The sequence below is a fragment of the Arthrobacter gandavensis genome (assembly GCF_015355785.1).
In the GTDB taxonomy this organism is placed as follows: domain Bacteria; phylum Actinomycetota; class Actinomycetes; order Actinomycetales; family Micrococcaceae; genus Arthrobacter_B; species Arthrobacter_B gandavensis_A.
The window spans coordinates 1-112,405 of sequence record NZ_JADKYW010000003.1; the positions used below are offsets into that span (position 1 = coordinate 1).

Sequence of the window (112,405 nt, forward strand, 5' to 3'; positions counted from 1 at the left end):
ATCAATAAACTTGGCACACTATTGAGTTCTCAAACAACAGGCACATCCGGTCTACTCGGAAAACCATTCCCGATTCGGAAACTTTCTTTTTCTTTTCGCACCGCTGTGGTGTTCTACCAGCATATTCCATCTTTGTGCTTTCCGCAATTCGGCACATTTGCCGTATTTACTCGAAACATAAAGATGATTACATGGAAAAACCAAGCTCTTTCACAGCAGAGCCGTGAACCAGCTTTGGGTTTTGTGTGGTTTGGCCACCGTCCCGGGGTTTTCCGGAAGGCTGGCTTCCGGCGCCCCAACTGCGGCGACTCCAATTACTTTACACACCCCCGGGGACCCGTGCAAGCCGCCGGCTTGTGACGCTCTGCACTGCGCCCGGATTCCGGCCGAACTGGCATTGCCGCTCCACAGGAAGAGGCCGGTCCCCCTGGGAACCGGCCTCTTCCTTCGAGGTTCTACTCTCCTGCAACCACCGCAGTGGCGAGGTTCCGCTTGCCGCGCCGCAGCAGCACGTACTTGCCATGCAGCAGTTCGGATGCAGCAACTACTTCATCGATCTCGGTGACCTTGCGGTTGTTCACGTAGGCGCCGCCTTCGGTGATGGTCCGCCGTGCTTCGGAATTGGTCTTCGAGAGTCCGGTGGCTACCAGCAGGTCGATGATGCCCAGGCCATCTGCGGTCACCTCAGCCCACGGCAGCTCAGCAGTGGCGGCGGTGAGCGTCGCTTCATCCAGTTCTGCGAGCGATCCCTGGCCGAACAGTGCAGCCGATGCCGCAATGACCTTTTCGGTCGCATCGACGCCGTGGACCAGGGAGGTCACGTCGTAGGCCAGGGCCCGCTGGGCCTCCCGCTTATGCGGGGCTTCCTTCACGGAGCGTTCGAGTTCCTCGATTTCTGCCTTGGTGCGGAAGGTGAAGACCTTCATGCGGTCGATGACATCGGCGTCGGCGGTGTTCAGCCAGAACTGGAACATGGCGTAGGGGCTGGTCATCGCCCCGTCGAGCCACACGGCATTGCCTTCGCTCTTGCCGAACTTGGTGCCGTCGGAGTTGGTGATCAGCGGTGTGCCCAGCGCATGGACCGTGGCACCTTCCACCTTGCGTACCAGTTCGGTGCCGGACGTCAGGTTGCCCCACTGGTCCGAACCGCCGGTTTCAAGGACGCAGCCGTAATCGCGGAAGAGCTGGAGGTAGTCCATGCCCTGCAGCACCTGGTAGCTGAACTCGGCGTAGGAGATACCTTCGTCTGAGTTCAGGCGGGAGGCGACGATTTCCTTCTTGACCATGGTGCCCACCCGGAAGTGCTTGCCGATGTCGCGGAGGAAGTCGATGGCGCTCATCGGCGCCGTCCAGTCCAGGTTGTTCACCATGCGGGCGGAGTTTTCACCCTCAAAGCTCAGGAAGCGCTGCACCTGTCCCTGCAGGTAGCCAACCCACTCGTTCACCGTCTCCTTGGTGTTCATGGTGCGTTCCGCCGTCGGGCGCGGATCACCGACCAGGCCGGTGGAGCCGCCCACCAGGGCCAGGGGCCGGTGGCCGGCAAGCTGGAGGCGGCGCATGGTCAGCAGCTGGACGAGGTTGCCAAGGTGGAGGCTGGGCGCGGTGGGATCGAAGCCGCAGTAATACGTGACCGGATCCCCGGCGAGCAGCTTTTCAAGTTCCGCCTCATCGGTGGAGAGCTTGATCAGCCCACGCCATTTCAGTTCCTGCCAGATGTTGGCAAAGCTCGGATCATTCTGCTGGGCAGCGAGGCCCTCGGAGGTCTGGGTATTCTGTGGCACGCCTTCTAAATTATCAGGATTCGCTGCCGTCGATGCCCGCCGGGATGCCGTGCTCCGCAATAAGACGCAGGCGCTGGGTGGGGCGGGTCATGGCAACGTACAGGTCCCCCACCTTTCCGGCCGCCGCCGTGAGCAGTTCGGACGGCTCCAGGATGACGACGGCGTCGAACTCCAGGCCCTTGGCCTCCCGCGGGGAAATCACCACGATGTCCTGGCTCAGGCCGCCGGCACCGGTACCAACCCGGTTCCCGTACCGGGCCGTTACTTCCCTGCGGACCTGTTCCAGCCGGTGGTCCTCGGTGATGACTGCCAGCAGTCCGCCCTCGATCGCGGCCAGGTCTTCCGGCAGCGTCTCGAGCAGCCGCGCCAGCAGGCCTCCCTCCGGCACGGTGTCCAGGAACGGCGCCCACCGGCCTTCGCGTACGGCCTTGGGAGCGGAGACCACCAGTCCTGCAGCGTTGGCCATGCGGACCGCTGCCTCGGCGATCTGCGCGGGAGTGCGGTAGTTCACGGTCAGCTCTTCCAGCGTCCACCGCTCACCCACGAACGGATCCAGCGCCTGCTGCCAGGAGGTGGCACCGGCTGCGGAGGAGGTCTGGGCGATGTCCCCCACCACGGTGAAGGACTTCAGCGGGCAGCGGCGCATCAGCAGTCGCCACTGCATGGCGGAGAGTTCCTGCGCCTCGTCCACCACCACGTGTCCGAACGCCCAGGTACGGTCCACGGCGGCGCGGTCCGCTGCCGTGAGGCGCTGCTCACTAGCCATGTTGTGGTTGGCCAGGTCTTCGGCGGAAAGGATGCCGTGGGCACCTGAATCCTCCAGGAATCCTTCGGTGTTCTCGATGGCGCGCTCAGCATTGGCGAGATCGCGCTTGCGTGCCTCTTCCAGCGCCGCGCTGTCCCGTCCCGCAGAGGCATCGAGTTCGCCGAGCAGTTCCGCGGCTTCGTCGAGCAGCGGCACATCGGCTTCGGTCCACGGCGCGTCCGCGCTGCGCCGCAGCGCATCGCGCTCGGCTCCGGTCAGTTCCGGAGCGGCAGCTTCGAGCTGGCCCGGCTTGCTGAAGAGCTCGCTGATCAGCTTTTCCGGGGTCAGCGGCATCCAGCACAGGTTCAGGGCCACCCGAACGTCACGGGAACTGCGCACATCCTCGGCAAGGTAGGCGCGGTCGGTGCTGTTGCCGGCGCCGGCCGACTCTTCGAGGATTTCGGTCATCTGATCGGTGAGTTCGCGCAGCAGGATCTTCACGAACGTCACGCGGGCCTCGTTGTGCGGCTTGCCCGTGGCGCGGGCACGGTCCCGTGCCCGGGAGACCTGCTTGGGGGTCAGGGTGACCCAGGTGCCCTCAATGTTCAGGCGGCGCGGCTCGGTGAAGTTCCGCTGCCGGTTAGCCACGGCGCGGGCAACGACGTCGGCCATCGACAGCCGGCCCTTGATCTCCGCGGCTTCGGGACTCTCTTCAGCGGTGGCGGCAATGCCCGGCATCAGCTGGCCCAGGCTGGACATGACGACGCCGGTCTCGCCCAGGGAGGGCAGCACGCGTTCAATGTAGCGGATGAAGGCGTTGGAGGGGCCCACCAGCAGCACGCCGGCGGACTTCAGCCGTTCGCGGTGGGTGTAGAGCAGGTACGCGGCGCGGTGCAGGGCCACAGCGGTCTTGCCGGTGCCCGGCCCGCCCTGGACTACCAGCGTTCCGGGCAGGGGCGCACGGATGATCCGGTCCTGTTCGGCCTGGATGGTGCCGACGATGTCCGACATCTGCCCGGTCCGCTTGGAATTCAGCGCTGCCAGGAGCGCGCCTTCGCCCTGCAGGTCCTGGCTTTCCTCCAGCATGGAGTAGTCAAGCACGTCGTCTTCCAGGCCCTGGACTTCGCGGCCCTTGAGCATCAGGTGGCGGCGGCGGCGCACGCCCTGCCGTTCGAAGGCGGTTGCCTGGTAGAAGGTGCCCGCTTCCGGGGCACGCCAGTCCACCATGAGGCGCTGCAGGTCCGCGGTGGAGAGGCCGATGCGCCCGATGTAGCGGGTCTCGCCGTCGTCAAGGTCCAGGCGCCCGAAGACCAGGCGGTCATCGACGGCCATGAGCTGCGCGAGGCGGTCCTCATACATGGTTGCGAACGCGTCGCGTTCGGACCGGTTCTGGTGCGACCCCGCGGAGTGGCTGCGGCGCACCTGGGCCAGCTGCTCGCGTTTTTCATCGCGCAGCTCATCGAGCCGGTGGTACAGGCCAGCTACGTACTGGCGCTCGTTTTCCAGCTCCGTGTGGGCCGAAGACTCTTCAGGCATGTTCGCGTTCCCTCTCGCAAAGGCAGACCGTCAAGTTTACCCCGCATCGGCACGTTTTGTATGCCCTGTCCAGAGTCCGGCCCGCCCGGGCGCTGCCCGGAGGCAAAAGGCTAGTACGTGCGCAGGGAGTGGACGTGGTAACCGGCGAGGTTTTCCCGTCCGCCAAGTCCGTCGAGCTCAATAACGACGCCGATGCCGGCAACGCTCGAGCCGGCGCGTTCGATCAGCCGGGCGGTGGCTCCCAGGGTGCCGCCGGTCGCCAGGACGTCGTCCAGCACCAGCACGCGGGAACCGTGCGGAATGTCGCCGATGTGCACCTCGAGGCTGTTGGTGCCGTACTCCATCGAATACGTCTCGTTGTACGTGGGGCGCGGCAGCTTGCCGGGCTTGCGGACGGTGATGACACCGTGCCCGGAGGCGTAGGCGGCGGCCGCTGCGAGCAGGAACCCCCGGGCTTCGACGCCGGCAACGTAGTCGAAGGTTCCCTCGAACTGTGCCAGGAGCGCGTCGACCATGCCGCGCAGCGCAGGTCCGTCGGCGAAGACCGGGGTCAAGTCGCGGAACGTCACCCCCGGCGTCGGGTAGTTCGGCACTACCGCGCAGAGGCGGTCGATGGACTCGCGGATGGACTCTGCCGGTACAGCTGAGCCGGCAAGGGGGGCTGAAGCTTCGTGTTTCACCCATCTACCTTACCGGGCCGGGGACCAGCGCCGCCTGCCCGGTCCCGTTCCGCGGCTGCGCTGCTGGTCACAGGGTTCTGGGGGCTACCCTGTCGCGGCGGTGGCCCCGTACGGGCGGCGGCGCTGGACGGCGGGACGGTACTTCGAGACAGTCGGCTCGCCGGTGAGCCAGAAGCGCCACGGATAGGCCTCTCCCCCGCCCTCGCCGCTCACCCCGACACGCGGGCCACGGGAAACCATTTCCGGCGCGGCCGGTTCGGACGGAAGCTCGAGCCGGAGGGGGCGGGCAAAGACGTCGGCGCCGTTCAGTTCCCGATCGATGCCCAGGGCCTGGGCCAGCCGGGCGGGACCGCGGGCCAGGTCCAGGTCGGTCTTGGGATCCCTGCGCCGGTGCCGGGCAACCGGCTTCCCTTCGATGATCTCTCCCGCCCTCAGCAGCAGCCCGGTTGCCTGGCCGGCTTCGCCGCACACCACGTTGGCGCAGTAGTGCATGCCGTAGGTGAAGTAGACGTAGAGGTGGCCGGCCGGGCCAAACATGGTGGAGTTACGCGCCGACTGCCCGCGGAACGCGTGCGACCCGGGATCGGCTTCGCCCAGGTAGGCCTCCACCTCGGTGATTCGCACTGCCACCGGCCCGTCGGCGGATTCCCGGTGCAGGACGGCGCCCAGTAGCCGGGGAGCTGCTTCGGTAGCGGGCACGGCAAGGAGGCTGCGGGCATCGAAAACGTCCATTCCCTTACCGTAAAGGGCCGGACAGCCGGGGCAAAAAACTCAGATCGCGCTGCGGTAAAGCGCTTCGAGGGCGCGGAGCCGATGGGAGTTCGGATGAGGTGTGTCCCCCTGCAGCCGGATCGCCGCCGAGTCCAGGGCCAGGTGCCAGGCAGCCATCAGGGAGGCGGTGTCTTCGGTGGTGCCGCCCTGAACCCGCTGGCGGACCAGCAGTTTGGCCAGCCCGCCGTCGTCGCGCACTTCCGTCACGGCCTCCTCGCCGATCCCGAGGTTGCCGCTGGACGCTTCGACGGCGGCACCTATGTCCCGGGCGGGCGCGTTGTACCAGCGTTCAAACTGGATGCTCCTGCCGTCCGGCTTCTCCACGACCTTGCCCATCGTGGGGCTGACGTCGAACTCTCTGGAATACGCGTCACATAGGGCCTCCCACTCCTCCGGTACCTGCTCCGGCGCCGGATTTCCAGCTGCGACGGCGGCGAAAGCATCCATGATGCCCTGCCAGCCGGCGCTTCCCTCAGCGAGGAAGTCGGGGGTGTCCGAGCGGGCGCGGAACTTCAGCAGCGAACCACCGTTGGACCCCAGGACCTGCCAGTCGAGGACTGATTCCTCACCGAGTTCATCGTCCCAGCTGATTTGCAGGCTGGTCCGGGGGTTCAGCTGCAGGACCGTGCCGGACACCCCGCTGCCGCCCGTTCCCAGGGTGTATTCCTTGCCCAGCTCCCAGTCCGGGTGCACGGGTCCCAGCCATTGCTCAACTTTCCGGGGGTTGGTCAGGACGTCCCAGATGTGGGCGGTGGGGTAATCGAGCTGCTTGTCGAACGCCAGCACCCACCCGTCGGTGACCTTTTGGATCCTGCCTTCGGGAACCGGCCTGGATTCGCTGCTGGTGGACGGTGATGGGCTTTCAGCCATGGCCCGGCCTTCCTGGACGTGGGATGCGGACCACTTCAGGCTAGCGGCGGCGGCCGCCGGGCGGGAGGGGATGCGCGCAGCTTGCGCCGCCTGCACCTTAGAGTGCCTAGAGCTCGTACCGGTGGCGGATGTGCCGGTCCGCCGGGTTGGCCTGCCAGAACTCTGCTTCCCGGGGTACCAGCGCATAGAGCTGCCAGTGCGGGTTGGTTGAGCCGTCGGCGCCGGGGCGTTCGTTCCAGTCCCGGGCGGAGGCTTCGGCACTGAGCCGCACGACGTTTCCTGCCACCCGGACCTGTCGCCCCTGGGCATACCAGTAGAAGTTCATCGCGGCACGGGGGTTCTGTTCGAGTTCGCGGCCTTTCCGGGACGAGCGCGACGTAGCGAAGTGCCAGCCGTCGGCGTCGAGGTCCTTCAGGATGAGCATGCGGGAAGACAGGTTGCCTGCGGCGTCGGCCGTAGCGAGGGAGAACGCATGCGGCTGGGGCACGCCTGCCGCGAGTGCTTCGTCCAGCCAGTCCAGGAACAGCTCAGCGGGGTCCGCCGGTGCAAGCTCCGGGTCGAAGGCGGGTAGGTGCTCAGCGAAGTCTGGCAGGGCACGGAGCGTGCGGCGGAGATTCGGGTTGGACGGGGGCATGGGGCCGGGCATGGCTCCACGCTACCCTCCCCGAAACGAGATGGCAGAAACTGCCCGTATGAGGCGTCATACGGGCAGTTTCTGCCATCTCGATGGTGGGGCAGGCGGGTTAGGCAGTGAAGGCGCGGGCGGCGTCGAGCTGCTTTTTCAGCTCAGCCAGCTGCGATTCAACGGCCGAACGTGCGGTGCCGCCCTGTGAGCTGCGGCTGTCCAGCGAACCCCCGGTGGAGAGCACGGAGCGGACTTCCGGAGTCAGGTGCTCGGAGATGCCGGCGTAGTCCTCGTCACTCAGGTCCCAGAGTTCGACGCCGCGGGATTCGGCAAGCTTCACGGCGGCACCGGAAAGCTCGTGGGCCTCACGGAACGGCACACCCTGGCGGACGAGCCATTCGGCGATGTCCGTGGCCAGCGCGAAGCCCTGCGGCGCGAGGGACTCCATGCGTTCGGTGTTGAAGACCAGGGTGGCGATCATGCCGGAGACGGCAGGAAGCAGCAGCTCCAGGGTGTCCGTGGCGTCGAAGACCGGTTCCTTGTCTTCCTGCAGGTCCCGGTTGTAGGCCAGCGGCAGGCCCTTGAGCGTGGCCAGCAGCCCGGTGAGGTCGCCAATGAGGCGTCCGGCCTTGCCACGCGCCAGTTCGGCCACGTCCGGGTTCTTCTTCTGCGGCATGATCGAGGAGCCGGTGGAGAAGGCGTCGTCGAGCGTGACGAAGGAGAATTCCTTGGTGGCCCAGAGGATGATTTCTTCGCTGATCCGGGACAGGTCGACGCCGATCATGGCGGCAACCCAGGCGAACTCGGCGTAGACGTCCCGCGAGGCGGTGCCGTCGATCGAGTTCCAGGCAGCCGAATCGAAGCCGAGGTCCGCGGCGACGGCGTTCGGATCCAGCCCGAGGGATGAACCGGCCAGCGCTCCGGACCCGTACGGAGACACGGCTGCGCGCCTGTCCCAGTCGGCCAGGCGCTGCACGTCGCGCAGCAGGGCCCAGGCGTGGGCCAGCAGGTGGTGGCTGAGCAGCACCGGCTGGGCGTGCTGCAGGTGGGTGCGGCCGGGCATGGCCACACCGAGGTGCTTCTCGGCCTGTTCCACCAGGGAATCGACCGTGGCCAGCACGCCGGCCGCGATGATCCGCGCGTGGTCGCGCAGGTACATGCGGCCCAGGGTGGCGATCTGGTCGTTACGGGACCGGCCGGCGCGGAGCTTGCCGCCCAGCTGCGGTCCGGCACGCTCGATCAGCCCGCGTTCCAGGGATCCGTGCACGTCCTCGTCGGACTCAGCCGGGAGGTAGGCGCCGGAGCGCACATCGGCGTCGAGCGCGTCCAGTGCCTCCAGCATGCCGGCCAGCTCGTCATCGGTGAGCAGGCCGGCCTTGCGCAGCACCCGGGCGTGAGCCCGGGAGCCGGCGATGTCGTAGCCGGCAAGCCGCCAGTCGAAGTGGGTGGACTTGCTCAGGGCTGCCAGTGCGTCGGCCGGACCGCCGGCGAAGCGGCCGCCCCACAGTGCACCCTGGACCGTGGAGCCGCCGGCTCCAGGCTGGGATTCGATTGACGGCTTGCCGTTACTCATTTCCTACTTACCTTCTGCCAAACGCTGGTCGCGGCCGGAAGCCACCTTGGAGGACATGCCGAACAGTTCGATGAACCCGCGGGCCATCGACTGGTCGAAGGTGTCGCCGGTGTCGTAGGTGGCGAGGTTGAAGTCGTACAGCGAGGACTCCGAGCGGCGGCCGGTGACCGTGGCGCGGCCTGCGTGCAGGTCCATGCGGATGTCGCCGGAGACGTACTTCTGGGTGTCAGTGATGAAGGCGTCCAGGGAGTTCTTCAGCGGGGAGAACCACTGGCCGTCGTAGACCAGCTCGGTCCAGCGCTGGCCGACCGTCTTCTTGAAGCGGGCCTGCTCGCGCTCCACCGTGACGTTCTCAAGCTCGCGGTGCGCGGCCATCAGGGCCATGGCACCGGGGGCTTCGTAGATTTCGCGGCTCTTGATGCCTACGAGGCGGTCTTCGACGATGTCGATCCGGCCAATGCCCTGGGCGCCGGCGCGGCGGTTCATTTCCTCGATGGCCTGCAGCGGCGTGACGGGCTCGCCGTCGATTGCCACCGGAACGCCTTCCTTGAAGGTGATGACCACTTCGTCAGCGGCAATGCCGGAGGCGGGGTCGGAGGTGTATTCGTACACGTCCGGGGTTGGGCCGTTCCAGATGTCTTCCAGGAAGCCGGTTTCCACGGCGCGTCCCCAGACGTTGGCGTCGATGGAGAACGGGTTCTTCTTGGTGGTGACGATCGGCAGGCTCTTCTCCTCTGCGAAGGCGATTGCCTTGTCGCGGGTCAGGGCCAGGTCACGGACCGGGGCGATGCACTTGAGGTCCGGGCCCAGGGTCTGGATGCCGACTTCGAAGCGGACCTGGTCGTTGCCCTTGCCGGTGCAGCCGTGCGAAACGGTGGTTGCACCGAACTGGCGGGCAGCGGCCACCAGGTGCTTGACGATCACCGGGCGGGAGAGCGCGGAGACCAGCGGGTAGGAATCCATGTACAGGGCGTTGGCCTGCAGCGCCGGCATGCAGTACTCGGCGGCGAACTCGTCGCGGGCGTCCGCCACGTAGGCTTCCACGGCGCCGCAGTCGAGGGCACGCTGGCGAATGGTCTCCAGGGATTCTCCGCCCTGTCCGACGTCGACCGCCACGGCGATGACCTCGGCGCCGGTTGCCTCGGCAATCCAGCCGATTGCCACTGACGTATCCAGGCCACCGGAGTAGGCCAGAACAATACGTTCGCTCACGAATGTGCTCCTCTTGCGATTGGTGCAGCGCTCAGGCTGCGGGTTGGTTGTGAAAAACAGCGGGAAGCTGCGCGGATTCCTGCCCGGGACCAGCTTCTACAGTATGCGATTGTCAGGGGCCTGCCCGCTGGCGGTTGCCTCGTCCGCGATGGAGAGGAAACGCGCCGCCAGGTCCGCGCCGCCGTCGGGCTCCCGGGTCACCAGCAGGACGGTGTCATCCCCGGCCACGGTGCCCAGGATTGCCGGCATGACCGAGTGGTCGATGGCGAGGGCGAGGAAGTTCGCGGCACCGGGCGGGGTGCGCAGCACCACGATGTTCCCGGATGCTTCTGCGGTGACCAGCAGTTCGCCGCAGAGCCGGGCCAGTCGGGCATCGAGTACTTCCTGCGTGATGCCGGACTGCGGCGTGCGGGTTCCGCCTTCCGCCGGCACCGCGTACACCAGCACCCCGTCCTTGCCGCGCATGCGCACGGCGCCGAGCTCCACGAGGTCACGGGAGAGCGTTGCCTGGTTGACCTGCACGCCGTCGTCCGCCAGCAGGGCGGCAAGCTCCGCCTGCGACCGCACCGACAGCCCGGTCAGCAGCGCACGGATGCGTGCCTGCCGGGCCGTCTTGGTGGTGGGCATGCTCATGCCGCTTCCTCAGGAATCCCGGTGAGGCCGGACCGCGCCATCAGCCAGACCATCAGGGCCTTCTGGGCGTGCAGCCGGTTTTCGGCTTCGTCCCAGACCACGGACTGCGGGCCGTCGATCACGTCGGCGGAAATCTCGTAGCCGCGGTAGGCGGGCAGGCAGTGGAGTACGACGGCGTCTTCCGCAGCCTGCGCCAGAGCGGCGCTGTCCACGGCGTAGTCCCGGAACAGTTCCTGCCGGGCCGCCTTTTCGTCTTCCTGGCCCATCGACACCCATGTATCCGTGGCAACGACGTCGGCGCCGGCCAAGGCCTCGGCGGGGTCGGTGGTGATCATGACCGATCCGCCGGTTGCCTCGGCCCGGGCGGCAGCGGCGTCGACGATCTCCGGGTCCGGCAGGTAGCCCACCGGCCCGGCGACGCGGACGTGCATGCCGGCGGTGACGCCGGCCAGCAGGTAGGAGTTGGCCATGTTGTTCGCGCAGTCTCCGAGGTAGGTCAGGGTGAGTCCGGCCAGGGTGCCCTTGTGCTCGCGGATGGTCATCAGGTCTGCCAGGAGCTGGCAGGGGTGGTAGTCGTCCGAGAGCGCGTTGATGACCGGAACGGAAGAGTTCGCGGCCATTTCTTCCAGCCCTGACTGGGCGTAGGTCCGCCAGACGATGGTGGAGACCATGCGCTCCATGACCTTGGCGGTGTCGGAGATGGATTCCTTGTGGCCCAGCTGGGATTCCCCCGCGCCGATGATCAGCGGCACGCCGCCCAGGTCGGAGATGCCGGCGGCGAAGGAGATCCGGGTGCGGGTGGAGGTCTTGTCGAAGATGACGGCGACGGTCTGCCGTCCCGATCCTTCGCCGGCGTAGGGCTGGTACTTCCAGCGGTCCTTCTTCAGCGCGTCCGCTAGGTCCAGGACTTCTGCCTGCTCGGCCTGGGACAGGTCGGTGTCAACGAGAAAGTGGCGGGTCATGGCTGTCCAATCGTCGTGGCCGCGGCGGCCTGCAGGATGGCGGGTAGCTTGGCCAGGAATGCTGCGGCCTGGTCGGTGGTGAGGATCAGCGGGGGCGCCAGGCGCAGGGTGGCCGGGCCGGTGGCGTTGATGATGAAGCCGGCGTCCAGTGCTGCCTGGACGGCGGCGGGCGCAAGCTCCTGCTCCAGGTCGATACCGATGAGCAGCCCTTCGCCGCGCACCTCGGTGACGCCGTCGACGGCGCGCAGCCGCTCGCGCAGGAAGTCACCGGTGGCCTGCACGTTGGCGAGGATGCCATCGGTTTCGATGACGGACAGCGTGGCCAGTGCGGCAGCGGTTGCCACGGGGTTTCCACCGAAGGTGGTTCCGTGCTGGCCGGGGGCCAGCAGCGCAGAGACCTCGGGACCGAACGTGATCATCCCGCCGATCGGGAAGCCGCTGCCCAGGCCCTTGGCCAGGGTCATGGCATCCGGCAGCACGCCTGCGGACGCGAACCAGCGGCCGGTGCGGCCGATGCCGGTCTGGACTTCGTCAAACACCAGCAGCGCACCGGCGTCCCGGGTGATCTCGCGCGCGGCCTCAAGGAACCCGGACGGCGGAACCTGCACGCCGGCCTCACCCTGGATCGGTTCGATGAAGACGGCAGCGACGGTCTCATCGACTGAGGCACGCAGCGCCTCGACGTCGCCGTACGGGATGTGCTCGACGCCGCCTGGCAGCGGCGCGAACGGCTCCCGGTAGGCGGCCTTGGCGGTCAGCGCGAGGGCGCCCATGGTCCGGCCATGGAAGGCACGGTCCATGGCAATGATCCGGGTGCGGCTGCCGGTGGAATTGCGCCGGGCGAGCTTGAAGGCGGCCTCGATTGCCTCGGTACCGGAGTTGGAGAAGAAGACCTTTGAACCGGCAGGTGCCTGGGCCAGCTGCAGCAGCTTCTCCGCGAGGGCCACCTGGGGAGGGCTGGTGAAGAAGTTGGAGATGTGTCCCAGGGTGCCCAGCTGGCTGGCGATCACCGAGGTGACAAACGGGTGGGCGTGGCCCAGCGCGTTGACCGCGATGCCACCGAGCAGGTCCAGGTAGGCCTTTCCGTCCGCGTCCCAGACGGTGCAGCCCTCGCCGCGCACCAGGACGCGCTGCGGAGTGCCGAACACGTTCATCAGTGAGTCGCTGTAGCGGGCGAGCCATTCGCTGCCGGAACCGGCAGCATCAATCAGCGGGAAAACCGCGGTGGTCGTAGGGGTGCTCATGCTTCTGCTCCGTCCGGAATGATCTGGGTGCCGATGCCGGCGGTGGTGAAGACTTCCAGCAGCATCGAGTGGGCCATGCGTCCGTCGACGACGGCGGCGCGGTCCACTCCCCCGTCCACGGCGGCCAGGCAGGCTTCCATCTTGGGGATCATGCCGGATTCAAGGGTGGGCAGCATGTCCCGGAGCTCGCCGGCGGTGAGGGCGGAGATCAGCGAGGACTTGTCCGGCCAGTTGGCGTAGAGACCCTCGACGTCGGTGAGAATCACCAGGCGGCAGGCGCCCAGGGCCACAGCCAGGGCTGCGGCAGCGGTGTCCGCGTTGACGTTGAGCACCTGTCCGGTGGGGTTGCCGTCGGCGCCGATTTCCGGGGCCACCGTGGAGATGACCGGAATCCGGCCGGCTTCAATGAGGTCCAGGATGGCTCCGGGGTTCACGCCCACTACTTCGCCGACCAGGCCCAGGTCCACTTCCTCGCCGTCAATGACAGTTCCGGTGCGGACGGCCTGCAGCAGTCCGCCGTCTTCGCCGGAGAGGCCGACGGCGTAGGGCCCGTGGGAGTTGACCAGGCCCACCAGTTCGCGGCCCACCTGTCCGGTGAGCACCATGCGGACGGCGTCCATCGCTTCGGGGGTGGTGACCCGCAGCCCGCCCTTGAACTCGGATTCGATGCCGAGCCGGTCCAGCAGGGCACTGATCTGCGGGCCGCCGCCGTGCACCACAACGGGGTGGACGCCTACGTGGTGGAGGAAGACGATGTCCTCGGCGAACGCCTGACGCAGTTCATCGTTGATCATCGCGTTGCCGCCGTACTTGATCACGATCGTGCTGCCGGCGAAACGCTGGATCCAGGGCAGGGCCTCGATCAGGGTGGCGGCCTTGTCCTGTGCCGCTGCCTGGTCCTGCTGGGTGGCTGTGCTCATGCTTTTTCTTCCCGCCTAGCTGCTGTACGCCGAGTTTTCGTGGACGTAGTCCGTGGTCAGGTCGTTCGTCCAGATGGTCGCGGACTCGGTGCCGGCGGCAAGGTCGATTTCAACGTTCACGGCCCGGCCGGTGAGGTCCACGCCTTCGCGCGGATCGCCGATGCCGCCGCCCCGGCAAACCTGGACGCCGTTGATCGTGACGTTGATGTTCTCCGGTTCGAAGGCGGCGTCCGTGGTGCCGACGGCGGAGAGCACCCGGCCCCAGTTCGGGTCGTTGCCGAAGATGGCGGTCTTGAACAGGTTGGAGCGGGCGACGGCGCGCGAGGCGTTCTCGGCGTCGGCCACCGTAGCGGCATTGACGGTGGTGATGGCGATGTCGTGGCTGGCGCCTTCGGCATCGGTGATCAGCTGCTGGGCCAGCGAGTGGCACACCTCGGTGAGTCCGCGGGTGAACTCGTCAGTGTCCGGAGTGGTGCCGGACGCACCGGAGGCCATCAGGATCACGGTGTCGTTGGTGGACATGCAGCCGTCCGAATCGGTGCGGTCGAACGTGACGGCGGTGGCGGCGCGCAGCGCGGCGTCCAGGGCAGCGGCGTCGAGGTCCGCGTCCGTGGTCAGGACTACCAGCATGGTGGCCAGGCCCGGCGCCAGCATGCCGGCGCCCTTGGCCATACCGCCAATGCTGTAGCCGGTTCCGGCAAAGACTGCCTGCTTGGAGACGGTGTCCGTGGTCATGATCGCTTCAGCTGCGAGGGCACCGCCGCCGGCTTCCAGGGCGGCTGCGGCGGCTTCGGCGCCCGGGAGGATCTTGTCCATGGGCAGCTGCTCGCCGATCAGGCCGGTGGAGCAGACCAGGACGTCGTTCGCAGAGATGCCGAGGAGGTCAGCGACCTTCTCTGCGGTGGCGTGGGTGTTCTGGAAACCCTGCGGGCCGGTGCAGGCGTTGGCGCCGCCGGAGTTGAGGAACACGGCGTCGGCCCGGCCGTCGGAGATGGCCTGCCGGGACCAGTGCACGGGTGCGGCGGCGACGCGGTTGCGGGTGAAGACCGCGGCTGCTGCCTTGGCGGGGCCGTCGTTGACCACCAGTGCGACGTCGCGTCCGCCGGAGGCCTTCAGGCCCGCGGTGATGCCGGCTGCCCGGAATCCTGCCGGTGCGGTGATGCCGGTTGCTGCGTTGGTGCTCATTACGGTGCTACTCCCTGCAGGGTGAGCCCGGTGCTCTCTTCGAGGCCCAGGGCGATGTTCATGGACTGGACGGCGCCGCCGGCGGTGCCCTTGGTGAGATTGTCGATCACGGCGGAGACAATCACACGGCCGGCGTGCGGATCGTAGGCGAGCTGGAGTGCTGCGTAGTTGGAGCCGGCCACCATCTTGGTGGCAGGCCACTGGCCCTCGGGCAGCACCCGGACGAACGGTTCATCGGCGTAGGCCGCTTCCCAGGCCCCGCGCAGGGCGGCGGCGTCGACGCCGGGGCGGACCTTGGCCGTCGCGGTGGTGAGGATGCCGCGGGCCATGGGAGCCAGCGTCGGGGTGAAGGAAATGGAGACCTGCTCCCCCGCTGCGGCGGAGAGGCCCTGTTCGATTTCCGGGGTATGCCGGTGTCCGCCGCCCACGCCGTAGGGGCTCATGCCGCCCATCACCTCGGAGCCGAGGAGGTGCGGCTTGGCTGCCTTGCCCGCACCGGAGGTGCCGGATGCTGCCACGATGACCACGTCGTCGGGCTCCAGCAGTCCGGCCGCGAAGCCGGGCGTGAGCGCCAGCAGCGAGGACGTAGGATAGCAGCCCGGAACGGCGATCCGGCGTGCGCCGCGGAGCATGTCGCGGTGGCCGGGAAGTTCGGGCAGTCCGTAGGGCCAGGAACCGGCGTGCGGGGAGCCGTAGAACTTCTCCCATGCGGCGGGATCGGTGAGCCGGTGGTCGGCGCCGGCGTCGATTACCAGGGTGCCTTCGGGCAGCTGCGCGGCAATTTCAGCGCTGGCACCGTGCGGCAGGGCCAGGAAAACGACGTCGTGCCCGGTCAGGTTCTCCACGGTGGTGTCAACCAGGATCCGGTCCGCCAGGGAGTGCAGGTGGGGCTGGAGTTCGCCGAGCCGGGAGCCGGCGTTGCTGTGGGCGGTGATGGCACCAATTTCGACGCCGGGGTGGCCCGCCAGCAGGCGCAGGACCTCACCGCCGGCATAGCCGCTGGCACCTGATACAGCTACGGAAATCGTCATGCCAACCACCCTACAGCAGTTTTATGCAAGGGACTTCATAATTATGCAATGTGTCTCGAGTGAGGCGATCGCCGTGCCTCCCGGCGGCGGCCGTCCTACGATGGGTTCGCGTACCCGTTTACTCCCCGCCCATCCACCGGAAGAGGCATTCCATGCACAAGGCCATTGTCGTCCCGAAAGCGGGCGGACCTGAAATCCTGCGCTACGTAGACGTGGCTCTTCCGGTTCCCGGCCCCAACGAGCTGCTTGTGAAGGTAGCGGCCACGGGCGTGAACTTCATCGACACGTACCAGCGCAGCGGTGTCTACAAGATGGACTACCCCTTTATTCCGGGCTCCGAGGCCGCCGGCACGGTGGTCCAGGCGGGCATGGACGTTGCCGCGTTCAGCGACGGTGACCGTGTGGCAACCGCGGAAGGCGGCGGCGCCTATTCGGAATACATGCTGCTGGACGCCTCCAAGGCCCTGCCCGTGCCCCGCGGCGTAAGCAGCGAAGTAGCTGCTGCCCTTCCCCTGCAGGGCATGACGGCGCATTACCTGTGCAATTCGACCTATCCCGTGCAGTCGGGGGAAACCGTCCTGACCCACGCCGGTGCCGGCGGCGTTGGCCTGCTGCTGACCCAGCTGCTCAAGGCCAAGGGCGCCACCGTGATCACCACCGTCTCCACCGACGAGAAGGAGGCGCTCGCCTCAGCCTCCGGGGCCGACCATGTGCTGCGCTACGACGGGTTCGCCGACCGAGTGCGGGAGCTGACCAACGGGCGGGGCGTGGATGTGGTGTTTGACGGCGTCGGCAAGGCCACGTTCGACGGTTCGCTTTCCAGCCTGCGCCCGCGCGGCATGATGGTGCTGTTCGGCGGTGCGTCGGGCCAGGTGCCCCCGTTCGACATCCAGCGGCTGAATGCGCTGGGCTCGCTCTACCTCACCCGGCCGACCATAAGGGATTACCTGCTTAGCGCCGAGGAGCGGCAGTGGCGTGCCCGCGAACTGTTCGAGATGGTGGAGGCCGGCACCCTGGACGTGCGGATCGGCGCAACCTATCCTCTGGCCGAAGCGGCCCGGGCGCACGAGGACCTGGAGGGACGCAAGACCACCGGCAAGGTGCTGCTGGTTCCGTAGGGCCCGGGGTTCTGCTGCCGGTTTGAGGGTTTACTGCCGGTTAGGGGTCCTGCTCCGGTTCCAAGGCCCCGCTGCCGGGGTGCCGGTCCCGCTCCGCTTTGTGGTCATAGCTGCGGTACGCCGCGGAGCGATCTGCACAAAACGGAGCAGATCCGGGTTCTGCTGCCGGTTCGGGGGTTCGCTGCCTGTTCCGAGCGGCAGCAAAAGCGAGAACCGGTCGAATCTTCCCGAACCGGCAGCAGAATCACCGCTCATCCCCCGCTCCCGTGTCCGATAGCGCGGGTGCACGGCGGGCGCCGCGCGTTGGTGCGAGACTCGACGCCATCATGAGCGCACAAGGCCGGATCGGGCCCCAAAGGCAAGCACCTGGGGTCCGCCGCCTTGGCCGGAGCAGTTCTGATTCCGGTTCTTTACTTCAACGCGGCACAGGGGCACGGTTGGTTAACCATTGGTTGTCTGCTCGTAGGCACAGGCCTAACAGGCCTAGCGCTTCGCCCCTGGTGGAGAGCCGGAAATCGGAGACGACGAATCCCGTCGAGGACACCCCGGACAGAAGGCGGCAGGCATGAACGTGGACCCGTTCCAGGAAACCCTGGTACAGCGAATTCGGGCGAACCTCGCCTCCCATGGGGACGTCCGGGAGAAACGCATGTTCGGGGGTGTGTCCTTCATGGTGGACGGACAGCTGGCAGTGGCTGCCGGCAAAGACGGAGACCTGCTGGTGCGCGTTGACCCGGCCCAATACCAGAACCTTCTCACCGCAGGCGGGCAGCCGGCCTGCATGGGCGTCGGCCGGCCAATGGGCGAGGGCTGGATGAACGTCCCCCCGGAAATCATCGTGGATGACGAATCGCTGGCCTGGTGGATCGCCGTCGGACGCACCTCCCGCAGAACCTAGCCGGAAATGCGCGAAGCCCCGACGGAACGGACCGGCGGGGCTTCACACAATCAGGCGGGACTACCGCTGCACGGCTCCGAAGCGTTCGGCAGCCAGCGCGACGGCGGCGGCCCTGGATTCGGAGGCCTCGTCGGCAGTTAGCGTGCGGTCATCAGCCCGGAAACGCAGGGCGAACGCTAGGGACTTGTGCCCCTCATCGATGCCCTTGCCGGTGTACACGTCGAACAGCGCGATGTCTTCCAGCAGGTCGCCGGCGCCTTCGCGCAGGGTTTCCAGCACGGACTCGGCCGGGATCTCGGCTGCGACAATCAGCGCGACATCCTGGGTGGTGGCCGGGAACGTGGAGATTTCCTTCGCCACGATCACGTCCGGAGCGGCATCGAACAGCGCATCGGCGTCGAGCTCCAGCGCCACCGTGCGGGCCGGCATATCCCGTGCTGCGAGCAGCTTCGGGTGCAGTTCGCCGGCGTAGCCAACGGTTTCGCCGCTGCGCAGCGAGATCTTGGCGGTACGGCCCGGATGGAAGGCCTGGTGCTCGCCCTGGCTGATGACCAGTTCGACGCCGAGCACGTCGCCCATGAGCAGGGCGGTGTCGACGGCGTCTGCCCAGTCCCAGGCACGCGGGGTGTGCCCGGCACCGGCCGGCGACTCGTGGCCGGTGAACAGCACGCCGATGTGCAGCGGCTGGTCCGGGATGCCGTTGTACAGTCCGTCCAGGACCTCTTCGGAGGGCTTGACGCCCAGCGGCGGAATCGACTCCGTGCCGTTCTGCTCGCCGGGAAGGAAGACCAGCGCGGATTCGAACAGTGCGAGGTCGCGGAAGCCGCGCGAGAGGTTCCGCTTGGCGACGTCGAACAGCCCCGGCAGCACGGAGGTGCGCAGGTAGCCGAACTCGGCGGAAAGCGGGTTGGCCAGCTTCACGGCCGGACGCTGCTCGCCGGCAACCGGGGTGCCGAAGGTGTTGTTGTCCGTTTCGGTGACGAAGGGATAGGACAGCACCTCGGTAAGGCCCGACGCCGCAAGGGACTGCTGCAGGCGGCGGCGCTGCTGCTGGACGCGGGTCAGGCCGCGGCCGGGAGGAGCAATCGGAAGGGTGGACGGGATCTTGTCGTAGCCCACCAGCCGGATGATTTCCTCGGTGAGGTCCTCGCGGGTTTCCAGGTCGGTCCGCCAGCTCGGAGGAAGAACCCGGTAGCCGCCGTCGGCCTTTTCAACGTCCGCACCAAGGTCCGTGAGCGTGCCGGTGATCTGTTCCTCGGTGAAGTCCAGGCCGATCAGCTTGGCCGGGTAGTCCGCAGGCAGGAAGATGCTGCGGATTTCCGGGGCGGTGCCGGCGTCGGTGATGGACTCATCGGCGGTGCCGCCGGCCAGTTCCACCAGGAGGTTGACGGCGCGCTGGGCAGCGATGTCCGCGACGTACCAGTCCACGCCGCGCTCGAAGCGCTTGGACGCTTCGGACGGCAGCTTGTGGCGGCGGCGCGAACGCCCGATTGAGACTTCCTCGAAGTGGGCGGCCTCAATCAGGACGTTCTGCGTGGCGTCGGAAACCTCGGTGGCGTTTCCGCCCATGACACCGGCGATGCCGATGGCACCGGAACCGTCGGTGATCAGCAGGTCCTCAGGGTCAAGGGTGCGGACCTTGTCATCCAGGGTCTTCAGCGTCTCCCCCGGGTTGGCGCGGCGGACCGTGATTCCGCCGGTGAGCTTGTCCAGGTCGTAGAAGTGCAGCGGCTGGCCGAGCTCAAGCATCACGTAGTTGGAGATGTCCACGACCAGCGAGATGGAACGCATTCCGGCCAGGCGCAGCCGTGAGGACATCCACGGCGGCGTCGGTCGGGTGGGGTCCACGCCGCGCACGGTGCGGGCGACGAAGCGGTCGCAGCCGGGCTTGCCGTAGATCGGGGCTTCGTCGGCCAGGCGCACCGGGTACCCGGCGCCGTCGGCTTCCGGAACCTCTACCGTGGCGGCGGGGTCGGTGAACTTGGTGCCGGTGGCGTGGGCGTACTCGCGGGCAGCACCGCGGATGGAGAAGACGTAGCCGCGGTCCGGCGTGACGTTGATCTCGGCGGCCTGGTCGTAGAGGCCGAGCAGCTCCATCGCGTCGGTGCCTACCTCGGGATCGAGTCCCAGGGTGGAGAGCACCAGGATGCCGTCGTGGTCTTCGCCGATGCCGAGTTCACGCACGGAGGCGATCATGCCGGCGGAAACGTGGCCGTAGGTCTTGCGCGGGCTGATCCGGAAATCTCCGGGCAGCACGGCGCCGGGCAGGGTGACAACAACCTTGTCCCCCACCTCGAAGTTGTGCGCACCGCAGACGATGCCCTGCACGCCGGACGGATCGATGCCCTCACCGGTGAGCGTCTGCTCGGTACCCTCGGGCACCACACGGACGGAGCACCAGTTGATGGTCTTGCCGTTCTTCTGCGGCTCGGGCTCCTTGGAGAGCACCCGGCCCACAACGATCGGCCCGGAGAGTTCGTCGGTGGGACGGTGGACGTCCTCTTCCTCCAGACCAACCCTGACCAGTTCTGCCATGACGTCTTCGGCGGTTGCGTCCGCCGGAAGCTGGGCATACTCGCGCAGCCAGGAAAGTGGGATTCTCACTTAGATCTCCATCCCGAAGTGTTCGCTGAAACGTACGTCGCCTTCGATCATGTCCCGCATGTCGGACACCTCGTTGCGGAACATGAGGGCACGCTCGATGCCCATGCCGAAGGCAAAACCTGAGTAGACCTCGGGGTCGATCCCCGCGGCGCGCAGCACGTTGGGGTTGACCATGCCGCAGCCGCCCCATTCGATCCAGCGCGGACCGCCCTTGGCTCCGGGGTGCCAGATGTCCAGCTCGGCGCTGGGCTCGGTGAACGGGAAGTAATTCGGGCGCAGCCGTACCTTGGCTTCGTCGCCAAAGAGCACGCGGGTGAAGTGCTCCAGGGTGCCCACCAGGTCTGCCATGGTGAGGCCCTTGTCGATGGCAAGGCCTTCGAACTGGTGGAAGACGGGAGTGTGTGTGGCGTCGAGTTCATCGGTGCGGAACACCTTGCCGGGGCACAGCACGTAGATGGGCAGGTCGCGCTCGAGCATGGAGCGGACCTGCACCGGGGAGGTGTGCGTGCGCATGACCAGGTGCGCTTCGGGGGGCTCCACGAAGAAGGTGTCCTGCATTTCGCGGGCGGGGTGGTCCGGCTTGAAATTCAGTGCGTCGAAGTTGAACCATTCGGATTCAACCTCGGGGCCTTCGGCAATCTCCCAGCCCATGCCCACGAAGATGTCGCTGACGCGGTCCTGCAGGGTTGAAAGCGGGTGGCGTCCGCCAATACGGCGGCGGCGCGGGGCGGCGGTGACGTCCACGGCTTCCTCGACGAGGATCCGCGCGTCCCGCTCGGCTTCGAGTTCCACGGTGCGGGCGGCGAGCGCCTGGCTAATTCGTCCGCGGGCCGGGCCTATCACCTTGCCGGCTGCTGCCTTCTGGTCCTTGGGCAGTGACCCGATCTGGCGGTTGGCCAGGGACAGCGGGGACTTCTCGCCGGTGACGGCGATGCGGACGTCCTTGAGGGCATCCAGGTCCGCTGCGGAACCGATGGCTGCGAGCGCTGAATCAACGGCAGCCGCGATGGCTGACTCGTCGAGCGGATTGGGTGCCGCGTTGTCTGGGGAGTCCGTCCCCTGTATGGAATTCGACATGTACCGTTCTTACCTGTTTCCGGCCGTGTTGATGTGAATGGTTGTGGATGCTGTGTCCTGCAGGCAAAGGCACGAAGCCTGCGGCTACCAGTCTAACCAACGCTTCCTCCCCGTCCGGGCAGTGTGAAGGCGCGCTCCTGCCCCTAGCATGGCTGCATGCGTCCATTACTGACCCGAGGCCAGGCGCTGCGCCGCGCAGTGAACCTGGCCAACTGCACGACGGCGGCGGGTCTGCTCACTGCCCGGCTGGGCGGGGTGGCGGTGCGGCGGGGCCCCGGCGGACTGCTGCTGGCCGGAGGCTGGAACCATCCGCTCCCCCGCGCTGCAGCCTTCACCGTGGGCAATGTGATCCTCTACCGGCCCCGGGTTTCCGAGGCGTTCGACGCCGGTCCCGCCTCCGCACTGCTGCGCCACGAAGCCCGGCACAGCAGCCAGTACGCCGCACTGGGACTGGCGTTCCTGCCGCTGTACTTTACCGCTGCCGGATATTCCAAGCTCCGCACCGGAGACCCGGCGTCGTCGAACATCTTCGAAATCCTGGCGGGCGTGTCCGACGGCGGCTACCGGCCCCGAAGAGGGTAGGCACTGATTCGAACACATGTTCTAATGGACTGCATGAGGTGGCAGGAACAGGAACCCAAGGCAGCACCGTCCACAGATGCGCTGCTACCGCTGCAGGGACTGGTCCGCTCCGTGCAGACCCCCGGTTTTGCCGGTGTGACGTTCCACGAGGTCCTTGCCAAGTCCGTACTGAACAAGGTGCCAAGGACCTCGACAATGCCCTTCGGCTGGACAGTGAACCCGTACCGGGGCTGCAGCCACGCCTGCGTCTATTGCTTCGCCCGTAAGACCCACAGCTACCTGGATCTGGACGCCGGAGCGGACTTCGACAGCCAGCTGGTGGTCAAGACCAACGCGGCAGAGGTGCTGCGGCGGGAACTGGCACGGCCGTCCTGGGACTACGAGCACGTGGCTATGGGCACCAACACCGATCCGTACCAGCGGGCCGAGGGCCGCTACAAACTGATGCCGGGCATCATCCGTGCCCTCGCGGACAGCGGAACCCCCTTCTCCATCCTGACCAAGGGAACGCTCCTGGCCCGCGATCTGCCGCTCCTGGCGGAGGCCGCGCAGCAGACCAGCATCAGCATGGGCATCTCACTGGCCCTGCTGGATCCGGACCTCGCCCGGCGGGTGGAGCCGGGCACGCCCTCACCCAAGGCCCGGCTGGACCTGGTCCGCCGCATCCGGGATGCGGGCATGGACTGCAACGTGATGGCCATGCCGATCCTGCCCTGGCTGACTGACGGCGACGAGTCATTGGATGCGCTTTTCTCCGCGCTGGCCGACGCCGGCGCCACCTCGGTCACGGCCGGCGCCCTGCACCTGCGCCCGGGCGCCCGGGAGTGGTACCGCCAGTGGCTGGCCCGCGACTACCCGCAGCTCGCCGCACGCTACGACAAGCTGTACGACGGCGGCACCTACGCTTCGAAGGAATACCGCCAGTGGCTCGCGGGCCGGATCACCCACTTCAAGAAGCGGCACGGGTTCGAGGGCAGGAACCAGTTCCTCGCCACCCGGGGCGCCGCGCGGCCCGCGCCTAAGACTGCTGCAGGCCTGCCGGTGGCGGCCGGGACCCTCTTCTAAGTCCCGGGAAGGCCTTGACCAATGCCGCGGAGGTCCTAAGTTACAACCAAATGGTTGTAGATGCGTTGTCAGACGAAGCCGTGAACCGCCTGTTCCATGCTTTGGCGGACAGCACGCGCAGGGACATCCTGCGCCGCGCTGCCGTCGGAGAGCTGTCGGTATCCCGGCTGGCCGAGGCCTATCCCATGAGTTTCGCGGCGGTGCAGAAACACGTCGCGGTCCTTGAGGAGGCAGGCCTGGTCTCCAAGGAACGCCGCGGGAGGGAACAGCTCGTGAGCACCGCGCCGGACGCCGTCGACCAGGCACACCGCGCACTGGATGCGCTGGCTGAGGCTTGGGCCGGCAGGCTGAGCCGGATGTCCGGCCTTCTGCGGCAGGAAAAGCCCGGGAACCAGCCCGGGGCAAGGAAAAACAGCCATGAGCGTGAGAAGCATTGACAAGGATTACGACGCCCTGACCGTCACGGCCCTCGCAGAATTCGAGGCAGGCCCGGAGAAAGTCTGGGAACTCTGGGCAGACCCCCGCAAGCTGGAGGGCTGGTGGGGTCCGCCAACCTACCCGGCCACGGTCAGCGAGCACAGCCTGATCCCCGGAGGCAGCGTCACCTATTTCATGACCGGACCGGACGGGAAGACCTATCACGGCTGGTGGGCCGTGCAGCAGGTGGATACACCTAAAGTCCCAGATGGACGCGCTGCTGGCGGCCGCCTAGGCAAAAGTGCCGTGCAGCTCCCGGCCGGGCGGAAGGTCAGCCGGCCTGGGGCTGCTCCGCAGCGTGCAGGACTGCCGTGACAATTGGCAGGTCTGCCGGAATCCAGGGCAGTTCAGCGAGTTCGGCGGAATCGAGGCGCACCCAGCGCAGCTCGTCGTGGTCTTCGAGGGGCTGCGGCTCCCCGGCTTTCACCTCAACGAGCCAGACGCGCATCGCAGCCTTGGGGTTCAGCGGCCACCCCTGAGCCAGCGGGCCGGTCACCTCTGTGCCAAGGACCACCTCGATACCCAGTTCCTCGGTGAGTTCACGCTGCAGGGCGGCTTCGCAGGTTTCTCCGGGTTCCACCTTACCGCCCGGGAACTCCCACATACCGGCATAGGCCTCCGGGGCCGTACGGCGGGCAGCCAGCAGGCTCTGCGGCCGGCTCAGATCATCTACGATCGCGGCTCCGACTACCTGCTTCAGTTCTGAATTCGACACAGATCGAGTCTACGGTGTCCGCTGGCCTAGACTTGGAAGGAACGGCATCGTGGCCGTTCGGCCCCCGGCCACGGCAGCGGCAGCATCTACGTTCCCGCCCCGGCCCCGGGCCCGCCAGACGCGTCCGTGCATCTTCACGGCTCCGCGGCAACCGCTGATCCGAAAGCACCCCACGCACTTATGCCTTCCCTGCGCGTAGCGACGCCCAAAACCCGCCACGTACCCCTGGCCATCGTTGCCCTTGCCGCCGGCGGTTTCGCCATCGGCACCACCGAGTTCGCCATCATGGGCCTGCTGCAGGAAATGGTCGCCGACCTCGGCGTTTCCGTCCCTGAGGGCGGGCACGTCATCTCCGCGTACGCCCTCGGCGTCGTCGTCGGAGCTCCGCTGCTCGCCGCTGCCGGCGCCAAACTGCCCCGAAAGTGGCTGGCGCTGGGGCTGATGGCGTTCTTCGCCGTCGCCAACCTGTCGTCCTTCATCGCTCCGGACCACGGCTGGCTGCTGTTCACCCGTTTCCTGTCCGGGCTGCCGCACGGGGCGTTCTTCGGCGTCGCCGCCGTCATCGCTGCCTCACTGGTGGCACCCACGAAGCGCGGCTGGGCAATCTCGATGGTGATGCTCGGCCTGAGCATCGCCAACGTGATTGGCGTGCCCTTCGCCACCTGGCTGGGACAGCTCGCCGGCTGGCGCTGGATGTTCGTCCTGGTTGGGGCCATCGCCCTGCTGACCGTCGCTCTCGTGGCATGGTTCGTGCCGTTCCAGGCTGCGCATCCGGATGCCAGCATCAAGCGTGAACTGAGCGCCCTGCGGCGGATGCAGATGTGGCTGGCCCTTTTGGTTGGCACCGTCGGCTTCGGGGGATTCTTCGCGGTTTACACCTACATTTCCCCCACCATGACCGAGGTTGCAGGTTTCTCCATGGGAGTGCTGCCGCTGATCGTCGGCCTCTACGGAGTTGGGCAGGTAGTGGGCAACATCGTGGGCGGACGGATTGCCGACCGTTCAGTGATGGGCAGCATCTACGCCGTGCTGGCCGGCACCGTCGTCATCCTGGCCGTCTACGCCTGGGGTGTGCAGTACCAAGCCGGCGCAATCATCCTGGTCTTCCTGGTCGGAGCCATTGGCTCGGCCCTGACTCCCGCGCTGCAGACCCGCCTGCTCGATGTCTCCCCCGGCGCAGCCTCCCTGGCATCGTCGCTGAACCACGCCGCCCTGAACATGGCCAACGCCCTCGGTGCCATGGCCGGCGGGCTGGTCATCGCCTGGGGCTGGGGCTTCCGTTCACCGGCAATCGTGGGTGCGGTCCTGGCACTGCTGGGGCTGGGTGTGGCCCTGCTCAGCGGAGCACTGGACCGCCGTCGTTCCGCCGGGGCGCCCAGGGAAGCCGCGAAAGAGGCACTGCAGCGTTAGCGGTCCAGCGTCCTCAGCGATTTTGGGCGCGGGCCGAGGCGTAGAGGCACACGGTCGCGGCCGTACCTACGTTGAGGCTCTCGGCCTGACCGTAGACCGGGACCGCAACGCGGTAATCCGCTGCGGCAAGTTCATCCTCGGCCAGACCCTGGGCTTCGTTGCCGAACAGCCAGGCGGAGGGATCTTCCAGGCGCGGACCAGCATCGGTTGACGCATCCGCGGCGGGCGCGAGGCGGCGCAGTGCAGATGAATCCTGGAGCGCATCCAGGTCCTGGCTTCCGTAGCCGTCCGCGGCAAGAATCGTGATTCCGGCTTTCCGCAGCCGGGATGAAAGTTCAGCGAAGTCCACGCCGGAAACCACCGGCAGATGGAACAGGGAGCCGACCGTGGAGCGCACGGCCTTGGGATTGTGGATGTCCACACTGGACGCCGTGAGGACAACGGCGTCAGCTCCGGCAGAGTCCGCCGCGCGCAGGATGGTTCCGGCGTTGCCCGGATCCCGCACCTCGCACATCACGGCAAGGAGTTTTGGGCGGGCGGCCAGCACGTCATCGAGCGACGGGGACTGGATGCGGCACACTGCCACAATTCCCTGCGGCGACACGGTATCCGCCATCGCGGCCAGGACTTCGTCCGTGGCCAGGCGCAGAGTGGCCTGATCCGCCAGTTCAACCAGTTCGGGCAGCCGATCCAGGCAGGCCCGGGTGGCATAAGCCTCGACGACGACGCCGGGACGGCCCTCTGCGACCGCTGCTCGGTGCGCCACCAGGGCTTCACGGACGGCCTGCGGACCTTCGGCCAGGAACCGGCCGGTCTTTAAACGAGCCGGACGCCCCGCCAGCTTCGCTGCTTCCTTCACCCGATCAGCTCGGGGGTTGGACATCAGCGGAGCGGCGGAGCGTCCGGCGTCATGCATGTTCAGCAGGTACCGAAATTAGCCCTGGAACTTCTGGCGGGCTTCGCCGCCAGCAGGCTCCAGGCCGGCAGCCTTGGCTGCTTCCACGGAGTTGAACCAGTACTCGGGTACGGTCTGCTCGTACCAGGTGGAACCCGGAACGTGGTACTTGCCGGTTGCTGCACCCTTGATGACGTAGCCCTCGGGAGCTTCGCCTTCGGAGGCCTTGAAGCCGCCGTCAGCAACAGCAGCCGTCGCGGCCGGAGCGGTCTTCGCAGCCGGAGCAGCCTTGGCCGGAGCCTTCTTGGCAGCCGGAGCCGCAGCAGCGGCCGGAGCGGAGGTGTCGGACGGCAGTGCATCCTTGGCAACCTGAACCAGGGTGGCGAACGCGTTGGCGTCGTTGACTGCCAGTTCGGCCAGCATGCGGCGGTCAACCTCGATCTCAGCAGCCTTCAGGCCCTGGATCAGACGGTTGTAGGTCAGGCCGTTGGCGCGGGAAGCAGCGTTGATGCGCTGGATCCACAGACGGCGGAAGTCGCCCTTGCGCTTGCGGCGGTCACCGTAGCTGTACACATACGAGTGCAGCAGCTGCTCTTTGGCCTTGCGGACCAGGCGTGAACGCTGTCCGCGGTAGCCCTTGGCGCGCTCGAGGATTACCCGACGCTTCTTATGGGCGTTAATCGCCCGCTTCACACGTGCCACGTGCGTACTCCTTAGAAATAGTCCCGCGCACACTACCGGTGCTGCGGCCCCTGTCGGGCCGCGGGAAAGTTAGTTGATATGTGGAGCAGTTCGTCTCGGAACCGCTGGGGAAGATGGTTACTTGCCGAGCATCTTCTTGATGACCTTGGCCTCGCCCGGGGTGACGATCTTGTCACCGGCGAGACGGCGGGTCAGGCGGGAGGACTTGTGCTCCAGGTAGTGGCGGCGGTTGGCCTGCTGGCGCTTGAGCTTGCCGGTGCCGGTCAGCTTGAAGCGCTTCTTGGCGCCACTGTGGGTCTTCATCTTCGGCATGGGAACCGATCTCCTTTGGTTTCCGCGGTACGAACCCGCGGTGATATGGGCACCTGTAACGGTGCCGGGGTTTCCTAGGGACGCCTGGGCGTTCTAGCGGTGCTTACTCCGCAGAGCCAGGCTTCTTCTGGCTCGAGGCTCCCGAGGCGGGTGCCTTGCCAGCAGGCTTGGACGCGGCGGCCGGCTTCGGCCGGGCAGCGGGCTTCGGCGCGGACGGCTTGACGGCCGTCGGCTTGGGCACTGCCATGGGCTTGGGCGCTTCGGCCGGCTTTGCTGCGGCAGGTGCCGCAGCAGGCTTCGTGGCCGGCTTAGCGGCAGCAGCCTTGGCTGCTTCCTCCGCACGGCGGGCATCGGCAGCAGCCTTGTCTGCCGCGGCCTTGGCAGCCTGCGCTGCCTTGGCCTTCTCAGCCTGTTCCTGCTCAGCCCGGGCCTTGTCGGCTTCGGCTGCGGAAGAGCCAAGGCGCAGGCCGTCCGGCAGGAGATCTGCCAGGCTCTGCGTCATGGGCGCCTTGTCGGCAGTGGTGTCGACCCGTGCCGGGGCGTCACCCTTCTTGGCGGCTTCGTTGGCAGCCTTTGCCTCGGCGCGCTGGGAAGCGCGGCGAGCTTCGGCCTTGGCCTCTGCCTTGTTCTTGAGGGGGCCGATCACCATGACCATGTTCCGGCCGTCGATGCGGGGGCTGGACTCGACCACACCCACCTCAGCGACGTCCTCGGCGAACTTCTGCAGCAGGCGGATGCCCATTTCAGGGCGCTGCTGCTCACGTCCGCGGAACTGGATCATGGCCTTGACCTTGTCACCCGCGCCGAGGAAGCGAAGGGCATGTCCCCGCTTGGTCTCGTAGTCGTGGGTGTCGATCTTGAGGCGGAAACGGATTTCCTTCAGGACCGTGTTGGTCTGGTTCTTGCGTGCCTCACGGGCCTTGACTGCGGCTTCGTACTTGTACTTGCCGAAGTCCATTAGTTTGCACACCGGAGGCTTCGCCTGAGGTGCTACCTCTACAAGATCCAGGTCGGACTCCGCTGCCAGGCGAAGGGCGTCCTCGATCCGGACCACACCTACCTGTTCCCCAGCCGGTCCTACCAACCGCACCTCAGGGACACGGATCCGATCATTGATTCTTGGCTCGCTAATGTTGCAGCTCCTGTTTGACTCAAAACGGCTACCGCCTGCAACTGAAGAAGGCCCCCAATTGCACGCGCAATCGGAGGCCTCGAGGTTCGGCCGGGCACTGTTGCACAGTGCGCTTCCGGGGATTCATCTAAAGATGACACCCCTGGAAGGGCCAACCTGAACCCGGCAACTCTGATCCGGCCGTAAGGCTGGTTTAATCAGGCTGACGCGGGTGGGAGAGACTCCGCTTGCATACCGGTCCCGGTTACCTGCAACAGCTGTCCGCTGATTTTCATCACGTCGGTGGGCTGGGCGCAAATAACGTCTACCGGTCGGTCTGTGACAAGCTTACCAGTATGAGTACCCCACAGAGCAATCCGGCTGGCGATTCTGCCCGCCATTCCTTCCCCGGAACCTCCGAAGAAGAAACCCACAGCCACTCCGAGAGCCCCGTTTCGGCGCAGGTCCGCGACATCGCCGAAGTTCCCGCGGTTGAAGTTATCACCACTGCGGCGGTGCACCTGATGAGCGCCGCCGCCGTGAAGTGCGGTCTTGCCGAAGGTGCGGACGCAGAAGACCTCAAGGACCTGGACGAGGCCCGCAAGCTGATCACCGCCCTCGCCGGCTTCGTCACCGCTGCCGCCCCGGAGATCGGAAGCCAGCACGCCGGTCCGTTGCGTGACGGACTGCGTTCCCTGCAGCTTGCCTTCCGCGAGGCTTCCTCCGTTCCGGATGCTCCCGGAAAGGGACCGGGCGAGAAGTTCACCGGCCCCGTCAACTAAGTTTCAGCACATAGGGAAGGCCCGAAGGATGTTCCTTCGGGCCTTCCCTATGCCTAGACCAGGGTTGTGCCTAGATCAGGGGTTGCCTAGACCAGGGTGCGCCGGGCGTTCACCACGGCGCGGGCGCCCAGGGTCAAAAGGACCATCAGTGCCGCTGCCGTGCCTGCGAAGGCGAAGCCGGCCCAGGGGCCGACGACGTCAATCGCCATTCCAGCCAGGGGCGCTCCGATGGCGGTGCCCGTCGTCAGCGCTGAACCGTACCAGCCCATGGCTTCTCCCCTGCGCTCCTCGGGCACCAGGTCCGCGACGCGCTCGGAGGCGGCGGAGAGGACCGGTGCACATAGCAGGCCGCCGGGAATCGAGAGCAGTGCCAGGGACACCGTGTCTGTTGCCAGGGACATGGGCAGGGTGAGCACGGCCATGGCAAGCAGCAGCAGCATGGGCGAAACCCGGCGCTTCATGGCACCGTAGACCAGGCCGCCCACCAGCGATGCGAAACACCAGACCGCAAAGACAATTCCCAGCTGGCCCGGGTTGCCGGAGGACTCCACCAGGGCAACAATTCCGACGTCGCTGCTTGCCAGCAGCAGCCCCGCACCTGCAGCCACCACGAACACCACAGCGACGCTGAGCGTCAGCCAGGAGAAACCGGCCGCCGCACGGGCCAGCACGCCGCCGCGCGCGCCTTCCGCTTCCGCCGCGGCGCCGGCCGCTTCGGTCAGCTCGGCCGCGGGTTCGCCCAGGTGGGCCGGCGCCGAGGAAACCAGCGCGGCCGTGGCCGCTTCGACGTCGTGCTCCGTGGCCTCCAGGGATTCGGACCTCGTGGGCGGGTTGAACCACATCAGGAAGAGCCCGGCGCCGGCGGTACAGATGCCCACCAGCGTCAGCCCGACGGCGGTGGAGACGGAAGTGGCCAGGACGGCACCGACCGCGGGTCCGCCCATGAACACCACCTCGGTGCCGATCGAGTCCAGGGTGAAAGCGGTCCGCCGCTTGTCCCCCTTGGCCAGGACGCCAAGGGACTGCCGCACGACGCTGAAGACGGGCAGCGTGAACACCCCGCCGATCAGGGCCAGCACCAGCAGCCATTCGTAGCTCACGTGGGGTGCCACGGACCAGATCACGGCTTCGGAGATCACCGAGGGAATGAGTGCCCTGCGCAGGCCCACGTTATCCACCCGGCGTCCGCGCCACGGTGCTCCGACGGCGATGCCGATGGTCACCAGGGCGGCAACTGCGCCGGCCGCGGCGTAACCCTTGTCCAGGGTCAGTACTACGTGGAGGGTCAGCAGGACGCCGGCGGCAGCATGGGGAAAACGGGCCAGCATGCCCACGAGGAGCACACGCCGGACCGGGACGATGGCAAGCAGGTCCCGGTAGACACTAAAGTTCACTGCACTTCTCTTCTGGCCGTTCGGGCCGGTCAGCGCGTGATTTTCAGTTCCAGGGAATCGACGCGCTCAACGAATTCGGGATGGCCGGCAAGGCGCTGCTGCAGCGCTGCTGCGAGTGACTGGACGCCTGCCGCGTCGAGTCCGGGTGCCAGCTGAAGAATGATCCTCAGTTCCGGCCCTGCGCCCCCGCCCGACACCAGCGTACCCTCTGCCGTCCGGGTGGCTACGCCACCGCCTGCGGTGAGGCGCACCTGGCGTACCGCCGGCTCCTGGCCGGCGGCCTCGGCGACTATCCCGGCCAGCCCGCCGTCTTCATAGGAGGGCGTCCATTCGCGCTGCTGGGCAAGTGCCCACATCGCCGGACGGCGTACTACGAACGTCACGTCGCTGCCGGGGTCGATGACCAGCATCTGGGCTTCTTCGGACACGGCGGACAACGCAGCGCGCGGAGCGTAGACAGCCACCGGACGGGCCTCGGGATGCCAGCGCGCGAGTGCATCGACGGAGGAAAAGACCGGCAGTGCCTTGCGTCCGTCGGGTGCGTTCAGGGTGACCAGGGCGAGGTCGGCTTCCTTGTCCGCGGCCAGTCCGTGTTCCGAGGTGGCTTCCTCGCCGAGGGTCGCGACAATCGCCACATAGACCCTCGCTGTGGCGAGCGATTCCACCACGCCGGCCTCCGTGCCGGTTCCCGCAACCAGTGCCTGCACCGAAGCCGCATATCCGGCGTCGGGCTGGCCGTCGTCCTTGTCGAACTGGTGCAGCGGGTTGCCGTCGCCCTCCAGGCTGCGCCCCGCCCAGGGCACACCCGCGGAATCTGCCGGTCCCCCGGCCGCAGCGAGGGCCGCCGCAATGTGTCCGGGCAGTTCGCGGTTGGCCACGGGTGCTAGCGCTCCGGGTGGCCGGCGACGTCGAAGGCCTGGGGCAGCGTGAACGCACCGGCGTAGAGTGCCTTGCCAACAATGGTGCCTTCCAGCCCCAGGGGAACCAGTTCGCGCAGCGCGGCCAGGTCATCCAGGCTGGAGATCCCGCCGGAAGCCACTACCGGGCGGTCGGTCCGCGCCAGCACGTCGCGCAGCAGGTCCACGTTCGGTCCGCGGAGGGTTCCGTCCTTGGTCACGTCGGTGACGACGTAGCGCGGGCAGCCGGCGTCTTCGAGGCGGGCCAGGACCTCCCAGAGGTCTCCGCCTTCCTTGGTCCAGCCGCGGGCGGCCAGCGTGGTGCCGCGGACGTCCAGCCCGACGGCGATCGCGTCGCCGTAACGGGCGATAGCACTGGCGGTCCATTCCGGGTTCTCCAGGGCGGCGGTACCCAGGTTCACGCGGCGGGCGCCGAGTTCCAGCGCCTTCTCCAGCGATGCGTCGTCTCGGATGCCGCCGGAGAGCTCCACCTTGATGGAGAGCTCCTCCACCACGCGCTTGAGCAGCGGCAGGTTGCTGCCGCGCCCGAAGGCCGCGTCCAGGTCAACCAGGTGCACCCATTCGGCGCCGTCGTTCTGCCAGGCCATGGCGGCATCCAGCGGGTCTCCGTAGCTGGTCTCGGAACCTGCTTCGCCCTGGACCAGGCGGACGGCCTGGCCGTCGGCAACGTCCACGGCGGGGAGCAGCTCGAGGATGGGTGTTTCGGTGAGGGACATGGTCCTGCTTTCAGAGATGGGGCCGGCTCAGAGGCCGAGGGTAAGGACGTAGGCGCCGAGCAGGGACATTCCCGCCAGTACCCAGAAACTGATGGATACCAGGCGCGGCATGCCCTGCCTGCGGAAGGAAATGGCTCCGCCAATCAGCAGGCCGGCCAGACCCATGAGGACAACACTCCACATGGCTCAGTCCAGTGCCTTCAGCCAGTTTTCAAGCAGCGCAGCTCCGGCGTCGCCCGACTTTTCCGGGTGAAACTGCGTGGCGCTGAGCGGACCGTTCTCGACGGCGGCTACGAACGGGCCGCCGTGGTTGGCCCAGGTCACCAGGGGCGGCTGCATGGCCGGCTGGGTGACGTCAAAGTCCCACTTCTGCACGCCGTAGCTGTGCACGAAGTAAAAACGTTCATCTTCGATGCCGGCGAACAGGCGGGACCCGGCCGGGGCCTCGACGGTGTTCCAGCCCATGTGCGGAACCACGTCCGCCGCCAGCCGCTCCACGACGCCGGGCCATTCGCCCATGCCCTGGGTGCGGACTCCATGTTCCACGCCCTCGTCGAAGAGGACCTGCAGGCCCACGCAGATGCCGAGCACGGGACGGCCTCCGGCTACGCGGCGTCCGATCATCCGCAGCGCGTCAACGTCCTTGAGCCCCTGCATCACCGCAGCGAAGGCGCCGACGCCCGGAACCACCAGTCCATCCGCTTCCAGGACGTCGGAGGACCTGGCACTCAGGGTGACGTTTGCGCCCACCCGTTCCAGGGCACGCACGGCGGAGTGGACGTTGCCGGACCCGTAGTCCAGGACCGTGACTTTCCGGCTCACAGCGCGCCCTTAGTGGAAGGGATGCCTTCGACTCGCGGGTCCGGTTCAACGGCGGCACGCAGTGCGCGCGCGAAGGCCTTGAACTGGGCTTCCACGATGTGGTGCGGGTCCCGGCCGCCGAGCACGGTCATGTGCAGGCAAATTTGTGCGTGCAGGGTGATCGCTTCGAACACGTGGCGGGTCAGTGACCCGGTGAAGTGTCCGCCGATCAGGTGGTACTCCTGGCCGGCAGGCTCCCCGGAGTGAACCAGGTAGGGCCGGCCGGAGATGTCGACGACGGCGTTGGCGAGGGCTTCGTCCAGCGGAACAGTGGCTTCGCCGAAACGGCGGATGCCGGCCTTGGAACCCAGCGCCGTCTTGAGGGCTTCCCCGATGCTGATAGCAACGTCCTCCACGGTGTGGTGGACGTCGATGTGGGTGTCTCCGGTGGCCTTGACCGTGAGGTCGATCAGCGAGTGCTTCGCCAGGGCGGTGAGCATGTGGTCGTAGAACGGCACCGAGGTGCTGATCTCCGAACGGCCGGTGCCGTCCAGGTCCAGCTCCACGAGGACGGATGATTCGCTGGTGGTCCGCTCGAGGCGGGCCGTGCGGCCGGTGGCGGTCTCCACGGTCATAACAGGATCCTTTGGAAGAAGTGGGCTCTGGTTACCAGTCTAGTGTTTGCGCACCGGAGGCGGGGTGCCGGCCGCAGCGGTGCGTCAGGCCGGGAGCAGCTCGCGGAGCCGGGCGAGGAAGGCCGTGGTCTCAGCTTCAGTGCCTGCGGTCACGCGAAGATGGCCCGGGATGCCGACGTCGCGGATCAGCACACCCGCATCCAGCAGTCCCTGCCAGGTCTTCCGCGGGTTTTCGAGTCCGCCGAAGAGGACGAAGTTGGCGTCCGACTCGGCCGGCTGCAGGCCCATGTCGGTCAGCTCGGAGACGATGCGGTCCCGCTGGCCCTTAATGTCCTCGACGTTGGCCAGCAGTGCGTCTGCGTGGGCGAGGGCTGCGTTGGCGGTGGCCTGCGTGACGGCGGAGAGGTGGTACGGCAGGCGGACCAGGCGCAGGGCGTCGGTGACCTCCGGTGCTGCGGCCATGTACCCCAGCCGGGCGCCGGCCAAGGCGAAGGCCTTGCTCATGGTCCGGGAAACGATCAGCCGTTCACGCCCGGGCAGCAGGGACAGTGCGCTCGGAGTGCCGGCATGGGAGAACTCGGCATAGGCCTCATCCACGATTACGACGGCGTTGCTGGCTGCCCCTGCCTCATAGACGGCTTCCACGACATCCAGGCCCAGGGCGGTGCCTGTGGGGTTGTTGGGAGTGCACAGGAAGACGATGTTCGGATCCGCTTTCCGCACCTGTTCGGCAGCCGATGATGCACTGAGCGTGAAGTCCGGCGACCGGGTGCCGGTGATGTATGCGGTTCCGGTTCCGCTCGAGAGCAGCGGGTACATGGAGTACGTGGGCGGAAAACTCATGGCGGTCCTGCCCGGACCGCCAAAGGCCTGCAGAATGTGCTGGAGGACCTCGTTGGAGCCGTTCCCGGCCCAGATGTTCTCGACGGCCAGTCCGTGGCCGAGGTAGGCGGCCAGACGTTCACGCAGTTCGGTGAATTCCCGGTCCGGGTAGCGGTTCAGCCCGGTCACGGCCTGGCGGACAGACGCGGCAATGGCGTCCGCGACTTCCTGCGGCAGTCCGTGGGTGTTTTCGTTGACATTCAGCAGGATGGGCACTTCCAGCTGCGGAGCACCATACGGAGTCTGGCCCCTCAGATCGTCCCGCAGGGGAAGGCGGTTGAGTTTTTCCAGCTGTTCGTTCACCTGTCCAGCTTAAGGCGCTGCCTGCCGCGCCGCAGAATCCGGCGTCAAGGTGACGGTCAGCCGGGTGTGCTGCGGAGGGCTACCCGGCCACCGGGATGTAGAGCTGGACACCGGCCGGAACCACGGCGTCGGAGAGGTTGTTCAGTACCATGATGTCCGCGACGACGGCGCGCGGGTCCCGTTCGGGTGCATACTCACCGGCGAGACTCCAGAGGCTGTCCCCCGCGGACACGCTGACCTGCTGGGTCCGCGTGACCTCAGCGCCGTCGCTCGAGGCGAGTGCCGGTGCAGTGAAGAAGCCGATGAAGGTCAGCAGCGCTGCACCGCCCAGCATGACCGGGGCGCCGATGAGCAGGAGCCGGCCCCGGCGGGTGAGCTTCAGCGGCCCCTGCGGTACGGAACGGCCTTCTTCGCTGGAACGGCGGGGCGCCGGCTTGGCACCGGAGCGGGAGGCGGCGGGGATGAGGCGGACGGAGCCCATCGAACTCTGGGCAGCCGCAAACTGGACGGACATGGCAAACCTTTCCGGCCCGAAGCCATTCTTCGCCGGCACACACCCGGCTTCGAAACTGGATTCGAACTGTTGGCATCTTCGAATCGAACATGTATTCGATTCCTGCTGTTCCTTTTCTAGCATCTATCTACGAACGCTGTCGAGACTCACTCGAACAAATGTTTGAAAATGACCTTCCGCTCCCCTAGCGTGGTATCAGCGGAAGCCTTTGAAGGCCTCCGGATTTGGCCCCCCTGTCTGGGCGGGCTGCCTCCGGCACCGGCGTTCGGACTAAAGGAAACCACCCGCCACTGACATTGCCGCCATATCCGGGTTGTCCGGAACGCTTGAAGGGAAGCCGAAGTGCCCCGTAGGACAGACTCCGAAGGCCGCCCGGCTGCCACTGCTGCCGCCGACTCCCCCCGCCCCCGTGCACTGACCCCGCGGCAGAAGAAGATCCTGGAGACCATCCAGGCCTCGGTCAGCGCCAACGGCTACCCGCCGTCCATGCGCGAAATCGGAGACACGGTGGGACTTGCCAGCCTGTCCAGCGTCACGCACCAGCTGAGCCAGCTGGAGAAGATGGGCTACATCCGGCGGGACCCGAAGCGCCCCCGCGCTATGGAGATCCTGGTTCCCCTGCTGATGCACAAAGAGGCTTCCGGCCCCGCACAGGAAGCCCCCGGGGCCGGAGCTCCGGCTTCCGTCACGGAGCTGACCACTGCGGTGGACACGGCAATGGTTCCGCTGGTGGGACGGATTGCGGCCGGCGGGCCGATCCTGGCTGAGCAGGTAGTTGAGGAGATGGTGCCGCTCCCCCGCCAGCTGGTGGGCCACGGTGAACTCTTCATGCTCCGGGTATCCGGAGACTCAATGGTTGACGCCGCCATCTGCGACGGGGACTGGGTTGTGGTCCGGCGGCAGCAGACAGCTGAAAACGGGGACATCGTCGCGGCCCTGCTGGACGATGAAGCCACGGTCAAGACATTCCGCCAGCGCAACGGACACACCTGGCTGCTGCCGCAAAATACCCGCTACGAGCCGATCATGGGCGACCACGCGACCATCATGGGCAAGGTCGTCTCGGTCATGCGATCCCTCTGACCGGCCCTTCCCTGCCGGGGCTCGCGGCCGCGGGGATTTGCGCCCGCCAGGGGTTCGCGCCGTCGGCGGTTTCGAATTTAGGCTCCGGCGCGTTCCCCCGCGTTCAGGCGTTCCAGGATGCCCAGGGCCACGGACCTGTCGGTCGTGGACCAGAACGGCGGCAGCGCGGCGCGCAGGAATCCACCGTACCGGGCAGTCGCAAGCCGCGAATCCAGCACGGCCACCATACCTCTGTCCCCGGCCGCCCGGATCAGCCGGCCGGCGCCCTGGGCCAGCCTCACGGCGGCATGGGTCGCAGAGATACTCATGAAGCCGTTGCCGCCCGCCTTTGCCACGGCGCGCGTGCGCGCTGTCATCAGCGGATCATCGGGGCGCGGGAACGGAATGCGGTCTATCACTACCAGCCGGCAGGCCTCACCCGGGACATCGACGCCCTGCCACAGGGACATGGTTCCGAACAGGCACGTCGCGTCGTCCTCGGCGAATTCCTTGACCAGGGCGGACATCGAAGACTCACCCTGGCACAGGATCGGGAAGTCCACCTTGTCCCGCAGGGCCACCGCTGCTTCCTCGGCGGCACGCCGGGAGGAGAACAGTCCCAGCGCGGCTCCGCCGGATGCCTTGAGCAGGGCCTCGAGTTCTGCCAGCTGGGCCGGTGACGTGCTGCGGTCCGGCTTGGGCAGGTCCTTCGCCACGTACAGGACACCCTGCCGGGGATAGTCGAAGGGACTGCCGACGTCGGTACCCGTCCAGGCCGGGGCGCCGGCACCGCTGAGTCCCAGTCCTCCCGCCACCGGTCCGAACTCGGACCCGATCGCCAGGGTTGCAGAGGTCAGCACCACGGTGTGTCCATCAAACAGCCCGTCCCTCAGCCGTCCGGCGACGGAGATTGGAGCGATATTCAGGGTTGCCGGGGCCGAATCGTCCGGCGGGGAGTAGCCTTCGCCCGGCGAGAACGTGCTCGGCCGCGAGGACCACAGGACTTCGCCTGAGTCCGGCGCCTCGAGCAGGCGTTCGCACAGCTCCAGCACGGCCAGCAGCCGTGAGCGGGCCATCTGGCGTCCGCCGTCGCCGGCGTCCCCGCCTTCGGGCTTGGAATCAGACAGCGCGACCCGGCAGGCCTCGCGTACCCGGGACACCGCCAGCTGCTGCTCTTCGTTGAGGCCGGAGGGCATCAGGCCCGCAGGCAGGCCTTCCACGGAAGCGTCGAAGGCCCGGCCGGCAGCTGCCAGTTCCTCCACTGATGCTGAAGTGTGCTTGCGTGCTGCCGTGACGGCGGCGCTGATCACCGCGCCGGAGAGCTGGCCGGTGACTGCTCCGGTCACCCGGTCCTGCAGCTCGTGGGCTTCATCGATGACCACCACGTCATAGTCCGGCAGCACGGCAAGGCCCTCGAAGGCACTGATGGCGAGCATCGCATGGTTGGTGATTACGAGGTCGGCGACGGCTGCCTTGGCACGTGCCCGTTCGCTGAAACAGTGCTCGGCCACGGGGCACCGCTGCGCGCCCAGGCATTCCATCGCCGTTACGGACACCTGCCGCCAGGCACGGTCGCTCACGCCGGGCAGCAGCTCATCCCGGTCACCGGTGTCGGTTTCCTCCGCCCAGTCCCGCAGCCGCACGACTTCTCGGCCAAGGGCCGACGTCGGTCCGGCGGCGGGAGCCGGGTGGGATACAGCCTTTTCCTCACCGAGGGTGAAAAGCGCACCCGGGTCATCGTCGTCGGGAAATCCCCCGCCCGTCTTGTGAACGCAGACGTAGTTGCTGCGCCCCTTCAGGAGCGCGACGTCCACTTCACGGGGAAGCTTGGGTTTCAGGGCGGCCAGCAGGCGCGGAACGTCGCGTCCCACAATCTGTGCCTGGAGCGCCAGCGTGGCCGTTGAAACCAGTGCCGGTTTGCTGCTTTGGAGCGCATGGTGGATCAGCGGCACGAGGTACGCCAGTGACTTGCCCGTACCGGTTCCGGCCTGGACCAGCAGGTGCCTGCCCGAATCGATCGACTCTGCGACTTCCCGGGCCATTTGCTGCTGCCCCGGACGCTGCTGGCCGCCCATGGCGGTAACGGCCGTCTGCAGCAGGTCCAGGACCTCCACGGCGGTGTCCTTCTTAGGCATGGCTGAGGAACGGCTCCAGCTCCGGAGCGAGGGAATCGCGGACCTTCACCCGGATACGTGTGCCGCTTTCCTCATGGTCCAGCTGCAGGATCTCGGCATCCTGGCTGTGCAGACGGGAGACAACGTCGCCGCGTTCGTACGGAACCAGGAGATCAAGTTCAACGCCCGGGCGCGGAATGCCCTCGGAGATCGCCTGCAGCAGCTCGTCGATGCCTGTCCCCGTGCGGGCGGACACCACCACTGTTCGCGGCTCACGCTGGCGCAGCCGCTCGATCACGAACGGGTCCGCGGCATCGGCCTTGTTCAGCACGATGATCTCCGGGATCCGGCGGGCGTCGACGTCGGCAAGCACTGAACGTACTGCCGCGATCTGCCCCTCGGGATCAGGATGGGAAGCATCCACTACGTGCAGAATCAGGTCTGCGTCGGCTACTTCTTCAAGCGTCGAGCGGAAAGCCTCGACCAGCTGCGTGGGCAGGGAACGCACGAATCCCACGGTATCGGCAAGGGTGTAGCCCAGGCCGTCCGGGGTCTCCGCGCGGCGGATCGTTGGGTCCAGGGTGGCGAACAGTGCGTTCTCCACCAGGACGCCCGCGTCCGTGAGGCGGTTCAGCAGCGAGGACTTGCCGGCGTTGGTGTAGCCGGCAATGGCCACGGAAGGAATTTCATTGCGCTGGCGGTTGGCACGCTTCGTTTCGCGTGCCGGCTTCATACCGGCGATTTCACGGCGCAGCTTGGCCATGCGGGTGCGGATCTTGCGGCGGTCAAGTTCAATCTTGGTTTCACCGGGACCACGCGAACCCATGCCTGCGCCGGCACTGCCGACCTGCCCGCCGGCCTGGCGGGACATTGATTCGCCCCAGCCGCGCAGGCGAGGGAGCAGGTACTCGAGCTGTGCAAGTTCAACCTGGGCCTTGCCTTCGCGGGACTTTGCGTGCTGCGCGAAGATGTCCAGGATCAGGGCGGTGCGGTCGATGACCTTGACCTTGACGATGTCTTCCAGCCCGCGGCGCTGGGACGGCGAAAGCTCGCTGTCCACGATCACGGTATCCGCGCCGGTGGCCATCACCACATCCTTGAGCTCCTGGGCCTTGCCGGAGCCGAGGAAGGTTCCGGGGTCCGGCTTCAGGCGCCGCTGGATCATTCCGTCCAGCACCTCGGAGCCGGCTGTCTCAGCCAGTGCCGCCAGTTCACGCAGCGAGTTCTCGGCGTCCGCCGCGGTGCCTTCCGTCCACAGTCCGGCGAGCACAACGCGCTCAAGCCGCAGCTGCCGGTATTCGACCTCGGTGACGTCTTCAAGCTCGGTGGACAGTCCGGCCACGCGCCGCAGGGCACGGCGGTCCGCGAGGTCCTGCTGATCCCCGTCATAGTTCGAGTGCTCCGCTGCCTCCGATGACAACGCCTGCGCCTGTCCGCGGTAACCGTCCGAAGGCGGAACGCCCTGCTTGGCGGCAGCCGCGTCTTCCCTGGCCAGGATCCGGTCAATAACGCCCTGAATCTCTTCGGGCTTGAGGTCCGTGGGCGTCGAGCCGGCAGCGGGACGGGAATTGTTGATGGTCATATTCTCCTTAGAAGCGGTATTAACCATGGTAGGCCAGTGGACCCACATTGTGACGGGGGCCCGGCAGGTTGTGCAAGAAGGTTCGCGGCCCGCCCCGATGGGGCCCGGATCCCGGACAGCCACTAATCTTGGTAGTTATGGGTTCAGAGCATTACTTCAGTTCGCAGCCGGCAACGCCGGAGGTCCGCAGGCCGCTGCACGTGTCCCTGGCAGGACGCGAGGTCACCCTCGCAACCTCGGGCGGGATATTTTCCTCCGACGGCGTTGATAAGGGAACGCAGGTTCTGCTCTCCGGTATTCCCGACCCGTCTGCGGAGGGCAATCTGCTGGACATCGGCTGCGGATGGGGGCCGATCGCGCTGACCATGGCGCTGAAGTCCCCGGCGGCACGGGTCTATGCAGTGGACGTCAATGAGCGGTCACTGGGCCTGACCCGTGACAACGCTGCGACGCTGGGCCTGGCCAATGTCCGGGCGTCCCTGCCGGAGGACGTCGATCCGTCCCTGCGCTTTGAAACTATCTGGTCCAATCCGCCGATCCGGATCGGCAAGGACGAACTGCACGCGCTGCTGCTGCTGTGGCTGCCCCGGCTCGCGCCGGGCGGAACAGCCTGGCTGGTGGTGCAGAAGAACCTCGGCTCCGATTCACTGCAGCGCTGGCTGGAGGGAACCCTGGGAGCGGATTTTGACGTATCCCGGCACAGCACCGCGAAGTCCTTCCGCATCCTGAAGGTGCAGCGCGCCGCTTAGGCACCCGGGGCCTGCAGCGGCGCTAGAGCAGGGTTCCGCGTGCCACCAGCACGGCCGGTCCGCTGAGTTCAACATGCTCGCGTCCTTCCGGTCCGGTGAGGAACCGGATGCCCAGCACCCCTCCGGGCACGGCAACGCTCCAGCTGTTCGGGGCAGCCGCTCCGGCCCAGAAGCGGGTCGCCGCGGCGGCCGCGCAGGCTCCGGTGCCGCAGGACTGGGTCTCCCCCACTCCGCGTTCGTGCACGCGCATGGTCAGCTGGCCTACACCGTCCACCACCAGGGGCTCTGCCGGGACGACCAATTCAACATTGGTCCCTTCTTCAGGGACAGGTTCCACGGACGGCGCTTTGGTTAGATCCGTGGCGACCAGTTCGTTTAGCTCCGCCAAGGCAACTACGGTGTGGGGGTTGCCCATGCTCACGGAGAGGCCGGGCCGGGGTACTTCCAGGCCGCCGGCGTTGACCACGGTGTCCATGGCCTTCGCCGCAGCGTGATCCGGAAAGATGAATTCCCACGGGCCCATGTCCACGGCGTAGCCGTTTTCGGTGCGGGTCACCGTCTTCAGTCCTGCGCGGGTTCCGATCGGAAGGGCCTGGCCCTCGGCGAGCTGCGCCAGCCCCTCTTCCAGCAGGAAGTGGACGAATACGCGCACGCCGTTGCCGCACATCTCCGAGACACTGCCGTCACCGTTGCGGTAGTCCATGAACCACTCTGCGTCCGGGTTGGTCTGCAGCAGTGCCTGTCCTTCGGGAAGGTGCTCCGAACGCACGGCACGGATGAAGCCGTCTGCGCCAATGCCGTTGTGGCGGTCGCACACGGCTGCCACCTCCCCGGCGTCGTAGTCCCGCAGCCCGTCCGGATCGGCAACCAGGACAAAGTCGTTGCCGGTACCGTGTCCCTTCGCGAAGGCGAGGCCGGCCAGGCCGGAGGGCAGACCAGAGGCGGACAGGGCAGCGGGGGAAGTAGTGCTCACTGATCCAGAATAGCGGTGAGCGCCTTCTCATGCAGGTTGGGATCGAGGGCATCCAGCCACGTGACGCGCGGATCGGCCCGGAACCAGGTGAGCTGGCGGCGAGCAAACTGCCGGGTTGCCACCACGGTGTCCTCAACCGCCTGTTCCGTACTCCACAGCCCATCGAGGACTTTCAGGAACTGGGCGTACCCCAGAGCCCGTGAGGCGGTGCGTCCGGTGCGCAGACCGGCAGCGTCCAGGTTCCGGACTTCCTCCAGCAGGCCCTGCGCGACCATGCGGTCCACCCTCAGGGCGAGCCGTTCGTGCAGTACCTGGCGGTCGACGTCGAGCCCCACCTGGATGGCCGGCTGGTGGTAGGTGCGGTCCGGCATAAACGAACTGAACGGCCGTCCGGTGAGCTCGTAGACCTCCAGCGCGCGTACCACCCGGCGGGCATCGCCCAGCCGTCCGGCGGATACCGGGTCAACCGCCGCCAGCCGCCCGCGCAGCGCGTCGAGTCCGGCGCGCTCAAGTTCAGTTTCGATCCGCTGCCGCACCTGCGGGTCGGTGCCGGGAAACTCGAGGACGTCCAGGGCAGCGCGGACGTACAGTCCGGAACCGCCCACGAGGATCGGATACTTGCCGCGGGCACGGATCTGGTCGATGGCCGCGCGGGCCTGGGCCTGGAAGGCGGACACACTGGCGTCTTCGGTGACATCCAGGATGTCCAGCAGATGGTGCGGAATTCCCCCGCGTTCGGCTTCGGGCAGTTTGGCAGTGCCGATGTCCATGCCGCGGTAGAACTGCATTGAGTCCGCGTTGATAATCTCCCCGCCCAGGTGCCGGGCTAGGGCGACGCCGAGGTCTGATTTACCGGTTCCGGTGGGACCGACGACGGCGAGAACGGGCAGCTGCGCGGCCGTCACCGGCGCGGCGGCAGGGCAGGCATGCCGAGCGAGACGCCTGCGCGGGCAGCGCCGTCGGCCGCTGGTGCCGGAACGCCGCAGGAATCAGCCTGCGAACGGTCCCAGGCATCCCCGGCGCGTGAACGGCGCAGCGAGTAGTCGGCGGCGGTGGCGGGATCCGCCACCAGGTGGAAGGCCGCGGCGGACGTGACCGGAACGGTCACCAGGTCTCCCGGGCGCGGAACCGGGGCGCCGTCGGGAACGGAGAAGTGCACCAGCCGCTGGTCGCGTGACCGGCCTGAAAGGCGTCCGGTCTCCTCGGATTTGCGGCCGGCCGCGGCCGTGACCATGACCTCCACCGTTGTGCCCACCTGCTTGGCGTTTTCCTCCGCGGCGATGCGGTCCTGCAGTGCGGTGAGCCGCTCGTAACGCTCCTGCACCACGGCTTTGGGCAGCTGGTCCGGAAGTTCGGCCGCCGGGGTGCCGGGCCGCTTTGAGTACTGGAAGGTGAAGGCAGTGGCGAACCGGGCCTGCTCGACGACGTCGAGCGTTGCCTGGAAGTCCTCTTCGGTCTCCCCCGGGAATCCGACAATGATGTCCGTGGAGATGGCGGCATGCGGCATCTGCCGGCGGACCTTCTCCAGAATGCCGAGGAACTTCCCGGAGCGGTAGGACCGCCGCATGTCCTTGAGGACCTTGTCCGATCCGGACTGCAGCGGCATGTGCAGCTGGGGCATCACGTTATGCGTCTCAGCCATCGCATCGATAACGTCATCGGTGAAGGCGGCCGGATGCGGGCTGGTGAAGCGAACACGTTCGAGTCCCTCAATGGATCCGCAGGCGCGAAGGAGCTTGGCGAACGCGCCCCGGTCCCCGAACTCGACCCCGTAGGAATTTACGTTCTGGCCCAGCAGGGTGACTTCGATGGCGCCGTCGTCCACCAGCGCCTGGACCTCCGCGAGGATCTCCCCCGGCCGGCGGTCGCGTTCCTTGCCGCGCAGCGACGGGACAATGCAGAACGTGCAGGTGTTGTTGCAGCCAACCGAGATTGAAACCCAGCCGGAGTAGACGGAATCGCGCTTGGTCGGAAGCGTGGACGGGAAGACTTCGAGGGATTCAAGAATTTCCAGCTGCGCAGCGTCGTTGTGCCGGGCCCGCTCCAGCAAGGCGGGCAGGGCACCGATGTTGTGCGTGCCAAAAACCGCGTCCACGAAAGGTGCCTTGGCGATAATGGTGTCGCGATCCTTCTGCGCCAGGCAACCGCCGACGGCGATCTGCATGCCGGGACGGGTTTCCTTGACGTGTGCCAGCTGGCCCAGGTTGCCGTAGAGCTTGTTGTCCGCGTTCTCGCGCACGGCGCAGGTGTTGAAGACGACGACGTCGGCGTCGCCCTCGTCCGCCGGAACGTAGCCGGCGCCCTCGAGCAGGCCGGAAATCCGTTCGGAGTCGTGGACGTTCATCTGGCAGCCGAAGGTCCGCACCTGGTAGGTGCGCTGGTGCTTTTCAGGCTCCGGGCCGGCTGGCGGTTCTGGTGCGGGACGGGATACAGACAGGCTCACCCTACAAGGGTACGTCCCGCCGGCGACCACGCCCCAATTTCCCCCGAGAGGCCAGTTACGGCTCTTTCCAGCGCTGGCAAGAGCCGCAACTGGCCTCTCGACGGTTGGCCGGGGCCTAGTACCAGTTGTTGGCGTAGTGGAAGTTCAGTGCCGAACACGGGGTGCCGTAGCGCGATTCAATGTAGGTCAGGCCCCAGTTGACCTGGGTACGGTAGTTCGTCTGCCAGTCACCGCCGGCGGTGGCCAACTTGGTACCCGGCAGGGCCTGCGGAATACCGTAGGCTCCGGAGCTCGCGTTCGTTGCGCTGGTCAGCCACTCGGATTCCTTGTTCCACAGGGTATCCAGGCACGTCATCTGTGAAGCGTCCCAGCCATGGGAGCTAAGGACGGAAGCAGCGTAGGCCTTTGCTCCGGCGGGATCATCCACCGGCACGGAGGCAGCTGCAATGCGGGCTGCTTCTTCGGCTGCAGCCTGTTCAGCCGCGGCCTTTTCTGCCGCCGCCTTTTCTGCTGCGGCTGCCGCGGCCTCTGCTTCGCGGGCTGCTGCTGCCTGGGCCTGAGCCTCGGCGGAAGCAGCCTGCTCGTCTGCCGCCTCCTGCTCAGCAGCCTGCTGTTCTGCGTCGGCCTGGCCGGCCGGGGAACCCGCCTCAGCGGAAGCGGACTGGCCGGCCTCGGGCTGCGGGGCGGCGTCGGCATCCGGTTCGGGAGAATTGCCGGTTTCCGGCACGGGGGCATCAGTGAACAGCGGCAGTGCGAAACTCGCCAGCTGGACACCTGCGGCAGCGCGGAGGTCCTCCTCACCGGCTGCGGCGCCGGCGGTCCCGACGATCATAATTCCACCAAGGGCGGCAACCGCCCCCACCTTCAACCGGTTGCGGCGGCGCTGCACGGCGCGGTGCTTCCTCTGTTCACGACGTCCCTGAAAGTTGCTCATAGGACGGCGACTGTACACATCGATTCTGAATAAGGTCGCGATTAGATAACGGCCATGTTGCGTTTCGGTAACGAAGCCGGTTTAATACCAGCCCTTCAGCTCCGAGTGGGTCCACGCGCCGCAGGGTGTCTTGTACCTCTGAGCGATGTAGCTCAGGCCCCAGCGGATCTGGGTCTGGTAGCTGGTGCGCCAGTCGCTCCCTGCCGCCGCCATCTTGTCCCCCGGCAGCGACTGCGGAATTCCGTAGGCACCACTGTACGGATTCATGGCGCTGGTCAGCCAGTTTGATTCCCGGTTCCACAAATCAACGAGGCATCTAAATTCCCCGTTGTCCCACCCGTAAACTGCCATCGTGGAAGCAGCAAAGGCCTGCGCTCCGGCCGGATCATTCACCGGTGCTGCCGGAGGAGCAGGGGGCGGCGGCTGGGGCGCCGGAGCCGGCGGATCCGGCAGCGGTGCAGGGGCCGGAGCAGGTGCCGGAGCCGGAACAGGGGCGGGCGGAGGGGTGTTTCCGGGCGCCGCCGGAGGTTTGGGACTTATGGGATTTATCACTGGGTCGGCGTCCCTGCCGGGTGCAGTTTCCGCAGCGCGGCGGGCTTCCTCAGCCTGCTGCCGGACTGATTCATCGAGCCGTGCAGCCTGGATCCGGCCGAGCTCTGCTTCCGCCGTCGTGCTGCGCAGTTCGGCCAACTGAGCGGCAAGAACGGCGCTGCGCTCTTCCTGTTCACGGACGGCTGTCTCGGCTGCCTGGGTGGCGGACTGGGCGTCCTCGTACTGCTCTCCGGCCAGCGCAGCCAGCTTGGCCCGGGCCTCCCGCTCCGACTGCTCGGCTTCCTCGAGGGACTCTGCGGCATTCCGGGCCGCTTCAGCCTCACCGTAAAGCCGGGAGGTACGTTCTGTGACCAGGGAAAGGGTGGTAAGGCGGTCCAGGTGCGCCGCCCCTTCATCGGCATCGAGAAGGAAAAGGACGGTGCTGTCCATCCCGCCGGTCTTATAGGTCTGGGCAGCCAAGGCCCCCACCTGGCCCCGCAGCTCGCCGGCACGGGCCGACGCTTCGCTGCGCTGCGCAGCCAGCTCCGCCAGGCGTGCGTCACTGGCCTCCACTTCGGCCCGCAGCTCGTCGTAGCGGCTTGAAGCGGACACGGCAGCGTTGCCGAGGCTTCCTGCTTCGTCGTAGAGGCGGTCCAGGAGTTCTTCGAGGTTGCGAACCTGTTCCTCAGTGGAAGCGGTGTCTGCCTTGGCCGCCGAAATGTCTTCCCAGGAGGGGTACTCCGCTGCGAATGCGGGAGGCACACCGACCAGCAGCGTGGCACCCAGAACGCCGGCCGCGGCAGCGGCCACGGCAGGGGTCCGCAACTTCCGTCCCAGCAGCCTCACAGTAAACATAGTGATGACAGCATACGGCACGGAAGCAACCGGCCTCAGCGGCCGCTACAGCTCGCTCTCCTGCCGGGCACTTAGGGCGTCGTTCACAACCGAAAAACCAAGGGAGGGTGAATAGCCCTTCCGGGCGAGCATGGAAACCAGCCGGCGAACCAGCTTGTCCCGTTCCTTAGGATCTGCAGGAACGGCGGCACGGCGCAGCTTCCGCTCGACCAGGTCCCTGGCTGCCTCGACTTCGTCATCGGCGCTGATCTGTTCCAGGGCTTCCTCGGCCAGCTCCGGGTCGATCCCCTTGCCGGCCAGTTCACGCCGGATGGCGGAACGTGCCAGCGACCGGGTCTGGGACCTGCTGCGGACCCACATGCGCGCAAACTCTGCGTCGTCAATCAGCTGGACTTCCTCGAACCGGTCCAGCACCGCCCGGGCTACGTCTTCGGGCACGTCCCGCTCTGCCAGCTTGTCCGCGAGCTGCTGCCTGCTCTTCGCCGAGCTTGTCAGCTGGCGCAGGATGATCGCACGGGCCACAGAGTGCGGATCAGCCTCGGGCGTTGAATCTGCTGCTGAGCCGGGAGTGGGCCCATCCTCCACTCCCGGCTTGCGGCGGCGCTTCTGCATGAGTGCCGACTAGGCGCCGGCTGCCGCCGCGTTGGCCTTGGTGTCAGCTGCCTGCTCTTCGGGCTGCGCATCCACGCCGAGCTTGACCCGCAGGCGCCGTTCGATCTCGTCCGCCAGTTCCGGGTTGTCCCGGAGGAAGCGGCGGGAGTTTTCCTTGCCCTGACCCAGCTGATCGCCATCGTAGGTGAACCAGGCGCCGGATTTCTTGACGATTCCGTGCTCCACGCCCATGTCGATCAGGCCGCCCTCACGGGAAATGCCCTGACCGTAAATGATGTCGAACTCGGCCTGCTTGAAAGGCGGGGCCATCTTGTTCTTGACGATCTTGGCGCGGGTACGGTTACCAACCGGGTTGGTTCCCTCCTTCAGCGTTTCGATGCGTCGCACGTCGATGCGGACGGACGCATAGAACTTCAGCGCTTTGCCGCCGGTGGTGGTCTCCGGGCTGCCGAAGAATACACCGATCTTCTCGCGCAGCTGGTTGATGAAGATGGCCGTAGTCTTGGTCTGGCTCAGGCGTCCGGTGATCTTGCGCAGCGCCTGGCTCATGAGCCGAGCCTGGAGGCCCACGTGGCTGTCACCCATTTCGCCTTCAATTTCAGCGCGGGGCACAAGGGCGGCCACGGAGTCGATGACCACGATGTCCAATGAGCCGGAACCCACCAGCATGTCCATGATTTCAAGCGCCTGCTCGCCGGTGTCCGGCTGGGAGACCAGCAGGGCATCGGTATCCACGCCCAGCTTCTTGGCGTACTCCGGGTCCAGGGCGTGCTCAGCATCAATGAATGCCGCGATGCCGCCGTTTTTCTGTGCGTTCGCTACAGCATGGAGTGCCACGGTGGTCTTACCGGAAGATTCGGGTCCGTAGATCTCGACGACGCGGCCCCGGGGAAGGCCGCCTATGCCCAGCGCGATGTCCAGCGCGATGGAGCTGGTGGAGATTGTTTCGATCGGGGCGCGCGTCTCGTCGCCCAGCCGCATGATCGAGCCCTTGCCGAACTGCTTGTCGATCTGGGCCAGTGCTGCTTCGAGTGCTTTGGCGCGGTCTGGAGCGGCCATTCTTCACCTCTGTTGTTGTGGCTGTTGCTGATATTCCCGGCCCGTGGGCCGACTGTCGGTTGCTCACTGAGAACCGTATGCGACGGCACTGACACTGCCGCGGCGGCCAGATGCCGGTGTGGACAGCCGGAGCGGGGCGGACCAGTTGCTGCCCCTGTGTAGGAGCATATCGGGATCCGAACAGATATTCGAATAGATCCTTCCCGCGTGTCTACGCCTGCTTGGGTTTGATGTCCCGCCCCAGCCTGCGTTCCGGCGGCACTTCCTGCATCTCGCAGACCTCCAGCCAGACCCGTTTCGGGTCCGTTCCGCTCTCCAGCGCCTGTCGTGCTGTCCGGCCGCCCAGACCGGTGAGGACAAGGTCCGCCGCGAGCACGCGGGAGTACGCAGACCCGAATTCGTCATCCATAAGCCGCCAGAAATCACTGATACGCATCAATTAATCGTCTCACGCCCGGCACCCGCTCCGCTGCTTCGAAACCCGGCCCGGCCTCCCGTACCGGCCGCGGAACAGGCTGCACGCCGCCTAGAATAGGGTTTATGAGCGATAAGCCCCCGGCAGCTGTTTCGGGTCCGAACCAGGCCATCGAGAACCTTGAACAGGAGCTCAGTGTCCTGTGGCGCCGGGCGCGCGCAGCATCCCAGCGCGTGGCCAGGGCCGTGCACCCGGACCTTGAGCCGGCAGCCTACGGCCTGCTCGTCCTCCTGCAGCGGCGCGGCCCGCTGCGCTTGACGGACGTGGCTGCCGCCATCGGAGTGGGCAAGCCGTCCGTGAGCCGTCAAATCGTCATGCTCGAGTCCCTGGGCCTCGTGGAGAAGCAGGCGGATCCGGAGGACGGCCGCGCACAAACCATCAGCCTGACCGAGTCCGGAAGCGAACAGCTAACGCGTACGCAGCGGGCCCGGGAAAAGCACTTCCGCGCGCTGCTGGCTTCCTGGGACGAGGACGAGGTGCACACCCTCTCCCTCCTGCTCCATAAGCTCAATGCGTCCCAGGTTCCGGACAGCTCCCAGTAGCAGCAGCCGGATTCGCGCCACACACGTCAAAAGACCCCGCCGGAAGGCGGGGTCTTTTGAGTATGTCTTTGGGGCGGGCAGCTCACACTGCTGCCCGAGGTTGTTACGGCGTGCGAGCCAGATCCCGAGCCAGATCCTCAGGGAACTCGCGGGCAAACTCCCGCGAGAACTCCGTTGGAACAGTGTCGGGAATGGAAACGCCTTCGGCACTGGCCACACGGTCACTGACCTCACGAAGCATCAGGGACAAAGGTACATCGAGAGCACTGCAGATTGAGGACAGGAGTTCAGAAGAAGCTTCCTTCTGGCCCCGCTCAACTTCGCTTAGGTAACCGAGCGAGACCCGGGCACTGTGCGACACCTCACGCAGGGTACGGCCCTGGCGCTGACGTACATCACGGAGTACGTCACCAATCTCGTGGCGTAGAACTACCATTTTGCGCTCCTTAGGCTCCCGGTGTGCGTCTTCCGCCAACCCTACATCCCGCCAGCGAATGACGCCGTTCACGGACACGGGCTGCTTCACCATGTGTATGTCCTGCTCCCTATATCGATCCGACCGCGGTTCGAACCGCGGAATGTCTACGATCCTAAACCGGAAACCTTGGGGGTTCCTGATACTACTAACTGATGCCCCTGCGGATTTGTTCCCGGGTATCTTCCGTGACTTCCGAACGCCGTCTGCGCCCGCTGTTACACAGCGCCAAGCTCGATGGCCAGCAGGTCCAGGGCGGCATCGCACGCCTGGCTGCGGATCGAAGCCCGGTCCCCCGTGAAGTGGAACTCGCGCCAGCTGCTGCCGGAGGCAGCCGCAACGCCAATGAACACGGTACCGACCGGCTTTCCGTCGTGGGGCTCGGGCCCCGCCACACCGGTGGTGGAAATGCCGACGTCTGCCCTGAGGAGCTGCCGTACTCCTACGGCCATCTGCTCGACCACGCGTGCGTCCACCGACCCGGCTGACCGGAGCAGGGACCCGTCCACGCCAAGAACGTGTTCCTTGACTGAGTTCTGGTAGGCGACCACTGCCCCCTGCAGTACTGCTGACGCTCCCGGAACGGTAGCCAGCTCGGCCGCGACCATTCCCGCGGTCAGCGACTCCGCGGCGGCGATCCTCGTACGCGCCGCTGCCGCCGCCGCAACCACCAGTTCGGCGGGGGTGCTCATGCGCCGGGACCCGGGTTCCCGCGGGCACCGGCCCGCAGCTTGATGGCCTGCACCACGTAGTCCAGGCCGGTCACAACGGTGACTGCGACCGCGGCGGCCATGACGGTGGCACTGATCCACCAGGCCCACTCCCCCAGCCAGGATGTCAGTGGAAGCAGGAACAGGAAGATGGCGAAGGTTTGGATGACGGTCTTGAGCTTCCCCCCGCGGGAGGCCGCCATGACCCCGTAGCGGATCACCACGAAACGCATCACGGTGATGCCGATTTCACGGACGAGGATCACGATCGTCACCCACCACCAGAGTTCGCCCAGGATGGAGAGCATGACCAGCGCGGAGCCAATCAGCAGCTTGTCCGCAATCGGGTCGGCAATCTTGCCGAAGTCGGTGATCAGCCCCCGGCTGCGGGCAAGGTCGCCGTCGAGCTTGTCGGTGTAGATAGCCACGGCGAAGGTAGCCACCGCCAGCCAGCGGAAGAGTCCGTCCCTGCCGTCGTCGGCCACCAGGAACCAGATAAACAGGGGCACCAGGACGATGCGGATGATCGTCAGGACGTTGGCGATGTTGAGGGTGGGTACCCGCTCGGTTCCAGAATTGCTCACAAAACCAGCCTAACCGGATTCAGCGCCCGGTGAGGTTCCAGGCGTCCTCGGAACCTTCACCGTCATCGCCGGACCCTTCCTCGCCGTCGTAATAATCCTGCGCCTGCGGCCGCGAGTCCAGGTCCTGCGCCACCAGGTCAACGGGGCCGCCGGACTCGAAGCCCTGGTTGACGTTGGCGTTGTCCGCCAGCGCCGCAACCTCCGCCGCCTCCGGACCTGCCAGCGCTTCCCCGCCCTGGATCGCTGCCAGCGTTGCCGCCAGGTCGTCCGGCTTCACCAGCACGTCCCGTGCCTTGGAACCTTCGGAGGGACCAACGACGCCGCGCGACTCGAGCAGGTCCATGAGGCGCCCGGCCTTGGCGAAGCCGACGCGCAGCTTGCGCTGGAGCATGGACGTGGAGCCGAACTGCGTGGTGACTACCAGTTCGGTGGCCTGCAGCAGGACGTCGAGGTCGTCTCCAATGTCGTCGTCGATCTGCTTCTTCGGCGCCGTGACGGTGACGTCCTCGCGGTACGTGGCCTGCAGCTGGTTCTTGACGTGCTCCACCACGCGGTGGATCTCAGATTCGGTGACCCAGGCACCCTGGACGCGGATTGGCTTGTTGGAGCCCATCGGCAGGAACAGGGCGTCGCCCTGGCCCAGCAGCTTCTCGGCACCGGGCTGGTCAAGGACCACGCGGGAGTCGGTGACCGAGGACGTAGCGAACGCCATGCGGGACGGAACGTTGGCCTTGATCAGGCCGGTGACGACGTCGACGGACGGGCGCTGCGTGGCCAGCACCAGGTGGATGCCGGCGGCACGGGCCAGCTGCGTGATGCGCACGATCGAGTCTTCGACGTCCCTTGGGGCGACCATCATCAGGTCCGCGAGTTCGTCCACGATCACCAGCAGGTACGGGTAGGGCTTCAGGACGCGCTTGGAGCCGGCCGGCGGCACTACCTTGCCGTTGCGGACCGCCTTGTTGAAGTCGTCGATGTGCTTGTAGCCGAAGTTCGCGAGGTCGTCATAGCGGGTGTCCATTTCCCGGACCACCCACTGCAGCGCCTCGGCGGCCTTCTTCGGGTTGGTGATGATGGGAGTGATCAGGTGCGGAACACCTTCATAGGCGGTCAGTTCCACGCGCTTGGGGTCCACCATGACCATGCGCACCTCGTCCGGGGTTGAACGCATGAGGATCGAGGTGATCATCGAGTTCACGAAGGAGGATTTGCCGGCACCGGTTGCACCGGCCACCAGCAGGTGGGGCATCTTGGCCAGGTTCGCGACGACGAACCCGCCCTCGACGTCCTTGCCCACACCCATGACCATGGGGTGCTCGGTCTTGCGGGCGGCGTTGGAACGCAGCACGTCGCCCAGGGCGACGACTTCCTTGTCCGCGTTGGGAATCTCGATGCCGATGGCGGACTTGCCCGGAATGGGCGAAAGGATCCGCACGTCGGAGCTGGCGACGGCGTAGGAGATGTTCTTGGACAGCGCCGTCACGCGTTCCACCTTGGTGCCTTCGCCCAGTTCGATTTCGTACCGGGTGACGGTCGGCCCGCGGGAGAATCCGGTGACCTTGGCATCAACGTTGAACTGCTCAAGGGTACGTGTCAGCGCAGCGACGACGGCGTCGTTGGCTTCGGAACGTTCCTTGGCGGGCGGGCCGGAGGGCAGGAACTCCGACGGCGGAAGGGTGTAGGTCACGTCCCCAGAAAGCTGCAGCTGTTCGGTGCGCTGCGGGATGGGGGCCGACGGCGGCACGTGCGCCACGGGGCGGGACGGCACCGGGGGTACCGGCGGCGCGGCTACCAGGGAAGCGGCTGCCTCGGGAACCAGTGAAATGGCTTCCGTAGGCGGTTCGGCGTCTTCCAGGCCTTGGTCGCGGCGAAGCTTCTGGGTGGCAAGTTCGGACTTGGTGGGCCGGCGGACGCCCGGCGGAACCTGCGGCTCGGCTGCGGCGGCGGCTTCGGCCCGCTCTTCCTCATCCCGCAGCAGGGCTGCTTCGAAGGCCTCGTCCCCGGCAAAACCGTCGTTGTGCTCCGGCTCGGCTTCCTTCTTGGCGCGGCCAAAGCGGCGTTCCTTTTTGGGCTTGGCAGGACGGTCCGAGGCGTAGAGGTAGCTCTGGTCGTGGGCCTCGGGATCGTCGTCCGCGAGGTCCTGCCCCATGAGGTGCTCGTACAGGGCCCGCAGCCGCAGCGGAATGTGCCGGAACGGCGTCGCAGTAACGATCAGGACGGAGATGAAGACCAGCAGCGAGAGCAGGATGATGACCGGCCACCTGGTGACAGCGGAGGAAAGCGGCCCGGCTACCAGGAATCCGACGATTCCTCCGGACACCCAGAGGCGCTCGAACCCGTCGGAAAGCGCGGGGGCCCCGCCGATCAGGTGCGTGAGGCCCGCCCCCGCGCAGGCCATGATGGTCAGGCCGATGCTGATGCGGCCGTTGGCCCGGTGCCGTTCCGGATACCGGAAGAGCCGCACTGAGGCGGTCAGGAGCATAAAGGGCAGGATCACCGCCATCCAGCCAAAGGTGCCTGCGGCGCCGGCGTGGATCACGTCCGCGACGGGCCCGCGGAGTGCCCACCACTCAACGGTGGCGATGAGCAGCGCGGAGAGGATCAGGAAGAAGCCGGTTCCGTCCCGGCGGATCTGCCGGTCCGGTACGACGTCGGTGCCCAGTTTGCGGACTCCGGCGCCGACGATGCGGGCAACGCCCATCCAGGCGCCCTGCACCGCGCGCAGCGGAAGCGGAAGCGTCTCTTCGGGCTGGCCCTTGGCCGGGGTGCGGCTGGCAGGCTTCCCGCGCTGCGCGGACTTCCCGCCGCCGCGGGCTGGAGTCCGGCTGGAGGAACTGCCGCGCGCGGCAGGGGAAGTACGAGTCGCCATACGTGCCACGCTACCGGACAGCGGGGAAAATCAGGCGAATATACGCGCCAAACAGGCGCTCTTCCTTCCCCGGACAGGAGCCCGTCCGGGGAAGGAATTCGGCCGGAGCCTAGGCCTCGAGGACCACCGGAACGATCATCGGGCGGCGGCGGAGCCTGCGGTTGACCCAGGTTCCAACCACGCGGCGGACAACCTGCTGCAGCTGGTAGGCAGTGTGGTCCCGGTTGGAGGTCACGGCCTCTTCGAGGGCCTTGCTGATCTTGGGCTTGATCTCGTTGAACACCGCGTCGTCCTCGGCGAAGCCGCGGGCATGGATCTCCGGACCGGACACGATGGTGCCGGTGCTGCGGTTCACCACGGTGATGACGGAGATGAAGCCTTCCTCACCAAGAATCCTGCGGTCCTTGAGGTCGGTGTCGGTAATCTCGCCGACGCTCGATCCGTCCACGTAGACGAAGCCGCAGTCGATTGCGCCGACGACCTTTGCCTTGCCGTTCACCAGGTCCACGACGGTGCCGTCGTCGGCCAGGATGATGTTCTCTTCCGGGACGCCCGTTTGGACCGCGAGCTTGCCGTTGGCGATCAGGTGCCGGGTCTCGCCGTGCACGGGCATGGCGTTCTTCGGCTTGAGGATGTTGTACGTGTACAGCAGTTCCCCGGCGGAGGCGTGCCCGGAGACGTGGATCTTGGCGGTGCCCTTGTGCACGACGTCCGCGCCGAGCTTCATGAGGCCGTTGATGACCCGGAAGACCGCGTTCTCGTTGCCCGGAATCAGGGACGAGGCGAGGATGACGGTGTCGCCCTTGCCGATGCTGATCCGGTGGTCGCCGTTGGCCATGCGGGACAGTGCTGCCATCGGTTCGCCCTGCGACCCGGTGGACATGAGGACCAGCTTGTGGTCCGGCATGTTGTCCACGTTCTTCAGGTCCACCAGGATGCCGTCGGGGACGTGCAGGTAGCCGAGCTTCTCCGCGATGGCCATATTGCGGACCATTGAGCGGCCCACGAAGCAGACCTTGCGCCCGTGGGCTGCAGCGGCGTCGAGCACCTGCTGCACGCGGTGGATGTGGGAGGAGAAGGAAGCGACGATGATGCGCTTCTTGACCTTGCCGAAGAGCTCTTCGAGCACCGGGCCGATTGCCCCCTCCGGGGAGGTGAAGCCCGGGACGTCCGCGTTGGTGGAGTCCGCCATGTAGAGGTCCACGCCTTCCTCGCCCAGGCGGGCGAAGGCGCGGAGGTCCGTGATGCGTCCGTCCAGCGGCAGCTGGTCCATCTTGAAGTCGCCGGTGTGCAGGACATTGCCTGCACGGGTGCGGATAAAGACTGCGAGGGCGTCCGGGATGGAGTGGTTGACGGCCACGAATTCGCATTCGAAGGGACCGAACTGCTCAACCTGGCCTTCCTTCACCGTCAGGGTGAAGGGCTTGATGCGGTGCTCCTGCAGTTTCGCTTCGATCAGTGCGAGCGTCAGCTGCGAACCGATCAGCGGAATGTCCTTCTTCAGGCGCAGCAGATAGGGAACCGCTCCAATGTGGTCCTCGTGGCCGTGGGTGAGCACTACGCCCACCACGTCGTCCAAACGGTCCTCAATGTAGGAGAAGTCCGGCAGGATCAGGTCGACGCCGGGCTGGGTCTCTTCGGGGAAGAGCACCCCGCAGTCAACAATGAGCAGTTTGCCGTCGATCTCGAAGACGGCCATGTTGCGGCCGATTTCTCCAAGTCCTCCCAGCGGAACGATTCGCAGCGTTCCGTCTTTGAGGCGGGGAGGTGTTCGCAGAGCGTTGTCCGCAGCTTCAATCATGTTTTATTACGCCTTGTCCTGGGAAAAGTCCCATCCTGCTTCGGCCAGGTCCGCCAGGACAGCTTCCATTTCGATGGCGTCGGGAGCAACCAGCGGCAGGCGTACTGCGGCGTTGGGGATCACTCCCTGCATCTTCAGGATCTGCTTGGCGGAAATGGCACCTGGTATGTGTGTCATTACGGCTCGCACTACCGGATCCAGGTCAAAGTGGATCCTGCGGGCCTTGTCGAAATCTCCTGCGGCGGCCGCGTCGACGAGGGCGCGGAACGCGCCGGTGGCAACGTGGGCGCTGACGCTGACGACGCCGGCCGCTCCGGCTACCATCCACGGCAGCGTCAGTCCGTCGTCACCGGCGTAGACGTCAAGCGTCGTGTTGGCCAGGACGCGGGTTACGGCCGCGAAATCGGCCTTGGCATCCTTGAGTGCCAGGACCTTGGGGTTTTCCGCGAGGCGGAACATCGTCTCTGTGGCGATGGGGATCCCGGCGCGGCCCGGGATGTCGTAAATCATGATGGGCAGGTCGCTCGCCTCCGACACGGCGTCGAAGTGCGCAATCACGCCCGCCTGCGTCGGCTTGTTGTAGTAGGGCGTCACTACCAGCTGGCCGTCGGCACCTGCGCGCTCGGCACGGCGGGCCATCTCCACGGAGTGGGAAGTGTGGTTGGTTCCGGTACCGGCAATGACCTTCGCCCGGCCGCCGACAGTCTGCGCCACTACACGGAAAAGGTCTTCCTTTTCGCTGTCCTCAAGAGTGGAGGTCTCGCCGGTTGTCCCGGATACAACCAGGCCGTCGCAGCCGTCCTCGACCAGCTTGTTGGCAAGGAACGCAGTGGCGTCGAAGTCGACTTCTCCGTCTGCAGTGAAAGGGGTGACCATGGCGGTCACCAGGGTTCCAAACGGACGGGAACGAATATCAGAGTCTGCCATGGGTAAAACGTTACCTGTTGGAGCTGCGAATGGGACAAACGGACACCCTCGCAGCCCTGGCCGTCCGGTCCCTGTGAGACGATTCTGGAATGAGCAGAACGCGTCTGACGGGCATCGATGCGGCCCGCGGGGTGGCGCTGCTGGGCATGATGTCCACCCACATTTTCCCGTTGTACGATCCGGCAACGGGTGAACCCACGTTCGTTGCGCTGGCTTTCTCCGGCCGGGCCTCTGCCCTGTTCGCCGTCGTGGCCGGAATCGGCCTCGCCCTGCTCACCGGCGGGATGAACCCGGGAACCGGACCCTCGCCCGGTGCCAGCCGGCGCGGCATCGCAGCCCGTGCGGTGGTGATCGCACTGGTGGGCCTGCTGCTGGGCGGGCTGGACACCTCCATTGCCATCATCCTGTTCCATTACGCCGTGCTGTTCCTGATGGTGCTTCCCTTCATCTCCATGCCGCTGGGCAGGCTCGCAGCGTGGGCGGGCGCGTGGATCTGCTTCTCCCCCGTACTGGCGTACCTGGTGCGGCCCTGGCTGCAGGAGAACATCAACCCTCCGGACGTGGGCGGGAACATTACCTGGGAGCACTTCGCCGAACCTGCCACCCTCGCCGCCGACGTGTTCTTCACCGGTTTCTATCCCACTGTGCAGTGGCTGAGCTACCTGTTGGTGGGGATGGTCATCGGCCGTTTGGACCTGCGGACCCTGCCGGTGCAGGCGGGCCTGGTGATCGGCGGGATCTTCGCGGCGGTGGCCGCCAAGTACGTCAGTGCCTACCTGCTCGTCGATGCAGGAGGCTTCGCGGAACTGCTGGCAACCGAGTCCGGCCAGCGCTGGCCCATCGGCCGGATGCTGGAGGCCAACCTCACCGGAGTCGAGCAGTCCGGGTCCTGGTGGTGGCTGGCCGTCAGCGCACCGCATTCGGGAACCACCCTGGACCTGCTGCACACCTGCGGCACGTCAGCCGCCGTCGTCGGAGTCTGCCTGCTGCTGACGCGGGCACGCCCGAACCTGCTGCTGCCGCTCTCCGCCGCAGGCGCCATGACCCTCACGCTCTACAGCATGCACATCTGGGTGATGGCGCTCGTTGACGCGCAGGATGCGCCGCTGGACCCGTCCTGGGTGTTCTGGCTGCAGGCCGCCGCGGCAGTACCGCTTGGAATTGCCTTCTTCAAGCTCGGATCCCGCGGACCCTTGGAAACCGTGGCTTCGGGTGCCTCAAGGCTGGCGCGGGACGGGAAACTCACCGGAGAGCGGCATTAGGCAGCCGCGCCGGGGAGGCATCAGTTAGCCGGAACTGTCAGCTAGCCGGGACTGAGGCACTGAAAAGCCTGCCCGCGCGGCGCATGGACGAACGCGCGCGCCTGCGGTCCCCGGCGGCGTCGTAGGCGCAGGAAAGCCGGAACCATGCCCGCCACTGCTCAGGGTCCGCCTCGACCTCGGCCTGGTACTTGGGGAACTCGGCGTCGGCTGCTTCGCGGACAATCCGGCCTCCCGGCGTGCGCGGCAGGTCATCGACGGGCAGTCCGCCCTCGTCCGCGAGGATCCGGGCCATCTTCTCGGTCTGGACACCGAAGAGCAGCTCGCGGACCAGCGCCCACACCCCGACGGCGGGCAGGACGAAGTACGCCGCGCCCATGGCTTTCGGAACGAGCCCGTCAGAGGTCATCAGCAGCCAGCCGCGCTGGGCGACCACAACGATGTAGAACACCAGGAGCACCGTGACCAGCAGGACGCCGATCTTGGCCTTGTTATGGAACAGTCCGGAGAAGAAAGTGGACAACGCGGGTTTCCTTAGGCGTTCAGGTTGAGGTAGCCGTCAAGACCGACGGTAAGGCCCGGGTGCGCGGCAACTTCGCGCAGGCCCAGGAGGACGCCGGGCATGAAGGACGCCCGGTCGTAGGAATCGTGGCGGATGGTGAGCTGCTCGCCTTCCCCTCCCAGCAGGACTTCCTGGTGGGCGACCAGCCCGCGAAGGCGAACCGAGTGCACACGGATGCCCTCGACGTCGGCACCGCGGGCACCCGGGAGCTCCTTGACGGTTGCGTCCGGCGACGCCGGGATGCCGGCCTCGGCACGGGAGGCAGCCATGAGCTCCGCGGTTCGGACGGCAGTGCCCGACGGCGCATCCACCTTGTTGGGATGGTGCAGCTCAACGATTTCCACCGATTCGAAGTACCGGGCCGCCTTGGCGGCGAATGCGGAGGCCAGCACGGAGCCGAGGGCAAAGTTCGGGGCGATCAGCACACCGGTCTCGGGGTGCCCGCCCAGCAGGGCATCCAGGCGCTCCAGCCGGCCGGCATCCCAGCCGGTGGTCCCCACGACCGCGTGCATGCCGTGCTCGACGGCGAAGCGGACGTTGGCTTCGGTACTGTCCGGTACTGTCAGGTCCACCACGTACTGCGCGCCGGCGGATACCAGGGTCTGCAGCGGGTCCTTTCGGCCAAGCGCAGCTACCAGTTCCATGTCCGGTGCCGCATCCACGGCCCGAACTGCTTCGGATCCCATGCGTCCGGTGGCTCCCAGGACCGCGACGGGCAGTTTATTGCTCATGAAACCAGATTACCGGTCACGCCGGGCCGTCACTGACGCCTACCCACTCCACGGTTCCGTCGGCGAAGACCTGTTCCTTCCAGATGGGCACCTCGGCCTTGACGGTATCAACCAGTTCGGAGCACGCCGCGAAGGCCGTTCCCCGGTGGGCCGAGGCCACCGCTGCCACCAGCGCGGCGTCGCCTATTTCCAGCGGCCCGGTGCGGTGCGCCGCCCAGATCCGCACGCCGTCGTACTTCGCGGCGATGCGGTCCGCAACTGCTGCGACCACCGCGGAAGCAGTGGGATGCGCACTGTAGCCCAGGGAACGGACGCCCTTGCCGCCGTCGTGGTTCCGCACGATTCCGCTGAAGGTGACGACTGCGCCTGCCTGCGGCGTCCAGACCTCGGCGTAGGCGGTCTCGGTGTCCAGGGCAGAGTCGCCGACCGTTGCGGCAACTACTTCGCTAGTGCTCATTGATGCCCTCCAGCTGGCCGCAGATGTGTCCAAGGACCGGTTCCAGGACCTCCAGTGAATCCGTGACGCCCGAGGGCGAGCCGGGCAGGTTCAGCAGGAACGTCCGTCCGGCTGTCCCGGCGTATCCGCGGGTCAGCGCTGCCATGGGAGTCTTGGTCAGCCCGTGGGCACGCAGCGCCTCCATGATCCCGGGAACCTGGCGGTCCAGCAGCGGCAGGGTCTGTTCCGGCGTGGCGTCGGTGGGGCTGATGCCGGTGCCGCCGCTGGTGATCAGCACTGACGGTTCCAGGGCGAGCATGCGGCGCAGCGCAGCGCCAACTTCCCCGCCGTCGGGAACCACTTCGGCCAGCACTACGTCATAGCCGTGGCCGTACAGCCAGTCCTGCAGCAGCGGTCCGGCCTCATCCTGGTAGATCCCGGCAGCGGCCCGCGTGGAAGCTACCAGGATGGCGGCCGTCCGGCGCGGCGCCGGTTCGGTGCGACGGCTCACAGGCTCCAGTCTCCGCTCTTGCCGCCGGACTTTGCCAGCACCATGATGTCAGTGACCACGGCGTGCTTGTCCACTGCTTTGACCATGTCATACAGCGTCAGGGCGGCGACGGAAACGGCGGTCAGCGCTTCCATTTCGACGCCGGTGAGGGCCTTGGTCTTCACCGTTGCCTTCATCAGGATGGCGCTTTCCTGCGGCTCGAAGTCCACGGTCACCTTGGTGATGGGCAGCGGATGGCAGAGCGGAATCAGGTTAGAGGTCTGTTTGGCGGCCATGATCCCGGCGACGCGGGACACTGCAAAGGCATCGCCCTTGGGCAGGTTGCCGTCGCTGAGCAGCCGGACCACGTCTTCGGTGGTCTTCAGGACTGCCTGGGCCGTGGCAGCACGGGAGGACTCGGCCTTGGCGGACACGTCCACCATGTGGGCCGTGCCGTCTGCGCGGACGTGGGTGAGGGCCGGTGCGTCCCCGGAGTGTTCTTCCCCGGACATTGGTGGGGTCCTTTCGCTGGTGCTTCCAAGCCTATGGCGCTTACTCCAAGAGCCATACTGTCACTTCTGCGCCGGCTTCCAGGTGTCCGGTGCTTTCCGGGATGAGGACAAGCGCGTTGGATTCGGCGAGGGCGTGGACCAAATGTGAGCCAGGGCCGCCGATCAGCGACACCCGGCCGTCGCGGAAGCGGCCGCGGCGGACCTGCAGTTTCCCCTCGGGGCTGTCTGCCGCTGCGTCCAGTACCGCGGTGACGGCGGGCCGCGGCCGGGGAAGCCCGGTCAGCGCTGAGAGGGCAGGCCGCAGGAAGACCTCACAGGAGACCAGCGCGCTGACGGGATTGCCGGGAAACCCCAGGAAGGGAACGCCGTCCACCATGCCGATACCCTGCGGACCGCCCGGCTGCATGGCCACGGAGAGGAACGCGACGCCTTCGGCTTCCAGCGCCAGCCGCACCACCTCGTAGGCACCCTTGCTGATGCCGCCGGAGGTCACCACCAGGTCTGTCCGGTCCCGGTACAGCTCGCTGCGCAGTGCGGCAAGGAAATCCTCCGGGGAATCGGCGAGGATCCGGGATCGGACTACCTCCGCTCCAGCGTCGCGAAGACTGGCCGTCAGCAGTGTGGTGTTGGCGTCGTGGATCTGTCCGGGAGCAAGGTCCACGCCCGGTTCAACTACTTCGTCCCCGGTGCTCAGCAGCGTCACGCGCACCGGCGCCAGCACCGGCACGGCTGCAATCCCAAGTGCGGCCAGCAGGCCAAGCTGGGCAGGACCCAGCCGCGTGCCCTGGGCAAGTGCCCGGGTTCCGGCGGGGATGTCGCTGCCGGCTGCACGGACAAACTGTCCCGTCCGAACACCGGCCGGCAGGAGCACCCGGGCACCGTTGAGATCTCCGGGATCGAAGAAGGAGTCCGGCTGCGCACGCTCAATCGGCACGACGGCGTCCGCTCCGGCTGGAAGCATTGCTCCGGTCATGATGGGGGCAGCGGTTCCAGGGTGCAGCTCCGGGGCCGCAGTGCCGGCGGGAATAGGGGCTGCGACCTGGAGCTCAACGGTGCTCCCGTCCGGCACCGCCAGCTCCGCGGACCTGACCGCGTACCCGTCCATCTGTGAGTTGGCGAACGGGGGCAGGCTGCGCGGCGCCGGAACGTCCTCGGCTAGGATCCGCCCGGCTGCCTCGGCGAGCGTGCGCTGCTGCACCTGCCGCTTTAGGCTGTTGGCCAGCAGGGCGCGGACCGCTTGCTGGTGTTCTGCTACGGGATGAACCCGGCTGCCTGTACTCACGTTCCCTCACTCGGATCCGTCATCGCCTGCGCATGAGTCTATGCCCGGATGTGGGGCTGCTGCAGGCGGGCACGCAGCCGGCTGAGCTCCGGATCCGTAAGGCCTCCGGCCCGGAGATACCCCGCGGCGGAGCCGTAGGTCTCCTCCACCCAGGCCAGGGCGGACTGGATGGCTTCAGCGGGTGCACGCGTAATCAGGGTGACGATACCTTCTGTGAGCGGAACGCCCATGCTGCCGACCATGCCCAGCATCCGCTGCGACCATTCGCCGGCAAGGTTCGCTTCGCTGCGCCCGTAATCGCCCACGACGGCCTTCCTGTCTGCGCCCGCGGCGTCCAGGATCAGCGCCGCAGCAACCCCGGTGCGGTCCTTGCCCGCGGTGCAGTGGATCAGCACTGCGCCCTCACCCGCCGCGATTTCCCCGGCGGTGCGTGCAAACTCCGCGGCACCGTGCTCCAGCATCCCGATGTAGAGCTGGCCGAGCGTGGGCAGCCGTTCCATTGCTGCCTCCATTAGCTTCATCGCGGCTGCCGGATCACCTGACGCCGCTGCACGCTGCATCGCTTCCTCGGCCATCCCGGTGAACGCGCCTTCGATCAGCGGGAGGTCCATCTTCTCCACTTCCCTTGCTGCCGGCCCGCGGGCCGGGGCCATCTGCTGTTCGGCCGGTGTCCGGTAGTCGATGATTACCCGGATTCCGGAACCGGCCAGGTCTGCCAGCCCCTTGGGCGTCAGCGAGCTGATGGCATCGGAGCGGTAAAGTACCCCGCTGGCGGTTGTACCGCCTCCGGTCAGCGGCAGGCCTCCGATATCACGAAAGTTGAACGTGCCCTCGAGGTTGTGGATCACCATGCTCCGACTTTAGCGGACCGGCTTCGGAGCGCTCAGCCGGCGCTGACGCGGATGGTATGCAGGCCGGTGGCGCCGTCCGGTACCACCGGGCGTACGTCCTCGTCCTGCACGTTGCCCCTGGCGTCCACCGCGCGCACCGTGAGGGTATGGTCCCCCGGCAGCAGGTCGACGTCGGCGGCGAATTGCCGCCAGGTGTCTGCTGAGATTCCGGCGGCCAGCCGGGTGTCCTGCCAGTCGCCGTCGTCCACCCGGACCTGAACCGCGCTGATGCCCGTGTGCTGCGCCCAGGCCACGCCCGCAACCGTGGTTCTCCCCTCCGCAACCTTGGCTCCCCTGGCGGGCGTATCGATCCGGGAGGAGAGCTTGACCGGTCCGCGTTCGGACCACCCGCGGTCCGTCCAGTACGAGGTTTCGTCTGCGAAGCGGGAAACCTTTAACTCCGAGACCCACTTGGTTGCGGAGACGTAGCCGTACAGCCCGGGCACCACGAGCCGAACTGGAAAGCCGTGCTCCGGAGGCAGAGGTTCACCGTTCATGGCCACGGCAAGCAGTGAGTCACGGGCATCCGTGAGTGCCTCCAGCGGGGTGGTGGCGGTCCAGCCGTCCTCGCTTCGCGACAGCACCATGTCCGCCCCCGGCTGCACGCCGGCTTCCGCCAGGAGGATCCGCACCGGCCAGCCGAGCCACCTGGCGTTGCCGATCAGCGACCCTCCGACCTCGTTGGAGACGCAGGCAAGGGTCACCCAGCTTTCCTGGAGCGGTTTGGCCAGCAGGTCCGCGTAGGAGATCTCCACTTCCCGGTCAACCAAACCAGTGACGCGCAGCCGCCAGGTTTCCGGGTTGATCAGGGGAACCCGCAGCGCTGTATCGATGCGGTAGAAGTCCGGATTGGGAGTGATGAGCGGTTCAGCCCCCGGGACACCCAAATCCGCCCCGGCGGGAATGGCGGCCGCTGGCTGCACGGGTGCGGGAAGCTGCAGGTTCGCACGGAGGTCATCCACCGCCACCTGCGAGCTGCGTGCCGCCCCGGCCAGCCCACCGCCCACGGCAGCTACGGCGGCTCCCCCGCCGACTGCGCGCAGGACGTCCCGGCGTCGGGCTCCGGCCTCCGTCCCGGATGACTGCCCGTAGCGGCGGATCCGCGCCGTCAGTCCGCGAAGCACCAGCACTCCGGCAAGCCCGGCGATAAGCGGCGGGAGCAGCGCCAGCGGACTGAACTGGGCGCGGGACAGGACTGCGGCAGCGCCTAGGATCCCGAATCCGGCCAGGACCGCGGATCCCCACGGCGGACGCCTGGCCTCCAGCAGGCCGCAGAGTGCTCCCAGCCCAAGGATGATCAGGAGCATGCCGGCCAGCAGCGCGGTCTTGTCCGAGGTGCCAAACACGGCGATGGCCCAGTCCTTGACCGGCGCGGGAACTGCGTCCACCACCACCGAACCCACGGCGCTCACCGGTGATAGGGAGGGGCTCAGCGCCGCTGCGGCCAGTTCTCCTGCTGCGGCCGCGATACCGGCCGCCACTGTTCCCGCCGCAGCGGAGAACCCACGGGTTCCTGGCATCAGTAAGCTCCTTCACCGCAGGCGGCTCGCCGCGCCGGTGGCACGGGCGTTTCCTCGATTATGGCAGGGCAGGGCGGGGTAGCGGCCCCGCCCTGCCCTGCCCTGCCTAGAGACGGCGTGTGAAACGGCCTACACTCGGGGGATGGGAATTGAGCTGGGCATGCCCTCGACCGCACGGCCGCCGTCTGCCGTGGAGGAAGCAGGTGCACCGGCGCAGCTGGACGGGCTGGCGGACCGTTACGGCCGCCGTGCCACGGACATGCGCCTCTCCCTCACTGACAAATGCAACCTGCGCTGCACCTACTGCATGCCGGCCTCGGGTCTGGACTGGCTGCCCAGGGACAAGGTCCTCACCGCCGCGGAGATCATCCGGCTGGTGGGAATCGGCGTGGACACCCTCGGCGTGCGCGAGCTGCGCCTGACCGGCGGCGAACCCCTGGTCCGTGCCGACCTGGTGGACATAGTTGCCGGCATCCGCGCGAACCATCCGGACCTCCCCGTGTCGCTGACCACCAACGGCCTGGGACTGGACAAGAAGGCCGCTGCGCTGAAGGCGGCAGGACTGAGCCGGATCAACGTCTCCCTGGACTCGCTGCACCCGGGCACCTTTGCACAGCTCACCCGCCGCCCATTCCTGGACCGGGTCCTCGCCGGTGTGGAAGAAGCAGCCCGGGTGGGCCTTGGCCTCATCAAGATCAATGCGGTGCTGATGCGCGGCATCAACGATGCCGAGGCACCCCGGCTCCTGGCCTGGGCCGTCGAGCACGGATTCGAGCTGCGGTTCATTGAGCAGATGCCCCTGGATGCCGACCACGGATGGACCCGGGACGGGATGATCACGGCCGCTGAGATCCGTTCCCTGCTGGAGGAGGATTTCATCCTTACCCCGGACCCCCGGAACCGCGACGGCGCACCGGCCGAACGCTGGGAGGTGCGGCACCGCTCCGTGCCTGGGGAGGTTGCCGGCGTCGTCGGCATTATTGCCTCCGTCACGGAGCCGTTCTGTGCCGACTGCCGGCGTACCCGCATCACGGCGGAGGGCAAGGTACGCAGCTGCCTGTTCTCCCACGAAGAGACAGACCTCCTGGATCTCCTGCGCAGCACCCGGGACGATACCGTAGTCGCCCGCCGCTGGCAGGAGGCGATGTGGGGCAAACCCAAGGCCCATGGCATGGACCATGCCGGGCTGGGCGCACCTGATTATGTGCAGCCCAGCAGAACCATGAGTGCGATAGGTGGCTAAGTGCTGATCCGCTATTTTGGCGCTGCGAAGGCAGCGGCTGGAATCGAAGAAGAAACCCTCGACGCCGGGCCGCTCCAGCTGGGTGAGCTGCTGGAAAAGCTGGCCGCGCTGCATCCGGACGCGCCGGAGGGAACACCGGTCCTGCAGACAGTCATTGGACGTAGTACGTTCCTGGTGAACGAGGTCGCTGCGCGGGACCGCTCACGGCTGCTGACGCCGGAAGACACGCTGGACATCCTTCCGCCTTTCGCCGGCGGCTAACCCCTTCCCAATATCGCCGAGATGACAGAAACTGCCCGTATGGAGGCTCATACGGGCAGTTTCTGTGATCTCGATGGGAGGAACGCGGGCTAGAAGCCGAGATCCGCCGGAGAGTTGAAGGGACCCACCACGGTGACGGTGCGCGGTGCCGCTGCAAGCTCGGCGGCGAGCTCCTGGACCTGTTCGGCCGTGACCGCACGGATCCGGGCCAGTGACTCTTCAATGTCCACGTATTCGCCGCGGACCAGCTCGGCGCTGCCCAGACGGGACATCCGCGAACCGGTGTCCTCCATACCCAGCACCAGTCCCCCGGAAATCTGCCCCAGGGCGCGGGCCAGTTCCCCGGGCGCCACGCCGTCCGCAGCGAGGCGCTCAAGCTCGGACTGCAGCAGGTCGATGACCTGGCGGGTCTTCGCCGGGGAGCAGCCCGCGTACATTCCGAAGTAGCCGGCGTCGGTGTACGACGCCGAGAAGGAGTAAGTCGAGTAGACCAGTCCCCGCTTCTCGCGGATCTCCTGGAACAGCCGGGAGGACATGCCTCCGCCCAGGATGGTGTTCAGCACACTCATGGCGAACCGGCGGCTGTCCTTGGCGGTCAGCGAAGGACAGCCCACCACGATGTTGGCCTGTTCCACCGGACGGTTGATAACGTGCACGCCGCCGCTGCCGGTGATTACCGCCGGGGTGGTGTCGCGGCGTGGTGCCGGCTCGGCAGCGTCGTCGAGTTCCCAGCCGGCGCGCTTGAGCGCATCCAGCACCTGCGAAACAACAATCTCGTGTTCCAGTCCGCCGGCAGCCGTGACCACCAGGGTCTGGGGACGGTAATGCCGCCGGTAGTGCTCCAGCACGGCCTCCCGCGGAACGGCCTTGATTGCTTCCGGAGTGCCGCCGATGGGGCGGCCCAGCGGATGGTCCCCCAGCACAGCCGCCGCGAACTTTTCATGGCACAGGTCAGCCGGATCGTCGGCATCCATCGCGATTTCCTCGAGGATGACGTCGCGTTCCTGCTCAAGTTCCTCCGCGTCCAGCACGGCGGAGGTCACCATGTCCGCAATGACGTCAATGGCCATCGGCAGGTCGGTGTCCAGTACCCGGGCGTAGTAGCAGGTGGTTTCCTTCGCGGTGGCGGCATTGGACTCTCCTCCTACCTCATCGAAGGCGGAGGCGATGTCCATGGCACTGCGCCGGGACGTGCCCTTGAAGAGCAGGTGTTCCAGGAAGTGCGTGGAGCCGTGCCGGCCTTCGGCCTCGTCACGGCTGCCAACGCCCACCCAGAACCCAATGGTGGCACTGCGCTGGCCGGGCATGGACTCGGTGAGCACGCGCACGCCGCCGGGAAGGACGGAACGGCGGACGACGGCGCCCGCCGGGTCGCCGATTTCGAGGGCCGGATCGCCCGCACGGGATGTCAGGGGAAATGGGACAACCGTCCCGGTGCGGGAAATTCCCGCGCCGGAACGGCTGTCTGCAGTGTTTTCAGGCATCTACTCTGCTGTCTCGGCAGCAGCTTCGCCCTCGGCGTCGTCATCAGCAACAACCGGCGAGAGCGACAGCTTGCCGCGGTCGTCAATCTTGGTGATTTCAACCTGGATCTTCTGGCCGACGGAGACTACGTCATCGACGTTGTCTACGCGCTTGCCGCCCGAGAGCTTGCGCAGCTCGGAGATGTGCAGCAGGCCGTCCTTGCCCGGCGTCAGGGAGATGAAGGCACCAAAGGTGGTGGTCTTCACTACCGTGCCAAGGTAACGCTCGCCCAGTTCGGGAACCATCGGGTTGGCGATCGCGTTGATCGCGGCCCGGGCGGCCTCGGCGGACGTGCCGTCCGTGGCGCCGATCAGGACCGTGCCGTCATCTTCGATGGAGATGTCAGCGCCGGTGTCTTCCTGGATCTGGTTGATCATCTTGCCCTTCGGGCCAATGACCTCGCCGATCTTGTCCACGGGAATCTTCACCGAGATGATCCGCGGTGCGAACTCGGAGAGCTCGTCCGGAGTATCGATCGCGGCGTCCATGACACCGAGGATGTGCAGGCGGGCTTCGCGGGCCTGCTTCAGCGCTGCGGCCAGGACCGAGGCGGGGATGCCGTCGAGCTTGGTGTCCAGCTGGATGGCGGTGACGAACTCGGAAGTACCTGCCACCTTGAAGTCCATGTCGCCGAAGGCATCTTCAGCGCCGAGGATGTCGGTCAGGGCGGCGTAGCGGGTTTCGCCGTCAACCTGGTCGGAGACCAGGCCCATGGCGATACCGGCAACCGGAGCCTTCAGCGGCACACCGGCGTTGAGCATGGACAGCGTCGAAGCGCAGACCGAACCCATGGAGGTGGAGCCGTTGGAGGACAGTGCCTCGGAGACCTGGCGGATGGCGTACGGGAATTCTTCACGCGAGGGCAGTACCGGCATGAGCGCGCGCTCTGCCAGCGCACCGTGGCCGATTTCGCGGCGCTTGGGCGAACCCACGCGGCCGGTCTCACCGGTGGAGTACGGCGGGAAGTTGTAGTTGTGCATGTAGCGCTTGCGCGTTACCGGCGACAGCGAGTCGATCTGCTGTTCCATCTTGAGCATGTTCAGCGTGGTAACGCCCAGGATCTGGGTTTCGCCGCGCTCGAAGATAGCCGAACCGTGCACGCGGGGCAGAACCTCTACCTCGGCGGTCAGCTGGCGGATGTCCGTCAGGCCGCGGCCGTCAATGCGGACCTGCTCCTTGAGGATGCGCTGGCGCACAACCTGCTTGGTGACGGAACGGAAGGCGGCGGAAACTTCGTTCTCGCGTCCTTCGAAGCGCTCGGCCAGTTCGGCCTTGACTTCGTCCTTGAGGGCGTCGGAAGCGGCGTCGCGCTCCTGCTTGTCAGCGATCGCGAAGACCTCTGCAAGCTTCTGTGCGGCTGCAGCCTCGACGGCTTCGTAAACGTCATCCTGGTAGTCCAGGAAGATCGGGAACTCAACGGTGGGCTTGGCGGCGCGTGCTGCCAGGTCCGACTGCGCGTCGCAGAGGGCCTTGATGAACGGCTTGGCGGCTTCGAGGCCTTCTGCAACAACCTCTTCGGTCGGGGCGGTGGCGCCCTCTTCCTTGATGAGGTTCCAGGCGTTGTCCGTGGCTTCGGCTTCGACCATCATGATGGCGACGTCGTCACCGGCGATGCGGCCGGCAACCACCATGGAGAACACGGCGCGCTCCAGCTCGGAGTGCTTCGGGAAGGCAACCCACTGGCCTTCGACCAGGGCAACGCGGACGCCGCCGATCGGGCCGGAGAAGGGCAGGCCGGAAAGCTGGGTGGACATGGAGGATGCGTTGATGGCAACCACGTCGTAGAGCACGTCCGGGTTGATCGCCATTACGGTGACGACAACCTGGACTTCGTTGCGCAGGCCCTTGACGAATGCCGGGCGCAGCGGGCGGTCCATCAGGCGGCAGGCCAGGATGGCTTCGGTTGACGGACGTCCTTCGCGGCGGAAGAACGAGCCCGGGATGCGGCCGGCAGCGTACATGCGCTCCTCGACGTCCACGGTCAGCGGGAAGAAGTCGAAACCTTCACGCGGGGACTTGCCGGCGGACGTAGCCGAGAGCAGGGCGGTGTCTTCGTCGATATAGACCATCGCGGAGCCTGCGGCCTGTGCGGCGAGGCGGCCGGTTTCGAAGCGGATAACGCGCTTGCCGAAGCGGCCGTTGTCAATTACTGCTTCTGAGTACTGGATTTCGGGACCCTCCATAGAGAGTCACCTCCGTTCTGTTGATTCGGAGGCCACCCAGCATCGTCCCATGGGCCCTTGGCGCCGGTTGGCGGTCAAGGTACCCAACACCCGGTCTTCGATCGAGGTCCACGGGCTTTTCTCCCGGAGACCACTACCGAGGACCGCGAATGCTGCGATGCTGGCTGACTCCTGTATGTGTTTTTCTTTACTGCTGCGGTACGTCTGCGGACAGGTGCGCTTCCGGAACTTGCCGGTGTCCATGTCTGCCGCCCGTGTACCCTGCGCTAAAGGGCGGCCCTGCGCAGCTGCGCAGGAACCGCCCCCAAAGCAGAACTAGCGGCGCAGGCCAAGACGCTCGATGAGCGCACGGTAACGCGTGATGTCGGTCTCGCGCAGGTAACCCAGCATACGGCGACGGCGACCAACCAGGGCCATCAGGCCGCGGCGGGTGTGGTGGTCGTGCTTGTGGGTCTTCAGGTGCTCAGTCAGGTCGGAAATACGACGGGACAGGACAGCAACCTGAACCTCAGGGGATCCGGTGTCACCTTCGGTGAGTGCGAATTCCTGAATGATCGCCTGCTTGACGGCGGGATCGAGTGCCAATGTAACTCCTACAGTTGTGCCGTGAGGCCCGAATCAGCACTTCGCTGCCGGGAACCCTGTGCCGGCCTGGCGTAAACGCGGCAGACACAAAGAAAATCCAGCCGCCACGGACCGCAGCCGAATTTTCATCCAGTTTACCTGTCCGCAGTGCCTTCTGTCGAAAGGACTGCCCTGGTCCGCGCGACGTCAAGGCGCATCTGCTCAATGAGCGCTTCCGGTCCGGTATAGGCAACCATCCCCCGAAGCCGGTCCACGAATTCAACGCCGACTACCTGTCCGTAAAGGTTGAAGTCCTCCACTGCTTCCTGTGGACGGTCGATGACGTGCGCTTCGACCTGGCGGCTGACGCCGTCGAAGGTCGGGTTCGAACCGACGGAGATGGCGGCAGGCCAGCGGGTGCCGCCGGAGTCGACCAGCCAGCCGGCATAAATGCCGTCCGCCGGAATGAGCCCAGTGGACTCGGGAGCGAGGTTCGCCGTCGGGAACCCAAGTTCCCGACCGCGGGCGGCACCGTGCACCACGGTGCCGCGCATCCGGTGGGTGCGGCCAAGCAGGCGGGCTGCGGTGCGGACGTCGCCGGCCGCCAGCGCCTCGCGGATCCAGGTGGAAGAACAGCGGCGCCCGGGCGTGTCTCCCGGACCTTCGGGCAGGGCATCGAGGTCATCCACGGCGATGACATCGAACCCCAGCTCCGCTCCGAGTTCGCGCATGGTGTCCAGGTCGCCGGTGTTTCCGCGTCCAAACCGGGCATCATGGCCCAGGACCACTGCCACCGCGTGCAGGCCGTCAGCGAGGAACCTGCGGACGAACTCCTCGGCGCTCAGGGAAGCAAGGTCCAAGTCATAGTGCACCATGAGCAGGCCGTCGAGTCCGGTTTCGGCCAGCGCTTCGGTGCGGTCTGCCGGGCCCATAATGAGGACCGGGGCGCTTTCCGGGCGGTGCACGGCTGCCGGGTGCGGATCGAAGGAGAGCGCGACGGCGGAAGCGCCGCGGTCCCGTGCGGTCTTGACCAGCTTCGACAGCACGTGCTGGTGGCCTAGGTGGACGCCGTCGAAGTTGCCGATTGTCACTACTGTCGGACCAAGGTCGGACGGCACCTCCGCAAGGTCATTCCAGTAATACACCCGAGCTCCTTACCAGCGGACAGTCATCCATGAACCCCTCCCGGCGCATCTGCTGCCCGCGGAAGGCTTCATCCATTATGGCGGAAAAGCCGTGCCGGTTACGCACCCGCTCCGCTGCCGGTGCTGCCGGTGCGTGGTCCCTGGTGAATTTCGCGCCGCAGCTCGCTGGTCTTGACGATGAACCGGTGCCAGACCAGAAGTGCCGGAGGAAAGGCAAGCTCAACGATCATCAGGATGATCAGCGTGAAGTGCGGAGTGCCGGAGAACGCCCAGGACAGCACCCGGCCGATCCCGCCCAGGAACACCATGAGGCAGACGAGCCAGAGCATATTGGCCCACTGGAACTTGATGGCGATGGCTACGAATGCCGCGCCTACGCCCACCATCATCGCCGAGAAGAAGCGGAACTGGCTCTCCAGCGAAGCGTTGACCGGTCCCCCGCCGGTCTGGGCGACCCCGGCCGTGCCGGTGACGAGGTAGTAGCCGCCGATCGCTGCAATGACCACGCCCACCGCAACAACAACGGCCCTAAAGACGCCCCAGTCATCGGTGCTCTTCCAGGAGGCGTCCGCGGCGTCCTGCCGTGCCTCAGCCTTCCCTTCACGGACACGGAGCCTGCCGCCCCTCCGTCCGGTCTCCGCGGGACCGCTTTCGGTCCGGATATCCGCAGCGGAGGCCGCACGAGTGGGCGATTCTGGTAAAGACTGGCCGGCCGGCGGGCGCGGGTTTTCGGCGGCGCTCCGGGTATTCTCTTCCGGCCCGGGAGTTGGGATGCTCATGGTCCTGCCCTCTGCTGGGATTGGCACCGCGCCGGTTACGGCACGGTTTTCCACATCGTCTCACGCCCGGCGGCGGACAAGAACCCAGCTGCGGCTAGGCGCGTTTGCTGCCCCGGTGCTTGTACAGCCACCAGAGGCCGATGATTGGAAGAATCAGCGGCACGAACCCGTAGCCCATGCCGAAGCCGGACCACACGGTGTCATCCGGCAGCGCGGCCGGATCCAGCAGCCCGAAGAAACCTACGAACAGGACGCCGGCCATTTCGATGCTTACGGCCGCCACGGAAACCCGGTAGGACCTCTCTCCGGACCGGGCCAGCGAAAGAGTGGCCACGATGTAGACGACGGCGGCGAAGGCAGAGAGGAGGTAGGCCACCGGCGCCTCGTCGAACTTGGTGACAATCTGGAAGGCCGCGCGGGCCGTTGCGGCAAGCGCAAAGACGCCGTAGACAGCCACGATGAGCCGTCCCGGGCCCGCATTCCGGGAGGTCGGTGAGGCGGCTGGCGACTCCGGGCGCGGCTTGATCAGTTTTTTCATGCCAGCGGCGCTCCATCCCAAATCTGTTCCATGCGGAACAACATAACGAACACGGTAATGCCTACGGCCCCCAGGACCAGGTTGCTCCATCTGGACCGATCCATGAGCGACCACCAGACAGCCCCTATCGGAATGACCGCGGCGGTGAAGAGGTAGCCCCAGAACTCCCAGGCGGGGCCGTTGAGGGTTTCGCCTCCAGTCTGGCGGATGACGGCAGCGACGGCGTAGATAATCAGGAAAAGCTCGACGGCGGCTGCGGAGAGGATCGTCAGGTCATTCGGTCCGTGGCGCAGCACTGCCGCACCGATGCAGAGCACGGCGGAGACCAGGCAGACAATCGTCCCGACGATGAACAGGGGGTCGATGACCACTTAGGACCTTTCGTTTCCCGGGGCAAAGACGAGAAGCGCCTTTGCAGTGTCTTCCTTGTCCGCAAGCAGGCCGATCAGCTCCCCGTCCGGAGCAAAGGCCGCAACCGGCGCGTCCTCCCCTGCCGCTGTTCCGGAGGCCGGGATGCGGCGGCCGTGGGAGAGGTCCGCCGCTTCGCCGTCGCTCAGCTCACGCACCGGGAAAAGTGCCCGGGCGGCGTCGTTCAGGTCCAGGAGGCGGAGGTCCTCCGCGAGCTGGTCCAGGGTGCGGGCCTGCTCTTCGGTGTACGGTCCCACCGAGGTCCGGCGCAGGGCGGTGAGGTGGCCACCGACGCCCAGGGCAGCACCGAGGTCCCGGGCCAGCGCACGGATGTAGGTTCCGGAGGAGCATTCAACCGTGACGTCGACGTCGCGCAGCTTGCCGCCGTGCTCGCGGCGGATGTCATGGACCTCGAAGCGGGAGACGGTCACCGGACGGGCCGGAAGGTTCACCTCGCCGCCGGCACGCACGCGGGCGTAGGAGCGTTCTCCGCCCACCTTGATGGCGCTGACGCTGCTGGGGACCTGCAGGATGTCGCCGGTGAGGGCCTTCACGGCGCTGCGGATCTCTTCGTCCGTCACCGCCGCGGCGATGGTTTCGGCGGTGACTTCGCCTTCGGCGTCGTCGGTAACCGTGGACTGGCCCAGCCGGATAGTGGCTTCGTACGTCTTGGACGTACCCACAATGTAGGTCAGCAGGCGGGTGGCCTTGTTGATGCCCACCACGAGCACACCCGTTGCCATGGGATCAAGGGTTCCGGCGTGGCCGACTTTCCTGGTCCCGGCGAGCCTGCGCAGGCGGCCCACCACGTCGTGGCTGGTCCATCCCTGCGGTTTGTCCACAATAATCAGTCCTGAACGGACCTGCCCGGAATTCACGCCTTTCAGTATATGCGCGCTGCCGGGACCCGAATTCCCGCACCCCGGCCCCCGTCCGTGCGGCGGCCCGGCCTCCGGGGGCGCGGACCGGCCCGGCTGTAGCATGCGGTTATGTCCCAGCTCGCCGCCCATGTGCGTTCCGTTGACCCGAACCAGATCCGCGAAATAACGCAGGCGGCCTGGGCCACCCCCAATGCAGTAGTGCTCAGTATTGGCGAACCCGGCTTTCCCACGCCGGTGCATGTGCTGCAGGCGGCGCAGGACACGCTGGCCCGGGACGAGACCGGCTACACGCCGAATGCCGGCATCACGCCGCTTCGCGCCGCCTTCGCCGAACGGGTGTCGGCACAGACCGGCACTGCAATCGACCCGTCCCGGGTATTCGTGACGTCCGGCGCCCAGCAGGGACTGCACCTGGCCATGAGCATGCTCCTGGATGCCGGGGACGAGATCCTGATCCCCAACCCCGGTTACCCGACCTTCGCCATGACCGCCCGGCTGCTGCATGCGGAGCCGGTTGAATATCCTCTGCACCCGGAGAACGGATTCCAGCCGCGGATCGAGGATATTGAGGCGAGGATCACGCCCAGCACCCGGGTGTTGCTGGTAAATTCGCCGTCGAACCCGCTGGGCGCCGTCTTCAGTCCGGAGCTCACCCGGGAGCTGACGGAGCTCGCCCGGCGCCGGGACCTCTGGATTCTCTCCGATGAATGCTACGAAGCGTTTACCTTCGACGTGCCGCATGTTTCCCCGCTGGCCTTCGACGGCGGCGAGGCCGCAGGCGGAAAGCGCGTCGTCGCCTCCTACACGCTGTCCAAGACCTACGGACTTACCGGGCTGCGTGTGGGGGCCCTCGTGACGCCTGCGGGCCTGGAGGCACAGCTGAGCACCGTCATGGAGTCGATCGTCTCCTGCGTGGCGTCACCCTCCCAGTACGCTGCCCTGGCGGCGCTGACCGGGCCGCAGGACTACGTGCGGGAGGCTGCGGCGCACTACCGCGGCAACCGGGATGCGGCATCAGCTGTCCTGGACGCCAAGGGAATTCCCTACCTCGCGGCGCAGGGCGCGTTCTACCTCTGGGCGGACCTCTCACATGTCTCCGGTGGCAACATTCGAAGCTGGGCCGGCCGGTTCCTGGCGGAGGAAGGCGTGGCAGTTGCACCGGGAACCGCGTTCGGGTCAATCGGCGAGGGCTGGATCCGCATCGCCCTGTGCGGTGGACGCGAAGATCTGGTCACCGGTGTATCCCGGCTGCCGGGCGTCGGCAGCAGCTAATGCGCGGCAGGCAAAGAGGAGCGGCACCCCTTGCCGGGGTGCCGCTCCTCTTTGGGAAATCACTGGTGGATCTGCGCTGGATTAGCTGCGTGCGTCCGAGTCCTCTGCCGGTGCATCCTGCAGGTCCTCTTCGTCGTCGTCGTCATCCCTGCGGTAGGGATCGGCGTCGCCGGCGTACGCGGCACCCTGCTTCAGCGCTGCGAGTTCCTCGTCGCGCTTCTTGGCCTCCCGGATCAGTTCCTCCAGGTGGCTGGCGTTCACGGGAATTTCGTCAGCGACGAACTCCAGGGTAGGGGTGAGCCGGACGGTGATGTTCTTTCCCACCTCCGAACGCAGGATTCCGCGGGCTGAATCGAGGGCAGCCTTCGTGTCGGCCTGCTGCGCCTCGTCCCCGAAAACGGTGTAGTAGACGGTGGCATGCTGCAGGTCGTTGGTGACGCGGGCATCGGTGATGGTCACGAATCCCAGCCGGGGATCCTTGATCCGCCGCTCGAGCGCCTGGGCAACTACCACCTTGATGCGGTCAGCGAGTTTCGCAGCGCGTGCTGGATCTGCCATTACCTCTCCTTAGCTAAAGATTTAGTTCGCACGCAGGCGGCCGCTGAGGGCCGCCTGCGTGCGCTGAAATGCCTCAGGCCAGCACAGGCTGCCGCGCCGGCCGGGGCGGAGCGGGCCGCATAGGCCCGCAGGCAGGGGCCGCCGCGGACGGCGACCCCTGGCCGGGGTACTAGGCCCGCGGCTTCTCGCGCATCTCGAAGGTCTCGATGATGTCGCCTTCCTTGACGTCGTTGAACGACCCCAGGCCGATACCACACTCGAAGTCGGTCCGGACTTCGGTGGCGTCGTCCTTGAAACGCTTGAGCGAATCAACGGTGAGGTTTTCGCCAATGACCTTGCCGTCACGGGTAACCCGTGCCTTGGCGTTGCGGCGGATAACTCCGGAGCGGACGATCGAGCCGGCGATGTTGCCGAACTTGGAGGAACGGAAGACTTCGCGGACCTCGGCGGTGCCGAGCTGCACTTCCTCGTACTCCGGCTTGAGCATGCCCTTGAGGGCCAGCTCAATGTCATCGATTGCTGCGTAGATGACGGAGTAGAAGCGCATGTCCACGCCTTCGCGCTCGGCCAGGTCGGCCACGCGCTCGGCAGGCTTGACGTTGAAGCCGATGATGATCGCGTTGTCCACGGTCGCCAGGTTGACGTCGTTCTGCGTGATGGCACCAACGCCGCGGTGGATAACGCGCAGCTGCACGCCGTCCCCGACGTCGATCTTGAGCAGGGAGTCTTCCAGGGCTTCCACGGCACCGGAAACGTCACCCTTGAGGATGAGGTTAAGGGTGTCAACCTTGCCGTCAGCGACAGCCTGGTCGAAGTCCTCAAGGCTGATGCGCTTGCGGCGCTTGGCCAGGGCGGCGTTGCGGTCCGCAGCTTCACGCTTCTCGGCGATCTGGCGGGCGGTACGCTCGTCGTCGGTCACGAAGAAGGTGTCACCGGCACGCGGGACGTTGGACAGGCCGAGGACCTGCACCGGACGCGACGGTCCGGCTTCGGTTACGGCGTCGCCGTTCTCGTCGAACATGGCACGAACGCGGCCGTGGGCGGTGCCCGCTACGATCGTGTCGCCGACGCGCAGCGTACCGGACTGGACCAGGACGGTCGCGACGGCGCCGCGGCCCTTGTCCAGGTTCGCTTCGATGGCAATGCCTCGAGCGTCCTTGTCCGGGTTGGCACGCATGTCCAGGGCTGCGTCTGCGGTGAGCAGCACGGCCTCGAGCAGGGCGTCGATGTTCAGGTTCTGGCGTGCCGATACCTCAACGAACATGGTGTCGCCACCGTATTCTTCGGGAACCAGTCCGTACTCGGTCAGCTGTCCGCGGACCTTCTCCGGGTTGGCGCCTTCCTTGTCGATCTTGTTCACGGCAACCACGATCGGCACGTTTGCTGCCTGTGCGTGGTTGAGGGCTTCAACGGTCTGCGGCATGACGCCGTCGTCCGCTGCGACAACCAGGACAGCGATGTCGGTGACCTTCGCGCCACGGGCACGCATGGCGGTGAACGCCTCGTGGCCCGGGGTATCGATGAAGGTAATGGCCCGCTCAGTGTCTTCGTGTTCGAAGGCGATCTGGTAGGCACCGATGTGCTGGGTAATGCCGCCGGCTTCGCCCTCGACAACCTTGGTGTTGCGGATCGCGTCGAGCAGGCGCGTCTTGCCGTGGTCAACGTGGCCCATGACGGTGACTACCGGAGGACGTGCCTCTAGTTCGTCGTCGCCTTCGGCTTCCAGCTCGGCTTCGAAGTCGATGTCGAAGCTGGAGAGCAGCTCGCGCTCTTCGTCTTCCGGTGAAACAACCTGGATCTTGTAGCCCAGCTCTTCACCGAGTACACCGAACGTCTCTTCGTCCAGGGACTGGGTGGCCGTTGCCATTTCACCGAGGTGGAACAGCACGGTGACCAGTGCTGCCGGGTTTGCCTCAATCTTGTCAGCGAAGTCCGTGATGGACGCGCCGCGGCGGAGCCGGACTACGGTGTTGCCGTCGCCGCGGGGTACCGAAACGCCGCCCAGCGACGGAGCTGACATCTGCTCCAGTTCCTGCCGCTTCGCCCGCTTCGACTTGCGCTGCTTGCCGCGTCCTGCGCCGCCCTTGCCGAAAGCACCGGCAGTGCCACCGCGTCCGCGGCCGCCCTTGCCAAAGCCGCCGCCAACGGGACCGCCGCCGGTTCCCGGAGCTCCGCCGGGTCCACGGCGGGGTCCGCCTGCACCCGGACGTGCCGGGGCTGCGGGCCGCTCAGTGCGGTTGGGCATCATGCCCGGAGTCGGGCGGTTTCCGCCGGCGCCGCCGGGGCGCGGAGCACCCGGACGCGGAGCGCCGGGACGCGGTGCACCGGGACGGGGTGCGCCCGGACGGGGACCGCCTGCGCCTGCTGCCGGACGCGGTCCTGCGGCGCCGGGGGTTCCGGTGCGCTCGGACTCGTCGCGGCGCTGGCCCGGACGGGGCATTCCCTGGGACGTGGCAAACGGGTTGTTGCCGGGACGGGGTCCGCCCTGGCCGTTTCCTTCACCGCGGCCGCGGGGACGCGGCATTCCCTGGGACGTCGCAAACGGGTTGTTGCCGGGGCGCGGGCCGGAAGCTCCGGGCCGCGGCGCACCCGGACGGGGCGCTGAAGAGGATCCAGCCGGTGCTGCCGGAGCAGCGGGCTTTTCCTCGGTCTTGGGAGCCGGGGCGGGTGCCGGGGCTGCCGGCTTGCTCTCAGCCTTCGCCGGTGCGGCGGGGGCCGCCGGCGCCGGCGCCGCGGGGGCGGCCGGGGCAGGGGCAGCGGGGGCGGCCGGGGCAGGGGCAGCGGGCTTCTCTGCAGCGGGAGCCGGAGCTTCTGAGGCAGGCTTCGCTGCGGGGGCTGCCGGTGCCGGAGCGGCCGGGCGGGGAGCGGAGGTTTCCGGCTGTGCTGCCGGCTTGGATGCTGCGTCGGGGAACGCCCCGCGCAGTTTCTTGACTACGGGCGCTTCAATGGTTGAAGACGCCGACCGGACGAATTCGCCCAGTTCCTGCAGTTTTGCGACTGCGTCCTTCGAGGTAATGCCGAGCTCTTTGGCGAGCTCGTGTACGCGGACCTTGGCCACATTTCTCCTGTCTCGGTCCGCACCGAGCCAGGCACGAACCGTCTATTTGCTGCGGGCTTCCGCTGCGGTTGCAGCAGGGCCCATCACAGAGCACAACAAAGTACTCATCGCTGGGTACTCATCGGGTTTCCATCAGATTTCTGACCCGCTTTCAGGTTGGACGGTTTCGAGGGGGTTCCGGGTGGGACCCGCCTCTTGAGCTTCGAACCACTGATGAACTGCCGAGGGATCGGCCTGCGCCCGGAAGGCACGGCCGAAAGCACGGCGTTTCACAGCTGTTGCGAGGCATGCTGTGTCGGGGTGCAACCAGGCGCCCCGGCCAGACATACGGCGGCTCTCATCTACCAGGACGGCATTGCTGCCGTCTTCTGATTCCAGCGCCAGCCGCATCAGCACGGCCTGGTCATCCTTCTTCCTGCAGCCAATGCATGTCCGCTGAGGAACATGCGCCGATCCTGCCGCAGGCCGCACCGATTCCACGGGCTCCTGCGGTTGCTGGAAGGCGGACGGTGACCCGGCCATGTACATTCTACCGCGTTTCTCTTCTCTTTCCTTCATCCCTGCCCGGCGGGCAGGGATGCTAGGCGGACTTTGCGTCGGAAACGATGTCGATCCGCCAGCCCGTGAGCTTCGCTGCGAGGCGGGCGTTCTGCCCTTCCTTGCCGATAGCCAGGGAGAGCTGGTAGTCCGGCACCACCACGCGGGCCGAGCGGGTATCCGCGTCGGTGATGGTCACCGAGTTTACCCGAGAAGGCGACAGCGCGTTGGCAATGAACGTTGCGGGGTCTTCGCTGAAGTCCACAATGTCGATCTTCTCGTCATGCAGTTCGGTCATGACGGCCCGCACGCGCGAGCCCATTTCCCCAATGCAGGCTCCCTTGGCGTTGATGCCCGGAACGTTTGCCTTCACGGCGATCTTGGTCCGGTGGCCGGCCTCGCGGGCCAGGGCCACGATTTCCACTGATCCGTCTGCGATCTCCGGTACTTCCAGCTCAAAGAGCTTGCGGACCAGACCGGGGTGGGAGCGGGAAAGGGTAATGGACGGGCCCTTGAAACCGCGGCGGACGTCGACGACGAAGGCACGCACACGCGAGCCGTGCAGGTACTTCTCCCCGGGAACCTGCTCGGTCGGAGGCAGCAGCGCCTCGATGGAGCCGAGGTTGACCTGGATCATGTTCGGGTTGTTGCCCTGCTGGATCTGGCCGGAAACGAGTTCACCTTCGCGGCCTTTGAACTCGCCCAGGATGTTGTCATCCTCCACGTCGCGCAGGCGCTGCAGGATGATCTGCCGTGCGGTGCTGGCTGCGATGCGGCCAAATCCTGCCGGGGTGTCGTCAAACTCGCCCACGGCCTCGCCGTCGTCGTCGAGCTCTGTCGCCCAGATGGTCACATGCCCGCTCTTGCGGTCCAGTTCGGCGCGGGCTTTTTCCTGCGAGCCCGTGGTCTTGTGGTAGGCGACAAGCAGTGCCTGCTCGATGGTGGGGATCAGCTTGTCCAGCGGAATCTCGCGTTCCGCTTCCAGCAGCCTCAGCGCACTCATATCAATATCCATTTAGGCCTCCTCGGCTGTGCTGTTAATTCCGTCGGCGTCGTCGCCAGCCGGTTCGTCTTCAAGGTGGGCGAATTCAACCTCGACCCGGCCCTTGGCGATCTGGTCGAAAGCCAGGTGCGTCTTCTCGCCCTGCTTGGGCTTCATCCCCTTTTTGACCGCGATTTCGGGGACCAGCGTGATGCCGGACTCGTCGACTTCCAGGAGGCGCCCGGTCACGGCGTCGCCGCGCACCGGCGTTACTGACACCATCCGGCCCGTGTTGCGGCGCCAGTGACGCCGTTCGGTCAGGGGCCGGGAGACGCCCGGGGAAGACACCTCGAGACTGTAGGGACGGCCGTCATCCTGGGGATCTGCGTCCATCGCATCCGAGAGGACGCGGGAAACATCCGCGATCCGGTCCAGGCTCACGCCGCCGCTTTCGGTCTCCGGAAGGTCCACGACTACGTGGACGGTTCGGTGGGCACCGGCAATCTTGATCTCGATGTCCTCCAGGAAGAGGTTCTCACCGGCAACTGTGGGAGCCAGGTAGTCCTTGAGCCGCTGTGTCTCCGCAGCTACCTCGGCGCGCTGGGCGTCCTTGCGGTAGTTGGACGACGTGTCTTTTTTAGGGCTGGGGCGACCCGCCATTACTGCCTCCCACTAGATGTTGTTGTAGCTCCTAGACTACCGACTTTCCCGGACCTCCGGGTCACCGCCGCAGGTGGGGGCCTGTTCGTGGCATGATCGAGTGTTGTGGAGAAGCCCCCGAACGTCCTGCAGCGGCCCGGCACACGCCCCTCCAGGGCTGCCTCGGCCGCCGGCTTCCTCCGCCGCACCCTTGCCTTGGGGCTTCTGGCCTGCGTTGTCGCCTCGCTGGGGCTGACGGCAGGTTCCGGCGCCGAACCGGAACGCCCCCGGTCCTTTTCGGAACAGGCACTCAATGAGGCGTTCGCCACGTCCCGCGTCCTTGCCGCCCGGGCGGAGTCGCTTGCGGGCTCCCTTGACGCCGGCGCGGCCGCCGAACTGCGGTCCGCTGCTGACATCCTGAATCAGCAGTCCCTGCTGTTGGCCAGCCCCGGCAGCGCTGCAGCGGCCCGGAATCCGGCCGCTGCCCCAACCCGGCCCTACGCCCGGGCACTGCTTGAATCAGCCCGCAGGAACCTTGCCGCAGCCGGCCGGGCAGATTACGGGACGGCACGCCTGCTGGCCGCTGCCGGTACCGGGCAGCTGCTGCTGGCCGAACGGACCGCACAGGTCCTGGGAGAACCGCTGGAACAGCTGCCGGAATCCGGCTGGACTCCCGTGCTGCAGGAGCAGCCCAAATGTTCCGGCGATGACCGAGCCGTCCTGCGGGACCGGCCCGGTGCCGCCGAATCGCTGCACGCAGCCGTCAATGCCGAGTACGGCGCGGCATACGGCTACGAGGTTGCCCAGGCCCAGGTCGGCAGCGGCTTCACGGTCCTGGGGCAGCCGCCCGCCCAGCGCCGGAACGCCCATCTTGAGGCGGGCCAGGAAGGCGTCCGGCTGCTGCCTGACCTGTGCCTGCCCGAAGTCACTCCCCTGCCCGCCTGGTCCCTTGACCCGGCGTTCCTGGCCGAGCCCGTACCCAGCCTGGAGGAACTGGAAGGGATGATGCCCAGCATCTATGCCGACCTGGCCGGGAACAGCGACGGCGCCGTACGTTCCTGGGCCATCGACCGGCTGGTGGCAACATCGCTGCTGCTGTACTCCACCGGCGAAATCCCGCCCGCTCCCGGGCTGGACGCAGAACCGGCGCACCTCCCCTGGGCTGCTGGCTAGCCTCCGCACTGGCACGGCGGGGACCGGGACCCTAGGCTTGGTTGGTGGCCGGAGCAGGCTGCCGCACCGCCAGCCACGGACCCCAGCCCGCAGGAGGCACCTTTATGGCATCCGCCGTCGTAGTACCCGAAGCCCTGCGCAGGCGCTATCTGCGCTTTCGCGAAGGACGGGACTGGGTCGACAGCCTTCACGGCCTCGTGGATAAGGCCATGGATACCTTCGGATTGGAACCGGATGCGTCCGTACGGGGAACCTGGCACGGCCATGGATCACTGGTGCTGCCGGTCCTCACCGCCGGCGGCGCACCCGCCGTCCTGAAATTGCCTTTCCCCCACCCGGAGGCTGAATCCGAGGCACCGGCACTCCAGCTGTGGTCCGGCCGCGGTGCAGTCCGGCTCCTGGACCGTGACCCTGCAGGCTCCGCACTGCTGCTCGAACGGCTGGACCCGGAAACATCCCTCCTGCAGGTTCCGGTCGCCGAGGCAGTGCAGGCGTGGGGCAGGCTGGTCCGTGAGCTGGCCATCCCCGAAGCGGAGGACCCGGAATGGGCCGGCATACCCTCCGCTGCCGAAAGGGCGGAGCAGCTTTCGGATGAGCTTCCCGCCGAGTGGGAGGCTCTGGGCCGGCCGTTTGAACGCTGGCTGCTGGAAGAGGCGCTGGCCGTCTGCCAGACCCGCGGCGTGGTGGGCCGGCGCAGCAGCCGCGATGTGCTGGTGCACGCGGACCTGCACTTCGGCAACGTGCTGGCCCGGCCGGGCGGCGGGTGGGCAGCCATTGATCCGCAGGCAGTGTGCGGGGAGGTCGAATACGCCGTGGCGCCCATGCTTTGGAACCGGCTTGGGGACCTGGAGTCAGGGGCCCCGGAGCGTTCCCTGGTGCAGCGGCTGCACGGTCTCTGCGAGGCCGGCGGGCTGGATATCCAGGCCGCATTTGAGTGGAGCATCCTGCGGGAAGTAGCCAACGCCCTGGAGTATCTCCGTGGCGGAATGCCCGCCGATGCGCAGCGTTCGGTATGGGTGGCCGCCGCGCTGGCTGGCAGGGCCCATCCCGGGCTTCCTCCGGTGAGCGAACTGCCGGCCGCCTAGGGTCCTGCCGCTAGTCCTGGAAGTTTTCAATCCAGACGTCGGTGCCGAGTTTGATGATCAGCGCGCCAACCACCACCAGGAACACGATGCGGATGAACCTGCTGCCTTGCTTCACGGCCATCCGGGCGCCGATGTAGCCGCCGGTCATGTTGGCCAGTCCCAGGATCAGGCCCACGCCCCACAACAGCGAGCCGTGCGGCAGGAAGAACGCCAGGGCGCCGATGTTGGTAGCCATGTTCACGATCTTGGCTTTGGCACTGGCAGCCAGGAAGTTGTAGCCGAGCAGCGTCACCATGGCGATGATCAGGAAGGAGCCGGTGCCGGGGCCGATGAGGCCGTCATAGAACCCAATGACCGCGCCGATGGCCCCGGCCGTGACGTAGTGCCGGTTTCCGGTGTGCCGGAGCTTGGTCAGCTCCCCCACCGTCGGCCTCGCAGCGGTGAACACCGCAACCATGATCAGCGCCGCAACGATGATCGGCTTGAAGACTGACGACGGCAGCGACGCCGCCAGCACCGCTCCGCCGAAACTTCCCGCCAGCGCCACGCCTGCCATGGGCAGCGCTGTCTTCAGGTCCGGGTGGGCGCGAGGGTAATAGGTGACGGCGCTTGTGGTCGTCCCGAAGACGGACCCCATCTTGTTCGTCGCCAGTGCCTGCACCGGCGTGATTCCGGGAATCAGGAGAAGCGCCGGCAGCTGCAGCAGCCCGCCGCCGCCCACAACGGCGTCGATCCATCCTGCGGCAATGCCCGCCACCACCACGAGGGCGATGGTGGCGAGCGTTATGTCCTCAAGCCCCGAGACCACCGGGAGGCTCAGGCGCGGGCAGCGCGGAGCACGTACTCCACAGCCTCGTCTACCGGAGCGTTCTCAGCCACACCCGTGGCGCGGTCCTTGATTTCGACGACGCCGTCGGCCAGTCCGCGGCCAACAACCAGGATGGTGGGAACGCCGATCAGCTCGGCATCACCGAACTTCACGCCGGGGGAAACCTTGGGGCGGTCATCGTAAATGACCTCCAGGCCTGCTGCCTCGAGGTCTCCGGAGAGTTTCGCCGCGGCTTCGAAGATTTCGTCTCCGCGTCCGGTGGCTACAACGTGGACGTCGGCGGGCGCGACGGCGCGCGGCCAGATGATGCCCTTCTCGTCCCGGTTGGACTCGGCCAGGGCCGCGACGGCGCGGGTGACGCCCACACCGTAGGAGCCCATGGTCACGGTGGCCAGCTTGCCGTTCTTGTCCAGGACTTTGAGGCCCAGGGCTTCGGCGTACTTGCGGCCGAGCTGGAAGATGTGACCCATTTCGATGCCGCGTGCCGCTTCGAGCGGCCCGGATCCGTCCGGGGCTTCGTCGCCTTCTCGGACCTCCACGGCTTCGATGACGCCGTCCCAGCCGAAATCACGCTCGGCAACCAGCCCAAGAACGTGCTTGCCCGGCTGGTTGGCGCCGGTGATCCAGGCGGTACCGGCAACCACGCGGGGGTCCACGAGGTAAAGCAGACCGGTGGCCGACTTCGTGCCCAGGACGGCTTCATCCCGGCTCAGGCCCGGGCCGATGTAGCCCTTGACCAGGCCTGGGTGCTTCTTGAGGTCCTCGTCGGTGGCAGCCTCGACACCGAGTTCGCCGGACATCTCGAGGTGGGAGCCGATGTTGGCTTCGATCCGCTTGAGGTCCACGGCGCGGTCGCCCGGAACACCGACGACGACGATCTGCCGCTCACCGGTGGGCAGCGTCACGGCGAGCACTACGTTCTTGAGCGTGTCCGCGGCGGTCCATTCACCGGACTCCTTGGCGAAGCGTGCGTTGACGTCAGCCACCAAGGTGTCGATCGTGGGCGTATCCGGGGTGTCCACCACCTGCGCCGCCGGTGCGTGTGAAAAGTCGACGGCTTCGGGCGCAACGGTGGTCACTGCTTCGACGTTCGCTGCGTAGCCTCCGGCCGAACGGACGTAGGTGTCCTCGCCCACTGGGGTCGGGTGCAGGAATTCCTCGCTCTTGGACCCGCCCATGGCACCGGACACGGCGGAGACCACAACGACGTCGAGTCCCAGGCGCTCGAAGATGCGCAGGTAGGCGCCGCGGTGGGCCTGGTAGCTGGCTTCCAGGCCCTCGTCGTCGATGTCGAAGGAGTAGGAATCCTTCATGATGAACTCGCGGCCGCGGAGCAGGCCGGCACGCGGCCGGGCTTCGTCGCGGTATTTGTTCTGGATCTGGAACAGGGAGACCGGCAGGTCCTTGTAGGAGCTGTAAAGGTCCTTCACCAGGAGGGTGAACATTTCCTCATGGGTGGGGGCCAGCAGGTAGTCCGCACCCTTGCGGTCCTGCAGGCGGAACAGGTTGTCCCCGTACTCCGTCCAGCGGTTGGACGCTTCGTAGGGTTCGCGGGGCAGCAGGGCGGGAAAGTGGACTTCCTGGGCGCCGATCGCAGCCATTTCCTCACGGATGATGGTCTCCACCTTGCCCAGCACGCGCAGGCCCAGCGGGAGCCACGAATAGATGCCGGGAGCCGCGCGGCGGATGTAACCGGCACGGACCAGCAGGCGGTGGCTGGCGACGTCGGCGTCTGCCGGGTCTTCGCGCAGGGTGCGCAGGAAAAGGGTGGAAAGTCGAAGGACCACGCGTCGAATCCGTTTCTGCAGCCGCTGGCTGCACCAAAGTAGGAAGTTTCTCCCTACTAATCTAGCCCCTGGCGCCGGTTGCACCGGACACGGCCGCCGCGTGGCGGAAGCGGCAACGGCTAGCGGGAGGCCAGGCCCAGTTCCGCCAGGACCGCATCGATGAGCCGGCCCGCTTCGGCGGCGGCCCGCTGCGGGTCCCGGGGTGCCGGCAGCGACGCGACAAGGCGCACGTTCCCGGTCCTGGCGCTGACCAGCACGAGCCGCGTCGCTCCCGCGGGGGAACTGACCGCGGTGTCCAGCGCCAGTGTCTGTTCGGCAGCGGTTGCGACGTCCAGCCGGGTATTGGTCACCGTGACGGTTGCACCGTCCCTGGTCATCCGGATCTCCGTGCAGCCGGAGAACCGCTTCATCGATGTAGTCGAGGGTGTCGAGGAGGGATTCGTCTGCGTAGGCCGCAACGTCGAGGACGCTGGCCGCCTCAGCTTCCGTGCCGTAGGCAAGTCCGGCAAGCGAAGCATCCTGCACGGCGGTCACAGACGCGGTGGCCGCTAGTTCCGCACAGGCGGCCGGCTCGAAGGTCACCTCGGCTCCGGGCGCGGATTCGGTATCCGGCAGCAGCGCGCGCAGGGTCTCCTCGCTCAGGACGTCGCCACCCAGCTCCAGGAAGCGGTTGGCCGCGGCAACGGCGGCTTCCAGCCGGGCAGAGCTGAAGCCGCGCACCCCGGGAACCGGCGGACAAGGGCCTAGAACAGGATGGTCGCGAAGGTGCCTACCTGGCGGAATCCCACGGATTCGTAGGTCGCGCGGGCAGCGGTGTTGTAGGAGTTCACGTACAGGCTGGTAAGCGGGGCCAGTTCCTGGGCGAACTGCACGACGGCGGACATGTAGGCGGCGCTCAGCCCCCGTCCCCGGTAGGTCGGATTCATCCAGACTCCCTGGACCTGGACGGCCCTGCTGGAGACAGTCCCAAGCTCAGCCTTGAAGATCACTTGGCCGGCGGCGTCGAACTCAACCAGCGAGTGTCCGTTCTGGATGAGTGAGAGAACCCGCTGCCGGTAATGACTGCCGCCTCCGGCGACCGGCGAGTAGCCGACTTCCTCCTCGAACATGGCTGCACAGGCGGGCAGCAGCCGGTCCAGGTCCGCCGGTCGGGCGCGGCGCAGCCCGGGAGCGGGGGGCACCGGCGACGGTCCAGGGATTTCCAGCAGCGGCTGGTCGCTGCGCACGTCGAAGGGCCGCGGCGAGTTGTGCTGCAGCTCGGACCATAGGGACAGCACGGCCTCCGCCGGGCCGAACACCGAAGAAAAGCGGCGGCCCGTGCGGGCCAGGTAGGCGCCGATCTCCGCCCCGTTCTCGGCGGTAACTCCAGTGGGTACGACGTTGACTCCCGCCCAGCAGGCAGCGGTGAGCCTTCCGTCGTCGAACACTCCGAGCACCTGGCCGCCGGCCGCCGTCGGAGCGGCGGTTCCCGTGCTTTCCAGATGCGAAATCAGGAACGTATTCGCCACTGGGTCCGCCGCAGCCAGTTCGGTGAGCGCCGGGGTGTCGGCCGCACCGAGGATGCGCAGCGTTCCCGTCATGTTTCCGCTGCGCATCTTTTCCGTCCTAGCCGACGGTAACCATGGGGCCACCCGTGCCAGCATCCTCGCCATCGGCCTCCCCCATGTCCTCGGCGATCCTCATCGCTTCTTCGATCAGGGTCTCTACGATTTGGTCTTCCGGAACGGTCTTGATGACCTCGCCCTTGACGAAGATCTGGCCCTTTCCGTTACCGGAGGCTACACCCAGATCCGCTTCGCGCGCCTCGCCCGGGCCGTTTACGACGCAGCCCATGACGGCGACGCGCAGCGGCACTTCCATTCCTTCCAGCCCGGCGGTGACCTGCTCCGCGAGGGTGTAGACGTCCACCTGGGCGCGGCCGCAGGAGGGGCAGGAGACGATCTCAAGCTTCCGCGGCCGCAGGTTCAGCGACTGCAGGATCTGGTTGCCAACCTTGATCTCTTCGACCGGCGGAGCGGAGAGGGAGACGCGGATGGTGTCCCCGATGCCCTTGGAGAGCAGCGCGCCGAAGGCGGTAGCGGACTTGATGGTGCCCTGGAAGGCAGGACCTGCCTCCGTGACGCCCAGGTGCAGGGGCCAGTCGCCGCGCTCGGCGAGCAGCTCGTATGCACGGACCATGACAACGGGGTCATTGTGCTTCACGGAGATCTTGAAGTCGTGGAAGTCGTGTTCCTCGAAGAGGCTGGCTTCCCAAACGGCGGATTCCACCAGCGCTTCGGGGGTGGCCTTGCCGTACTTCGCCAGCAGGCGGGGATCCAGCGAACCGGCATTCACGCCAATCCGGATGGACACGCCGGCGTCCTTGGCTTCCTTGGCGATCTGCTTGACCTGGTCGTCAAACTTGCGGATGTTGCCCGGGTTCACACGGACGGCGGCACAGCCAGCTTCAATCGCGGCGTACACGTACTTCGGCTGGAAGTGGATGTCCGCGATCACCGGGATCTGCGACTTCTTGGCGATGATGGGCAGCGCGGCCGCGTCATCGGCGCTGGGGCAGGCAACGCGCACAATGTCACAGCCCGACGCCGTGAGCTCGGCGATCTGCTGGAGGGTGGCGTTGATGTCCGTGGTGGGCGTGGTGGTCATCGACTGCACGCTGATCGGGAAGTCCGACCCGACCCCTACCGAGCCCACCTTGATCTGGCGGGTTTTGCGCCTCGGGGCAAGGACGGGCGGCGGTGCAGCTGGCATTCCTAGGTTGACCGAGGTCAAAACATCCTCCATGTGCCCTGCGGGCAGTTATTAGTCTCAGGCGGCGGGGATAAGCGCGCCTGTCCCATTATCCACCCGCCCGCCGCACGGTGTGCCGCAGGAAGGTGGAATATCACTCAGGGCTTAGCCGGCCAGGTGCGCGAAGGCGCCCGTAACCGGCTTCCACTCGGTGGTTTTCAGGCCGGAGATCCCGCCGCCAACGGCAAGCGGGTCCTGCCGGAGCAGGTTGTTCAGCTCGTCCTCGTCCGCGGCAGTGAAGATCAGCAGTGCGCCGGCGCCGTCAGTGAACGGGCCGCTGGCCAGGACCTTTCCCTCTTCGACCATGGCGGCAAGCCATTCGCGGTGCGCAGGACGGTGTTCGTCCCGCACTGCTGCCGATTCGGCGTCGTACACGTACTCAACTGCGAAAATACTCATGATTCCCACCCTACGGGATGTCAGCCGTGCAGCAGCGCCACCCGCACGGCCACGGCAATGCCCACCGCCCAGAGCATGGAAGCGAGGGTGCCGATGATGAAGCGTTCGGCAGCGGCCGGCGTCTCCTTCAGCTCGGCGTAGCGGCCGAGTCCCTTGATGGCGACGACGTACGCAATGGCGACTGGTTCATCAGCCAGCACGGCGGCCGCCACGGCAAGACGCTCCAGGAAACCGATCACCAGTCCGCCGCGCAGGATCACGGGGCCGGACGGCTGCGGCGGGCGGCGCGGCAGCGGCGGAAGTGCCGCCACCGCGGCTACGTCGTGGATCTGGTCCGCGGCCGGGTCGCGGGCGGGGTCCGGACCGGGGCGGGAGGCTTCCACCGCACGCGCCAGTTTCAGCACACCGCTGGTGACCGGCCAGCCTCCGACCGCGGCTGCCGCCAGCCCCAGCACGATCCAGAGCAGGTCCATGGAACTCCTTGTCTTCTTCGAGATGGCAGAAACTGCACGTCTCGGCGCTGTAACGGGCAGTTTCTGCTATCTCGGCGGAGAGCCGGCTGCCCGGTCCGCCCGGTCAAGGAGCACCGCTGCTGCGGGACGTGCGGCCCATTCTTCCTGCCACCTGGCCCGCTGGACGGCGTTGCTGACTGCCTGGGAACTGACCCCGAGCATACGTGCTGCGGCGCTTTGGGCTCCCCATTTGTGCGGGTCGACGTGTTCCAGGATCCGCCACTCCGCTTCGCTGCGGCCGCAGACCAGACCGGCGATCAGGACCAGCACAGCCTCGGCGTGCGCGGCCGCTTCCGCAGCCTCTTCACCCGCTTCCGGGGCAGCCGCGACGGCGAGGGGTGGCCGGTCTCCGGTTTTCTTGGCGCGGTCGACGGCGGCGCGTGCGGCGATGAAGGCCTCTCCCCCAGCTTCCCGGGAGGACGCAGGCAGGGGCAGCCCGACGGTTCCCACGCCGATCCCTACGGACCAGCCGCCCTGGCGCAGCGCGGCCAGGGCCGCGTTGACTGCGGCGTCCGCGGAGGAGGCCAGAGCCTGGACCTCATCGCCGACGGTCCGCTCGAACGGAAGTTCAAGCTCTTCTGGGCGCAGCAGTTCAAGCAGCTCGGGCACCCGGTCGGCGTTGTTGCGGCTGTCCTTCTGGTCGATCGTCAGTACGAACATGAATGAAAGCGTATTCGATTGCAAAAGTATTTACAAGCAAAATGAGTTTCAGATCTATTTGAAACTAGAAGAGGCTGACCGGCTTCACGATGTCCGCGTAGATCAGCAGGGCACCCATACCCATGAGCAGCACGGCGACGGCGTAGGTCACCGGCAGCAGCTTCGCCATGTCGAACGGTCCCGGATCCGGGCGGCGGAACAGCTTCGCGACACCGCGGCGCAGCGACTCCCACAGGGCTCCGGCCACGTGTCCGCCGTCCAGCGGCAGCAGCGGAATCAGGTTGAAGACGAACAGCGCCAGGTTCACGCTCCCCACCAGTCCGATCAGGACAGCCACCCGGTTCTGCACCGGGGACTCCTCCATAGAGGAGATTTCCCCGGCGATCCGGCCTACGCCCACTACCGACATGGGCCCGTTGGGATCACGCTCCTCGGAGGAGAAGGCCGCCTGCGCCACATCGGCGATGCGCTGCGGCAGGTTGATAACGACGCCGGCGATTCCCTGCAGGTTCTCCCCCACCATGGGCAGCACCTCGGTGGCGGGCTGGCGCACCAGTGCGGTTTGCGAGCCGACGCCGATGAAGCCGACGTCCTCCGTCACCTGATTGCCCGCCTCGTCTAGGACCGGCGTGCCGTCCTCCGCCGCCACGGGACGTTCGGTAAGCAGCGGAGTGATGCTGGTTTCGGCCTCGACGCCGTCGCGCTCGTAGGTCACGGTGACGGAGCGCCCGGCAGCTTCGCGGATCAGCTCGGAGAGCTCCGTCCATTCCTGGACCGGCTGGCCGTCGAACCGGGTGATCGTGTCACCGGGCAGCAGCCCCGCCTCGTGTGCGGGCGCCGCGGGGTCCGTGTCGGCGCATTCGGTCTGGCCCGCCGCTGCCTGGCTGCCGCTGATTACGCATTCGTTTACTGACGCGAGCGTGGTGGTGGCCTGGGCGCTGCCAAAGCCCATCAGCAGTACGGCGAAGAGCACGACGCCGATCAGCAGGTTCATGAACGGCCCGCCGAGCATGATGATGATCCGCTTCCACACGGGCAGTTTGTAGAACACCCGGTTCTCGTCCCCGGGTTCAAGCCGGTCGGTCTCGGCCTGCCGGGCATCCACCGCCAGCTGCTGGAACATGCCGGTGCTGGAACGGCGCACATCGCCGTCGTGCCTTTCCTTGTTGGGCGGGAACATGCCGATCATGGACACATAACCGCCCAGGGGCAGCGCCTTGACGCCGTACTCAGTTTCACCGCGGCGCCGGGAGAAAACGGTGGGGCCGAAACCGATCATGTACTGCGTGACCCGGACCTTGAACGCCTTGGCCGGCAGCAGGTGACCAACCTCATGCAGCGCGATCGACGCCGCGATGCCGGCGGCCACGAACAGCACGCCAAGGACAAAAAGTAGAACGCTCAACGGAACTTCCTTAGTTCTTCCGGCCTCCGCCGATTCGCGCCCGGGCTGCGGCCCGGGCCCACTTCTCAGCCGCCAGCACCGAGTCAAGCGTCAGTTCGCCGGACTCAGTGTGCTCTGCCAGCACGGCGGCGATCGTATCAACTATGTCTGTGAATCCGATGAGACCGTCGTGGAAGGCCTCCACGGCTTCCTCGTTGGCCGCGTTGTAGACCGCCATGCCGGTTCCCCCGGAGGCAGCTGCTTCCTTGGCCAGGCGGACCGCCGGGAACGCGTCTTCGTCCAGCGGCTCGAAGGTCCATTCGGTGGCTGTGGTCCAGTCGCAGGGCGCAGCGGCGCCGGGCACGCGCTCCGGCCAGCCCATGCCAAGGGCGATGGGCAGCCTCATGTCCGGAGGAGAGGCCTGGGCAATGGTTGAACCGTCAGTGAACTGCACCATAGAGTGCACAACCGACTGCGGATGGACCACGACGTCGATTTTCTCCAGCGGGACATCGAAGAGCAGGTGGGCCTCAATGACTTCCAGCGCCTTGTTGACCATGGTGGCGGAGTTGGTGGTGACCATCCGGCCCATCTTCCAGGTGGGATGTGCCAGCGCCTGTTCGGGGGTGACGCCTGCGAGTTCCTCCCGGCGGCGGCCGCGGAAGGGCCCGCCGGAGGCGGTGACCACCAGCCGGTCCACTTCCTCGAAGGTGCCGGAGCGCAGCGCCTGGGCCAGGGCAGAGTGCTCTGAATCCACGGGAACCAGCTGGCCCGGACGAGCGGCCTGCTTGACCAGGGCGCCGCCGACGATCAGCGATTCCTTGTTGGCCAGGGCCAGCATGGAACCGGCTGCCAAGGCTGCCAGGGTCGGTTCAAGTCCAATCGAGCCGGTCATGCCGTTAAGGACGACTTCGGCCTCGGGCCAGGCTGCGACGGCGGTGGCCGCTCCCGCGCCGACGAACAGCTCAGGGTCATACCCGGTCACGGATGCCTCCTCGCAGGCCCGGCGCAGGGCATCCTCCAGCGTTGCCAGGTCCACCGCCGCACAGCCTACGGCTGCGGCGCGGGTGTGGACGGCCTGCCGTGCCAGCAGGTCCAGGTTGTTGCCCCCTGCGGCCAGGGCCACGATGCGGAAACGGTCCGGAGCGGCGTCGGCCACGTCGATGGCCTGGGTACCAATCGACCCGGTGGATCCCAGCAGGACCACTCGGCGGGGAATCCGTTCGCTGCCGGACGGTCCCGGCCGGCCGGCTGCTGCCGATGTTTCGGGTTCGGTGGGCTCAGGTAGCTGCATGCCTACCAGTATCCCGCACCAGGCCCGTTCACGGCGTCAGCTGAAGCAGCAGGTCCACCGGGCCGGGCACGGCGTTCACAGCCCGGCAGGCAGGGCGGCGACGGCGTCCGGGATCGGATCCGTTCCGGTGACGAGCCCCAGGACCTGTCCGGCGCCGCGGCCGGTCTTCGCCAGCTCTGCGAGTACTGCTGCAACATCCTGGCGCGGGATGGTGCTGGATGCGACTACCGGCGCCAGCTCCACCAGGCCAACGGGATCGCCATTGGTCAGCGTTCCCGGCCGGATGATGGTCCAGTCCAGCTCTGACCGCGCCATCAGGTCTTCCTCCGCGGCGCGCTTGGCCACCAGGTAGGCGTACATGGCGTCCTCAAGGCCTTCGGGCCGGGCTCCGCCAATGACGCCTTCGGTACCCGCGGAAGACACCTGGATCAGGCGGCTGACTCCGGCCTGCTCCGCGGCTTCAGCGAGCAGCATTGCTCCGGCCCTGTCCACGCTGTCCTTCCGCTCAACGCTGCTGCCCGGTCCTGCTCCGGCCGCGAAGACGGCGAGGTCCGCGCCGGTGAGCACCTGGACGAGGTCTTCAAGCGTGCTGTTTTCAAGGTCCAGGATCACCGGCGCCACCAGGTCCGCTTCGAGGTCAGCGGAGTGGTCCGGGTTGCGGATCAATCCGGCGACGTCGTGGTCCGCGGCCACCAGCAGCCTGCCGGTTTCGCGTGCAATTTGCCCGTGGGCTCCCGCTATGACAATGCGCATACCCCAGTATCGGCGGCAGCGGCCCGCCCCGTCCCCTTCCTGCACAAACTCTTGGCCGCCGGAAGGGCAATTACCGTCGCGTCAGCCCGAAATCCCGGCCCGGCGGAGGGTCTGCTCGGCCTGGCGGAGCAGCGGACCGTCGATCATCTCGCCGCGGAAGCTGAACACTCCGCCCTGGCCCCTGGCCGCTGCGAGCAGTTCACGGGCATAGTTCTTGTCCTCTTCGGAGGGCGCATAGGCGGCCCGCACTGCGGCCACCTGCCCCGGATGGATGCAGGCCTTGGCCGCGAAGCCCGACGCCGCGCCATCGCGGGCTTCTTCCTCGAGACCGGCGGTGTCCTCGATGTTCCCGTAGATGGCGTCGATGGCGCCCTTGCCGTAGGCGCCGGCTGCCAGGAGAACCGTAGACCGGGCCTGGACCGCCACCGGACGGTATGTGCCGTCGGACCGGCGGCTTGATTCACCTCCGAGGGATGCCAGCAGGTCCTCGGCTCCCCACATCAACGCGGCAACGTTCTTCTCCCGGGCAATATCCGGGGCACGCAGCACACCGAGTGCGGTTTCGATGAGGGCAATCACGCTTACGTGCCGCAGGGCGTGTCCAATTTCTCCCGGGTCCTCGGCCTTCGCCGCCATGACGTACCGGTACCTGGTGGCGGCGAGCGCCTCCAGGTCGGCACGGAAGGACGTGCTGTGCACCGGGTTCACCCGCACGATTGTCCTGTCCGGGTCCAGTGCGGATGCCGCCAGGTTCTCCCGTGCCTGTTCCTTGTCTTCGAAGGCAACGGCGTCTTCGAGGTCAAGGATGACGGCGTCCGCCCGCTGGGCAGCCTTTTCAAAGCGCTCCGGCCGGTCCGCCGGGCAGAACAGCAGCGCAGGTCCCATGGGAAAAGTAGTCATCCGGTTGTGCTCCTTGCCTCGCGTTTCACGTTGCTACCAACGTACCGGCGATCATCACTGCCGCGCTTCCCCTCCGGCCTGCGGCAACCCCTCCGAGGTCCACATCAGCGCCGTGCGGGTGAATGTCGCCGCCACCGTTCCATCCTGGTTGTGGCCGGTGTGTTCCAGGGTCACGATGCCCTGTCCCGGGCGGGACCCGGAGAGCCGCTTCGCCGCTACCCGGGTCTGCGAATAAAGGGTGTCTCCGTGGAAGAGCGGATGCGGAAAGGCAATGTCCGTCAGGCCCAGCTGCGCCACCAGCGTTCCCTGCGTGAGCTGGCTGACCGACTGTCCCACCATCACCGCCAGGGTGAGCATCGAGTTGACCACCCGCTGCCCATAGGGCTGCCCGGCACTGTAGGCGGCGTCCAGGTGCAGGGGCTGGGTGTTCATGGTCAGGGTGCTGAAGAGGACGTTGTCCGCCTCGGTCAGGGTGCGTCCCGGCCGGTGCGCGTACACCGTGCCTGGCTCAAGTTCGTCGAAGAACAGTCCGCGCTGCACAACCAGCTTCCCCGGCGCTGTTTCCCCCGGAGCGCTGCCCGCTGCCTCAGACACCAAGAGCCACCTCCAGCGGCGCCCCGGTGGCGGCAACCACGTCCTCGATGGAAACGCCGGGGGCGGTTTCGCGCAGGACCAGCCCTTCCGGGCCTACCTCGATGACCGCGAGGTCCGTGACGATCAGGTCCACGCAGCCGCGCCCGGTCAGCGGCAGGGAACACTCGTGGACAATCTTGGGCCTGCCTGCGCGGTCAACATGCTCCATCATCACGATCACGCGCTTTGCCCCGAACACCAGGTCCATGGCTCCGCCCATGCCCTTGACCATCTTGCCGGGGATCATCCAGTTGGCCAGGTCCCCGTTCGCCGCGACTTCCATGGCACCGAGGACCGCCACGTCCACGTGGCCGCCGCGGATCATGCCGAAAGACAGCGCTGAATCGAAAAACGCCGCTCCCCTGTTCACCGTGACGGTTTCCTTGCCGGCGTTGATCAGGTCCGGGTCCAGTGTTGCTTCCTGCGGGTAGGGCCCGACGCCGAGGATCCCGTTCTCCGAGTGCAGCACCACTTCCACCCCGTCGGGGATGAAGTTCGGGATCAGGGTGGGCATGCCGATGCCGAGGTTTACGTACTGGCCGTTTTCCAGCTCCTGCGCCACGCGGGCGGCCAGCTCATTGCGGGTCAGCGCCATTACATTGCCTCCTTGGCTGCGGTGCCGTCGCCGACGGGTTCGGACGAGGGCTGCGCGACGGTCCGTTTCTCGATGCGCTTCTCTCCCGGCCCGGTCAGCACCACCCGCTGGACGAAGATGCCCGGCACATGGACTTCGCCGGGTTCAAGTTCGCCCGGGTCCACCAGCTCCTCCACCTCGGCAATGGTGATTCCGCCGGCCATGGCGCAGAGCGGATTGAAATTCATCGCCGAGGCATGGAACACCAGGTTTCCGTGCCGGTCGCCCTTCCAGGCGTGGACCAGGGCGAAGTCGGGCGCGAGCGATTCTTCCAGCACGTATTCCCGGCCGCCGAAGCTCCGCACCTCCTTGGCCCGGGATGCCTGTGCCACGCCGCCCTCGGCGTCGTACTTCTCCGGCAGGCCGCCTTCGCTCACCTGCGTTCCGACGCCTGCTGCCGTGTAGAAGGCCGGAATGCCCGCGCCGCCGGCACGCAGTTTCTCCGCCAGCGTTCCCTGCGGGGTGAGGACCACCTCGAGTTCCCCGGCCAGGAACTGCCGGGCAAACTCTTTGTTCTCCCCCACGTAGGAGCTGACGGTCCGGCGGATCCGGTGGTCGGCCAGCAGCAGGCCCAGCCCCCAGTCATCCACGCCGCAGTTGTTGGAAACCGTTTCCAGGTCATCGGCGCCCTGGGCATGCAGCGCGGAGATCAGAACCTGGGGTATTCCGCAGAGTCCAAACCCGCCTACGGCCAGCGATGCACCGCTGGGGATGTCCGCCACGGCTTCTTCCGCCGTGGCCACTGTCTTGTCGATCATGGTGGTGTCCGTTCGTTAATCACCGTTGACTAACCCGTTCCGGCCCTACAGTCCCAGTTCCCGGGCAATGAGCATGAGCTGGACTTCGGTGGTGCCTTCCCCGATTTCGAGGATCTTTGAGTCCCGGTACTGCCGCGCCACCGGGAATTCATTGATGAAACCGTAGCCGCCAAAGACCTGGGTTGCATCCCTGGCGTTGTCCATTGCCGCTTCTCCCGCCACGAGTTTGGCCATGGCCGCCTGGGTCTTGAACGGTTTGCCGGCCAGCATCCGGGCAGCGGCGTCGTAGTAGGCCAGCCGGGCGTTGTGGGCGCGGGTCTGCATGCGGGCAATCTTGAAGGCGATGGACTGGTTGCTGCCGATCGTGGTGCCGAACGCGGTGCGCTCGTTGGCGTAGCGCAGTGCCTCGTCCACGCAGCCCTGCGCGGCGCCCGTGGCCAGGGCGGCGATCGCGATGCGGCCCTCGTCCAGGATCTGCAGGAAATTCGCGAAGCCGCGGCCCTCTGCACCCAGCAGGTTCTCCTGCGGCACCCGGACGTCGGCGAGGGACAGCGGATGGGTGTCCGAGGCGTTCCAGCCAACCTTGTTGTAGGCCTTTTCCACGGTAAAGCCAGGAGTTCCCGAGGGAACGATGATGGTGGAGATGTGCTTTCGCACCGAACCGTCCGGGTTCTCCGTAGTTCCGGTAACGGCCGTCACCGTCACCAGGGAGGTGATGTCCGTGCCGGAATTGGTGATGAATTCCTTGCTGCCGTTGATCACCCACTGGCCGTCCTCGAGCCGGGCCGTGGTCTTGGTGCCGCCCGCGTCCGAACCGGCTTCGCTCTCGGTCAGGCCGAACCCGGCGAGAGCACTTCCCTCGGCCAGGGCCGGCAGCCACCGCTGCTTTTGCTCCTCTGTACCGAACCGGTAGATCGGCATGGCGCCCAGGGAGACACCGGCTTCCAGCGTGATGGCCACGGACTGGTCAATCCGGGCCAGCTGCTCCAGGGCCAGGGACAGGGCAAAATAGTCTCCGCCCATGCCGCCGTATTCTTCCGGGAAGGGCAGTCCGAACAGGCCCATCTCCGCCATCTGCTCCACCACCTTGTAGGGGAAGGAGTGTTCGGCGTCGTGCTGGGCAGCTACCGGAGCAACGACTTCCTCGGCGAATTCCCGGACGGTGTCCGAGAGGACCCGGTGTTCTTCACTGAGTTCAAAGCTCGGCATTGCCTGCTCCTTGGGTTGGGGTTCCGGGACCTTCTGCGGGAACGACTGTGGCGAGCACCTGGCCGGCCTTGACCAGGTCTCCTGCCCGGAGGGTGATCGAAACGCGTCCGGCCACCGGGGCGGTGAGCTGGTGCTCCATCTTCATGGCTTCGACCGCGAGCAGCACCTGGCCGGCTTCGACGGTGTCCCCGTTCGCAGCCGCCACCGTGACGACGGTGCCGGGCATCGGCGAGCGCAGGACCGGGTCAGCGGCGCCTTCGGTCCGTCCGGCAGCTGCCAACGCGGCCCGCAGGGTCTCGCGGCGGCCCGGCAGTTCCAGCGCCGCGGTGTAGCCGTCCCGGCTGGTCCAGAGCACCGGCGTGCCGCCGGGTCCGCGGGAGAAGGCGAACAGCATCGGATGTACGACGCCGTCCAGCACCAGCCGGAGGCCGGTCCCGTCCAGGTCCATCCCGGCCCGGAACGCCGGCTGTCCGTCGATGCGGACCTCCGCGTTCTCCAGGCCGCCAAGCACCTCGACGCTGCGGGTCTTGCCGGCGGCTTGAACGGTCACTGCCAGCGGGTGCCTTCCGCCGATCCGCCATCCGTCTGCCCGGCTCCAGGCAGACGGCGGGTTCCGCTCCCCGCTGCCGCCGGGCCCGGGGATCCTGCCCTGCAGTACCGCGAGCCGGAGCAGCGCGGCAGCGGCAAGTTCGGGGATTCCGGGTTCCTGGAAGGCCAGTCCGGGAAGGCGCCGCTCGACCAGCGTGGTGTCCAGGTCCCCGGCCTGCACAGCCTGGTCTGCGAGCAGCAGGCGGAGGTATTCAGTGTTGGTTCCTAGTCCCAGGATCACGGTCCGGGCCAGGGCGGTGTCCAGCCGCTGGAGCGCCTGCTTCCGGTCTGCACCCCAGGCAATGACCTTCGCGAGCATCGGGTCATAGCTGGAAGAGACCTCCTGTCCGGCCAGCAGACCCGAATCGGTGCGGATTCCCTCGCCTCCGGCTTCGCGGAGCGTCTCGACCCGCCCGGCGGTGGGAAGGAACCCTGCCGCGGGGTCCTCGGCATAAACCCGCGCCTCGATGGCGTGCCCTTCCAGGCGGACCTGGTCCTGGGTCAGCTCCAGCGGCTCCCCGGCGGCGATGCGAACCTGCCATTCCACCAGGTCTATTCCGGTGACCATCTCGGTGACCGGGTGCTCTACCTGCAGCCGGGTGTTCATCTCCATGAAGAAGAACTCGTCCGGAGCCTCTCCGGAAACCAGGAACTCAACGGTTCCCGCGCCTGTGTAGTCGACGGACCGTGCCGCCTCGCAGGCCGCCGCGCCCATGCGTGCACGGGCGGCGTCGTCCAGCAGCACTGAGGGAGCTTCCTCGATCACCTTCTGGTGCCGGCGCTGCAGGGAGCATTCACGCTCACCCAGGTGGATTACGTTCCCGTGGGTGTCGGCCAGGACCTGCACCTCAATGTGCCGGGGGAAGGGGACCAGCCGTTCCAGGAACAGGGTGTCATCCCCGAATGCCGCTGCGGCCACGCGCCGGGCCGAGGCGAGGGCGGCGGGCAGGTCCGCGGGAGCGGTGACCGCATGCATGCCCTTGCCGCCTCCGCCGGCGGACGGTTTGATCAGCAGCGGATAGCCCACTCCGGCCGCAGCCGCGGTCAGCTCCCCGTCCCCCAGCCCGGGCTCGGCGATCCCGGGGATGACTGGCACGCCATAACCGGCCACGTGGTTCTTGGACTGGATCTTGTCCCCCATCAGCTCCAGCGCCTTGATGCCGGGGCCAATGAAGGCGATGCCGTTCTCAGCGAGCAGCCGGGCAAAGGAGGCGTTTTCGCTGAGGAACCCGTAACCGGGGTGCACGGCCTGGGCACCGGAGGAGCGGCAGGCGGCCAGCACCGCCCCGGCATTGAGGTAGCTGCTGCGCGGGTCCGCCGGGCCGAGGCGCACGGCGGTGTCGGCCTCCCGCACGTGGCGGGCACCGGCGTCGGCGTCGCTGTACACGGCAACGCTGCGCAGCCCCAGCTTTTTGAGGGTGCGGATCACCCGGCAGGCGATCTCTCCACGGTTGGCCACCAAAACAGTTGTAAAAGTCATGTGTTCACATCCGGAAGAGGCCGAAGGAAGTTTTGGGAAGCGGCGCGTTGGCGCAGACATCCAGCGCCAGCCCCAGCACGGTGCGGGTGTCCTGCGGATCGATAATCCCGTCGTCCCAGAGACGCGCCGTTGAGTAATAGGGGCTGCCCTGTGCCTCATAGTCCTGGCGGATGGGTTCGCGGAAGGATTCCTCCTCCTCGGCGCTCCATTCTTCACCGCGGGCTTCGAGTCCGTCCCGGCGGACCGTCGCCAGGACGGCCGCGGCCTGGTTTCCGCCCATTACGGAGATCCTCGCGGCAGGCCACATCCACAGGAAGCGCGGCGAGTACGCCCGGCCGCACATGGAGTAGTTGCCTGCGCCGAAGGAACCGCCGATGACCACGGTCAGTTTGGGTACCCGGCAGGTGGCCACGGCGGTGACCATCTTGGCGCCGTGCCGGGCGATTCCCCCGGCTTCATAATCTCGCCCGACCATGAAGCCGGAAATGTTCTGCAGGAAGACCAGCGGAATGCCGCGCTGGTCGCACAGTTCAATGAAGTGGGCCCCCTTCTGCGCGGATTCGCTGAACAGCACACCGTTGTTGGCCACGATTCCCACGCGGTGGCCGTGCAGCCGGGCGAAGCCGGTGACCAGGGTGGTGCCGTATTCCTTTTTGAATTCGTGGAATTCGCTGCCGTCGGTGATGCGGGCAATGACTTCCCGCACGTCGTAGGGACTCTGCAGGTCTGCCGGGACGGCAGCGTAGAGTTCCCCGGGATCCGCTTCGGGCTCCACGGCCGGCACGGGTTCCCAGGCGCGCAGCGGTTCGGGGAACGTCTCAGCGATGTCCCGGACGATTTCAAGTGCGTGGGCGTCATTTTCGGCCAGGTGGTCGGTCACTCCGGAGGTGCGCGAATGCAGCTCCCCGCCGCCCAGCTCCTCCGCCGTCACTACCTCGCCGATGGCTGCCTTCACCAGCGGAGGGCCGCCAAGGAAGATGGTGCCCTGGTTGCGCACGATGACGGTTTCATCGCTCATGGCAGGCACGTAGGCGCCGCCGGCGGTGCAGGACCCCAGGACGGCGGCGATCTGCGGGATCTTCGCAGCGGACATCCGTGCCTGGTTGTAGAAAATGCGGCCGAAGTGGTCCCGGTCCGGGAAGACCTCGTCCTGCAGCGGCAGGAAGGCACCGCCGGAATCAACCAGGTAGATGCAGGGAAGCCTGTTTTCAAGGGCGATCTCCTGCGCCCGAAGGTGCTTCTTGACCGTCATTGGGTAGTAGGTTCCGCCCTTGACCGTCGCGTCATTCGAAAGCACCATGACGTGCCGCCCATGGACCAGCCCGATTCCGGCAATTAGTCCAGCCGCCGGGCACTCGTCCTGGTACATGCCGTTCGCTGCAAGGGGCGCGATTTCAAGGAACGGGCTGCCGTCGTCGAGCAGCGCCTCGATCCTTTCCCGCGGAAGGAGCTTACCGCGGGAGGTGTGCCGCTCCCGGGAACGGACGGACCCGCCCTGCGCGGTTTCGGCGAGGCGTTTGTGCAGCTCTCCGGCCAGCATCCGCTGGGCCGCGTCATTGGCGGCGTACTGCTCAGATGCCGGGTCCAGCGCGGTGGCAAGAGTCTCCATCGACTTCCTTAGGTTGAGCGTGTCCGGCACTGCCTGCCGGATGACCGGCGTTGGTTAATGCCCGCTAACTCAGATTAGGTTAGTGGCTATTAACTGACGTGTCCACCACAATGGAGGGGTTGCCACCAGACAACCGCGGAAAGGCAGGCATGGATTCAACTAAGAGCACCCCCCGCACCGCTACGGGCCGAAGCGCCGCGAAGGCTTCCCGGCGTGCGGCGATGCTGGATGCCGCGGCCGCGCTTTTCGCCGAGAAGGGCTACAACGGCGTTTCCATCGAGGAACTCGGCGCCGCTGCGGGTGTCAGCGGGCCGGCCGTCTACCGTCATTTCAGCGGCAAGCCGGCTCTGCTCTCCGCCCTGCTGATCGGCGTCAGCAAGGACTTGCTGGAAGGCGGAATCGCCGTCGTTGCCGAGTCTGACACTGCCGAAGTTGCCCTGAGCGGACTGATTGAGTTCCAGGTGGACTTCGCACTGCGCCAGTCGAACGTCATCCGGGTCCAGGACCGGGACCTGGCCAGCCTGCCCGAAGAGGATGAGCGCACCGTTCGCCAGCTGCAGCGCCAGTACGTGGAGGTTTGGGTGGACGCCATCTCGGCCCTGCATCCCAAGGCTGAACTGGCACTGCTGCGCCACCGGGCGCAGGCGGTGTTCGGGCTGATCAACTCCACGTCCCACACACTGACCAGCAAGACCACCGCCCGCGAGACCGTCAAACTGCGCGCCCTGCTTGAACGCATGGCATGGGCCGCGCTGAATGCCTAGTAGGCTAGGAAAAACCCCCGAGCAGAAAGACCTGCCGTGATTGAGCTTCGTGCCGTAGAACCGGGCGATGTTGATGAGTTCTTCACCCATCAGCTGGACCCGGGCGCCAACCATATGGCTGCCTTTGCCGCCAAGAATCCCGCGGACAGGGGTGTGTTCGACCTCCACTGGCAGCAGATCCTCAGTGACTCCGGCATCACCGTGCGCACCATCGTGGCCGACGGAGACGTGGTGGGCTCCATTCTTGCCTACCGGGACGGCAGCATCCCGGAGATCAGCTACTGGATAGACCGCGAGCGCTGGGGACAGGGAATTACGACGGCGGCGGTGGGCCTCTTCCTCGAAGAGTTCCCCGAGCGGCCCGTCCGCGCCAGGGCAGTCGCAGACAACGTGAGCTCCATTCGCATCCTAGAGCGCTACGGCTTCAAGGTCATCGGCGAGGCCCAGTCCTTCGCCAATGCCCGCGGAGCGGTAGTCCGCGAACTGGAGCTGGAGCTCGCCTAGCTCCACTCAGCCTTACTGCAGCAGGGCCCCTTATCCGCGGACGGTGGAAAGGGGCCCTGCTGCCGCTTGGGGGCGGATCCTCAGTCCAGCGCCAGGACCATGGCGGGTTCCGCCAGAACGTCACCAATGTCCCGCAGGAAAGCTGCCCCTTCCGCCCCGTCCACCAGGCGGTGGTCGAAGGAAAGGCTGAGCGTGGTGACCTGCCGCAGGGCGATGCCGCCCTCGTGTTCCCAGGGCTGCCTGCGGACGGCACCCAGTGCCAGGATCGCGGCCTCTCCCGGGTTCAGGATGGGCGTTCCGGCATCAACGCCGAAGACTCCCACGTTGGAGATTGACACGGTGCCGCCGGTCAGTGCTGCCGGCGGGGTGCGCCCGTCCCGGGCGGTTCCGGCCAGGTCCGAGATTGCCAGGGCGAGTTCCCGCAGCCCCAGGTCCTGCGCGTCCTTGATGTTGGGGACCAGCAGCCCCCTCGGCGTGGCTGCCGCGATGCCTAGATTGACGTAGCGGTACCGGACGATCTCCCGCGCGGCATCGTCCCAGCGCGCGTTCAGTTCGGGATGGCGCCGCAGCGCCAGGCAGACGGCCTTGGCCGCCAGCACCAGCGGGGTCAGCCGCACGCCGTCGTATTCCCGGCGGCCGCGCAGCTTGTCCAGGAGCTTCATCGAGGCCGTGACGTCCACCGTGAGGAAAACGGTGGCGTGCGGTGCCGTGAAGGCGCTGGAGACCATGGCTGCTGCGGTGTGCTTCCGGATGCCCGCAATGGGAATCCGTTCCTCCCGGCCCTGGCCCAGGTGCGGAGCACCGGCGACGACCGGCTGTTGCCGGTCCGGAACTGGGGACGGTTCGGCGGATCTGCGCAGATGCGCGGCTTCCACGTCGCCGCGCAGGATCCGGCCCTGCGGACCGGTACCGTCCACGGCGGACAGGTCGACGCCTAGATCCCGGGCGAGCTTGCGGACCGGCGGAGTGGAGCGTGGCCTAAGCCCGGGTTCACCGGCGCCGGCCACACGTTCCGCACCGGCTGCGCGCGGCGGACTATCCACCGGCTGGGCTGCCGGTACCGGCTGGGCTGTCGGTACCGGCTGAGCTGTCGGCGCGGGGCCGGTGAAGCCGCGTCGCGTCCGGCGGGCAGGACGCCCAGCTTTCTCGGGTTCGGCTCCGTATCCCACCAGGGTCGGCTGGCGTCGCTGCGCCGCTTCCGAGGGGGCTGCCGGAGCGGGTGCACCGCCGGCATCCGGCACGTCGAAGCTAATGATTGCCTTTCCCACTTCCACCACCGTGCCCTCGGCCTCATGCAGCCTGGCCACCACGCCCTCGAACGGGGACGGGAGTTCGACTACGGCCTTCGCCGTCTCCACGTCCGCTATGACCTGGTTCAGGGTCACGCTCTGGCCTTCAGTAACCCGCCAGGACAGGATTTCTGATTCTGTGAGGCCTTCACCGAGGTCCGGGAGCCGGAATTCGCGGATCATCGGCCGGCTCCTTCGAGGACGGCAGACGGCGCCAGGGAGTTGGGCCGGCGCATCACGCGGTCCACACCGTCCAGGATCCGGTCCAGGTCCGGGAGATGGTGTTTTTCAAGTCGGGCCGGCGGGTAGGGGATGTCGAAGCCCGTCACCCGCACCGGCGCGTGCTCCAGGAAGTCGAAACAGCGCTCCGTGATGCTGGCGGCGAGCTCGGCACCGAGACCGCCGGACTGCGCGGCTTCATGCGTGACCACGAGGCGGCCGGTCTTGCGGACGGAGGCCTCCACTGCCGGGTAGTCCACCGGGGACAGCGAGCGCAGGTCTATCACTTCCATGGAGATGCCCTCATCTTCGGCAGCGGTGGCGGCATCCAGTGCCGTCATGACCAGCGGTCCGTAGGTCACCAGCGTGACGTCAGTTCCCGCGGCCGCCACCCGGGCGGCCCCCATGGGCAGCGCACCTTCCAGTGTCTGCGCAACCTCCCCCTTGGTGTGGTACCTGCGCTTGGGTTCGAAGTAGAGCACCGGATCATCGCAGGCGACGGCCTGCCGGATCATGGTGTAGGCGTCCTGGGGGTTGGACACGCTGACCACCCGCAGTCCGGATGTGTGAGTGAAGTAGGCCTCCGGGGACTCGGAGTGGTGCTCCGGCGAACCGATGCCGCCGCCGAACGGCACACGGATGGTCAGGGGCAGTTTCACCGCACCGCGGGTGCGGTAATGCATCTTGGCAACCTGGGAGACAATCTGGTCAAACGCCGGGTAGATGAACCCGTCGAACTGAATTTCCACCACGGGCCGGTAACCGCGGAAGGCCAGCCCGACGGCGGTGCCCATGATTCCGGATTCGGCCAGCGGGGTGTCCATCACGCGCTTGGGCCCGTACTTTTCCTGCAGCCCGTCGGTAATCCGGAAGACTCCGCCCAGCTTGCCAATGTCCTCTCCCATCAGCACCACCCTGGGGTCCGCGGCAAGCGCATCGTCCAGTCCGGCGGTGATCGCGCGGCCAAAGGTCATGCTGCTCATCGGCTCTGTCCTTCCGCGGTGCCGTCCATCATGGCCAGGTAGGCCGTGTAGTGCTCCTGCTGGCGGTCCAGCCAGCTGTTCGGCTCGGCGTAGACGTGGGCAAACACGTCGCTGGCGCCGGGGTCCGGAAGGGTCAGGCAGGCTTCGCGCAGTGCGGCGGCGAGCGCATCGGCCTCGGCCTCCACGGAAGCGAGGAACGCCTCGTCCGCGTGCCCCTCGTTCTGCAGCAGGGCACCCAGCCGGGTGACCGGATCCCTGAGCCGCCACTCCTCCAGTTCCGCGGCATCACGGTATCGGGTGGGATCATCGGCGGTGGTGTGCGGTCCCATCCGGTAGGTCACTGCTTCGATGAAGGTTGGTCCGCCGCCGCTGCGTGCACGGTCCAGTGCTTCCCGGGTGGCTGCCAGGACGGCAAGGACGTCATTGCCGTCCACGCGGATGGACGGGATGCCGAATCCCGGGGCCCGGTTGGCGATCGGCACCTGGGCCTGCAGCCCCACCGGCTCGGAGATGGCCCACTGGTTGTTCTGGCAGAAGAAAATCACCGGTGCCTGGAAGCTTGCGGCGAAGACCATTGCCTCGTTGACGTCCCCCTGGCTGGTGGCGCCGTCACCGAAGTAGCTGATGGCGGCGTCGTCCGCGCCGTCCTGGGCAATGCCCATGGCGTAGCCTGCCGCGTGCAGCGCCTGAGCTCCGATGATCACCTGGGTGGGCGCCATGTTGACCGCATAGGGATCCCAGCCCCCTGCCGCGTTTCCGCGCCAGACCCGCATGAGGTCAGCGAACCCGACGCCGCGGCACCATGCCACGGCGTTCTCGCGGTAGCTGCTGAAGACGAAGTCGGAGGGGCGCAGGGCCCGGGCCGAACCAATCTGTGCTGCCTCCTGGCCCAGGAGCGGAGGCCAGAGGCCCAGCTCGCCCTGGCGCTGCAGGGAGGTGGCCTCGGTGTCGATGCGCCGGACCAGGACCATGTCCCGGTAGAGGCCGCGGAGGGCCTCGGCGTCGACGTCCTGGACCCAGCGGCCGTAGAACGCGTCCTGGACCCGCGCACCGCTGGGGCGGACGAGCTGGACATAGGGGTCATTGGGTTCCATCCCGGTGTTTTCGGGATGTCCTACCGGGGTATGCAGGGACACTTTGATGCGCATCCTTCCGTGTTGGGGCCCCGGGGGTGGTGGGGTCCGAACCTGATGCCGGGCGCCTTTGCCCAGTTAGGTGTGACCCTACTCACACCAAGCAGGCGGCACAACCACATGCCGTCCGATTGGGCATACTGCCCTGCTTCCGCTTCCTGGGCCGTGCTAGCGTTGCGCACTATGCAGATTCTGGACAGCACCGACTTTCGCGTTCTGCGGGCAATGGCCACTGATCCCCGCCGGACCGTGGTGGCCCTTGCCGCACGTCTGGGCATCTCCCGGAACACTGTCCAGGCGAGGCTTTCCGGAATGGAAAAGAAGGGTGCCTTCCTGTCCTTTGAACGCCGGATCAGTCCCGTGGCGCTGGGCTACCCGCTCATGGCATTCGTGCACGTCCATGTACAGCAGCAGCGCCTGGCGGAAATCACGGGCGAGCTCTCAGACATTCCGGAGGTCGTCGAGGCGCACGGCCTGACCGGGGCGGCGGACCTGCTGCTGCGGATCGTGGCACTCGACGCCGAGGATCTCTTCCGCGTCAACAAGGCCATCCTCGCCGTCCCCGGTGTTGAACGTTCGGACACGACCCTGGCCATGGGTGAGCTCATCCCCTATCGGGTCGCGCCGCTGCTGGAGCGCGGTCCCGCGGGCAGCTAGCTGTACTGAGACAGCACGTTAGTTACACCTGGTGATGGGTGCTTTGCCTCCGAGGCTGCCGTGTGGGCGTTGGTGGTTGTAGAAGTCTAGCCACGGTTGCAGGGCATCGGTGCGGGCTTGGTTGGAGTCGAAGACCTGCCGGTAGGCCCAGCCTTCCTGCAGGGTCCGGTTGAAGCGTTCGGCTTTGCCGTTCTGCCAAGGATGGCGGGGCTTGATCAGGATGTGCTTGGCACCCAACGTGGACAGCACCGCCTGGAAGTCATTGGAGAGCCGGTAAGCGAACGCGTTATCCGTCATGACTCGTTTCACCGGCGCTCCGTGCGCGGCCATGAACGCGGCAGCCCGCTGCAGGAACCCGGCGCAGGTCGGACCCTTCTCATCGGGGTGGACTTCCACGAACGCGAGCCTTGAGTGATCGTCCACGGCGACGTGGACGTAGTCGAAACCGACTCTCGTGTGGCCGGTGCTGTGGTTGCGAGCGGACTGATTCGGGTCTGCCCGCCAGCCGCCCCCGTCCGGGATCCGGCCGAGTTTCTTCACATCGATATGGACCATGTCCCCGGGAGCGTCGCGTTCATACCGGCGCTCCGTTGCCCGGGCGGCACGGATGCGGATACCGGTCAGCGGATCCAGCTCCCAGAGCTTGGGGACACCGGAACGAAGAAGGATCCGGGACACCGTGCGGACGCCTACCCCGGTGCGGGATGCGATATCGGCCGGCCCGGTGCGGTGCTCGGTACGGGTTGTTAGGACCTCGGCGGTTTTCTCCGGGCTGGTCGCGTGCGGGCACGTTTTGGGCTTCGAAGAACGGTCTTCCAAACCGGGCGGGCCTTCTTCCCGGTACCGGTTGACCCACCGGTAAGCGGTGGGCCGGGAGATACCCATTTCCTTCGCGACATGGGCTACCGGCCGCCCGGAAGCGACGCGCTGGACCAGGATCATTCTTCCGGCCGGAGCCAGACGGGCATTACCGTGGGACATGAAGACCTCTTGGGTTCGGCTGTGTGTGGTAACCACCAAACCTAAGAGGTCTTCACCCTATTCACGTGTAACTAACGTGGTGTCTCAGTACAGCTAGCAGCCCGCGCCAGCTCGGGCGTGCCCGGCCGTTGCGCGGCGTCCCCGGCCGTTGCGCGGCGTCGGGGCAGTTGGGCGCCCGGCCGTTGCGCGGCGTCGGGGCAGTTGGGCGCCCGGCCGTTGCGCGGCGTCGGGGCCTTCCCCCTTGCAGCGCCGGCATCCAGTCCCGTGAATCCTGCGGCGAGATAACGTCCCTTAGCGCCCATTCCACGCATCCTGTGGGGAGATAACGTCCCTATCCGGCAGCGATAACAGCCTTATCTCCCCACAGGATTTAGGCCGCCCCTCCTAAAGAGCATCATCTCCCCACAGGATTCCCGCCACCCCTCCGCCGCGGCGGCATCAGACAGGAGAAAGGGCGCCTCCCCGTCCGGGGAGGCGCCCTTCGGCACAGCTGGAGATGAACGGAACCTAGTGGTCCACGGCCTTCTCTGCTCCGACGCCGGTGAGCGAACGGACTTCCATTTCCGCCTGCTTCTGAGGTGACTCGTCATCCTTGCTGGTGACCGTACCCAGGAAGCCAAGGAAGAACGCCAGCGGGATGGACACGAGGCCCGGGTTGTTCAGCGGGAAGATCGCGAAGTCGGCTCCGGCGATCATCGAGGTCTCCGCACCGGAGACAACCGGCGAGAAGATGATGAGCAGGATCGCCGAGCCCAGTCCGCCGTACATGCTCCAGATGGCGCCGCGGGTGTTGAAGCGCCGCCAGTAGAGCGAGTAGATGATGGTGGGCAGGTTGGCACTTGCCGCGACGGCGAACGCCAGGGCCACCAGGAAGGCCACGTTCTGGCCCTGGGCACCGATGCCGCCGAGGATCGACACGACGCCGATCACGAGCACGGTCCGGCGGGCAACCTTCACCTCTCCGTCAGCGTCCACCTTGCCCTTGCGGACTACGTTGGCGTAGATGTCGTGGGCGAAGGAGGCGGCCGCGGTGATCGTCAGGCCGGCCACTACCGCCAGGATGGTGGCGAAGGCGACGGCGGCGATAAGCCCCAGCAGGACCGGGCCGCCAAGGGCGAAGGCCAGCAGCGGAGCCGCGGAGTTGACGCCGCCGGGAGCCGAGGTGATGGTGTCCCGTTCGATCAGGGCCGCAGCGCCGTAGCCGAGGACCAGGGTGAAGAGATAGAACAGGCCGATCAGCCAGATGGCCCACACCACGGACCGGCGGGCTTCCTTGGCGGTGGGAACCGTGTAGAAGCGCATCAGCACGTGCGGCAGGGCTGCGGTGCCAAGGACCAGCGCCAGACCAAGCGAGACAAAGTCCAGCTTGGAAGTCTCAGACTTGCCGTACTGCAGTCCCGGATCAAGGATCGCGGCGTTGCCGGACATCTCGACGGCGGAACCGAGCAGCTCGGAGAGATTGAACCCGTTGATGGCCAGGACCCAGATGGTCATGACACCGGCACCGGCAATCAGAAGGCACGCCTTGATGATCTGCACCCAGGTGGTGCCCTTCATGCCGCCGACCAGTACGTAAATGATCATGAGTGCGCCCACGATGGTGATGACCAGGGACTGGCCGACCTTGGAGTCAATCCCCATGAGCAGGGAGACGAGCCCGCCGGCGCCGGCCATCTGGGCCAGCAGGTAGAAGAAGCAGACAGCGAGCGTGGTTGTGGCCGCGGCGATGCGGACCGGACGCTGCTTGAGCCGGAATGAAAGCACGTCGGCCATGGTGAACTTGCCGGTGTTCCGGAGCATTTCGGCTACCAGCAGCAGTGCGACCAGCCATGCCACCAGAAAGCCGATGGAGTACAGGAAGCCGTCATAGCCGTTGATGGCAATTGCGCCCACGATGCCGAGGAAGGAGGCCGCGGAGAGATAGTCGCCGGCAATGGCGGTGCCGTTCTGCGGTCCGGTGAAGGAGCGTCCGGCGGCGTAGTAGTCTGCGGCGGTCTTGTTGTTGCGGCTGGCTCGGAGCACCACCACAAGGGTCACGGCCACGAACAGGCCGAAGATCAACATGTTCAGCCAGCCGGTTTCCCGGACGGCGTCGGCGGTGACGGCGGCGGGGATGTAGAGGGTGTTCATTTGGTCTCCTCGGGAAGGGACACGCCCTTGGCCTCCAGCTCGCCGCGCAGTTCGGAGGCGATCGGATCGAGGCGGCGGTTGGCGTAGCTGACGTACCACATGGTGATGCCGAAGGTGCTGACGAACTGCAGCAGGCCCAGGATCAGACCGATGTTGATGTTGCCGATGACCGGGGTGGACATAAAGTCGTGTGCGTAGTCAGCGAGCAGCACGTAGGCGAAGTACCAGACGAGGAAGACCACGGCCATGGGGAAAATGAAGCTGCGCTGGCGTTTGCGCAGCTCCTGGAACTGCGGGGACCGCTGGACTTCCCGGAAGTCGACCGGCGCCTCGCTTTCGGGGTGTGATTGTGGCTGGTGTGCAGCCATCTCTCCTCCTTGGGTTGGGCACGTGCGGCGGTACGGCCTTCGAACCGCGGGTCCATCGGGAACCCGGGCCGCCAGCACGCCGGTTGTGATGGGGATCACTTTTCCAATGCGGATGCATCTGGTGCCACTTATCCCGCCGCTGCGTCGGTGAACGGAGCAATCCGTGCGCTAAACGGCAGGTTTGGTGCCCTGGCCCTCCCCTGGTGTCGGTAGTCTGGGACACATGCCCGCCGCCGTCGAAGTCGCTCTGGTCTGCGCTGTCGCCGTCCTGACGCTCGCAGCCGTGGCCTCGCTGGGCTACCGGTTGAGCCGGTCCCAGCGCGACTTGGGTTCCGACGCCGAGCGGGCGGCCTACGCAACGCTGCACACCGCGTCGCTCGCCTCCCGTCACCTGCGCGCCGGCCTGACCCCGGCGGGAGCCTCCCGTGCCAGCCGGCACCTGCGCGGGCTGCTGCGCTGCGAGACGCTGCTGATGACGGACAGTGCGGCTGTCCTGGCCTGGGAAGGCGCCCTTCCTGAGAGCCCCGCGCGGCGGGAACGGATCCTCGTCGCTGCCCGCGGAGTCCTGGACAGCGGCCGGACAAAGGTGTTCCGGGGTCCTGCCCTGCGGGCGCTGGGACTCCAGGACGGAGGCGAGCTGCTGATCTGCCCGCTGCGCGTCAATGCGCAGGCGGTGGGCACCCTGGGGATTTTCGCTCCGTCTGTCAGCGCGGGGCTGATCCGGGCCACGAACGATGTGGCGGACTGGGTTGCGGCGCAGGTGGAACTCGCCGAGCTGGACACCTCCCGGGCGCTGCTGATGGAAGCGGAGGTCAAGGCCCTGAGGGCCCAGATCAGCCCGCACTTCATCTACAACTCGCTGAACGCGATTGCGTCCTACATCAACACGGATCCGCAGCGTGCCCGGGAGCTGGTGGTTGAATTCGCCGATTTCACCCGCTACTCCTTTCGCCGGCACGGGGACTTCACCACGCTGGCCGAAGAGCTGCAGTCAATTGACCGCTACCTGCTGCTGGAACGGGCGCGCTTCGGCGACCGGCTTAAGGTCAGCCTGCAGATCAGCCCCGAGGTCCTGGGTACGGTGATCCCGTTCCTCTCCCTGCAGCCCCTGGTGGAGAACTCGGTGCGGCATGGGCTTGACTCGGTTGACGGGGAAGGGCACATCACCATTTCGGCCAGGGATGCGGGGGCACTGGCGGAAATATCGGTGGAGGACAACGGCGTGGGCATGGACCCGAAGAAACTGCGGGCGCTGCTGGCCGGGCATGCCGACGGCGACCACGTTGGACTGCGCAACGTGGACCTGCGGCTGCGCCAGGTCTACGGCGATGCCCACGGTCTGGTGATCGACACCGCCGAAGGCGCCGGCACCCTGATCACCCTGCGGATCCCCAAGTCGCAGCCAGGCCACCGGACGTGAAGGAAGTAGTCTGTCTGCCATGCCGAAATCCGCAAAGCCGCTGACCGTAGTCGTGGCCGACGACGAGGCCCCCGCCATCGACGAGCTGGCGTTCCTGCTGGGCAGGGACGCACGCATTGGCACCGTGCTGCGTGCCTCCAGCGGCGCCCAGGCCCTCCACGCCATCGAAACCGCCGACGTCGACGCCGTGTTCCTGGACATTCATATGCCCGCCCTTTCCGGACTGGACATAGCCCGCGCGCTGGCCCGCA

114 protein-coding genes (1 of these 114 cut by a window edge) are annotated in these 112,405 nt (G+C 66.8%); 24 read left to right on the forward strand and 90 right to left on the reverse strand.

The genetic code is table 11. From position 1 onward, the window contains the following. Positions 1–360: hypothetical protein (locus ITX31_RS15695; RefSeq protein WP_228528900.1), on the forward strand; the 360-nt coding region annotated here is incomplete at its 5' end. A gap of 95 nt (positions 361–455) precedes the next feature. On the opposite strand, the gene tyrS is transcribed toward ITX31_RS15695, so the two are convergent. From tyrS to argC, 14 genes are all read right to left on the reverse strand, one after another. Continuing rightward, complete coding sequence (gene tyrS, locus ITX31_RS01395) at positions 456–1,781, reverse strand: tyrosine--tRNA ligase (protein WP_194781721.1); 1,326 nt, start codon at positions 1,779–1,781, stop codon at positions 456–458. A 13-nt stretch (positions 1,782–1,794) separates the two neighbouring features. Beyond that, positions 1,795–4,062 (reverse strand): HelD family protein, encoded by a 2,268-nt coding sequence (locus ITX31_RS01400; RefSeq protein ID WP_194781722.1) that lies wholly within the window; start codon positions 4,060–4,062, stop codon positions 1,795–1,797. A 110-nt stretch (positions 4,063–4,172) separates the two neighbouring features. Then, positions 4,173–4,742: an adenine phosphoribosyltransferase gene (locus tag ITX31_RS01405; RefSeq protein WP_194781723.1), complete on the reverse strand. Its 570-nt coding sequence runs from the start codon at positions 4,740–4,742 to the stop codon at positions 4,173–4,175. A gap of 84 nt (positions 4,743–4,826) precedes the next feature. Continuing rightward, the gene (locus ITX31_RS01410) at positions 4,827–5,474 is read right to left on the reverse strand and encodes a DNA-3-methyladenine glycosylase (protein WP_194781724.1); all 648 of its coding nucleotides are present in this window, start codon (positions 5,472–5,474) and stop codon (positions 4,827–4,829) included. A gap of 39 nt (positions 5,475–5,513) precedes the next feature. Continuing rightward, on the reverse strand, positions 5,514–6,383 hold the full coding sequence (locus ITX31_RS01415) for an SRPBCC domain-containing protein (RefSeq protein ID WP_194781725.1): 870 nt from the start codon (positions 6,381–6,383) through the stop codon (positions 5,514–5,516). A 106-nt stretch (positions 6,384–6,489) separates the two neighbouring features. Further along, positions 6,490–7,029, reverse strand: a complete 540-nt coding sequence (locus tag ITX31_RS01420) for a pyridoxine/pyridoxamine 5'-phosphate oxidase (protein ID WP_228528901.1) — start codon at positions 7,027–7,029, stop codon at positions 6,490–6,492. A 97-nt stretch (positions 7,030–7,126) separates the two neighbouring features. Next, complete coding sequence (gene argH / locus ITX31_RS01425; RefSeq protein ID WP_194781726.1) at positions 7,127–8,581, reverse strand: argininosuccinate lyase; 1,455 nt, start codon at positions 8,579–8,581, stop codon at positions 7,127–7,129. Positions 8,582–8,584: 3 nt separating this feature from the next. Next, the gene (locus ITX31_RS01430; RefSeq protein WP_194781727.1) at positions 8,585–9,793 is read right to left on the reverse strand and encodes an argininosuccinate synthase; all 1,209 of its coding nucleotides are present in this window, start codon (positions 9,791–9,793) and stop codon (positions 8,585–8,587) included. Positions 9,794–9,889: 96 nt separating this feature from the next. Next, entirely contained in the window at positions 9,890–10,426 is a 537-nt protein-coding gene (locus ITX31_RS01435; RefSeq protein WP_194781728.1) for an arginine repressor, read from the reverse strand. After that, positions 10,423–11,388: an ornithine carbamoyltransferase gene (gene argF, locus ITX31_RS01440; RefSeq protein WP_194781729.1), complete on the reverse strand. Its 966-nt coding sequence runs from the start codon at positions 11,386–11,388 to the stop codon at positions 10,423–10,425. Before argF ends, ITX31_RS01435 begins: the two co-directional genes overlap by 4 nt. After that, the gene (locus ITX31_RS01445) at positions 11,385–12,632 is read right to left on the reverse strand and encodes an acetylornithine transaminase (protein ID WP_194781730.1); all 1,248 of its coding nucleotides are present in this window, start codon (positions 12,630–12,632) and stop codon (positions 11,385–11,387) included. Before ITX31_RS01445 ends, argF begins: the two co-directional genes overlap by 4 nt. Continuing rightward, positions 12,629–13,552 (reverse strand): acetylglutamate kinase, encoded by a 924-nt coding sequence (argB, locus tag ITX31_RS01450; protein WP_194781731.1) that lies wholly within the window; start codon positions 13,550–13,552, stop codon positions 12,629–12,631. The genes ITX31_RS01445 and argB overlap by 4 nt, the downstream gene beginning before the upstream one ends. A 15-nt stretch (positions 13,553–13,567) precedes the next feature. Next, positions 13,568–14,737, reverse strand: a complete 1,170-nt coding sequence (gene argJ / locus ITX31_RS01455) for a bifunctional glutamate N-acetyltransferase/amino-acid acetyltransferase ArgJ (protein WP_194781732.1) — start codon at positions 14,735–14,737, stop codon at positions 13,568–13,570. Then, positions 14,737–15,768, reverse strand: a complete 1,032-nt coding sequence (gene argC, locus ITX31_RS01460) for an N-acetyl-gamma-glutamyl-phosphate reductase (protein WP_194781733.1) — start codon at positions 15,766–15,768, stop codon at positions 14,737–14,739. Before argC ends, argJ begins: the two co-directional genes overlap by 1 nt. A 152-nt stretch (positions 15,769–15,920) precedes the next feature. On the opposite strand from argC, the gene ITX31_RS01465 reads away from it, so the two are divergent. Further along, complete coding sequence (locus tag ITX31_RS01465) at positions 15,921–16,886, forward strand: quinone oxidoreductase family protein (RefSeq protein ID WP_194781734.1); 966 nt, start codon at positions 15,921–15,923, stop codon at positions 16,884–16,886. Positions 16,887–17,451: 565 nt separating this feature from the next. Further along, positions 17,452–17,784, forward strand: coding sequence for a TfoX/Sxy family protein (locus ITX31_RS01470; RefSeq protein WP_194781735.1), 333 nt, complete (start codon positions 17,452–17,454; stop codon positions 17,782–17,784). A gap of 60 nt (positions 17,785–17,844) precedes the next feature. Here ITX31_RS01470 and pheT read toward each other — a convergent pair whose 3' ends face one another. Together pheT and pheS are read right to left on the reverse strand one after the other, a co-directional pair. Beyond that, positions 17,845–20,388, reverse strand: a complete 2,544-nt coding sequence (gene pheT, locus ITX31_RS01475) for a phenylalanine--tRNA ligase subunit beta (protein WP_194781736.1) — start codon at positions 20,386–20,388, stop codon at positions 17,845–17,847. Beyond that, on the reverse strand, positions 20,389–21,465 hold the full coding sequence (gene pheS, locus ITX31_RS01480; RefSeq protein ID WP_194781737.1) for a phenylalanine--tRNA ligase subunit alpha: 1,077 nt from the start codon (positions 21,463–21,465) through the stop codon (positions 20,389–20,391). It lies immediately after the preceding gene. A gap of 156 nt (positions 21,466–21,621) precedes the next feature. On the opposite strand from pheS, the gene ITX31_RS01485 reads away from it, so the two are divergent. The 4 genes from ITX31_RS01485 to ITX31_RS01500 are packed head-to-tail and all read left to right on the forward strand — an operon-like array spanning position 21,622 to position 23,904. Beyond that, a complete protein-coding gene (locus ITX31_RS01485) occupies positions 21,622–22,047 on the forward strand; it encodes a hypothetical protein (protein WP_228528902.1) in 426 nt (141 codons plus the stop codon). Positions 22,048–22,080: 33 nt separating this feature from the next. Then, on the forward strand, positions 22,081–23,112 hold the full coding sequence (locus ITX31_RS01490; protein ID WP_194781738.1) for an Rv2578c family radical SAM protein: 1,032 nt from the start codon (positions 22,081–22,083) through the stop codon (positions 23,110–23,112). Positions 23,113–23,126: 14 nt separating this feature from the next. Further along, a complete protein-coding gene (locus ITX31_RS01495) occupies positions 23,127–23,549 on the forward strand; it encodes an ArsR/SmtB family transcription factor (RefSeq protein ID WP_416354768.1) in 423 nt (140 codons plus the stop codon). Continuing rightward, on the forward strand, positions 23,530–23,904 hold the full coding sequence (locus ITX31_RS01500) for an SRPBCC family protein (RefSeq protein ID WP_194781740.1): 375 nt from the start codon (positions 23,530–23,532) through the stop codon (positions 23,902–23,904). Before ITX31_RS01495 ends, ITX31_RS01500 begins: the two co-directional genes overlap by 20 nt. Here ITX31_RS01500 and ITX31_RS01505 read toward each other — a convergent pair. Further along, positions 23,861–24,304, reverse strand: a complete 444-nt coding sequence (locus tag ITX31_RS01505; protein ID WP_194781741.1) for a (deoxy)nucleoside triphosphate pyrophosphohydrolase — start codon at positions 24,302–24,304, stop codon at positions 23,861–23,863. The two genes, ITX31_RS01500 and ITX31_RS01505, sit on opposite strands and share 44 nt — an antisense overlap. Before the next feature lie 180 nt (positions 24,305–24,484). On the opposite strand from ITX31_RS01505, the gene ITX31_RS01510 reads away from it, so the two are divergent. After that, the gene (locus ITX31_RS01510) at positions 24,485–25,714 is read left to right on the forward strand and encodes an MFS transporter (RefSeq protein ID WP_194781742.1); all 1,230 of its coding nucleotides are present in this window, start codon (positions 24,485–24,487) and stop codon (positions 25,712–25,714) included. A 13-nt stretch (positions 25,715–25,727) separates the two neighbouring features. Here ITX31_RS01510 and ITX31_RS01515 read toward each other — a convergent pair whose 3' ends face one another. The 4 genes from ITX31_RS01515 to infC form a co-directional block, all read right to left on the reverse strand. Continuing rightward, positions 25,728–26,630 carry a TrmH family RNA methyltransferase gene (locus ITX31_RS01515; RefSeq protein WP_194781743.1) on the reverse strand — a complete coding sequence of 301 codons (903 nt, stop codon included), beginning with the start codon at positions 26,628–26,630 and terminating at the stop codon, positions 25,728–25,730. Positions 26,631–26,648: 18 nt separating this feature from the next. Beyond that, positions 26,649–27,311, reverse strand: a complete 663-nt coding sequence (gene rplT / locus ITX31_RS01520; RefSeq protein ID WP_194781744.1) for a 50S ribosomal protein L20 — start codon at positions 27,309–27,311, stop codon at positions 26,649–26,651. Positions 27,312–27,428: 117 nt separating this feature from the next. Then, entirely contained in the window at positions 27,429–27,623 is a 195-nt protein-coding gene (gene rpmI, locus ITX31_RS01525) for a 50S ribosomal protein L35 (protein WP_055240480.1), read from the reverse strand. Between the two features lie 103 nt (positions 27,624–27,726). Continuing rightward, positions 27,727–28,713, reverse strand: a complete 987-nt coding sequence (gene infC / locus ITX31_RS01530; RefSeq protein WP_416354769.1) for a translation initiation factor IF-3 — start codon at positions 28,711–28,713, stop codon at positions 27,727–27,729. Between the two features lie 377 nt (positions 28,714–29,090). Between infC and ITX31_RS01535 the strand changes: the two genes are divergently transcribed. After that, the gene (locus tag ITX31_RS01535; protein ID WP_194781745.1) at positions 29,091–29,516 is read left to right on the forward strand and encodes a DUF1844 domain-containing protein; all 426 of its coding nucleotides are present in this window, start codon (positions 29,091–29,093) and stop codon (positions 29,514–29,516) included. An 86-nt stretch (positions 29,517–29,602) separates the two neighbouring features. Here the strand turns inward: ITX31_RS01535 and ITX31_RS01540 are convergent, their stop codons facing one another. The 8 genes from ITX31_RS01540 to ITX31_RS01575 all read right to left on the reverse strand — a co-directional run bounded on the left by ITX31_RS01540 (position 29,603) and on the right by ITX31_RS01575 (position 35,678). Next, positions 29,603–30,910 carry an MFS transporter gene (locus tag ITX31_RS01540; RefSeq protein WP_194781746.1) on the reverse strand — a complete coding sequence of 436 codons (1,308 nt, stop codon included), beginning with the start codon at positions 30,908–30,910 and terminating at the stop codon, positions 29,603–29,605. Positions 30,911–30,939: 29 nt separating this feature from the next. Further along, on the reverse strand, positions 30,940–31,788 hold the full coding sequence (locus tag ITX31_RS01545) for an SseB family protein (protein ID WP_194781747.1): 849 nt from the start codon (positions 31,786–31,788) through the stop codon (positions 30,940–30,942). A 5-nt stretch (positions 31,789–31,793) separates the two neighbouring features. Next, complete coding sequence (gene priA, locus ITX31_RS01550; protein WP_152275249.1) at positions 31,794–32,543, reverse strand: bifunctional 1-(5-phosphoribosyl)-5-((5-phosphoribosylamino)methylideneamino)imidazole-4-carboxamide isomerase/phosphoribosylanthranilate isomerase PriA; 750 nt, start codon at positions 32,541–32,543, stop codon at positions 31,794–31,796. A 27-nt stretch (positions 32,544–32,570) separates the two neighbouring features. Next, positions 32,571–32,726 carry a hypothetical protein gene (locus ITX31_RS01555; RefSeq protein WP_194781748.1) on the reverse strand — a complete coding sequence of 52 codons (156 nt, stop codon included), beginning with the start codon at positions 32,724–32,726 and terminating at the stop codon, positions 32,571–32,573. A 3-nt stretch (positions 32,727–32,729) separates the two neighbouring features. After that, entirely contained in the window at positions 32,730–33,365 is a 636-nt protein-coding gene (gene hisH / locus ITX31_RS01560; RefSeq protein ID WP_194781749.1) for an imidazole glycerol phosphate synthase subunit HisH, read from the reverse strand. After that, positions 33,362–33,979, reverse strand: coding sequence for an imidazoleglycerol-phosphate dehydratase HisB (hisB, locus tag ITX31_RS01565; RefSeq protein WP_194781750.1), 618 nt, complete (start codon positions 33,977–33,979; stop codon positions 33,362–33,364). The genes hisH and hisB overlap by 4 nt, the downstream gene beginning before the upstream one ends. A gap of 84 nt (positions 33,980–34,063) precedes the next feature. Then, on the reverse strand, positions 34,064–35,164 hold the full coding sequence (locus tag ITX31_RS01570; protein ID WP_194781751.1) for a histidinol-phosphate transaminase: 1,101 nt from the start codon (positions 35,162–35,164) through the stop codon (positions 34,064–34,066). Positions 35,165–35,243: 79 nt separating this feature from the next. Next, a complete protein-coding gene (locus ITX31_RS01575; protein ID WP_228528904.1) occupies positions 35,244–35,678 on the reverse strand; it encodes a LysM peptidoglycan-binding domain-containing protein in 435 nt (144 codons plus the stop codon). A gap of 414 nt (positions 35,679–36,092) precedes the next feature. Here ITX31_RS01575 and lexA point away from each other — a divergent pair, with 414 nt between their 5' ends. Further along, positions 36,093–36,761: a transcriptional repressor LexA gene (lexA, locus tag ITX31_RS01580; RefSeq protein WP_228528966.1), complete on the forward strand. Its 669-nt coding sequence runs from the start codon at positions 36,093–36,095 to the stop codon at positions 36,759–36,761. 77 nt (positions 36,762–36,838) lie between these two features. On the opposite strand, the gene ITX31_RS01585 is transcribed toward lexA, so the two are convergent. Both ITX31_RS01585 and hflX read right to left on the reverse strand, forming a co-directional pair. Further along, a complete protein-coding gene (locus tag ITX31_RS01585) occupies positions 36,839–38,875 on the reverse strand; it encodes an ATP-dependent DNA helicase (protein WP_194781753.1) in 2,037 nt (678 codons plus the stop codon). Then, positions 38,868–40,436 carry a GTPase HflX gene (hflX, locus tag ITX31_RS01590; RefSeq protein ID WP_194781754.1) on the reverse strand — a complete coding sequence of 523 codons (1,569 nt, stop codon included), beginning with the start codon at positions 40,434–40,436 and terminating at the stop codon, positions 38,868–38,870. The genes ITX31_RS01585 and hflX overlap by 8 nt, the downstream gene beginning before the upstream one ends. A 137-nt stretch (positions 40,437–40,573) precedes the next feature. Between hflX and ITX31_RS01595 the strand changes: the two genes are divergently transcribed. Continuing rightward, on the forward strand, positions 40,574–41,185 hold the full coding sequence (locus ITX31_RS01595; RefSeq protein ID WP_194781755.1) for a class I SAM-dependent methyltransferase: 612 nt from the start codon (positions 40,574–40,576) through the stop codon (positions 41,183–41,185). A 22-nt stretch (positions 41,186–41,207) separates the two neighbouring features. On the opposite strand, the gene dapF is transcribed toward ITX31_RS01595, so the two are convergent. The 8 genes from dapF to ITX31_RS01635 all read right to left on the reverse strand — a co-directional run bounded on the left by dapF (position 41,208) and on the right by ITX31_RS01635 (position 49,028). After that, positions 41,208–42,158 (reverse strand): diaminopimelate epimerase, encoded by a 951-nt coding sequence (dapF, locus tag ITX31_RS01600; protein WP_323745544.1) that lies wholly within the window; start codon positions 42,156–42,158, stop codon positions 41,208–41,210. After that, positions 42,155–43,063: a tRNA (adenosine(37)-N6)-dimethylallyltransferase MiaA gene (miaA, locus tag ITX31_RS01605; RefSeq protein WP_152275245.1), complete on the reverse strand. Its 909-nt coding sequence runs from the start codon at positions 43,061–43,063 to the stop codon at positions 42,155–42,157. Before miaA ends, dapF begins: the two co-directional genes overlap by 4 nt. Further along, positions 43,060–44,595: a tRNA (N6-isopentenyl adenosine(37)-C2)-methylthiotransferase MiaB gene (gene miaB / locus ITX31_RS01610; RefSeq protein WP_228528969.1), complete on the reverse strand. Its 1,536-nt coding sequence runs from the start codon at positions 44,593–44,595 to the stop codon at positions 43,060–43,062. The genes miaA and miaB overlap by 4 nt, the downstream gene beginning before the upstream one ends. Before the next feature lie 121 nt (positions 44,596–44,716). Further along, positions 44,717–45,535, reverse strand: a complete 819-nt coding sequence (locus ITX31_RS01615) for a hypothetical protein (protein ID WP_228528905.1) — start codon at positions 45,533–45,535, stop codon at positions 44,717–44,719. Positions 45,536–45,616: 81 nt separating this feature from the next. Then, positions 45,617–46,921, reverse strand: a complete 1,305-nt coding sequence (locus ITX31_RS01620) for a coiled-coil domain-containing protein (protein WP_194781757.1) — start codon at positions 46,919–46,921, stop codon at positions 45,617–45,619. A gap of 45 nt (positions 46,922–46,966) precedes the next feature. Beyond that, positions 46,967–47,533: a regulatory protein RecX gene (locus tag ITX31_RS01625; protein WP_194781758.1), complete on the reverse strand. Its 567-nt coding sequence runs from the start codon at positions 47,531–47,533 to the stop codon at positions 46,967–46,969. 9 nt (positions 47,534–47,542) lie between these two features. Continuing rightward, complete coding sequence (gene recA / locus ITX31_RS01630; RefSeq protein ID WP_194781759.1) at positions 47,543–48,592, reverse strand: recombinase RecA; 1,050 nt, start codon at positions 48,590–48,592, stop codon at positions 47,543–47,545. Positions 48,593–48,803: 211 nt separating this feature from the next. After that, positions 48,804–49,028, reverse strand: a complete 225-nt coding sequence (locus ITX31_RS01635) for a DUF3046 domain-containing protein (protein WP_194781760.1) — start codon at positions 49,026–49,028, stop codon at positions 48,804–48,806. Between the two features lie 104 nt (positions 49,029–49,132). On the opposite strand from ITX31_RS01635, the gene ITX31_RS01640 reads away from it, so the two are divergent. After that, positions 49,133–49,609, forward strand: a complete 477-nt coding sequence (locus tag ITX31_RS01640; RefSeq protein WP_194781761.1) for a MarR family winged helix-turn-helix transcriptional regulator — start codon at positions 49,133–49,135, stop codon at positions 49,607–49,609. 103 nt (positions 49,610–49,712) lie between these two features. On the opposite strand, the gene ITX31_RS01645 is transcribed toward ITX31_RS01640, so the two are convergent. The 6 genes from ITX31_RS01645 to dapA form a co-directional block, all read right to left on the reverse strand. Next, positions 49,713–50,138: a helix-turn-helix domain-containing protein gene (locus ITX31_RS01645; RefSeq protein ID WP_091606131.1), complete on the reverse strand. Its 426-nt coding sequence runs from the start codon at positions 50,136–50,138 to the stop codon at positions 49,713–49,715. A gap of 164 nt (positions 50,139–50,302) precedes the next feature. Further along, a complete protein-coding gene (locus ITX31_RS01650) occupies positions 50,303–50,776 on the reverse strand; it encodes a CinA family protein (RefSeq protein ID WP_194781762.1) in 474 nt (157 codons plus the stop codon). Further along, positions 50,773–51,378, reverse strand: a complete 606-nt coding sequence (gene pgsA / locus ITX31_RS01655) for a CDP-diacylglycerol--glycerol-3-phosphate 3-phosphatidyltransferase (RefSeq protein ID WP_194781763.1) — start codon at positions 51,376–51,378, stop codon at positions 50,773–50,775. Before pgsA ends, ITX31_RS01650 begins: the two co-directional genes overlap by 4 nt. Before the next feature lie 19 nt (positions 51,379–51,397). After that, positions 51,398–54,247 (reverse strand): FtsK/SpoIIIE family DNA translocase, encoded by a 2,850-nt coding sequence (locus ITX31_RS01660; protein WP_194781764.1) that lies wholly within the window; start codon positions 54,245–54,247, stop codon positions 51,398–51,400. Positions 54,248–54,356: 109 nt separating this feature from the next. Continuing rightward, the gene (locus ITX31_RS01665; protein WP_194781765.1) at positions 54,357–56,048 is read right to left on the reverse strand and encodes a ribonuclease J; all 1,692 of its coding nucleotides are present in this window, start codon (positions 56,046–56,048) and stop codon (positions 54,357–54,359) included. Positions 56,049–56,054: 6 nt separating this feature from the next. Further along, positions 56,055–56,975, reverse strand: a complete 921-nt coding sequence (dapA, locus tag ITX31_RS01670; RefSeq protein ID WP_194781766.1) for a 4-hydroxy-tetrahydrodipicolinate synthase — start codon at positions 56,973–56,975, stop codon at positions 56,055–56,057. A gap of 89 nt (positions 56,976–57,064) precedes the next feature. On the opposite strand from dapA, the gene ITX31_RS01675 reads away from it, so the two are divergent. Then, a complete protein-coding gene (locus ITX31_RS01675; RefSeq protein WP_194781767.1) occupies positions 57,065–58,237 on the forward strand; it encodes a heparan-alpha-glucosaminide N-acetyltransferase domain-containing protein in 1,173 nt (390 codons plus the stop codon). A 37-nt stretch (positions 58,238–58,274) separates the two neighbouring features. On the opposite strand, the gene ITX31_RS01680 is transcribed toward ITX31_RS01675, so the two are convergent. The 8 genes from ITX31_RS01680 to ITX31_RS01715 are packed head-to-tail and all read right to left on the reverse strand — an operon-like array spanning position 58,275 to position 64,657. Further along, entirely contained in the window at positions 58,275–58,757 is a 483-nt protein-coding gene (locus ITX31_RS01680) for a hypothetical protein (protein WP_194781768.1), read from the reverse strand. Positions 58,758–58,768: 11 nt separating this feature from the next. Continuing rightward, a complete protein-coding gene (gene dapB / locus ITX31_RS01685; protein ID WP_194781769.1) occupies positions 58,769–59,527 on the reverse strand; it encodes a 4-hydroxy-tetrahydrodipicolinate reductase in 759 nt (252 codons plus the stop codon). 16 nt (positions 59,528–59,543) lie between these two features. Continuing rightward, positions 59,544–59,984, reverse strand: coding sequence for a molybdenum cofactor biosynthesis protein MoaE (locus ITX31_RS01690; protein ID WP_194781770.1), 441 nt, complete (start codon positions 59,982–59,984; stop codon positions 59,544–59,546). Next, positions 59,974–60,474 (reverse strand): MogA/MoaB family molybdenum cofactor biosynthesis protein, encoded by a 501-nt coding sequence (locus ITX31_RS01695; protein WP_323745545.1) that lies wholly within the window; start codon positions 60,472–60,474, stop codon positions 59,974–59,976. The genes ITX31_RS01690 and ITX31_RS01695 overlap by 11 nt, the downstream gene beginning before the upstream one ends. Further along, complete coding sequence (gene moaC, locus ITX31_RS01700) at positions 60,471–60,965, reverse strand: cyclic pyranopterin monophosphate synthase MoaC (protein ID WP_194781771.1); 495 nt, start codon at positions 60,963–60,965, stop codon at positions 60,471–60,473. The genes ITX31_RS01695 and moaC overlap by 4 nt, the downstream gene beginning before the upstream one ends. 40 nt (positions 60,966–61,005) lie before the next feature. Beyond that, positions 61,006–62,247 carry a gephyrin-like molybdotransferase Glp gene (glp, locus tag ITX31_RS01705; protein ID WP_194781772.1) on the reverse strand — a complete coding sequence of 414 codons (1,242 nt, stop codon included), beginning with the start codon at positions 62,245–62,247 and terminating at the stop codon, positions 61,006–61,008. A gap of 38 nt (positions 62,248–62,285) precedes the next feature. Next, positions 62,286–63,098, reverse strand: a complete 813-nt coding sequence (locus ITX31_RS01710) for a tyrosine-protein phosphatase (protein WP_194781773.1) — start codon at positions 63,096–63,098, stop codon at positions 62,286–62,288. Between the two features lie 32 nt (positions 63,099–63,130). Continuing rightward, complete coding sequence (locus ITX31_RS01715) at positions 63,131–64,657, reverse strand: molybdopterin-dependent oxidoreductase (RefSeq protein WP_194781774.1); 1,527 nt, start codon at positions 64,655–64,657, stop codon at positions 63,131–63,133. A 142-nt stretch (positions 64,658–64,799) separates the two neighbouring features. Here ITX31_RS01715 and moaA point away from each other — a divergent pair, with 142 nt between their 5' ends. Together moaA and ITX31_RS01725 are read left to right on the forward strand one after the other, a co-directional pair. Then, the gene (gene moaA, locus ITX31_RS01720; RefSeq protein ID WP_194781775.1) at positions 64,800–65,900 is read left to right on the forward strand and encodes a GTP 3',8-cyclase MoaA; all 1,101 of its coding nucleotides are present in this window, start codon (positions 64,800–64,802) and stop codon (positions 65,898–65,900) included. Next, positions 65,901–66,161, forward strand: coding sequence for a MoaD/ThiS family protein (locus tag ITX31_RS01725; protein WP_194781776.1), 261 nt, complete (start codon positions 65,901–65,903; stop codon positions 66,159–66,161). 89 nt (positions 66,162–66,250) lie between these two features. On the opposite strand, the gene ITX31_RS01730 is transcribed toward ITX31_RS01725, so the two are convergent. The 8 genes from ITX31_RS01730 to truB form a co-directional block, all read right to left on the reverse strand. Beyond that, entirely contained in the window at positions 66,251–67,645 is a 1,395-nt protein-coding gene (locus tag ITX31_RS01730; RefSeq protein ID WP_194781777.1) for a M16 family metallopeptidase, read from the reverse strand. After that, positions 67,646–69,868, reverse strand: a complete 2,223-nt coding sequence (locus ITX31_RS01735) for a polyribonucleotide nucleotidyltransferase (protein WP_194781778.1) — start codon at positions 69,866–69,868, stop codon at positions 67,646–67,648. 315 nt (positions 69,869–70,183) lie between these two features. Then, a complete protein-coding gene (gene rpsO, locus ITX31_RS01740; protein ID WP_194781779.1) occupies positions 70,184–70,453 on the reverse strand; it encodes a 30S ribosomal protein S15 in 270 nt (89 codons plus the stop codon). Between the two features lie 134 nt (positions 70,454–70,587). Then, a complete protein-coding gene (locus ITX31_RS01745; RefSeq protein WP_194781780.1) occupies positions 70,588–71,577 on the reverse strand; it encodes a bifunctional riboflavin kinase/FAD synthetase in 990 nt (329 codons plus the stop codon). Between the two features lie 98 nt (positions 71,578–71,675). Next, entirely contained in the window at positions 71,676–72,356 is a 681-nt protein-coding gene (locus tag ITX31_RS01750; protein WP_194781781.1) for a DUF4345 domain-containing protein, read from the reverse strand. 94 nt (positions 72,357–72,450) lie between these two features. After that, positions 72,451–72,894, reverse strand: coding sequence for a hypothetical protein (locus ITX31_RS01755; RefSeq protein WP_194781782.1), 444 nt, complete (start codon positions 72,892–72,894; stop codon positions 72,451–72,453). Beyond that, a complete protein-coding gene (locus ITX31_RS01760) occupies positions 72,891–73,265 on the reverse strand; it encodes a hypothetical protein (RefSeq protein ID WP_194781783.1) in 375 nt (124 codons plus the stop codon). Before ITX31_RS01760 ends, ITX31_RS01755 begins: the two co-directional genes overlap by 4 nt. Then, complete coding sequence (gene truB / locus ITX31_RS01765; RefSeq protein WP_323745546.1) at positions 73,266–74,180, reverse strand: tRNA pseudouridine(55) synthase TruB; 915 nt, start codon at positions 74,178–74,180, stop codon at positions 73,266–73,268. Positions 74,181–74,291: 111 nt separating this feature from the next. Here truB and ITX31_RS01770 point away from each other — a divergent pair, with 111 nt between their 5' ends. After that, positions 74,292–75,455, forward strand: coding sequence for a pyridoxal phosphate-dependent aminotransferase (locus ITX31_RS01770; protein ID WP_194781784.1), 1,164 nt, complete (start codon positions 74,292–74,294; stop codon positions 75,453–75,455). A gap of 81 nt (positions 75,456–75,536) precedes the next feature. Here ITX31_RS01770 and rbfA read toward each other — a convergent pair whose 3' ends face one another. The 5 genes from rbfA to rimP all read right to left on the reverse strand — a co-directional run bounded on the left by rbfA (position 75,537) and on the right by rimP (position 81,250). Then, entirely contained in the window at positions 75,537–76,013 is a 477-nt protein-coding gene (rbfA, locus tag ITX31_RS01775; protein ID WP_152228488.1) for a 30S ribosome-binding factor RbfA, read from the reverse strand. Positions 76,014–76,182: 169 nt separating this feature from the next. Then, a complete protein-coding gene (gene infB, locus ITX31_RS01780) occupies positions 76,183–79,071 on the reverse strand; it encodes a translation initiation factor IF-2 (RefSeq protein ID WP_194781785.1) in 2,889 nt (962 codons plus the stop codon). Positions 79,072–79,203: 132 nt separating this feature from the next. Continuing rightward, positions 79,204–79,629 carry a YlxR family protein gene (locus ITX31_RS01785; RefSeq protein ID WP_323745547.1) on the reverse strand — a complete coding sequence of 142 codons (426 nt, stop codon included), beginning with the start codon at positions 79,627–79,629 and terminating at the stop codon, positions 79,204–79,206. Between the two features lie 22 nt (positions 79,630–79,651). Further along, a complete protein-coding gene (nusA, locus tag ITX31_RS01790; RefSeq protein ID WP_194781787.1) occupies positions 79,652–80,623 on the reverse strand; it encodes a transcription termination factor NusA in 972 nt (323 codons plus the stop codon). Continuing rightward, on the reverse strand, positions 80,624–81,250 hold the full coding sequence (gene rimP, locus ITX31_RS01795) for a ribosome maturation factor RimP (protein ID WP_194781788.1): 627 nt from the start codon (positions 81,248–81,250) through the stop codon (positions 80,624–80,626). 105 nt (positions 81,251–81,355) lie between these two features. Here rimP and ITX31_RS01800 point away from each other — a divergent pair, with 105 nt between their 5' ends. Then, positions 81,356–82,402, forward strand: coding sequence for a DUF4439 domain-containing protein (locus ITX31_RS01800; RefSeq protein WP_194781789.1), 1,047 nt, complete (start codon positions 81,356–81,358; stop codon positions 82,400–82,402). Between the two features lie 104 nt (positions 82,403–82,506). After that, positions 82,507–83,487 (forward strand): aminoglycoside phosphotransferase family protein, encoded by a 981-nt coding sequence (locus tag ITX31_RS01805; RefSeq protein ID WP_194781790.1) that lies wholly within the window; start codon positions 82,507–82,509, stop codon positions 83,485–83,487. A 10-nt stretch (positions 83,488–83,497) separates the two neighbouring features. Here the strand turns inward: ITX31_RS01805 and ITX31_RS01810 are convergent, their stop codons facing one another. From ITX31_RS01810 to ITX31_RS01820, 3 genes are all read right to left on the reverse strand, one after another. Then, positions 83,498–84,295 carry a sulfite exporter TauE/SafE family protein gene (locus ITX31_RS01810; RefSeq protein WP_194781791.1) on the reverse strand — a complete coding sequence of 266 codons (798 nt, stop codon included), beginning with the start codon at positions 84,293–84,295 and terminating at the stop codon, positions 83,498–83,500. Between the two features lie 8 nt (positions 84,296–84,303). After that, on the reverse strand, positions 84,304–86,103 hold the full coding sequence (locus ITX31_RS01815; RefSeq protein WP_194781792.1) for a proline--tRNA ligase: 1,800 nt from the start codon (positions 86,101–86,103) through the stop codon (positions 84,304–84,306). Positions 86,104–86,222: 119 nt separating this feature from the next. Beyond that, on the reverse strand, positions 86,223–86,480 hold the full coding sequence (locus tag ITX31_RS01820; protein WP_194781793.1) for a hypothetical protein: 258 nt from the start codon (positions 86,478–86,480) through the stop codon (positions 86,223–86,225). On the opposite strand from ITX31_RS01820, the gene ITX31_RS01825 reads away from it, so the two are divergent. Continuing rightward, on the forward strand, positions 86,455–86,655 hold the full coding sequence (locus tag ITX31_RS01825) for a hypothetical protein (protein WP_194781794.1): 201 nt from the start codon (positions 86,455–86,457) through the stop codon (positions 86,653–86,655). The genes ITX31_RS01820 and ITX31_RS01825 overlap by 26 nt on opposite strands. Positions 86,656–86,846: 191 nt before the next feature. On the opposite strand, the gene ITX31_RS01830 is transcribed toward ITX31_RS01825, so the two are convergent. From ITX31_RS01830 to ITX31_RS01900, 15 genes are all read right to left on the reverse strand, one after another. Next, positions 86,847–87,698 carry a GNAT family N-acetyltransferase gene (locus tag ITX31_RS01830; RefSeq protein WP_228528906.1) on the reverse strand — a complete coding sequence of 284 codons (852 nt, stop codon included), beginning with the start codon at positions 87,696–87,698 and terminating at the stop codon, positions 86,847–86,849. Between the two features lie 10 nt (positions 87,699–87,708). Continuing rightward, complete coding sequence (ispG, locus tag ITX31_RS01835; protein WP_055240429.1) at positions 87,709–88,875, reverse strand: flavodoxin-dependent (E)-4-hydroxy-3-methylbut-2-enyl-diphosphate synthase; 1,167 nt, start codon at positions 88,873–88,875, stop codon at positions 87,709–87,711. Positions 88,876–88,998: 123 nt separating this feature from the next. After that, positions 88,999–89,292, reverse strand: coding sequence for a YciI family protein (locus ITX31_RS01840; protein WP_194781795.1), 294 nt, complete (start codon positions 89,290–89,292; stop codon positions 88,999–89,001). A gap of 20 nt (positions 89,293–89,312) precedes the next feature. Then, a complete protein-coding gene (locus tag ITX31_RS01845; RefSeq protein WP_194781796.1) occupies positions 89,313–89,765 on the reverse strand; it encodes a hypothetical protein in 453 nt (150 codons plus the stop codon). A 66-nt stretch (positions 89,766–89,831) separates the two neighbouring features. Then, positions 89,832–90,464, reverse strand: coding sequence for a MarR family transcriptional regulator (locus ITX31_RS01850; protein WP_194781797.1), 633 nt, complete (start codon positions 90,462–90,464; stop codon positions 89,832–89,834). Between the two features lie 64 nt (positions 90,465–90,528). After that, positions 90,529–91,869, reverse strand: a complete 1,341-nt coding sequence (locus tag ITX31_RS01855; RefSeq protein ID WP_194781798.1) for a M50 family metallopeptidase — start codon at positions 91,867–91,869, stop codon at positions 90,529–90,531. Positions 91,870–91,879: 10 nt separating this feature from the next. Continuing rightward, positions 91,880–93,142, reverse strand: coding sequence for a 1-deoxy-D-xylulose-5-phosphate reductoisomerase (gene dxr / locus ITX31_RS01860; protein WP_194781799.1), 1,263 nt, complete (start codon positions 93,140–93,142; stop codon positions 91,880–91,882). A 75-nt stretch (positions 93,143–93,217) separates the two neighbouring features. Further along, positions 93,218–93,895, reverse strand: a complete 678-nt coding sequence (locus ITX31_RS01865; RefSeq protein WP_194781800.1) for an NAD(P)-binding oxidoreductase — start codon at positions 93,893–93,895, stop codon at positions 93,218–93,220. 81 nt (positions 93,896–93,976) lie between these two features. Further along, positions 93,977–94,795, reverse strand: coding sequence for an HpcH/HpaI aldolase/citrate lyase family protein (locus ITX31_RS01870; protein ID WP_194781801.1), 819 nt, complete (start codon positions 94,793–94,795; stop codon positions 93,977–93,979). Positions 94,796–94,849: 54 nt separating this feature from the next. After that, positions 94,850–95,389: a MaoC family dehydratase gene (locus tag ITX31_RS01875; protein ID WP_194781802.1), complete on the reverse strand. Its 540-nt coding sequence runs from the start codon at positions 95,387–95,389 to the stop codon at positions 94,850–94,852. Next, positions 95,382–96,023: a CoA transferase subunit B gene (locus ITX31_RS01880; RefSeq protein WP_194781803.1), complete on the reverse strand. Its 642-nt coding sequence runs from the start codon at positions 96,021–96,023 to the stop codon at positions 95,382–95,384. The genes ITX31_RS01875 and ITX31_RS01880 overlap by 8 nt, the downstream gene beginning before the upstream one ends. Beyond that, positions 96,023–96,820, reverse strand: a complete 798-nt coding sequence (locus tag ITX31_RS01885) for a CoA transferase subunit A (RefSeq protein ID WP_194781804.1) — start codon at positions 96,818–96,820, stop codon at positions 96,023–96,025. The genes ITX31_RS01880 and ITX31_RS01885 overlap by 1 nt, the downstream gene beginning before the upstream one ends. Positions 96,821–96,865: 45 nt before the next feature. Next, a complete protein-coding gene (locus tag ITX31_RS01890) occupies positions 96,866–98,029 on the reverse strand; it encodes an acyl-CoA dehydrogenase family protein (RefSeq protein ID WP_194781805.1) in 1,164 nt (387 codons plus the stop codon). Beyond that, on the reverse strand, positions 98,016–100,097 hold the full coding sequence (locus tag ITX31_RS01895; RefSeq protein WP_194781806.1) for an acetyl/propionyl/methylcrotonyl-CoA carboxylase subunit alpha: 2,082 nt from the start codon (positions 100,095–100,097) through the stop codon (positions 98,016–98,018). The genes ITX31_RS01890 and ITX31_RS01895 overlap by 14 nt, the downstream gene beginning before the upstream one ends. Positions 100,098–100,101: 4 nt before the next feature. Further along, positions 100,102–101,706 carry a carboxyl transferase domain-containing protein gene (locus tag ITX31_RS01900; RefSeq protein WP_194781807.1) on the reverse strand — a complete coding sequence of 535 codons (1,605 nt, stop codon included), beginning with the start codon at positions 101,704–101,706 and terminating at the stop codon, positions 100,102–100,104. A 149-nt stretch (positions 101,707–101,855) separates the two neighbouring features. On the opposite strand from ITX31_RS01900, the gene ITX31_RS01905 reads away from it, so the two are divergent. Beyond that, positions 101,856–102,470 carry a TetR/AcrR family transcriptional regulator gene (locus ITX31_RS01905; RefSeq protein ID WP_152228529.1) on the forward strand — a complete coding sequence of 205 codons (615 nt, stop codon included), beginning with the start codon at positions 101,856–101,858 and terminating at the stop codon, positions 102,468–102,470. Positions 102,471–102,506: 36 nt separating this feature from the next. Further along, entirely contained in the window at positions 102,507–102,974 is a 468-nt protein-coding gene (locus ITX31_RS01910; protein ID WP_194781808.1) for a GNAT family N-acetyltransferase, read from the forward strand. A gap of 80 nt (positions 102,975–103,054) precedes the next feature. On the opposite strand, the gene ITX31_RS01915 is transcribed toward ITX31_RS01910, so the two are convergent. From ITX31_RS01915 to pdhA, 3 genes are read right to left on the reverse strand one after another with little or no spacing between them, the layout of a single operon-like run. Then, positions 103,055–104,446 (reverse strand): dihydrolipoamide acetyltransferase family protein, encoded by a 1,392-nt coding sequence (locus tag ITX31_RS01915; RefSeq protein WP_194781809.1) that lies wholly within the window; start codon positions 104,444–104,446, stop codon positions 103,055–103,057. Continuing rightward, positions 104,443–105,465, reverse strand: a complete 1,023-nt coding sequence (locus ITX31_RS01920) for an alpha-ketoacid dehydrogenase subunit beta (RefSeq protein ID WP_194781810.1) — start codon at positions 105,463–105,465, stop codon at positions 104,443–104,445. The genes ITX31_RS01915 and ITX31_RS01920 overlap by 4 nt, the downstream gene beginning before the upstream one ends. Further along, a complete protein-coding gene (gene pdhA / locus ITX31_RS01925) occupies positions 105,462–106,613 on the reverse strand; it encodes a pyruvate dehydrogenase (acetyl-transferring) E1 component subunit alpha (protein WP_194781811.1) in 1,152 nt (383 codons plus the stop codon). Before pdhA ends, ITX31_RS01920 begins: the two co-directional genes overlap by 4 nt. Positions 106,614–106,781: 168 nt before the next feature. Here pdhA and ITX31_RS01930 point away from each other — a divergent pair, with 168 nt between their 5' ends. Continuing rightward, positions 106,782–107,255 (forward strand): Lrp/AsnC family transcriptional regulator, encoded by a 474-nt coding sequence (locus tag ITX31_RS01930; protein ID WP_194781812.1) that lies wholly within the window; start codon positions 106,782–106,784, stop codon positions 107,253–107,255. Positions 107,256–107,273: 18 nt separating this feature from the next. Here ITX31_RS01930 and ITX31_RS01935 read toward each other — a convergent pair whose 3' ends face one another. From ITX31_RS01935 to ITX31_RS01945, 3 genes are all read right to left on the reverse strand, one after another. Continuing rightward, positions 107,274–108,236 carry an IS481 family transposase gene (locus ITX31_RS01935; RefSeq protein ID WP_194781813.1) on the reverse strand — a complete coding sequence of 321 codons (963 nt, stop codon included), beginning with the start codon at positions 108,234–108,236 and terminating at the stop codon, positions 107,274–107,276. A 507-nt stretch (positions 108,237–108,743) separates the two neighbouring features. Then, positions 108,744–110,366 (reverse strand): cation acetate symporter, encoded by a 1,623-nt coding sequence (locus ITX31_RS01940; RefSeq protein WP_194781814.1) that lies wholly within the window; start codon positions 110,364–110,366, stop codon positions 108,744–108,746. After that, entirely contained in the window at positions 110,363–110,734 is a 372-nt protein-coding gene (locus tag ITX31_RS01945; RefSeq protein ID WP_152228535.1) for a DUF485 domain-containing protein, read from the reverse strand. The genes ITX31_RS01940 and ITX31_RS01945 overlap by 4 nt, the downstream gene beginning before the upstream one ends. Positions 110,735–110,957: 223 nt before the next feature. Between ITX31_RS01945 and ITX31_RS01950 the strand changes: the two genes are divergently transcribed. Together ITX31_RS01950 and ITX31_RS01955 are read left to right on the forward strand one after the other, a co-directional pair. Continuing rightward, positions 110,958–112,154 (forward strand): sensor histidine kinase, encoded by a 1,197-nt coding sequence (locus ITX31_RS01950; protein ID WP_194781815.1) that lies wholly within the window; start codon positions 110,958–110,960, stop codon positions 112,152–112,154. Between the two features lie 19 nt (positions 112,155–112,173). After that, on the forward strand, positions 112,174–112,405 hold the 5' end (the start) of the coding sequence (locus ITX31_RS01955) for a LytR/AlgR family response regulator transcription factor (RefSeq protein ID WP_194781816.1). 518 nt of this gene lie beyond the right edge of the window; only the first 232 of its 750 coding nucleotides appear in the window; its start codon is at positions 112,174–112,176; the stop codon falls past the right edge of the window.

Coding starts and splice junctions, on each gene's coding strand:
- ITX31_RS01400 (WP_194781722.1), bottom strand. CDS start 4,062: ATGCCTGAAGAGTCTTCGGCCCACACGGAGCTGGAAAACGAGCGCCAG.
- ITX31_RS01410 (WP_194781724.1), bottom strand. CDS start 5,474: ATGGACGTTTTCGATGCCCGCAGCCTCCTTGCCGTGCCCGCTACCGAA.
- ITX31_RS01415 (WP_194781725.1), bottom strand. CDS start 6,383: ATGGCTGAAAGCCCATCACCGTCCACCAGCAGCGAATCCAGGCCGGTT.
- ITX31_RS01420 (WP_228528901.1), bottom strand. CDS start 7,029: ATGCCCGGCCCCATGCCCCCGTCCAACCCGAATCTCCGCCGCACGCTC.
- argH (WP_194781726.1), bottom strand. CDS start 8,581: ATGAGTAACGGCAAGCCGTCAATCGAATCCCAGCCTGGAGCCGGCGGC.
- ITX31_RS01435 (WP_194781728.1), bottom strand. CDS start 10,426: ATGAGCATGCCCACCACCAAGACGGCCCGGCAGGCACGCATCCGTGCG.
- argF (WP_194781729.1), bottom strand. CDS start 11,388: ATGACCCGCCACTTTCTCGTTGACACCGACCTGTCCCAGGCCGAGCAG.
- ITX31_RS01445 (WP_194781730.1), bottom strand. CDS start 12,632: ATGAGCACCCCTACGACCACCGCGGTTTTCCCGCTGATTGATGCTGCC.
- argB (WP_194781731.1), bottom strand. CDS start 13,552: ATGAGCACAGCCACCCAGCAGGACCAGGCAGCGGCACAGGACAAGGCC.
- argJ (WP_194781732.1), bottom strand. CDS start 14,737: ATGAGCACCAACGCAGCAACCGGCATCACCGCACCGGCAGGATTCCGG.
- argC (WP_194781733.1), bottom strand. CDS start 15,768: ATGACGATTTCCGTAGCTGTATCAGGTGCCAGCGGCTATGCCGGCGGT.
- ITX31_RS01465 (WP_194781734.1), top strand. CDS start 15,921: ATGCACAAGGCCATTGTCGTCCCGAAAGCGGGCGGACCTGAAATCCTG.
- ITX31_RS01470 (WP_194781735.1), top strand. CDS start 17,452: ATGAACGTGGACCCGTTCCAGGAAACCCTGGTACAGCGAATTCGGGCG.
- pheS (WP_194781737.1), bottom strand. CDS start 21,465: ATGTCGAATTCCATACAGGGGACGGACTCCCCAGACAACGCGGCACCC.
- ITX31_RS01485 (WP_228528902.1), top strand. CDS start 21,622: ATGCGTCCATTACTGACCCGAGGCCAGGCGCTGCGCCGCGCAGTGAAC.
- ITX31_RS01490 (WP_194781738.1), top strand. CDS start 22,081: ATGAGGTGGCAGGAACAGGAACCCAAGGCAGCACCGTCCACAGATGCG.
- ITX31_RS01500 (WP_194781740.1), top strand. CDS start 23,530: ATGAGCGTGAGAAGCATTGACAAGGATTACGACGCCCTGACCGTCACG.
- ITX31_RS01510 (WP_194781742.1), top strand. CDS start 24,485: ATGCCTTCCCTGCGCGTAGCGACGCCCAAAACCCGCCACGTACCCCTG.
- ITX31_RS01515 (WP_194781743.1), bottom strand. CDS start 26,630: ATGCATGACGCCGGACGCTCCGCCGCTCCGCTGATGTCCAACCCCCGA.
- rpmI (WP_055240480.1), bottom strand. CDS start 27,623: ATGCCGAAGATGAAGACCCACAGTGGCGCCAAGAAGCGCTTCAAGCTG.
- ITX31_RS01535 (WP_194781745.1), top strand. CDS start 29,091: ATGAGTACCCCACAGAGCAATCCGGCTGGCGATTCTGCCCGCCATTCC.
- priA (WP_152275249.1), bottom strand. CDS start 32,543: ATGTCCCTCACCGAAACACCCATCCTCGAGCTGCTCCCCGCCGTGGAC.
- ITX31_RS01555 (WP_194781748.1), bottom strand. CDS start 32,726: ATGTGGAGTGTTGTCCTCATGGGTCTGGCCGGCCTGCTGATTGGCGGA.
- hisB (WP_194781750.1), bottom strand. CDS start 33,979: ATGACCGTGGAGACCGCCACCGGCCGCACGGCCCGCCTCGAGCGGACC.
- ITX31_RS01575 (WP_228528904.1), bottom strand. CDS start 35,678: ATGTCCGTCCAGTTTGCGGCTGCCCAGAGTTCGATGGGCTCCGTCCGC.
- ITX31_RS01585 (WP_194781753.1), bottom strand. CDS start 38,875: ATGCCTAAGAAGGACACCGCCGTGGAGGTCCTGGACCTGCTGCAGACG.
- hflX (WP_194781754.1), bottom strand. CDS start 40,436: ATGACCATCAACAATTCCCGTCCCGCTGCCGGCTCGACGCCCACGGAC.
- ITX31_RS01595 (WP_194781755.1), top strand. CDS start 40,574: ATGGGTTCAGAGCATTACTTCAGTTCGCAGCCGGCAACGCCGGAGGTC.
- ITX31_RS01615 (WP_228528905.1), bottom strand. CDS start 45,535: ATGAGCAACTTTCAGGGACGTCGTGAACAGAGGAAGCACCGCGCCGTG.
- ITX31_RS01620 (WP_194781757.1), bottom strand. CDS start 46,921: ATGTTTACTGTGAGGCTGCTGGGACGGAAGTTGCGGACCCCTGCCGTG.
- ITX31_RS01625 (WP_194781758.1), bottom strand. CDS start 47,533: ATGCAGAAGCGCCGCCGCAAGCCGGGAGTGGAGGATGGGCCCACTCCC.
- recA (WP_194781759.1), bottom strand. CDS start 48,592: ATGGCCGCTCCAGACCGCGCCAAAGCACTCGAAGCAGCACTGGCCCAG.
- ITX31_RS01635 (WP_194781760.1), bottom strand. CDS start 49,028: ATGCGTATCAGTGATTTCTGGCGGCTTATGGATGACGAATTCGGGTCT.
- ITX31_RS01640 (WP_194781761.1), top strand. CDS start 49,133: ATGAGCGATAAGCCCCCGGCAGCTGTTTCGGGTCCGAACCAGGCCATC.
- ITX31_RS01645 (WP_091606131.1), bottom strand. CDS start 50,138: ATGGTGAAGCAGCCCGTGTCCGTGAACGGCGTCATTCGCTGGCGGGAT.
- ITX31_RS01650 (WP_194781762.1), bottom strand. CDS start 50,776: ATGAGCACCCCCGCCGAACTGGTGGTTGCGGCGGCGGCAGCGGCGCGT.
- ITX31_RS01660 (WP_194781764.1), bottom strand. CDS start 54,247: ATGGCGACTCGTACTTCCCCTGCCGCGCGCGGCAGTTCCTCCAGCCGG.
- ITX31_RS01665 (WP_194781765.1), bottom strand. CDS start 56,048: ATGATTGAAGCTGCGGACAACGCTCTGCGAACACCTCCCCGCCTCAAA.
- dapA (WP_194781766.1), bottom strand. CDS start 56,975: ATGGCAGACTCTGATATTCGTTCCCGTCCGTTTGGAACCCTGGTGACC.
- ITX31_RS01675 (WP_194781767.1), top strand. CDS start 57,065: ATGAGCAGAACGCGTCTGACGGGCATCGATGCGGCCCGCGGGGTGGCG.
- dapB (WP_194781769.1), bottom strand. CDS start 59,527: ATGAGCAATAAACTGCCCGTCGCGGTCCTGGGAGCCACCGGACGCATG.
- ITX31_RS01690 (WP_194781770.1), bottom strand. CDS start 59,984: ATGAGCACTAGCGAAGTAGTTGCCGCAACGGTCGGCGACTCTGCCCTG.
- moaC (WP_194781771.1), bottom strand. CDS start 60,965: ATGTCCGGGGAAGAACACTCCGGGGACGCACCGGCCCTCACCCACGTC.
- ITX31_RS01710 (WP_194781773.1), bottom strand. CDS start 63,098: ATGGTGATCCACAACCTCGAGGGCACGTTCAACTTTCGTGATATCGGA.
- ITX31_RS01715 (WP_194781774.1), bottom strand. CDS start 64,657: ATGCCAGGAACCCGTGGGTTCTCCGCTGCGGCGGGAACAGTGGCGGCC.
- moaA (WP_194781775.1), top strand. CDS start 64,800: ATGGGAATTGAGCTGGGCATGCCCTCGACCGCACGGCCGCCGTCTGCC.
- ITX31_RS01730 (WP_194781777.1), bottom strand. CDS start 67,645: ATGCCTGAAAACACTGCAGACAGCCGTTCCGGCGCGGGAATTTCCCGC.
- ITX31_RS01735 (WP_194781778.1), bottom strand. CDS start 69,868: ATGGAGGGTCCCGAAATCCAGTACTCAGAAGCAGTAATTGACAACGGC.
- ITX31_RS01750 (WP_194781781.1), bottom strand. CDS start 72,356: ATGAGCATCCCAACTCCCGGGCCGGAAGAGAATACCCGGAGCGCCGCC.
- ITX31_RS01755 (WP_194781782.1), bottom strand. CDS start 72,894: ATGAAAAAACTGATCAAGCCGCGCCCGGAGTCGCCAGCCGCCTCACCG.
- ITX31_RS01770 (WP_194781784.1), top strand. CDS start 74,292: ATGTCCCAGCTCGCCGCCCATGTGCGTTCCGTTGACCCGAACCAGATC.
- rbfA (WP_152228488.1), bottom strand. CDS start 76,013: ATGGCAGATCCAGCACGCGCTGCGAAACTCGCTGACCGCATCAAGGTG.
- ITX31_RS01785 (WP_323745547.1), bottom strand. CDS start 79,629: ATGAAGGAAAGAGAAGAGAAACGCGGTAGAATGTACATGGCCGGGTCA.
- nusA (WP_194781787.1), bottom strand. CDS start 80,623: ATGGATATTGATATGAGTGCGCTGAGGCTGCTGGAAGCGGAACGCGAG.
- rimP (WP_194781788.1), bottom strand. CDS start 81,250: ATGGCGGGTCGCCCCAGCCCTAAAAAAGACACGTCGTCCAACTACCGC.
- ITX31_RS01805 (WP_194781790.1), top strand. CDS start 82,507: ATGGCATCCGCCGTCGTAGTACCCGAAGCCCTGCGCAGGCGCTATCTG.
- ITX31_RS01820 (WP_194781793.1), bottom strand. CDS start 86,480: ATGACCAGGGACGGTGCAACCGTCACGGTGACCAATACCCGGCTGGAC.
- ITX31_RS01830 (WP_228528906.1), bottom strand. CDS start 87,698: ATGCGCAGCGGAAACATGACGGGAACGCTGCGCATCCTCGGTGCGGCC.
- ITX31_RS01840 (WP_194781795.1), bottom strand. CDS start 89,292: ATGAGTATTTTCGCAGTTGAGTACGTGTACGACGCCGAATCGGCAGCA.
- ITX31_RS01845 (WP_194781796.1), bottom strand. CDS start 89,765: ATGGACCTGCTCTGGATCGTGCTGGGGCTGGCGGCAGCCGCGGTCGGA.
- ITX31_RS01850 (WP_194781797.1), bottom strand. CDS start 90,464: ATGTTCGTACTGACGATCGACCAGAAGGACAGCCGCAACAACGCCGAC.
- dxr (WP_194781799.1), bottom strand. CDS start 93,142: ATGCAGCTACCTGAGCCCACCGAACCCGAAACATCGGCAGCAGCCGGC.
- ITX31_RS01865 (WP_194781800.1), bottom strand. CDS start 93,895: ATGCGCATTGTCATAGCGGGAGCCCACGGGCAAATTGCACGCGAAACC.
- ITX31_RS01870 (WP_194781801.1), bottom strand. CDS start 94,795: ATGACTACTTTTCCCATGGGACCTGCGCTGCTGTTCTGCCCGGCGGAC.
- ITX31_RS01880 (WP_194781803.1), bottom strand. CDS start 96,023: ATGGCGCTGACCCGCAATGAGCTGGCCGCCCGCGTGGCGCAGGAGCTG.
- ITX31_RS01885 (WP_194781804.1), bottom strand. CDS start 96,820: ATGATCGACAAGACAGTGGCCACGGCGGAAGAAGCCGTGGCGGACATC.
- ITX31_RS01890 (WP_194781805.1), bottom strand. CDS start 98,029: ATGCCGAGCTTTGAACTCAGTGAAGAACACCGGGTCCTCTCGGACACC.
- ITX31_RS01895 (WP_194781806.1), bottom strand. CDS start 100,097: ATGACTTTTACAACTGTTTTGGTGGCCAACCGTGGAGAGATCGCCTGC.
- ITX31_RS01900 (WP_194781807.1), bottom strand. CDS start 101,706: ATGGAGACTCTTGCCACCGCGCTGGACCCGGCATCTGAGCAGTACGCC.
- ITX31_RS01905 (WP_152228529.1), top strand. CDS start 101,856: ATGGATTCAACTAAGAGCACCCCCCGCACCGCTACGGGCCGAAGCGCC.
- ITX31_RS01915 (WP_194781809.1), bottom strand. CDS start 104,446: ATGATCCGCGAATTCCGGCTCCCGGACCTCGGTGAAGGCCTCACAGAA.
- ITX31_RS01920 (WP_194781810.1), bottom strand. CDS start 105,465: ATGAGCAGCATGACCTTTGGCCGCGCGATCACCGCCGGACTGGACGAT.
- pdhA (WP_194781811.1), bottom strand. CDS start 106,613: ATGCGCATCAAAGTGTCCCTGCATACCCCGGTAGGACATCCCGAAAAC.
- ITX31_RS01930 (WP_194781812.1), top strand. CDS start 106,782: ATGCAGATTCTGGACAGCACCGACTTTCGCGTTCTGCGGGCAATGGCC.
- ITX31_RS01935 (WP_194781813.1), bottom strand. CDS start 108,236: ATGTCCCACGGTAATGCCCGTCTGGCTCCGGCCGGAAGAATGATCCTG.
- ITX31_RS01940 (WP_194781814.1), bottom strand. CDS start 110,366: ATGAACACCCTCTACATCCCCGCCGCCGTCACCGCCGACGCCGTCCGG.
- ITX31_RS01945 (WP_152228535.1), bottom strand. CDS start 110,734: ATGGCTGCACACCAGCCACAATCACACCCCGAAAGCGAGGCGCCGGTC.
- ITX31_RS01950 (WP_194781815.1), top strand. CDS start 110,958: ATGCCCGCCGCCGTCGAAGTCGCTCTGGTCTGCGCTGTCGCCGTCCTG.